We start from the raw sequence: 103,330 nt of genomic DNA, 5'->3' as shown, positions 1-103,330 counted from the left end.
AAGGGATCTGTGTTTTTTCTGCAATAACTGAGAAGAATAGCATGATCAGCATTCCCAGAAACATATTAAGAATCCATCGCTACCATATTTGAGCTTAGATATATGAATTGTTAGATAAGTATATTAGATGTGAGTGTATACTTATCAACATTTCCAAAACTATAGTGTTAAGTTTATTGGGAAGTCTGTTGGGTAGACATAAAGGAGCAAAGGCTTATAAATAGATTGTGATTATTTAAGGGGCAAGAACATTTCGATTTCGCTCAATGGAAGATTTTCAGCAAGAGATTGGGGATGTTCTTTGTTTAGAATATGCAGTGCTCAATTTTATCGTAGATAAAATCTTTGCGCCTTAAAAAGTTATAATTAAAAATAACCTTGCGTCTTTTCGTTTTCCAACAAAAATCTTACACTTTATTCTGTTTCAAAAGCATCATCAGAATCACAGGAATTCCAAATACGGAGCTTATCACATTCAAAGGGATCTGTGTTTTTTCTGCAATAACTGAGAAGAATAGCATGATCAGCATTCCCAGAAACATATTAAGAATCCATTGCTGCCATAATTTTGAAGGATTATAGACCAGCCTGCAAAAGTGGGGAACAATAATTCCAATAAAAAGAATAGGCCCCAAAAATGCCGTAACAGAAGCGGATAGGAGAGAGGATGCAACGATGATTAAAAGTTTCAGCTGTTTCAGATTCACTCCTAAACTTTGTGCGTAGGAATTGCCCAGTGAATTTCCAATGAGTGGTTTTATCGCTCTGAAACATATAAACATACCAATTGAAACTAAAATAAACAACACATAAATCTGGTTTCTCGTTACCATATTATTCGCCCCGAAAGACCATAAAATATAGTTTTTAAGACTCTGGTTTTCTGCATAAAATTGTAACAGTGATACAATAGCACCAGCAAAAGCAGATACCAAAAAACCGAAAATAATAAGATAGGATTTATCCTGAAATCTGTTAGACATTGACAGCAGGATCAGCATTAACAGTAAACTGCCTCCAATAGCTGATAAACTGAGAAAACTGTTCTGTAAAAATTCAGGAAGTAAAATATTATGGGAAAAGAAAATATAAAAGGCAACCGATAAACTGGCGACTGAGGTTATTCCCAATATATCAGGCCCAGCGAGTGGGTTTTGGAAATATTCCTGCATCAGAAAACCAGAAGTAGGAATGGAAATTCCAGCCAGCATCATTACGAGAACTCGGTTGATGCGGATCTCAGCAATCTGGCTATGTGCCGAATCCTGAAAGAAATCCTGAAAACTTAAACCTAAAAATCCTGTGTTCAGATTAATGACAGCACTTATAATAATGGCGATCACGAATAAAAAACACAGGATTTTAAATCTTTTTGACATGATTCAGCAAGAGTTCAGTCTATTTTATTTTAAAAAAGAATCAATTTTTGAATTCAAAACATCTTCTGTCATCATTCCCAGATATTCGTCGGTTTTATCACCTTTTCTCATGAAAGTAAAAGGAATAGAACCACCGTCCCATTGTTTGAAGTTGTTGTGAAAGAAGTTTTGATCTAATTTTTGTCCATCCAGTAAGATAATATTACCTCCCAATTTATTTTCGGTGGCAAAATTCTTGACAGCACCAGCCCAATCTGCTTTATCATCAAGGTTGACGAAAGTGAACTTTACAGGTTTTCCTTTCAACTCATCCATTTTACTTTTAAAACTTGGAATTTCTCTGATACATGGGCCACACCAGGTTGCAAAAAAGTTGGTTACATATAACGTATCATTATTTTTTGCTAAATGCTGACTTACGTTTTCAGGAGAAAGTTCTTTGGGAATGGCTGTACTTCCTTCTGTTTCTGTAGTTTGAGATACAGAAAGAGAATCTGCAGCTGCGGTATTTTCAGATTTCTGACCTTCTTTTTTACAGCTGTACAGTGCAGTAAGAAGTAACAGGGAAAAAATTATCTTCTTCATAAATTATTTTTTATCTATTTTTGAATTGAAGTTATGGAACAACAAATCTATAAAGGGAAACTGATACAGTTTCATCCGTTAAAAATAGCGAAAAAGGAAGAGCTGACCAAAAATACTTTTTCTCTGGAGTTTGATATTCCTGAGAATTTAAAAGAAAATTTCAGGTTTGAGGCCGGGCAGTTCGTTAGTATACGATTTCAATCACATGGGAAAGAGGTTATTAATGATTATTCAATGACTTCAGCTCCTTATGAAGGGAAAATAAGTCTGGGAATAAAGGTCAATTCCTCTGAAGGAGCCACTTCGCAGTTATTTCAAAATTATAATATTGGTGATGAACTGTGGGTGAGTGAACCTGCAGGAAGATTTACCATTGTATCTAAACCCAGTGAATTCAGGACTATTGTTGCTTTTGCAGCCGGTATTGGAATTACCCCGATTTTAAGTCATTTTAAAAATATTCTTCACAACGAGCCCAGAACGAGATTATTCTTATTTTTTGGAAATAAAAGCTCAGACGATTTAGTTTACCGAGAGCAATTGGATAATCTTGCCAGAACATGTGGAGACAGGCTTCAGATATTTTACTTTTTCTCACAGGAAAAAACAGCAGATCAGTTTTTCTATGGCAGGCTGGATGAAAAGAAACTGAATCTTATTATCAACCAGATTCTTCATTTGGACGATACAGATGAAGAATCTACTATTTGGGATGCGGTAGATGAAGTGCTTATTTGTGGGAAAGGAGAAATGATCAAGACATTGGCTAACGCCTGCTATCACCACGGAATTCCGAAAAAGAATATCCATTTTGAACTTTTTGAAGAATTCAATGATGATATTTATCCTGTAGAAAAAGAATTTCCTCTGATTGAAAATATTGAGGTAGAATTTACCATGCTGGGAAAAAAATATACGACCCAGCTTCCTGATAACAAGGATAAAATCCTTCAACAGCTTCTGATGCAGAAGTTCCCTGTACCTTATTCGTGCAAGTCCGGAATCTGTGGAAGTTGTGAATGTTCTCTGGAGGAAGGAGAGGTGGAACTGTTGGAGAATGAGTATCTTACAGAAAAAGAGGAAGAGCAGGGACATATTTTAGCTTGTATGTCTATTGTGAAAAGTAAAAAAATAAAGCTTAACTTTGATCTTAGTTGAGAATTATTAGGAACATATTTAACCTTGGATTTATATCATTGGAATTGGGAATTCTGATGATATGCTTCTGTAATGTGTGGGTTTTCGGGCTTACCAACGGGAGAACCTATACCAAAATATCAAAAATTCCGCCACGGGAAATTGCATTAGTTCTGGGAACATCTCCAAAAATGAGATCCGGAAAATCCAATCCTTATTTCACCAAAAGAATGGATGCCACGGCACTTCTTTATCATCATGGGAAAATCAAGAAAATTATAGTAAGCGGGGAGAAAAGCAAAGGTTATAACGAGCCGGGAGCAATGAAAAACTATCTGATCAATCAGGAAGGTGTACCTGAGGATATTATTGTGGAAGATCCGAAAGGTTTTAATACCTATAAAAGTATTCTCCGTTGTAAGGATGTTTATAAGAAGAAAAATGTCATTATTGTATCTCAGGGATATCACAACCTAAGAGCATTGTTTTTTGCGAGAAATAATGATATGAATGCTTTGGGATTTGATGCGCAGGATGTCACAAAACCTGAGAGCTTCTACAGAAACCAGACGAGGGAAATCCTCGCCCGTGTGATTGCTGTAGTCTATTTTATTTTAGGCGTTTCTCCGGACTAGAAAGGATATCCGAACGCGATATTAACTGTTGGTTTGAAAGGCTGGATGTTTTTGAATCTCCATCGGTCACCTTCAGGTTTATTCGGGTCATAGATCTTATACGCAAGGTCAATTCTTGCAGTAACGTAAGCGATATTCAATCTTAATCCGAATCCACTTCCGATACCTACCTGTTTCCAGAACTTACCGAATTTAAATTCATCTCCATAGCCGTCATTATAGTTACGAAGACTCCATGTATTCCCGATATCGGTAAATAAAGCTCCTTCGTAAGTTTTATTGAAAGGAATTCTATATTCAATATTGGTGGTAAGTTTTACATTGTCCGTCATATAGGTACGAACTCTTTCATCCACCTGAGAATCTGCAGGACCTAATCCCCCAAAGGCTACCCAGGCTCTGATATCATTGGAACCTCCATTGAAATAAGACTTGATGATAGGCATATCCTGAGAGTTTCCAAAAGGAATTCCAACTCCGATAAACTGACGAAGTACTAACGTCTGATTTCCGTTAAACTTGAAATACTTTCTGGTGTCAATATCAAATTTTACAAATTGTGCATAAGGTAACCCGAAAATAGTTCTCTGTGGACCGGTAACAATACCTCCGTCATTATCTTTTTTATTGAATAAGCTTAAGATGTTACCTGCAAGCTCTACTTTTCCGTTAAAATAAAATGCATTAGGATATTCTTTTTTTCCAATTTCGCTATATACAAAGTTGTAGATCATGGAAGAAATAAGGACATCCTGAGTCTGTCTGTCTTTGTTCACCAATGTCCCTCTGAAGGCTGTTAAAAGATCAGTTCCCTCCTGATTAAGACTTGCACGGTAAGCATCGTTCTCGATAATTTTCTTGGAAACTTCATCTACGCTGAGTTTTCCATCTTTATAGTCCTGTCCGGTTTGTTGAGTATCTGCATCAAACATAAAGTAATTTCCGAAAACTTCATCTTTTACCCTTCCGTCATTCACAAAGTAATCGTAGTAAGCATCTTTATTTTTCGTCAGACTGACCTGAGTATTGAATAAAGTAAGCTTGTGATATACCTGGTCATTGACACTGGCCTGATAGTTTAATCCCGTATTGAAAATAAGTCTTCCCAAACCGATATTGTTCTGTATAGATGCTCCCAACAGGATAGAAGAAGTTGGTGTATATCGTTTAGGAATGAATTTATAATAATTAAAAGGAAGCAGCAACCTCGGGAAATTCAATGATGTCTGAGCCGATATTTCGTAAGCAGGAACCCTCTTATCAATATCCTTGGTACTTCGGATAGACCCAAATGTACCTGAAAGGCTGGTAGAAAGGTTTTCCGCCCCTCTGAAAACATTTCGGGTGGTAAGATCTACAGAAGGAGATATCCCGAGATTTAAAATCTGGGAATAATTAATATCTGTTCCCACTTTAAGTTCATACTTTGGAAGTGGTTTCAATACATATAAAACATCCACAATACTGTCGTTAGGGGAAGTCATTCCGCCTTGTCTCAGAGAGTCTCTTGCTTTAACGATGCTAAAGTTATTCATCGATAAAAGATTTCTCTTGGTTACATCCAGTTTCGTCTGATCAAAAACTTTTTTGCTGTCCGGAATAATAGCCCTCCATATGGATGAAAGTTTGTACTTATCATTCACCGTATGGAATCTGATTCTCCTTAAGCTGTCTTTCTTTGTATTTTTAGGATAATCACCAGGTTCATCCACAATGGCAACATCAATATTTCCAAAAGTGGCTATTTTATAAGGCGTATCCAGTGAATCTTTATGAATTTCCAGGGTTAATGGAACCTGTTTTCTGCTTTTAAGAGAATCGGCCACAAAATAAACCTCATCATTGGAAGCATTGAACCTGTAGAAACCAAATTCCCTCATCAGATCAGTAATTCTGGTTACTTCTCTTTCCAAAACGGTCTGGTCAAGAATCTGTCCTGATCTTACAAGGCTTCTGTTCAGATTATAGTTGTAATATCCTTTGATTCCCTGATCCGGAATATTATAGAAATAATCCTTGATACGTGTAGGCTCGTTATGCTTGATCGAATAATTAACAGATGCTTTTTTGGAAGCAGAATCCAGTGTATGATTGAACTTTACATCAGCATCCCAAAATCCTCTGTAGGTAAGTCTTTTCTTGATAGATTCAGCGCTTTTTTCGCTTCTGGTCTGATCAAGAATTACCGGTGCTGTACCCCAATTGTGCAGCAAACGGTCAAAAAGAAGACTTTTTCCGACACTGCTTTTCATGTTATATTTAAGGAATAAAGAGTCTCTCAGTTTCTGATTTCTCATCTCACCGGGATAGGTCATATATTCATTAAGTATGGTATCGTATTTCGTATCCGCCATATTGTAGAGCAGTAAACTCAATGGCATGAAAAGAAATTGCTTTTTATTGGGTTTCTGCTGGATGTAATCTTTCAGCTCTTCGTCGAAAAATTCTCTCTTATCCTCGAACTCTAAACTGTTCTTGGTAAGCAGATATTCGCCCTCAGGAACTTTTTTTGTCGTACTACAAGCATAAAGGAGACCAACAAATGTTGCAAATGAGATAATTTTATAATATTTTTGAGGAGAATTCTTATAATGCTTACAGCTCATACAATAAAAGTTTTACAATCTTTAGATAAAAAGAAGTTCAGACAAAAATACAATTTGTTTTTGGTTGAAGGTAATAAAATCATTTGTGAACTTTTTAATTCTAACTTTAAAGTTAAAGAAATATTATCAACCGATCCACAAAAATTGGACCGTAGTGATATCCCTGTTACCCATATCTCTGAAAATGAATTAAAAAAAATCAGTTTTCTTAAAACACCAAAAGATTCTGTGGCGGTATGTTATCTTGCCGAGGAAGAAAAATGGGAAGATAAGAATATACAATTGGTTTTGGATGGAATACAGGATCCGGGAAATCTTGGAACTATTATACGATTGGCAGACTGGTTCGGAATTGAACAGATTATCTGCAGTGAAGATACCGTAGATGTGTACAATCCGAAAGTGATTCAGGCGACAATGGGCTCGTTTACCAGAGTAAATGTAGTGTACACTGATCTTGTGGAATATCTTTCTAAGACAGAGAATGTAAATATCGGAACAGATATGGAAGGAGAGAATATCTATACTTTTGAAAAACCTGAAAAGGTTAATCTCATTTTAGGAAACGAAGGAAACGGAATGAGACCGGAAACAGAAAAGCTTTTACAGAAAAGTATCAGTATTCCGAGATTTGGAAAATCCCAGTCTACAGAAAGCCTGAATGTATCAATGGCTGCAGGGATTATTTTAGGACAGTTATTTTCAAAATAGAAAAATAAGAAACCAGAGGTTAGAAATTATTGTAAAATATTACTGAATAGTATCTAGCGTCTGGTTTCTAATATCTTATTTTTATATCAGTTGTTCCATACTTGAAACACTTTTGTTTTTCTGATAGACCTCCATCTTTTTTCTGACATATTTCAGAGCAATAGGAGCAAGGTAAATCAATGCTGCACCAATCAGTTTTTTCTTCCAGTTGGAGCTTTTCATATTCTTTTTGGCATAGTTTCCTACGATAGCGGTAACTCCCAGTTTAACAAGACCATCGGTAATGTTTCCTCCTTTGAATGCGGAGCTGGCAATTCCTACAGCTGTATTTTTGCTAATCAGAAGATCTTTCACCTCTGAAGTAAGCTGTTTGGCAATGACATCCTTTCTTAAAACTACTTTTTCATCACCGTCTTCATCAATCTTTTCCTGAAGATACTGATCACTTAAACCATTGGTAAATGCACTTAAGCTTTCTTTTGTATTTTTGAAGGTAAGAAGATTTTCCAGATCACTTATTTCACCCTGAAGCAGTTTTTTCTTTCTTCTTAATTCTTCTATGCTCTCGTATTTTCTGCCCATAGTTTAATGATTTAAAAATTTAATAACCTGATCTGCAACAGTATTGACAATCTTAGTTTTGAAGGCCACCACAAACGCCATTACCAGCGCATAAAATGCTGCCACAATGAGGAATCCATATGAGTAATTATCCAGTGCTTTTCCAATAAGGAAAGCAATTCCAAAATTGAAAAGGATAATAAAAAAAGCAAAAGCAACAAGCAGTACTACAAAGTAAGTAATGAGCCCGGCAGAAAGTGACGACTTTTCAGTCGCTTCAATTTTCAGAAGATCTATTCTCTTGGAGGCGTATTCTTTAATAGTTTCTATCATTGTTTTTTTTTAAAGTTACAAAAAAAGGAACTTTCGCACAAAAGTTCCTTTCCGTAATTTACTTAAAAAAGATAAATTACTTATTTTTTCAGATCATTCAGTTCCGCTTCTACATCTTTTGCCAAATCTGCAGTTTTAGAAACAATCTGATCTTTGTATTTATCATATCCGTCTTTCACAGTATGTGCTACGCTACTCGCCGTTTCTTTGAAAGTAGAAGAAATATTGCCATATTGGTCTTTTACTTTTTCAGAAACCTCACCGTATTTATTTTTAGCCTGATCTTTAAGATCATTTGCTTTAGTTTTGATTTTTTTTCTGGTTTCTTTACCTTCTTCCGGTGCGTATAACATTCCTAAGATTACACCTGCCGCAGCACCTGCAAGAAGTCCTGCCAATATACCTGCTGTATTATTTCCTTTTCTAGACATTTTAAGTTTTTTAATAATTAATAATAAATTAGTTTTTACAGTAATAAAACTTACAATTTGTATACCAAAGGAGGCTTGAAGCCTATTAAAAATTGTTAAATCTTTTTGATGTGAGATAAAATAACTTCTATGGTTTCCTTTTTGGTGAGTGCCGAATTATCAATTACGATAGCATCGTCAGCCTGCTTCAATGGGGCTATTTCACGCTCACTGTCGATCTTGTCACGTTCTATAAGGTTTTGCTTTACCTGTTCTTTATCTGCTTCTATTCCCAGGCCTTTCAGTTCCAGAAACCTTCTGTTGGTTCTTTCGTCAATGCTGGCAGTAAGAAAGAATTTATAGTCTGCATTTGGCAGAACTACTGTCCCAATGTCACGTCCGTCCATAATAACACCTCCTTTTTCTGCCAAAGTGCGCTGCGATTGCAGTAAGAAATCTCTTACTTCTTTCTGTTTGGCAACAAGACTTACGTTGTCAGATACAATATTGGTTCGGATTTCCTTAGAGATATCGGTATCATTAAGGAAAAGAATAAGGGTGCCGTCGTTATTTTTAAATTCAAGTTTGATTTGATTAAAAGAAGAGAACAGTGTATTCAGATCAATCTCACCGTTTTCATTCAGACAATGCTGCAAAGCATACCAGGTAACTCCTCTGTAAAGCGCTCCTGTATCCATATGAATAAGTCCCAGTTTATCAGCAATGACTTTAGAGATAGAACTTTTTCCGGTAGACGAGTACCCATCGATAGCAATTACAGGTTTTTTCATACTGCAAATTTCAAGATTTTTTTTAGAAAATCAAGAAGAAGTAAGAAAATTTCGGAATAATTAAGAAATTTCCGGTCAGGAAGGTTATTCTCCTCTGTGGCTGGAAAGGTCCATAGAAATTCCTATCTGATTGACATTCGAAGAGTTGTGGTATCTTACATGGGCGTAATCAATACGGAATCTGGAAACTTTAACTCCAAATCCTGCAGAAAGTCCTGAGAAGTTTCTCTGATCTGCAACAGCCAGTTCATTTCCTCTTTTTACATTATAGCCCAGTCTGATGTTGAAGTTTTTTTCCGGAAACAATTCTGCCCCCAATGAAAAGTGATCTGCGATTTTTCTGCCAGCACCTACTTTTTGCCCATCCAGATTTTCTTCTGAAGAAATATCAAACTTCTGAAGATCATGCGCTGTAATAGTAATGGCAAGAGGGAAGTTCTTGATTATTCTGGTGTATCCCAGATCAACCCTGAAAGGAAGATTTTCTCTTGTTCCGTTAAAGGATTTCAGCTGAAAGCCAAAATTTCTCATCACAAGAGATAGTACTTCTTTATTCTTTTTATTATGATAGGTAATTCCCGCTGTTCCTGAGATGGCGGAAGAAGTATAGTTGTCAATTTTTGAGGTGATGAAATTAAGTCCTCCACCAATTGTCCAGTCTTCTTCAAACTGGTAGGCATAGCCCGCACCAATCGCTACATCTGAAGCTTTAAATTCTCCGTTTTCGAAACCGCTTTCATCCGTCCTCGGAATACTTCCATAGCTCATATACCTTGCATTGATGGTAGCCATATGGCCATTTTCAAAGTCTTTGGCATAAGCAATCGTTCCATATTTCGAATCGGCAAGGTAAGCCGTTGCGTTTACAGAAAGCTGTTTATCAGAATCTTTATTTAAAAGGGCAGGGTTTGCAATAGCAAAGGAAACATCATAATCTCTTACCGAAATTGCATCTCCACCCAAAGCAGCCTGTCTTGCAGATACAGGTACATTTAAGAACGGATAGACATTTGTTCCTGTTTGCGCATAAGAAACAATTCCTGATAGAAATAATGAAAAAATGATAATTTTCTTCAACTCAATTTATAATTAATGCAAAAATAATCCTTTTTCGTACTTTTCAAAATATTTCTTACATTATTTCTATTTAAATATTTTTCTTTTATCAATATCATTAATGATTATATTTGCAAAATCAAATTCTGGGGAAACCCATACTAATAAAAAGTTACTTAAAAATAAAAGATGAAATATAAAAGAATCCTTCTGAAACTGAGCGGTGAGGCCTTAATGGGAAACAGACAATACGGTATTGATACTGAAAGATTGCAGGAATATGCAGCTGAGATCAAAAAAGTAGTTGAAAAAGGCTGTGAAGTAGCGATCGTGATTGGAGGAGGAAATATCTTCCGTGGTGTAGCCGGAGCTGCAAAAGGTATGGATAGAGTGCAGGGTGATTATATGGGAATGCTTGCTACTGTTATCAATGGAATGGCTTTACAGGGAGCATTGGAAGATGCAGGAATCAAAACAAGACTTCAGTCTGCTATCGAAATGGATAAAGTGGCTGAACCTTTCATCAAAAGAAGAGCAGTAAGACACCTTGAAAAAGGAAGAGTTGTAATCTTCGGAGCAGGTACAGGAAACCCTTATTTTACGACTGATACAGCGGCTACATTAAGAGCTATCGAAATCGGAGCTGATGTAATCTTAAAAGGAACAAGAGTAGACGGAATCTACGACAGCGATCCTGAGAAGAACGCTAATGCTGTAAAATACAACTCATTATCTTTCGATGAAGTATTTGAGAAGAACCTTAAAGTAATGGATATGACTGCCTTTACATTAAGCCACGAAAACAAATTGCCAATCATTGTATTCGATATGAACAAAGATGGAAATTTAGAAAAAATCGTAGACGGAGAAAATGTAGGTACTTTGGTTAATTTATAATCAATATAAGCCCTAAAAAATATAAAAACACCTGTTACAGTAATTGTGACAGGTGTTTTCATTTTAACACTAATCTTAATTATTTATCCACACTGGCATTTTGTTTGGCATTTTCTTTTTCAACCAAAGTGTAATGGGACAAAATCCATTCAAGGATCTGATTCATTATTTTTATAACCATCTCAGATTCTGTAACAGCAGTTACTCCCGGTACCAGATTTAAAACGGCCGGTTTTGGTAATGGCTGTGGTAAAATAAGTCCATTTACCTGAGGATTAGGTCCTGTTGCAGGAATACCATTATACATGGCCACATGTTGTACGCCTAGCTGAAGCATATAATCCTGCAAAGTTTCAGGAGGTGTTTTGATAGTGGTTTGGAGTTGGCCTGGAAGCGATTGGTTTTGTATTCTTGTATAACTGGCTCCTGATTTTGAAGAATCATCAATAGCCAATTTTTGTAAAGTTTGTAATATATAAGGAGTCATATTGTTAGTGGCCTGACCATATATAGTTGCAATTTTCTCCAGTTCTGATACCGGCCACGCATGAGGAACTACATCCAGATTATTCCAGTGCATGGTATTCCAGCTTTGATAAGTGCCTGATTGTTGCTGCCATCCCGGAGGTAATGGAGGGAATTTACTATTGAACAGATTGGCAAATGCTGCCTCACCCGGAGTTGGTCCGGCAGTTGGATATACAAGCGTTACCCCGAAAGCATTCAGATCCTTATTTTCTTTCAGATAAAGAGCAAGGGTAGGAGATAGTGCTCCGGCAAGACTGTGTCCACAAAATATAATGGCGGTACCCGGATCCGGATTTAAGCCTGCCAAAAATTGTTGCAATGTAGTATTCGGTGAAGCTGCAGATTGTGGGCTTTCAAGTCCGAGAAGGATACTGATACCAGTAGCAGTTCCCTTTGAAATATAAGGGTCAGTGCCATTATAAGCCGATGGAGCGAAATTGGAAGGGTTATAAGTAGTCCAGTTTACCACTTCTGCAACTGAGAAATCTTCTGTTTCCCAATCGTAAAGTGATGAAGGATTAGTGGCGGCAATGGCCACAACGTAGGTAGGTAATGTAGGACCTCCCGGAAATGCGACAGCATTAGACTTAACAACATATAATGCATTATCTGCAACACCAGTAGGAACTCCCTTTTCATTTTTTTCTTCGATCAGGGCAGGACCCCAGACCAGATCCCAGTTTCCTAATTCCGATACGGCTGAAGGGTTAGCTGTGGAAGGGGTTTTCTGATCCATTATTTTAACCGGAGGAACATTGTTAAAATAATAGGATAAATCATACTGAAGCTGTTGCTGTAGTTGGATACCAAAACCGTTGTAGCCTCCGGCACGGTTGGCAAGACCTGCCATACCGAAAACTTGTTGATAGGCATCTAAAGATGGATTTGTCATGATGTGATTGGTTTAAAATAAGGTTAAAATTTTCAATTGATAAGAAATGTCTTCTCTAAGACTTTCCGTTTTTTTATGGCAAGCATTTCATTTAAAATAGCTGCCAATGTTTCGTTTAAAAGAACAGAGTAAAGGACGTTATTAAAAATGATATCACACTAAGTAGAAATAACCAAAATGTTCTATAGGTATTTGTACCTGACGTTTTTTTGCTTGAAGTTGAATTTTCAAGTAAAAAACAGCTTTTTTGTTTCAGCGCGGAGACAAGTACACAAAATCCATGTTGGAAATAGCTATTATTCGAAAACAATCATTATTTTTGCAGCACTGAATAGTAAAAAATAATTTAAAATAGTAAGGAAACCCTGATGTTTACGGTGTTTTTGGATTTAATTAATTGATATTCAGTCGAATTAATAGATGTGTAATTTATCAAACTTTAATATAATAATGGAAGAATTAGATCTTATATTAGAATCTGTAAAACAAGACATGGATGCAGCTGTAAAGCACCTGGATCACGCATTTCAAAGAATTAGAGCAGGACGTGCTTCTACGGCAATGGTTCAGGATGTAATGGTAGAATACTATGGAGCAATGACTCCTATCAACCAGGTTGCGAATGTTTCTGTTCCGGATGCAATGACAATCTCTATTCAACCTTGGGACAGAACGGCAATCAATGCCATTGAAAAAGCGATCATCAATTCCAACTTAGGTTTTGCACCTTCTAACAACGGAGAAAATATTATCCTTAATGTTCCGCCTTTAACTGAGGAAAGAAGAAAGGAACTTGCAAAGCAGGCTAAAGTAGAATCTGAGAACACTAAAGTAACAGTAAGAAACGCAAGACAGGAAGGTTTGAAAGAACTTAAAAAACTGGAAGGAGTTTCTGAAGATGTTGTAAAAGGAGTGGAAGAAGAAATCCAGACGTATACAGATAAATATGTAAAACTTTGCGATGAGCATCTTAAGACAAAAGAAGCTGAAATTATGAAAGTATAATTTTCAGTTTTTGAAAATATTATGAGAGAGGTTTCTTTTGAGAGACCTCTTTTTTTGTGATTTTTACTGTTACATTTTACTTTTTACAATGCAATACATTCTTATTCCATACTATATTGTTAAGTATTTACGTTCATTCATTATATTTAATGAATTATTCCTGACGTTTAATTAAAAAACAGGAAACAGATACTATAATGATGACAAAAATAATCGGGGTAGGAAACTATATCCCATCGGAAACAATAACCAATTTATTTTTTGATAAACATGTTTTTCTTAATGAAGAAGGGATATTATTAAAAGAGAATAATGCCTCCATTACAGATAAGTTAAAAAAGATTACAGGTATTGAAGAAAGAAGATATGCGCACAGTACACAGGTTACTTCTGACCTTGGAGTTATTGCGGCACGTTCGGCCATAGAAAATGCGGGAATTGATCCTGAAACATTGGACTATATTATATTTGCCCATAATTTCGGGGATGTTCGTTTCGGTACCGTTCAGTCTGATATGGTACCCAGTCTTGCTGCGAGGGTGAAACATTTATTGGGAATCAGAAATAATTTCTGCGTTGCTTATGATGTTCTTTTTGGATGTCCGGGTTGGATTGAAGGGGTAATACAGGCTCATGCGTTTATCAAATCCGGTTTGGCAAAACGATGTTTGGTTATTGGGGCAGAAACCCTTTCCCGTGTAGTGGATATCCACGACAGAGACAGTATGATCTATGCAGATGGAGCAGGAGCGGCTGTTCTGGAAGTAAATCAGGATGATGATTCCGGGATAAAGTCTCATTTGTCGGCTTCTTATACACTTGAAGAGAAAGACTATCTGTATTTTGGAAAATCTTACAATAACGAAAGATGCCCGGATACCCGATACATCAAGATGGATGGCAGGAAAATATATGAATTTGCTCTGGTGAATGTTCCGGATGCCATGAAAAAATGTCTTGACAACAGTGGATATTCCATTGATCAGTTAAATAAGATTATCATTCATCAGGCGAACGAAAAAATGGATGAAGCCATCGTGAACAGGTTTTATCAATTATATGGAAAACCAGTTCCGGAAAACATTATGCCTATGGTGATTCATAAACTGGGAAACAGCAGTGTAGCGACAATTCCTTCTTTGCTGACGATGATTTTAAAGGATGAACTGGAACATCATAAAATAGAGAAGAATGATGTGGTTTTATTTGCGTCTGTAGGAGCAGGGATGAATATTAATGCTTTTGTGTATCAGTTTTAAAAAATAATAAAGAGGTTTCTGATGAGAAGCCTCTTTTGTTTTATAGACATTGTATTGATGTTTTCACGTCTTTATATGAAAAAAGCTTCGGAGAAACTCCGAAGCTTTTTTATTTCTATATCAGAATTATTGATATCTCTGATGTTCTTTGCTTTTTGTAAACCTTTTGGTGATTGGTTTGAACAATGCTTTGTATTTTTCTGCATCAAACAATTGTGAATCTGTAAGTGCTTTATAAGTCATCCATACTCCAAAAGGAAGAAGGATCAGGTTAGGAAGCCATGCTGCAAGGTAAGGGTTCATTTTTCCGCTCCAGGACATGTTTTCTACCCCAACATTCATTACATAAAAGATGATGAAAATAACGATAGCGATGATTACCGGAAGTCCCATTCCTCCTTTTCTGATGATAGACCCCAAACTTGATCCAATCAGGAAGAAGATAATACAGGTAACAGAATATGCAACAATTCTCTGCTGGTAAATAACCACTTTACTGAAGTATTTTACATTAGAACTGTATTCATTCTTTTTAGATTCCAGTGTTGATTTCAGATTGTCTAATCTGTTGTAGGAATTGTAAATGATTTCCAGTTTTTTATCCCCTTTTACTGTGTCCAGTTTGATTTGGGTCTTCGGAGCTACTTTATGTTTGTTGCCTTTATCCATGTAGGTAATCACAGAATTGGTCTGGTTAAGAACCTCGGATCCGATGTTATCAAAGAACTGTTTATTGTCTTTTTTGGTTTTTGTAATCGTTCCGTCAAGCTGGTTGTAAGTCTGGAAACGGTAGTCATCGGTAATCTGTTCTTTTTCGATGGCTTTATTGATGATTTCACTGATGTCAAAGTGAGATACCAATGTATCAAATTTAATAGCCTGATCGGGCTGTTTTAGCCTTACATTATCGCCTTTTCCGGCAAAAGCATCTTCGAATACATAGCCGTTATAAAGAACAAGCTTTAGAAAATTCTTGTTAACAGCCGGAACAAATTTTCCTTTTTCAGCCACTACAGATTGTTGGTTTTCGTAAGCATTGGCTTTTTTATGAACAAAAACGCCTTCAATATTTTCTCCGTTTTCCCCATAGATCTTGTCAAATTTTACCATATAACCTGGAATCTGATCAATAAACTGTCCCGGAGTAAAGTTGATAGCCGGTTTGGTTTGGGCGATATTGAAAAGCATGTTCTTGGCTTTCTTCTGAAAATCCGGAATAATATTGTTGGAAAAGAAAAACAACATGATAGCAAGTGCCGTTGAAATTCCAAGAAGAGGAGTCATTACCCGGGTCAATGGAATCCCTGCTGCTTTCATTGCTGCAAGCTCGTAACGTTCTCCAAATTCACCAAATGACATGATACTCGCCAGAAGGATCGTAAGGGGGAGAACCATACTGATTACGTTTACCCCAAGATAAAAAAGAAGTTTAAGGATTTGCCAGTAGCTTAATCCTTTTCCCATAAACTGTCCCAACTGTACCCAGATAATGTTTACAATAAAAATGAAAAACAATACGCTGAATATAAAGAAAAACGGTCCAAAGAAGGTTTTTATAATGTATCGGTCTAGTATTTTTAACATGCGCCAAAATTAATCAAAAAGCCACAAAGTTTACTTGTGGCTTTTTATATTTTGTTATTTTTTTAACTTTAAAAGTAAATTTACATAGTTGCGAATTCACTTTCAGCTTTTTAAAGTTCTGTAACGATGTAGTTTTTAAACTTATTTTTGTCAAAAACAAACATATTAGGATCCAGCTCCTGGTTTTCTTTGTACTCTTTAATAGCAATTACAGCAACATCTTTGTTGTTTCCATGCTGTTCCAGTTTTACCATTTGTTTTTTCGCTGAATCTACAAAAAGGTATACGTATTTTATTCCGTTTGCTTTTACCGGAGTCAGTTTAATAAAGTCTGCATTTACACCATTGACCACTTTCTTACCGTTATAAGTTACATTATAATCATTTCTATAGTTTGTAAGATAGTTGATAGGGGAGAACATGGTGCTGCTTCCGTTAGGTTTAGCAATGGTTACTTCCATATCATCCGCGTTGATGTTGTAAATTTTATTACCGTCAAAGATCTGTTCTGTATCCATGATCTTCAGTTTGTATTTCTCTCCTGCTACATAATAAATACCAGGTTCTGTTTTCGTCACCTGTCCGTTAAGACCGCTTCCAAAAGAAAATTTGAAGTAAGAATTCTTTTTAGAATTGTAGTTGGCTGTAATATCATCCAATATCTTTTTAGCTTTAGCATCAATCTTCTGAGCGTTGGCCATACCTACTGCACCTACAACAAAACTTCCTAATATAACTTTTGAAATAATATTCTTCATTTTTTTATTTAATAATCGTTAGATTTTTTTTAACTCTTAAGGTTAAAACTATTCATTTTTCCTTTAACTACGCAGATCTTCCAAAAACTGTTCCAAAGAATGCAGGTCGCTGATCAGAACCTCTCTTGCCTTTGCTCCGTTAAAGCCTCCCACGATACCACTTGCTTCCAGCTGATCCATAATTCTTCCGGCTCTGTTATAACCCAGTTTCAATTGTCTCTGAAGCATTGAGGTAGATCCCTGTTGTGTAGAAACAATGATTCTTGCTGCTTCTTCAAATAAAGCATCTTTTTCGTTCGGGTCAAAAGCACCTACAGTACTTGTTGAATCTTCAGAAACGTATTCAGGAAGTAACAATGCCGAAGCATATCCTTTTTGTTCGCCGATAAACTCTGCCAGTCTTTCCACTTCCGGAGTATCTACGAAAGCACACTGAAGTCTTAAGATTTCGTTTCCATTGAAGTAAAGCATATCTCCTTTACCGATCAGCTGATCTGCTCCCGGAGAGTCAAGGATCGTTCTGGAGTCTACACTGGAGATTACTCTGAAAGCAGCTCTTGCAGGGAAGTTGGCTTTGATCATACCTGTAATTACGTTTACAGAAGGTCTCTGTGTAGCTACAATAAGGTGGATTCCTACAGCTCTGGCAAGCTGTGCAAGTCTCGCAATAGGTAATTCAACCTCTTTTCCTGCCGTCATAATCAAATCAGCAAACTCATCTACTACCAATACGATATAAGGTAAATAACGGTGTCCGTTTTCAGGATTTAATTTTCTTTCCGTAAACTTCTTATTATATTCTTTTAAGTTTTTACAGAAAGCATTTTTAAGAAGATCATATCGGGTATCCATTTCAATACAAAGAGAGTTCAGTGTATTGATTACTTTATTGGTATCTGTAATGATGGCTTCTTCTGCATCTGGCAGTTTTGCCAGATAATGTCTTTCAATTTTTGAATATAATGAAAGTTCTACTTTTTTAGGGTCTACCATGACGAACTTCAGTTCGCTTGGGTGTTTTTTATAAAGAAGGGAAGTAAGAATAGCATTAATCCCTACAGATTTACCCTGACCTGTTGCTCCAGCCATCAATAAGTGAGGCATTTTCGAAAGATCGGCCATGAATATTTCGTTGGAAATAGTCTTTCCGAAAACTACCGGAAGATCCATATCTGTATTCTGGAATTTTTGAGAAGCAATAACAGAACGCATAGAAACCATCGTAGGATTTTTTCTTGGTACCTCAATACCGATAGTTCCTTTTCCTGGCATTGGAGCAATAATTCTGATTCCTAATGCAGAAAGGTTCAATGCAATATCATCCTGCAGCTTTTTAATCGCTGCTACTCTGATTCCTGCTTCGGGAACAATTTCATAAAGTGTAACTGTAGGCCCGATAGTTGCTTTAATCTCTGCGATTCCAACGTTGAAATTCTTTAGAAGTCCAACAATCTTATTTTTATTTTCTTCTAATTCTTCCTTATTGATAGAAATCTCTTCATTTCCATAATCTTTCAGTAATTCTACAGGTGGCATCTGGAAATTTGCAAGATCCAGCTTGTGATCATACAATCCATGCTTTTCTACAAGTTCCTGAGACTTTTTATCAGAATCATCCAAAACATCAATCACCTGAGCTACTTCTACATTGAATTTAATATTTTCCTGTGCCGGAGCAGTTGCTGCTGCCGGAGACGGAGCAGAAGGTCTGATGTCAAATGCTTCCTCAGGGCTGGAAACCGGAACAATTGGTTTGGTAGAAAGATTTAAACTTACAGGTTGAGAAACCTCCTTGGGTTCCGGATCAAAAGAAGTATGGTTCGGAGTGGTAATAGTTTCTATCTCGTTTGAAACCGGAACTTCAGGAAATCCTTTCGGAATACTTACTGGTTCTGGTTCTTTCATTGTATTGATTGGATTATTGACAGTATGATTTGTTACATCACTTACTGTAACTCTGGAGGTGGTTTCTTCTTCCGCTTCCTCTGCTTCTTCTCTCAATTCCTCATCAGCTTCGAAATCATCATTGGAGTCCGGCATCATAGATTTTACTTTTCCAATCGTATTTTCATTGATCTTATCCAGTTTTGCTTTGATAGAACTTGGACGAAGATTAAATTCAAGAATAAAATAGAGAAGGATGCTTGCTGCTAATACGGTCCACAAACCTACTGCTCCGATGATGGAGTTAAGATAGTCCATGATCTGATATCCATAGACACCTCCTAAAACCCCCTGACCTTTAGTAAGTGCTCCCATAAAAATAGGAAGCCAGCAGATAAAAAATAAAGAGTGGCCAATAGTTTTCCAGGGTTTGAATATTTTTTTCTTAAGAATCAGTGTTCCTACCACAAGCAGTAAAAATGCGATGATGAATGAGGCAATACCAATACTTTCAAAAATGAAAATATTCCCCAGCCAGTCACCTACCTTACCAAAGATATTGGAAGATTTTATGCTTTTGTCCAGCATGGTTCCTGCCTGGCTTTGATCTGCTTTCCAGTTCATCAGATAAGAGACGAATGAGAATGCAAGAACAGCCGATAAAAGTATAAAAGTAAGCCCGAAAAAAATACGTGGCTTAGATAAAATTCTGCCTTTCTCAGGCGATTCAGTCGGTTTTTTTTGTGTCTTTTTATCCATAATATCAATGTCGCAAATTTAATGTTTTATTCAACACTAAATGAATCTTTTTTACCCAAAAAACATTTTGGTAATCCCGCTTTTATAAAGGTTATTTAAAATTTTTACTTTAAAAATATTTTCTTTTATGATAGAATAAAATAAGGCTATTTTTTTTGCTTATCCAAATCTGATACCGTTAAATTATATTAACTGATTATTATTTGTTTTTCTTTAAAAAAGATAATAAAATTTTCGATTTAAATAGAAGGAGATTAAAAAAAATAACAATATTAGAAATTATTGTATCTCAATAGTGCTTTTTGAACTAGTTCAAAGGTCAGGACTTGAAGTGTCTGTAATTTTGACCTATAATTTTACATATGAAAAATACATTCACAACTTTTCTGACCTTAGGTCTGATATTAATTTCAATGATTACAATGAACGCACAAAAACAAAAAATGGAACACACTGCATTAATCATTATCGACGTACAAAATGATTATTTCCCGGGAGGAAAGATGACACTGGAAAAAAGTGAACAGGCTGCCGAAAATACCAGAAGTATTTTAGAATATTTCAGGAAAAACAATCTGCCTGTTATTCACATCCAGCATATTTCTACCAACGATGGTGCAACGTTTTTCCTTCCGGATACAGAGGGAGCTAAAATCAACCATCTGGTTTTACCGAAGGAAGATGAAAAAATTATCGTTAAGCATTTTCCCAATAGTTTCAGGGAAACAGATCTGTTGAATTATCTTCACTCAAAGAAAATTAAAAATCTGGTGATTACAGGAATGATGACAGATGTTTGTGTAGAAGCAACTACCAGAGCTGCTTTCGATTTTGGTTTTCATAATATGATTATCGGAGATGCAACAGCAACCAGAAACCGGGAATTGAATGGGGAAGTGGTAAAAGCAGCAGATGTACAAAAGTCTTTTCTGGCCGGGATCTCTGCTCTTGGAAGTCTTTATGCTGGTATAATAAATACGAATGAATTTTTAAGCAAGTAGGCTTCTTTGGATACGCAAGGGCGCAAAATGATATTAAAAATTTTGCTATATGGCGCAAAGATTTTATCTCCGATAAAATTTAAAACAGGTCATCTTGCTGAAAATCTTCCATTGAGCGAAGTCGAAATGTTCTTGCGTCTTAAAATAAACAATATGTATGATAAAACTTTGCGCCTTAGCATTTACCCAACAAAAATTGAAGTTCTATTGCTTAGGAACAAAAATAACTTAACCTAACTTAATTCCATGAAGGTGTCAATAATTTTGATACCTTTATTTTGCTTAAATAATCCCATGTCCGATTTACTTCTTAAAAATATCAGTCAATACGTCAACCTGTCAGAAGAGGATCTTACGCAGTTTATAAAACCTTTTGAACTCAAAGCGTTTAAAAAGAAAGAGGTTGTTCTCAAAGAAGGAGAATATTGTCTTTTTGAAGGATTTGTGCTGAGTGGCTGCTTTAAAATCTACTATCTCAATGAAAACGGATTTGAGCAGACTTTATATTTTGCAGTGGAAGGATGGTGGATTACAGATATTGACAGTCTTATCAATAACGTTCCCAGTATTCTGAATATTGAAGCTCTTGAAGACGGTGAAGTATTGATGATTTCTAAAAACGATAAGAAAGATCTGTATGAAACAATGCCACAGATAGAAAAGCTTTTCAGAATCATGAACCAGAAATCTTCGGTAGCGCTGCAAAGGAGAATTCTTTCCTTAACGGGTAAAACGGCAGACAAACGCTATCTTGAATTTCTTGAAAAGTATCCTGGACTGGAACAGAGAATTACCCAACAGCAGGTGGTATCTTATCTTGGTATCACCCATGAGTTTTTAAGTAAAATCAGGAAGAAAATATCATCGGAAAAATAAGTATATTGCCACAGTTTTTTGTCATTTCAAAAATTGCATTCAATATGACAAAGAATGATAATTAATAACTGATTGAAGACTTTTTTTAATGGAATTATTTGGTGTCCCTGGAATTTTTATTTTCGTCTTTTTAGCATTGATCAGGCCTTTAACGGTTTTTTTTCATGAAATGGGACATGCTGTTACCGTGTGGCTGATTACAAGAAAAAAAGTACATGTCTTTATTGGTTCTTATGGAGATAAGGATAACAGTTTTCCTGTCAATTTCAAAGATTTTTCTTTTTATATATTTAAAAATCCTCTTAAATGGGGAAGAGGGCTGTGTGAATCTGAAGAGAAAAGATTTTCGGTCAATAAGCATGTTTTATATGTGTTTGGAGGGCCGGCTGCCTCTTTATTATTAGCGTTACTCTCTTATTTTATCATTGCAAATACTCAATTTCTTACGTTATTTTTCATCGTATTAATGGTTTCGTCAGCAATTGATTTTTTGATCAATATTTTTCCGAGCCAGAAAACTATTTGTATGAGTGATGGAAGATCGATTTTTAATGATGGAAGGGCTATCATCAATCTTATCCGGCAGAGAAAACTCCCTGAAGAATATACAGAAGGAGTATATAAATTTCATGAGAAGAAGTATCCTGAAGCTGCATCCATTTTTGATACTTTATTACAGGAATCAAAAGATCTCAATATCTATCGGATGGCAATAGTATCCCATATTAACAGTAAGAATTATGAAAAAGCAAAAGAAATCGCTGTTCAATTCAAAGAAAATAATCCTTCTATGACTGCAGATGACTGGACGAATTTTGCATTAACGTTTACTGAAACAGGAACATTGGAAGAGTCTCTTGAATATTATGATAAAGCTTTGAAAATGGATCCTAACAATAAATTTGCTTTAAATAATAAAGGCTATACATTAATTCTTCTTGAAAAATATGAAGACTCTATCCCTTTATTAACCAAAGCCATTTCAGTGGATAAAAAATTTTCATATTCTTATAATAACCGCGGACTTGCAAAGATTAATTTAGACCTCTATGAAGAAGGACTCAGGGATATTGAAGATTCATTAAAGCTTGATGCTCAAAATGCCGATGCATATAAAAATTGGGGAATTTATCATATGAGAAAAATGGAGTACCAGGATGCACTGAATATGTTTTTAAAAGCGAAAGAAATGGATGAATCATTCTGTGGGATTGATGAATTAATAGGCGAAATAAAATTAAAAATGGAGGCGGGTTACAGGTTGGGGTTATAATGAGTTTTATATCAATTAATTGCGGTAAAAACAGCAGGAGAGAAATAGAGTGTCTCGATTATCTGGATAGGTAATATAAATCCGAATTTTCACATTTTTAAAAATTGAATTTTTCCTAATGTTTTCGGGCTTATTAAGAATGTTTCAAAATAAGCAAAACCGAGGCCAAAGTGATAAAAAACAGCTTTTTTTAAGCTCTTTGTGGTTTATCATGCTTATTTTTGCATGTCAAGTACAATAAATCATGAAGAAGCTCCAAGATATTCTTATCTCAACCAGGACAATGGCTGTATTGTTGCTGGTGTACGCATTCGCGATGGCTTATGCAACGTTCTTAGAAAACGACTACGGAACTCCTACAGCAAAAGCATTAATTTATGAGGCTAAATGGTTCGAACTGATCATGGTCTTACTGATTCTCAATTTCATAGGAAATATCGGAAGATACAGACTGTGGAAAAAAGATAAGTGGCCGGTTCTTGTTTTCCACCTTGCCTTTGTGTTTATTTTTATTGGTGGTGCTATCACCAGATACATCAGTTTCGAAGGAACAATGCACATCAGAGAAGGTGAAACATCCAACGAAATCGTAACCGATAAAAATTTCTTTAAAATTCAGATCGAAGAAAAGGGTGATGTACTGAATTATCAGGATGTTCCTTATCTGATGTCTCCTTTACACAAGGATCTAAAAGCAACTTATGACTTCCACGGAAAAGAAGTGAAAGTGTTTGCCAAGGAATACATCCAAAGAAAAAAAGACAGCCTTGTAGCTGAGCCAAACGGAGCAGAGTATCTTCATTTGGTTTCTACCGGAAACACCGGAAGACAAAACATTTACATCAAACCGGGAGAAACAAAATCCATCAACGGAACTTTGGTGACATTCAACAGAGCGATTGAAGGAGCTGTTGAATTCAAAAATGAAGGCGGAAAATTATTCATCAAAACTCCTGTAGATGCAAACTACATGACCATGGCTACGCAGGCAACTGGAACCACAGTGAAAGATGAATTCCAACCTTTGGCATTGAGAAGTTTATATACCATCAACGAACTGAAGCTTGTAGTTCCTGAAGGTCTTAAAAAAGGAAGACTGATGGCTATTGAAGGCGACAGAAAGAAAGATGCCAATGTTCCTGATATGCTTCAGATTGAGCTTCAGGGGCCAAAAACCAAACAAATTGTTGACCTTTCGGTTGAAAAAGGAAACCCAAATGCGTACAAGCAGGTGACGATGGATGGCTTAAACATCATGGTAGGTTTCGGACCTAAAGTATACAACACCCCTTTCGCATTGAAACTGGATGACTTCGTAATGGAAACGTATCCTGGAAGTTCATCTCCAAGTGCTTACGAAAGCCATGTGAAAATCATTGATGAAGGTAAAGAAACTCCTTATAAAATCTATATGAACCACGTTCTTAATCATAAAGGATACCGTTTCTTCCAGTCGAGTTTTGATCCGGACAGAATGGGAACCGTTCTTTCTGTAAACCACGATTACTGGGGAACTTTGATTTCTTATATCGGATACGGACTTTTATTCCTTGGAATGTTTGTTATTTTCTTCTGGAAAGGAACTCATTTCTGGAAATTAAATAAAATGCTGGCTGACGTTAATAAAAAGAAAGCAGCAGGTATACTTTTATTGTTCTTAAGTTTAGGTTTAAATGCTCAAAAAATCGAAACTCACGGAACTACTGACGGAAGCAGAGAACATATTCACGTGGAAGGAGATAACCATTCTCACGCTCCGGCTCCGTCTGCCCAGCCACTTGATGGTGCTGCTCCAAAGCAGAACTCTCTGGCAACTCCAATGGGGAAAATGAGATCTATTTCTCCGGATGAAATCATTGCAAGAAACAAAATCAGCAAAGAACATGCTGATAAATTCGGATATCTTTTGGTGCAAAGTTTTGAAGGAAGAATTGTTCCTATCAACACAGAAGCATTAGATGTTTTAAGAAAATTATACAAAAAAGACGAATTCAAAGGAACAGACGGGAAGTCTCTTACGGCTAACCAATGGTTTCTTTCTATCAATACAGACACACCAAGCTGGACAATGGTTCCTATGATCAAAGTAGGACCTAAAGGTGGTGATGAACTGAAAAATAAAACAAAGGCAGATGAAGATGGTTATACTTCACTGATGAACCTTTTCCCGGCAGATGCTAACGGAAACTTAAATTATATTCTGGAGCATGATTACAATACTGCATTCCGTAAAAAACCGGCTGAACAAACGAACTATGATAAAGAAGTAATTGCTGTAAACGAAAGAGTACAGATCTTCAATGAGTTCTTCAGTGGTCAGTTTATGAGAATTGTTCCTGTGAAAAATGACGCCAATCATACATGGCATTCATGGTTAGACCAGAAATTCGAACCGGATATGGAGTCTCAGCAGGTGATGGGACCTTACTTTGCAGAAGCGCTTACAGCACAGAAAACAGGGGACTGGAGCAAAGCAGATGCAGAACTGGCGAAGCTTTCAGAATACCAGCAGAAATGGGGTAAAGCAGTTGTTCCTGCTAAATCTAAAGTTGATCTTGAAGTATTCATGAATAAAGCAGATATCAACTTCAAACTGTTGATTTTCTACACGCTTGTTGGTGGTCTTCTTTTGATTCTAGGTTTTGTTGAATTATTCAAATCAAATAAAATACTAAACAAAGTAATTAAAGTAATTATTGCGGTTGGTTTAGTTGGATATCTATTGCATTTCCTAGGACTTGTGGCAAGATGGTATATTTCAGGACATGCACCTTGGAGTAACGGTTATGAAGCCATTATCTTTATCTCTTGGGTTGGTATTACAGCAGGTTTAATCCTGTACAGAAATGCTAATGCATTAATTCCTGCAGCCGGATTTATGGTAGCAGTTATCATGATGGGATTTGCACACGGAGGTTCTGCTCTTGATCCGCAGATTACACCACTTGTTCCGGTATTGAAATCTTACTGGTTAATTGTTCACGTAGCTATTATTACATCAAGTTACGGATTCTTCGCACTCTCGATGATTATTGCGGTAATCTCATTGGTATTCTATATTATATCCAATAAAGAAACCTATAAAATTCACCACGATACTACATTAAAAGAATTGGTAATTGTTTCTGAAATGTCATTAACGATCGGATTGTTTGCATTAACAGTAGGAAACTTCTTAGGAGGAATCTGGGCCAACGAATCATGGGGAAGATACTGGAGCTGGGACCCGAAAGAAACATGGGCTTTCATTTCCATTATGGTATATGCATTTGTATTGCACATGAGATTAGTACCTGGATTGAGAAGCAGATGGGCATTTCACGTAGCAACAATGTTTGCATTCTGTTCAATGGTAATGACTTACTTTGGAGTTAATTATTATCTTAGCGGACTTCACTCATACGCAGCAGGAGATCCGGTACCAGTACCAGCTTGGGTATACATCGGAATCGGAACAATGATCCTTCTATCAGTTGTTTCTTATATCAAGTTTAAAGCTTTAACGAAGAAATAGACTTTTAAATACATACACTAAAATCCCGGAATTCACTTTCCGGGATTTTTTTGTCTTGTTATTTCTTGTGCTTTGTAAAGTATAAGGAGTTGATGTTTTCTAAACGCTAAGGGTCGCAATGATTTTGATAATGCTAAAATATCGTTTGCAAAGACGTTTCACTCAGCACAGAAATTATTGGTCTTAGCTAAACGAAGTGGCTTTGCGAACAAAAATAAAATACATCCTAATGAATTAACCTCGCGAACTTTGCGTTAGCTAAAATACCTGAACCCTGTATCCCGAACCCCGAAACTCGCACCTCAAAAAAACAAAATTATTCACTTGTAATTCAAAATTCATTACTATCTTTATGATATCAAAATAATATCAAATTAAAATTCAATCATGGAAAAAACATTAAAACCCATGTCGGGTTATCTTACATTGGTCATTTGCCTGGCCTTGTTTGTTGCAGCAGTATACTTCTTTGTGAGTGGAGTAGATCAAAGTATAGCCTATGTGGTTATCTCTATGCTTTGCTTTCTTCTTTCGTGCTTTTTCTTAAAAGGGTTAATGATTATTCAGCCTAACCATTCGAGAGTATTGAACTTCTTTGGAAAATACGTGGGAAGTGTAAAAGAGAACGGATTGTTTTTTATCAATCCTTTGTATTCGTCACAGAAAATGTCTTTACGTTCGGAGAATTTACAAGGTCAGACTTTGAAAGTAAATGATAAAATGGGTAATCCTATTGAAATTGCAGTTGTAATTGTATGGAAAGTAGGAGATACTTATAAAGCGGCTTTTGATGTGGAGCGTTACTCAGATTTTGTAAAAATGCAGAGTGAAGCGGCTGTAAGACATTTGGCGATGAGCTTTCCTTATGATAATTTGGAAGATGATCATGCTCCTATTACATTGAGAGAAGGAGGAGATAAAATTAATTCTATTTTAGAACAGGAACTTACAGATCGTCTTTCAAAGGCTGGAATTGTGATTCAGGAGGCAAGAATTTCACACCTGGCTTATGCTTCAGAAATTGCAGGAGCCATGCTTCAGAGACAACAGGCGACAGCTATCGTTGCTGCAAGAACTAAGATTGTAGAAGGAGCGGTAGGAATGGTAGACCTTGCATTGAAAAAGCTTTCTGAAGAAAATATCGTAGATCTTGATGATGAAAGAAAAGCGGCAATGGTAAGTAATTTAATGGTGGTTCTTTGCGGTGAAAAAGCAGCAACCCCAATATTAAATGCGGGAACACTTTATAATTAAGAAGTGAACAATTAACAGTTAGATTTTAGTGCAGATAACTTTTACACTAAAAATAGTCAGAAATAATGTTAGAGAATTTAGAAAATGAAATCAGAAAAAGCTCAGAACTCTTCGGAAAGCAAAGGAAAAAAATCCTTTGTGATAAGGATAGATGAGTCTACTTATAAACTTCTTGAAAAGTGGGCCAATGATGAATTCAGAAGTGTGAACGGACAGATAGAATACCTGTTGCATCAGAGCCTGGTGAATGCAGGGAGAAAGAAGAAAGAGTAGTTTAATAGGACGAAAGGCAGAAGAAAAATAATCTTTTTGGGAAATATTTTCAATAAAATCCTTTATTTTCCCTTTTTTTAAATTAGAGAAAATATAAAAAAGACCTCCTTTTTTAGCCTTTCAATAAAGAAATAATAATTCGGTTAACCTTCTACCAAAAAGAAAGCAGAGAAATTTTCTCTGCTTTTTTATTGTATACAACTCTGAAGGCTATCTGCTCCAACGTAGAATATAACGAGCCAAATTAAGCCTTTTATGGTAAAGAAAGCTAATCCTGCCCATCCCACACGCTTGAACCACTTTTTAAGCTTTGAGTTGTTTTCTTGTGAATTTTCCATTGGTGATTATCAAAAAGATTACCCTGCAAAGATAAGCATGTTTATAATTAGTCCAAATAAAAAGCCTATTAAAAATTAAAGTTTTGAGGTTCACATAATATTTTTATCTTTAGAGAGAACGAAAAGTAAGATTTTATGTCAAAAAAAGTAAAGGATTTCGGAATTGAAAAAACACTTAGAAATCTTGGTATCAAAGAAGAGAACAAAGGGACTTCAGTGGGCGGAAAATATTTCGCTTCAGGAAAGGTGATAGAAAGCATTTCTCCTGTGGACGGAAAATTGATCGCTAAAGTAAAAACTTCCGGAGAAAGTGATTATGACAAAGTAATTGAAACTGCTCAAAAGGCATTTCAGGAATTCAGGCTGATTCCGGCTCCAAAAAGAGGAGAGATGGTAAGACAGCTGGGCTTAAAATTAAGAGAATATAAAGACGATCTTGGTAAACTTGTTTCTTATGAAATGGGTAAATCATTACAGGAAGGTCTTGGTGAAGTTCAGGAGATGATTGATATCTGTGACTTCGCAGTAGGACTTTCAAGACAGCTTCAGGGGTACACGATGCACTCTGAAAGACCTGGACACAGAATGTATGAGCAATACCATCCGCTAGGAGTTGTTGGGATTATCACTGCATTCAATTTCCCGGTAGCTGTATGGTCCTGGAACACTGCACTGGCTTGGATTTGTGGTAACGTTACCATCTGGAAGCCATCTGAGAAAACACCGCTTTGTGCTATTGCATGCCAGAATATCATGATGGAAGTTCTGAAGGAAAATAATCTTCCTGAAGGGGTTTCAAGTGTATTGGTATCAGACCACGAAATCGGACAGAAACTGGTAGATGATAAAAGAGTAGCGTTGGTATCTTTCACAGGATCTACAAGAGTAGGAAGAATGGTTTCTTCTAAAGTAGCAGAAAGATTCGGGAAGTCTATTCTTGAATTAGGTGGAAACAATGCGATCATCATTACTAAAGAAGCTGATATCGACATGTCGATTATCGGAGCTGTTTTCGGAGCTGTAGGAACTGCTGGTCAGAGATGTACTTCAACAAGAAGACTGATTATCCACGAAAGTGTATATAATGAAGTGAAAACAAGATTGGCAAAAGCTTATGGTCAGTTGAAAATCGGAAATCCATTGGATGAGAAAAACCATGTAGGACCGCTTATTGATACTGATGCCGTAAATCAATACGAAGAAGCTATCAAAAAATGTAAAAAAGAAGGTGGGAAATTCGTTGTTGAAGGTGGAGTTTTATCTGGTAAAGATTACGAATCCGGATGCTATGTAAAACCTTGCGTGGCTGAAGTGAAAAACTCTTATGAGATTGTTCAGCACGAAACTTTTGCACCGATCCTATATTTGATCAAATACAAAACATTAGAGGAAGCGATCGCTATTCAGAATGATGTTCCTCAGGGATTGTCTTCTGCAATCATGACTCAGAACTTAAGAGAGGCAGAATTATTCCTTTCTCATGCAGGTTCAGACTGTGGTATTGCCAACGTCAATATCGGAACTTCCGGTGCTGAAATTGGTGGAGCTTTCGGTGGTGAAAAAGAAACCGGAGGAGGAAGAGAGTCAGGATCTGACGCTTGGAAATACTATATGAGAAGACAAACCAATACTATAAATTACACTGCACAACTTCCTTTGGCACAAGGGATTAAATTTGATTTATAAAAGCTTTACTTAAAGTATTCAAAAAAACAAAAAAATTAATAACCTGAATGGTTAAATGCTGTATTATTAGCGTCATTTAATCATTCATTTATTAAATCACACTACAAATTTATTATGGAACACACATTAGATATAAAAGCAAATAAAGTAAAAGAAACAGTAGGAAAACATGTGTTGGCAGACGGTTTCGATTTTGTGATGGATATTGAAAAATCACACGGATCTTGGCTTTATGATAAACTGACAGACAGAGAATACCTGGATATGTTCTCTATGTTTGCATCAGCATCCATCGGATACAATCACCCTTATCTTGTTGAAAGATCAGAATGGTTGGGAAGAATGGCGGTGAACAAACCTACTTTGGCTGACGTTTACTCAGAAGAATACGCTCATTTCCTTGAAGTATTTGAAAGAGTAGTTATCCCTGAAGAATTACAATACGCTTTCTTTATCGAAGGCGGAACAATGGGAGTTGAAAATGCAATGAAGGCATGTTTCGACTGGAAAACCCGCAAAAACTTTGAAAAAGGATTAGATACTGAAGCTGGAATCTGTATTCACTTCAAACAGGCTTTCCACGGAAGAAGTGGTTATACTTTGAGCTTAACCAATACTTCTGACCCAAGAAAGTACCAATATTTCCCGCTGTTTAACTGGCCGAGAATTTTAAATCCAAAATTAAAATTCCCGATTACTGAAGAAAACCTTGAAGAAACCATCAAAAATGAAAATCTTGCTTTACTTCAGATTGAAGAGGCAATTTTGATGCACCCTGATAAAGTGGCTTGTATCATCATTGAACCTATTCAGGCTGAAGGAGGTGACAATCATTTCAGAGACGAATTCTTATTAGGATTAAGAAGAATCTGTGATGATAACGAAATCTTACTTATTTTTGATGAAGTTCAGACAGGTATTGCTATTACAGGGAAAATGTGGGCTTTCCAGCATTTTACAGCAAAACCGGATATCATTTCTTTCGGGAAAAAAGCTCAGGTTTGTGGGGTTTTAGCCAATAAAGAGAAGTTTGATCAGGTTCCGAACAATGTTTTCAGAGAAAGCTCAAGAATCAATTCTACATTCGGAGGAAACTTTATCGATATGCTTCGTTTCCAGTTGGTAATGGAAGTGATTGAGAAAGAAAATCTTGTTGAAAACGCAAGAGTAGTTGGAGACTTCTTACTGGAAAGCTTAAAAGCTCTTGCTGAAAAATATCCTGAAAAAATTTCAAACGCAAGAGGAAGAGGCTTGATGTGTGCTATTGATCTTCCTACTGCAGAGCAGAGAAACCACCTGATGAATGAGCTTTTCAATGACGGATTAATCATTCTTCCTTGTGGAGATCAGTCTCTTCGTTTCAGACCTCACTTGAATGTTACTAAAGAAGAAATCCAACTTGCTTTAGATAAAATTGAAAACAATATTAATAAAATTTAAAACCCGGGATTTGTAATTTTGAAAAAAACATCGTATATTTAGATACTCAAACAATTAGAATATGGAAAGAAGTACGAGAGTATCAGTTTATGTAAGTGATAACCCTTCAGAAATTCAGTTGGTTAAGTCTAAATTGGATGATGCGCAAATTGCAAATACCGTTGAAAATAACTATCTTACGTTTACCACTACGCCAACAGCCACTTCGCTGAAAGTAATGGTAGATCTGGAAGAAGAAAAAAAAGCATTTGAAATTATTGATGCTTACCTTCAACAAAGTGAAAATCAATAAACAATTTCATAATTTTAAATTTTACTACTTCGAACCGAAAATTAATTTTAATTAATTTTCGGTTTTTTAATTAATTATAAACCATTGATTTAAGAATTGAACAAGCAGTAACTCTTTTAATTCTTACATCAATCTTTTAATCAAATTTTACAACATGAATCCGGAGATTAAACTAAGACAAGCGGAAATTGAAGACAGAAACATTATTTGGGAAATCATCCAGCAGTCCATTGAAAGAAGAAGACAGGATGGAAGTACCCAATGGCAGAACGGATACCCTAATCTCGGGACAGTGGAAAGCGATATTGCGAAAGGATTTGGTCACGTTATGACAATTGATGGCGAGATTGCAGTATATGCAGCACTTATTATGAATGATGAACCCGCTTACAGCACCATTGAAGGAGCATGGTTAAGTGATGGTGAATTTGTTGTAGTTCACAGAGTGGCTGTAGATGAAAAATTTGCAGGGCAGGGTATGGTTAAAAAACTTTTTGATAAGATTGAAGAATTTACCAAATCCCATGGAATTCAAAGTATTAAAGTGGATACGAACCATGACAATATTGCCATGTTGAAAATCCTTGAAGGAAGAGGTTACTCCTATTGTGGAGAAGTTCTTTTGAGAGACGGAATGAGGAAAGCTTTTGAGAAGATTATAATTTAATCAAAAAGTTAAATCAACTTTCATTGAATTTTTAAAACGCCCTGTATTTATAAACTCTATCAGGTTTGTTCGTTTGGTTCTGAACTAATTTCTACTTTTGTTCAAATTTTTATATTATGCACCAAAGTATAGAAATTGATGAAAAAATTTTTCAAGATGCCGTAAAATTCTATGGCACCGTGTTCAGCTTACCCCCTTTAGCATCAAAAATTTATTCCTACCTTCTTTTCGACTATGAGAAAGTAGGAATTACTTTTGACGAATTTGTTGAAGTGCTCTCTGCGAGCAAAAGCTCTGTTTCTACCAGTATTTCATTACTGCTCAATGCCCAGCTTATCGTAGACCATAACAAAATGGATGAGCGGAAACGGTATTTTTTCATCAATGATGAATACAAGAAAATACGATTCGAAAAAATTGTCCAAAAGATGCAGGACGAATTAAGACTATTAGATGATTTAAACAATTTTAAAAAAAGTAAAGATGATGGATACAACGAAAGAATAGAAGTTTACAAAGCACTCTTAAATAAAAACATAGAAAATATTCAGGAATCTCTTAATAAACTATAAAATGAATAATAAGCTAGTTATACTTTCCATTGCAGCGTTTTCACTGACAGCCTGCAAAAAAGAAGCTCCGAAACAGGATGGTGCCAAGCCGTATCCGGTTGTTTCCGTGGAGTCAAAAAATATAGTGGGTTATCAGACGTTTCCGGCTACCATTCAGGGTAGAGTAAACAATGATGTACGTGCAAAAATACAAGGGTATATTACCCAGGTATTGGTAGATGAAGGACAATATGTTACCAAAGGGCAGCCTTTGTTCCGTTTGGAAACCAATATCCTGAACGAAAATGCAGCAGCTTCCAAAGCAGGAATAGGTGCAGCAGCATCCAGTGTTGCAGCGGCTCAGGCTTCTGTAAATGCAGCACAGGTTGAAGTAAACAAACTAAAACCTCTGGTTCAGAAAAATATCATCAGCAACGTACAGCTACAGACTGCCCAGGCTCAGTTGGCTCAGGCTCAGGCTCAGCTTCAACAGGCAAATGCTGCCAAAAGACAGGCTGAAGCGAATTATAAAGGAGTAGAAGCCAATATTGAATATTCTATCATTCGTGCTCCTATTTCTGGGGTGATCGGAAGACTGCCATTAAAAGTAGGAAGTTTGGTAGGGCCGTCTGATCAGACACCTCTGACAACAATTTCAGATACGTCTGAGATCTATGCTTACTTCGCGATGAATGAAAAGGAATATTTTGATTTCCTTGAAAAATCTCCGGGTGCATCTATGCCTGAGAAAATTAAAAACTTACCCATGGTGGAACTTCAGTTAGCCAATGGAAGTCTTTATCCTGAAAAAGGGAGAATTGAAGCCATTACCGGTCAGATTGATCCTACAACCGGAACTATCCAGTTCAGAGTTGCTTTCTCGAATGCTCAGAAATTATTAAGTAATGGTAACAGTGGAACCATCAGATTCCCTCAGCATTACGATAATGTTCTTGTTGTACCCGAAAGTGCTACTTATGAGCAACAAGGTATCGTTTACGTATACAAAGTAGAAAAAGGCGATACTGCCAGAAACGTTGTTGTAAATGTTATCGACAGAATTGACAATATGGCTCTTCTTAAATCAGGAGTTAATAAAGGAGAAACGGTTATTGCAGCCGGTATCGGAGGTCTGAAACCGGGAACTGCTGTGAAGCCGAAGCCAATTAAAATGGATAGTCTTGTTCAATCTATAAAACCGAAATTCTAATGATAAAAAACTTTATTAACAGACCGGTTTTATCTACCGTAATCTCAATTTTGATTGTGATTCTCGGTGTGCTAGGGCTGATCTCGTTACCGGTTACACAGTATCCGGATATTGCGCCGCCTACGGTAAGTGTTTCCGCGAACTATACGGGAGCCAATGCTGAGACGGTGATGAAAAGTGTGGTAGTCCCTTTGGAAGAACAGATCAACGGAGTGGAAGGTATGGATTATATCACTTCCAGTGCCGGGAATGACGGTTCTGCTCAGATCCAGGTTTTCTTTAAGCAAGGAATAGACCCGGATATTGCAGCGGTAAACGTACAGAACCGTGTAGCGAGAGCAACACCTCTTTTGCCATCTGAAGTAACACGTTCAGGGGTTGTAACCCAGAAGCAGCAGACCAGTGCCCTGATGTATATGTCTTTCTATTCTGAAAATAAAGATTTGGATGACGTATACCTTCAGAACTTTTTGAATATCAACATTATTCCGAACCTGAAAAGGGTAAATGGTGTAGGGGATGCCAACGTATTCGGTGGTAAAAACTATTCCATGAGAATCTGGTTGGATCCTGCAAAAATGGCTGCCTACAGTGTAACTCCTACGGATGTTACCAATGCTATCAATGAGCAGAGTAGAGAAGCTGCTGCAGGTTCTATCGGACAAAACAGTGGAAGTTCTTTTGAATATATCATCAAATATGTAGGTAAATTCAACGATAAAGAACAGTACGATAATATCATCATCAAATCTCTTGCAAACGGACAAAACCTGATGCTGAAAGACGTTGCCAAAGTAGAACTGGCAGGACAGTCTTATACAGGAATCGGGGAGAACGGAAACAATCCTTCCATCAGTATGGGGATCTTCCAGACGCCGGGATCTAATGCACAGGAGATTATTAAAAATATCAAAGCCTATCTGAAATCTGCGGAGGGAACTTTTCCAAAAGGTGTAAAGTATACTTTTAACTTTGATACCAACGAATTCCTGGAAGCTTCTATTGAAAAGGTAGTACATACCCTGATCGAAGCCTTCATTCTGGTATTTATTGTAGTGTATATTTTCCTTCAGGACTTCAGATCTACGCTGATTCCGGCCATTGCGGTTCCGGTATCTATTGTGGGGGCGTTCTTCTTCCTGAATCTCTTCGGATATTCATTGAACCTCTTAACCTTATTTGCATTGGTACTTGCTATTGGTATTGTGGTGGATGATGCCATTGTCGTCGTCGAGGCTGTTCATGCCAAGATGGAACATGGTATTTCTGATGCTAAAAAAGCCACAGTAGAAGCAATGGATGAGATTACAGGAGCTATTATTTCTATTACTTTGGTAATGGCGGCAGTATTTATTCCTGTAACGTTTATTACTGGTCCTACAGGGGTATTCTACCAGCAGTTTGGTATTACGCTGATCATTGCCATCATCATTTCTGCTATTAACGCATTAACGCTGAGTCCGGTTTTATGTTCATTATTCCTGAAACCTCACGCAGAGCATCATAAAGAGTATCAAAGCCTGAATCTGTTACAGAAGTTTTTCTATAAGTTTAATATTGCTTTTAAAACAACTACTGAGCGTTACGGAAGAGGATTTGTATTCTTGTTAAGACATAAATGGGTTACCTTAATTATTTTTGCTGTTACCGGAGGGATCTTATTCTGGGCAAGCAGCAGCATGAAGAAAGGTTTTGTACCTACAGAAGACAGAGGGATTATCTTTACAGATGTTCAGCTTCCTCCGGGAGCCTCTATGGAAAGAACGTATAATGCTCTGAAAACACTTCAGGCAAAAGCATTAAAAGTTCCGGGAGTACAGAATGTAACAATTTCTACGGGTAGAGGATTCTTATCCGGAAACGGAAGTAACAACGGTCTTGCCTTTGTGAAACTAAAACCATTCGAAGAAAGAAAAAAAGACGGACAGACTTCTGAAGATATCACCAAAAAATTATTTGGAATCGTAGGATCTGTTCCTGATGCTAAAGTGGTATTCTTCCAACCGCCAAGTGTACCGGGATTTGGTAACAGTGCCGGTTTTGAAATGGTATTGCTGGACAAGTCTGGAGGTGAATATGCTGATTTAGATGCTAAAACGAATGAATTCATCGGTAAGCTGATGCAGAGACCGGAAATTCAGTTTGCACAGACTTCATTCAATACAAAATATCCTCAGTATCAGATGGAAATTAATGTTCCTCTGAGCAAGCAGCTTGGGGTTTCTGTAAACGACATTCTGGCGACTATGCAGGGGTATATTGGAGGTATTTATACTGCCGACTTTACCAAGTATGGAAAGCAGTTCAGGGTGATGGTTCAGGCTCTTCCTGAGAACAGAAAGAATATTGACAATCTGAATCAGCTCTATGTGAGAACAGGATCAGGGATCATGACTCCAATCTCACAGTTTGTAACATTAACAAAAGCCTATGGACCACAATCTGTAAGCCGTTATAACCTGTTTACTTCCGTGAAGGTGACAGGAGCAAACTCTGACGGATACAGTTCCGGGGATGCGATTGCTGCTGTACAACAAGTGGCGGATGAAACCCTGAATCAAAACTATGCTGTAGAATTTACAGGGTTAACCAGAGAAGAATTAAATTCAGGATCTCAGACACTTCTGATTTTCGGACTAAGTTTGATCTTCGTTTACTTTATCCTTTCTGCGCAGTATGAAAGTTATATCCTTCCGCTGATTGTTATTATTTCTCTTCCTCTTGGGGTAATGGGAGCTTACTTCGGCCAGAAGATTATGGGACTGGAAAATAACATTTACTTCCAGATTGCCCTGATCATGCTCGTGGGACTACTGGCGAAAAATGCAATTCTTATTGTTGAATTCGCTGTTCAGAGAAGACATCACGGTGAAACCATTGTAATGTCAGCCATCAATGCAGCGAAAGCCAGGGTGAGACCTATTCTAATGACATCATTCGCCTTTATTTTCGGTTTATTGCCGTTAGTTCTGGCAAGTGGAATTGGAGCAGTAGGTAACAGATCTATCGCTACGGGTGCGGCAATCGGACTATTGATAGGAACTGTTTTGGGATTATTTGTAATTCCGGTTCTGTATGTGATTTTTGAAACACTGCAGGAGAAGATCAAACCTATCAAAAAAGAAGATATCAATTTAGCAGAATAAAATTAATTAGAGAAGTTAGAAGTTAGATATTTAGAAATTAGTCTAAAGCTCTATCTAACTTCTGGCCTCTAACATCTAATTTCTAATTTTTTATAATGAAGAGTTTATTAAACATCATAAAAGGAATCACTTTTTCAGTTTTCATACTCGGCGCCATTTCATCCTGTATGGCAAGAAAAGAATATGAAAGACCGAAGAATGTTGTAGACGAAAAGCTGTTCCGTACGGATATGCTTCCTTCGGACAGTGCTAGTATTGCCGATATTTCTTGGAAAGAGATATTTACGGATCCGATATTACAGGGGCATATTTCTAAAGCACTGGAGAACAATCTTGATATCAGAATTGCTTTGGAAAGTATTAATTCTGCGGAAGCATATCTTAAACAAAGCAAAGCAGCCTATCAGCCTACTGTTTCCATAGGACCCAACTATACATTTCAGACACAGTCTATCAATACACAGTTTGGACAGATTATCGGATCAAGACGTTATGTGAATCAGTTTGACATCACGGCAAGTATTGGATGGGAAGCGGATATCTGGGGTAAATTAAAAGCACAGGAGAAAGCACAGCTGGCTGCTTATTTAGGGACTGTTGCAGCGCATAAAGCTGTTAAAAGCAGTTTGGTATCTTCCATCGCTTCTGCATATTATCAATTGTTGACATTTGATGCACAGAAGAGAATTATTTCAGAAACCATTGCGGTAAGAGAGAAAAACCTTGAAGCAACTAAGGCTTTAAAAACTTCCGGAACAGTTACTGAAGTAGCAGTACAGCAAAGTGAGGCTCTTGTTTTCAATGCCAAATCATTACTGATTGATATTGATACACAGATCCAGTTGCTAGAAAATACTATGAGTCTTCTGATGGGAGAGCCTTCTCACTCTATCGAAAGATCTACATTGGAAGGGCAAAATCTTCCAATCGATTTGAAATTAGGTTATCCGACTCAACTTCTGGCCAACCGTCCGGATGTAATGAGAGCAGAGTATAATCTAATGAATGCTTTTGAGCTGACCAATGCTGCCAAAGCTCAGTTTTATCCAACTTTAAAACTGACAGGAAGCGGAGGTGTACAGTCGGTAGATATTGACCACCTGTTTAGTGTGAACTCTTTATTTGCCAATGTAGTGGCTGGACTGGCTCAGCCGATTTTAAATAAGAGACAGATTCAGACGAACTATGACGTAAGTCTAGCCAATAAAGAAACTGCTTATTTAAACTTCAGAAAAACAGTTCTGACTGCGGGAAAAGAAGTTTCGGATGCCATCAGAGTTTTCTCTGTTCAGGATTCATTCATTGAATTGAAACAAAAAGAGCTGGATGCCTATAAAAAATCGGTTGACTATTCCCAGGAATTGGTGAACTATGGTATGGCGAATTATCTTGAAGTGTTGAATGCCAGTGTGAATTCATTGAATGCTGAGCTTAACATTTCTAATGCAAGATACAGTAAAATGAAAGCAGCCGTAGAGCTTTATCAGGCTTTAGGCGGAGGCTGGAAATAATAATATTTAGTTATTTAATATCATAAAAACGTATGTCAGAAATGGCATACGTTTTTTTATTATAAGCTTAAAGACTTTACAAAAAAACTATAAAGCAGCTAAGGTTTCCATCGCTTTTTTCTCTTTTTCAGATATTGTTTTTAAAATATCCGAAGCCTCATGAATATATTGAATTTCCTTTGTCTGGCTCACTTTTTCAAACAGCTGAGACACATTTGTCCAGAGTTTTGCAATTTCTGTGAAGGCTTCATAACCTGCCTTTAACGGATTTAGCTGGAGCAATTCATAACTTTCTTTCAAAAAATAACGGTATAAATTTCTGAACAAAGCACCACCGGTTCCCGCTTTTTCCATTAGCAAAGCTGCTTGTTTAAATTCTCCTTCAATGTCTTTACTCGTATTGAACCATTTGACAATTTCAGTACTTGTTTTTAAAATTCCTTTGTAGGAGATATTGGTAATGGGTGGATTCAGATATTCAGCTGCATTCTTTTGGACTGCAGTGATGATGGATTTTTCCAGATCAAATTTTGGGTGTGTTTTCCTGATGGTATAATACAGATTTTTGGAAGCCATAGGACCTTTTTCGGAACGTGCCAAGGCCAGACTTTTTAAAGAAGTTTGTACTTTTCCACCTTGTTGCCTGGTATCAATCAGGAAAGCATTTTCATCATCATAACCATACATAGCAGCATAATGTCCGGCAAAATGAAATGGGTTTGAGAAATATTCCAGATGGTAACAATCCAATTTCAAGCCTACTGCCTGTCCGTTATCAAGAAGTTCTTTTACATTATCCCATGCTTTTTGCTGTGAAGAGGTTTCTTTAACCGTTAATTCAAGATTCAGATTTTTGGCTAAATTCTGAGTGAGCAAATCTGGTTTTATTCGTCCTCCGATGAAAGGGAAGTCCATCGTTTTCATATTCCAATAGATAAAGCCGAGACCTTCACCTAACCCGAAAAGCATAGGTTCGGAAAGTTCAATTCCGATGTGTTGTAATAATGTTCCTGTGGCAGTAGTCTCACAATGCTGTCCATCGAAAGCCTTCAGATTCTTTATTTTCATTTTTGAAATGATGTTTTGATTATTAATTTTTGAGCAAAGAAAATTACATAAATATGATCATATACAAAGTTCCGGCTTTTAAATTCGATGTTAAAATTCTTTAAAAAGTAAAATCAATTTGGATATATGTATTCAACTACGTAGTTTTGTACTTTAAAATATAAACACTATGAAATTACAGATACAACCCATAGGAAATTCCTACTCAGAGCAGGCCATTGATCTGATTTTGACGATTCAGCAGAAAGAGTTTAATATTCCGATTACTATTAAAGATCAACCTGATCTTCTGCAGATAGAAAGTTTTTACACCGAAGCCGGAGGTAATTTTTGGGGTGCTTTTGTAGATGGTGAGCTGGTGGGTTCTATAGCGTTGGTCAAATTTGACGAAAGGGCAGGAGCGGTCAGGAAAATGTTTGTGAAAAAAGAATTCAGAGGAAAAGAGCTGAATATTGCCCAGAAATTATTGGAAGTTTTAATTTCTTTCTGTCGCGAAAACAGAATTGATGATTTATATTTGGGAACCATAACGGTACTGAAAGCAGCACAGCGTTTCTATGAAAGGAATGAATTTGTAAAGATTGAAAAAAGTGATCTTCCTGTTAAATTTCCTTTGATGAGTGCTGATGATGTTTTTTACCACTTAAATCTTGACTGAATATGAATGTAATCAACGAAGCAGGAATTCTTGCCATATCCACCAGACTGCACCGCCTTAGTGAACAATTGAGGAAAGATGGAGCACTTATCTATAAAGCATTCGGAATTGATTTCGAGTTGAAATGGTTTCCGGTTATTTTCACCATTTATAAAAAAGAAATAGCAAGCGTTGTTGAAATAGCCAATGAAATAGGATATACTCATCCATCTACAATAACCCTACTCAAAGAACTGGAAAAACAGGAATTGATACAATGGGAAAAAGATAAGCAGGATGAACGTAAAAGACTCTTTAAGCTGACTTCAAAAGGGAATGAACTTATTGAAAAAATGAAACCTGTTTGGGAACTGATGGCTCAGATTTTAGGCGATATTTCCGACAATAAAAACAATCTGCTGACTGCTATTGATGAAGCAGAAGAGAAAATTGCCAATCAGTCTTTTTATCAGAGAGCGTTGCAGGTGAAGAACTCGAAGTAATTTTTATTTGCTGTTTCAGAATTGTTTACTCGAATACAATGATAGGATGTTATATATTTAATACTGACAAACTGTTGTCACTAAAGTATTCTATTTTTACATCAATAAAAGAAAAGTTATGGGAGAAATTGCAGAGAAACAAACCTTCTGTGTCAATACACAGGAAGAATGGAGGCAATGGCTGGAAGAGAATCACCATATAGAGCAGTCTGTATGGCTTATCTGTAATACCAGAAAATCAAATTTACCCATTGTTCATTGGACGGATCTGGTAGATGAAGCCCTTTGTTTTGGCTGGATTGACAGTACTAGAAAAACCATAGACGAAGGCTCGTTTATGCAGCTATTCAGCAGACGGAAGCCTAAGAGTACCTGGTCAAAAATTAATAAGGATAAGGTTCAGAAGCTGATAGAAAATAATCTGATGAAGCAAGCAGGATTTGAAACCATTCGAATTGCCAAAGAGAATGGTTCATGGAATATTTTGGATTCTGTAGAAGACCTTACAATCCCTGAAGACCTGAGCGAAGCATTTAATGAGCATGAAGGTTCTGAAACCTATTTTCTAAGTTTGAGCAAATCCATGAAAAAAATGTTGCTGCAATGGATTGTACTTGCCAAAAGACCCGAAACCAGAAAAAATCGTATTGATGAAATAGCCAGACAGGCTGCCCAGAATAAAAAACCTAAAAATTTTTAAGTCGTAAAAATATCCAAGACATTATTTTTTGATGCCTGTGATTAAAATAAGAAAAGGCTGTCCAAAAGTGAGACAGCCTTTTCAATTGATTCATTATTAAAATATATTATCTTAGAATCTCAAAGTGGCTGCAACAGACCAGGTTCTTCCAAAACCAAGGAATCCTGTATTACCGTCTGCAACACCCTGATACACTCTACCAGCTTCCTGATAAGTTTTTCCGGCATCCGGACCATTCGCAATTTTATCACCTGCGAAGATATTGGAGCTTAATTCAGAAATATAATATTTGTTGAATAAGTTGTACACGTTAGCTCTCAATGTTAAAGATTTTTTCGCATCCAGCGTGAATTTGTAAGAAGCCCCTACATCAAATAAATGGTAGCTTGGCAATTTTACAATTCCTTTTTCTCTTGCTGCTTCAGTAAGAAAGTTGATCGGGTTGAACTGAGCATAAAGCTTGTCATAATATTCCCAGTTGGCATCAATACTGAATGCTTTGGTGATATTATAATCTGCTCCGATGCTTGCTGTTGTTTGGGCTGCATCTCCAACTTTCAGATCTTTGATATTGATGGTTCCGGTTGCTCCAGCTATTTCCTGGTTGTTCTGAACATCAAGGATGTTGAAGTTAGCATTTCCTTTATATTTCCAGTTACCCATTGATACCATTCCTCTTAATCTTAGGTTCGTAAAAGGTCTTGCCTTTGCTTCCAATTCGATTCCCTGGTGAAGTTGACCTACGTTCAGAGCATTGTAGAAATAAGCGCTTCCAAGATTTAGCTGAGGGAATTTTGCAACATCTGCTGCCGTAGCATTGAATGTTCTTGAAATAAATCTGTCATCCCACTGCGTTCTGTAAGCATTGATGTTCACATCTATATAACGTGATTTGAAACCATATCCTAACTCTACAGAGAAGATTCTTTCATTCTTAGCATCATTATAGATATTCTGGTTGGACGGGAATAACGCATTGAATAAAGGCTGTCTTGAAATAACTCCGGTATTGAAAAATACATTATGGTGATCATCTATATTATAGTTAGCACCTCCTTTTACGATATATCCTGTTTTATGATACCATTTTGTCTCCTGATTTCCTGGAGTATACAGCATATAATCCACTCTCTTGTAGTATTGCTCGGAAACAGATCCCTGAACAGAAGCACTTAGCTTTTCAGAACTGTACTCAACCATTCCATAAATACCTGCCCATTTTACCAGTCCTTCATTATGGATAGATACTTTCTGAGCATCTTTAAGCTTGGTAAGCGGTTCCGGTTTTACAGTTTGATTAATATAATATCCTTTTGGAGCATTTGCTGTGCCAGGAACAAATAAAGCATCTGATCCCAACATATCTGTTACAATGTCATACAAAGCTCCTTTGTAAGTCTTAAGATCAATTCCTCCGTTGAAAGTCCAGTTATTTTTTTTGTAATTAAGGTCTGCAATTACTCCGTACCAGTCATGCGCATTGATACTTTGCTTTCTCACGATACCGCTGGTTCCGTTCAGAGTAGATACATATTGCCCGTTGTAATCCCCAGGAGAACCTGCAGGAGCAGTAAAAGTAGATTTCTGGAAGCTATTTCCATTATAATCCGTTACCATACCGCCTCTGTTATAACGGTAAATCATATCCCAGTTGATTGTACCATCACCACCTGCGCCATAATTCATGAAATTCATGGTTTGTCCGGCTGCGTTTTTGATAGAACCGTTAAGTCCGGTACCACCGCCACCGCGTCCCCATGAACCATAAAGAACTGTGGATAGCTTCAGATTGTCATTCATATTCCAATCCCAGTTTAATGAAGCGATAGGCTTGTGGTAGAAGTTCGGTGCTAAATTGAATTGAGAACCATTAAGCATTCCTGTTTGTGGGTTATATCTTCTTCCATAAGTTCCAAATTGTTGCAGTGTTGCCACATTAGCTCCGGTTGCAGAAGACCTTCTCGTATCGTGTACCTGTGGTGCTCCGGTAGCGATAAAATTGAACGCATGCTTTTCATTAGGCTTAAATCCTGTAGAGAAAAACCATGAATAACCTTCACCTTTTGTTCCATTGATATATCCATCACCTTGCCAACGGGAAAGCAATACGGTTGTTCCCCATTTGTTTTTTAATCCGGAAGAATACATAGCAGATATTCTGGAGTAGTTGTCATTTCCAACTTCTCCTTTCACCATTGCTTTTTGCTCAGAATCGGTAGCTTTGGTTACAATATTGATCGTTCCTCCTACAGAAGGAACAACAAATTTAGAAGCTCCCAAACCTCTTTGAATCTGGATGTTGCTTGCAATATCAGCCAACCCAGTCCAGTTAGACCAGTACACAGTTCCACCTTGCATATCATTCACCGGCTGTCCGTTGATGATCACTGCAATGTTAGCTCCGTCAAAACCTCTCATGTTGATTCTGCTGTCTCCGAAACCACCACCTACTTTGGTAACATAAACGGATGGAGTAGACTTCATAATTTCAGGGAATTCTCTGTTTCCCAGTTTTTCCTGAATTTCTGCAGCCTTAATGTTGGAAACTGCAACAGGTGTTTTTCTCTCTTTGGCTGTTTGGGAAAGGTTTCTACCTACCAACATAACCTCATCAATAGATTTAGATTTCTCTAAAGAATCCTTCGTACTCTGCCCATAATAGATGGCGGCCGTAGGTAATACAAGCGCTATAATTAGTCGCTTTTTAAAAGTAATGTTCATGAAATAAACTAGCGTGTTTGATTTTAAGGCTGCAAAGATGAATAATTATTTTTGAATTAAGTATTAAATCTTCCCGAAGTGATATGCTATTGTGTGCATATAATGCATTATTACTCGTTTTTTTGGAAGTATTAATTATCTCAGATGTTTAATTTACAATTTGTTATAAAAGTGAATTATACAAAAAAGAGGATTGTTTTTAACGAATAAAAATAATGATGTGCTTCACCTGAAATTTCTACGGAATGTATTTTTTTCTAATGATGTTTAAAGATTGATTAATTTTGTATCAATATTATTATATTTGCAGATATTATTTGTATCAAATCCATTTTCTAAGATAACATACGGTTTTCTATTATTTTAAAAACTAAAAATATGACTCAGCTCAGCTTGTTCGACACAGAAGATTTATATGAATTTCCAAAAGACCTTTTGGAATACAGAGAACATTTCCTGAGTCAGGACGAAGCGGACCAACTTAAAAATCATCTGCTTGAAACCGCCCCCTGGAAGCAGCGTACCCAGAAAATGTATGATAAAACGGTTCTGACGCCACGCCTAACAGCCTGGTATAGTGATCCGAAAACGGATTATCTATTAGGAAACGGTGAAGTGGATAATAATGTCTGGACTCCCGAATTATTTTCTTTAAAACAAAGGATAGAAGAAACATTCGGTTATCAGTTCAATTCTGTATTGCTTAATCTTTACAGAGATCATAATGATTCTGTTGCGTGGCATCGGGATAAGGAAAGCAGATATGGAAAACGTCCTGTGATTGCATCCGTAAGTCTGGGGCAGACCAGAAACTTTGATTTCAGGAAAAAAGACCATCATCAGAGTAAATACAGTCTGCCACTTCCTAACGGCTCATTATTGATTATGAAAGGAGATCTTCAGGAAAACTGGGAACACCGGATTGCTAAGTCTGTAACCTCTATGAAGGAGCGTATTAATCTTACATTCCGGTTAGTTCGTGAAGCATAGGATATTTATTTTAAAGGATAAATAGAAGTATTATATTTCCAAAATTAAAAGCCTGAAGTCCTTTCTTTTTCCACAAAAAAGCTGCACCTTTGTCCCAACAATGGGGTGCTACAGATAAAAGTGGCTGAGATGATACCCAGGAATGTACTTCCACACCTGATCCGGGTAATGCCGGCGTAGGGATTGCTTACTGATCATCTCATCATTTGATTTCCAATAATTAATATGATGCAGGACATTTTAAAACAAATTACCTTACCGGAATGGTTCGGAGTCTTATTTTCAGTCATTCAGGTTTTACTGGCTCGTAAAAACAACGTCAACAACTATCTTTTCGGAATTGCAGGAATTCTGCTTACATTGTATGTGATGCTTACTTCCAAGCTGTACGCTGAATTTACCTTAAATCTTTATTATCTGGTCATGAGCATCTACGGATGGCTGTACTGGAAATTCGGGAAGCAAAAATCCGAAATGGAAATCTCGGTTACCACTACCACGGAAAAATGGATTACCGGAGGAATTGTTTTGGGAACTTTTATCTTATTCTGGTCTTTTCTGACCCATTTTACCGATTCGGATGTTCCGGTCTGGGATTCTCTGGTAAGTGCTTTTGCCTGGGCAGGAATGTGGCTGATGGCGAGAAGAAAAATTGAAAACTGGGTGATACTGAATGTCAGTAATATTATTTCCATTCCTTTAATGATTCATAAAGAATTGTATCTCTATGCTGTTTTGACGTCATTCTTATTTTTAGTAGCCATCTCCGGATATATAGAATGGCAGAAAATCATTAAATCCAAAGCTAATGCTGAGTACTAAAGAGATCAGACAAGAACTTCATGGAGCTTCTGGAATTTCTGATGAGGTAATACAATATATTCATCAAGAAAGATTACTTAAAATCTGGGTTCCCAAAAAATATGGAGGACTCGGTTATCGTTTTGAAGAAGGACTTAAAGCCTTATTCAGCTGGGCTCAAACCGATGGAAGTTTTGGCTGGATGCTGACACTTTGTGCAGGAGCGAATTACTTTTCAAGAAATATCAAACCTGAAATTGCTCAATTACTGTTCACCCATTCTGAAACCTGTTTTGGCGGCAGCGGAATGATTGGCGGTACAGCAGAAAAACAAGATGACAGTACTTATCTGATCAACGGTTCATGGAATTTTGCAACAGGAGCACCTCATCTGACCCATTTCACATTGAATGCCAAGATTACGGAAAACGGGAAACCTATAATGGATAAAGGCGGTAATGAGATCATTCACTCATTCATTATTCCGAAAGAAAGGGCTCAAATTATTCCCAACTGGAAATCTATGGGTATGAAAGCCAGCGGTACCTATTCATTCACTGTTGAAAATGTTCTCGTTAGTGAAGATTACAGTTTTGTGTATGATACCTTTTTCACCAATGATATTTTGGATACCATTCCGTTTCGGGTTTTTGCAGACTTGACGCTTTTGGTCAATTATTTGGGAATGGCCTCTCATTTTATTGAAGAAGCAGTAGATATTCGTCCCGAGATCCATTTCAAAAGTTTCACAAAGTCTGTTGAAAAACATTTGGAAAAAGTACTAAACATTGCCAGAGAAGTAGAAAATATACTCGGTGATCACAAAGAGATTTCAGACGATCAACAACACGAGATTCACCAATATGGAGTAGAGCTGGTTCAAAGATTATCCCATCAGATTCTTACTATTTATACACAGCTGGGAATCCGGGCAACAGATACCAATTCTGCTGTGTATCAGGTATTCTGTGATTATTTTACAGCAGCTATGCATTCCAATTTCAGACCTTCTGCTGATGATTTGGATTTTTCTTTCTGAAGAGAAAATTTTTCTTTGGAACTCCGATGATGAGTTATTGCTAAGGATTTAAACTTAAAATAAGTTTAAAATCTGGGTCAATTCATTATGGCCGCATCATAACGCCGGAAATAATGATGACCTCGTTCTGGATCATCCAGATCTTTATTGGTATATTAATAAAGGAGTCAACATTATTCAGACTGACCGTCCGAAAGAACTGATCCATTATTTGAAAAGTAAAAACCTTTATTTTTAAGAAGTAAAAGGCCGAAATATTCAATTTCGGCTCTTTTGTTCTATAGGGTAGGACTATAAATTTCTATTTTCCAGGACTGATTGTTTAGGAACGTACTCAAATAAAATACACTTTGGAAATAGAAAATTTAAGAAAAGATAACTGAAACAGGCCTTTTTTAGGATATTTTAACACTCGTTTTATGATTTGTGTCATAAAGTAAACATTATATATTTCACTATATTTGGAATAATAAAGCTAACCCATGAAATAAGCCAACATAAAAACTTGTTAAACTAAAAATTATTAAAGATTACCAAAGATTATGAAAGACTTATTTTCATTAAACGGAAAGAAGAAGGAACATGTTATTACACACTTAAAAAAAGAGATGTATTCATTGATTGAAAATGATAACTGGATTACAGTTACGATAAAAAAATTGTTCCATACAATGATTGTATCCTATTTGATCTGCAACGGTTTGGTTGCTTTAACGATTGTCAGAACAAAATTCACTCCATTTTATGAAAAATATACAGTATTGTAAGTTGGGATAGAATATTTCTCAGGGCAATGCTTTGAAGAGCTGTATTTATTTTTGTTTAGTAATCCATTCTTCACGAAGAACTGCATAAATAATATCATCAACCCATTTATTTTTCCAGAACAGACTTTTCACAAAGTGCCCTTCTTTTCTTAATCCGATTCTTTCCATCAGCTGAAGAGAAGCAGTGTTATCAGGATCTACGGAAGCTGTAATTCTGTGTTTATGCAAATCATTAAACAAGAAACTAATGATACCTTTTAAAGCTTCTGAAGCATAACCTTTACCCTGAAATGAGGTGTTTAAGGTAATTCCCAGTTCTACCTGTACATTTTCATCTCCTATAAAATGAACTCCAATATCTCCAATGACTGCTTTTGTTTCTTTATCAGCAATCAACAGCTGATACCAACTTTCAGGCTGGTTGAATTCTTTAGTATTTCTTTGGATAAAACTTTCCACTTCTTCCAGGGTTTCAGGAATCCATCCTTGAAATTTATTGGCTTCGGCATCTGAGCGGTAATCGAAAATATCCTGTTTGTCATCAATCGTAATATCCCGTAGAAGGAGTCTTTCTGTATAGAGTTGCATGATTGTATTATAATTTCAGACAAAAATAGGATTAATTGGGAAGTTATTCAATGAGGAATGATGGCTTTTGCGGTCGCTGAGCCTATTTCTATTAATTTTAATTCAATTAAAACTATAAAATAGTTGCAAATATCATTTAAATACTTACTTTTGTACCGCCTTACAATAAAAAAACGGGGGATTGGCGCAGTTGGCTAGCGCGTTTGACTGGCAGTCAAAAGGTCACGGGTTCGAATCCCGTATTCTCCACTTCAGGAAAGCCCTTTTCATAAGGGCTTTTGTTATATTAGTACAAAACTTCTAATCATGCCCATCTCAAAGATTCTCTATATTATATTTATGCGGATCAAATTTAGATCTTCATAAAATATTCTGTTTCGACACTTCTTTCGATATCAATTTGAAATTTAAAAATAACTATGAAATCAATTTTAAGAATATTTAAGTTTTTAGGTAAACTTATACTAGGAATTCTCATATTATTCCTGTTCTTAGGCATGTGTTACCGATTATTTTCTCCGAAACCAGTTCCGCCAGGTCAATTAGTAAATGTGAATGGAACTAACATCCATGTAAGAATAGACGGGAATAAAAAATCTCTACCTACGGTTATTATTGAAGCAGGGGCACATGGTAATACAGATATGCTGCATTGGATTGCAGAAGGCTTAAAAGATAAAACGAGAGTTATACGCTATGACAGAGATGGAAAATGGTTTAGCGAATCGAGTAACACTAATGATAGATCTCCTGAGTTTTACGCACATCAGCTTCATGAATTATTAAAGAAAGCTGGAGAGAAGCCACCTTACATTTTAGTGGGACATTCTATGGGAGGTCCTTATAATAGAATATTTAGAGATCTTTATCCAAACGAAGTGAAAGGAATCGTTTTCATAGATTCAAGTCATCCTGAACAATGGAACCGATTAGCCCAAAAAGAATTGGTTCCCAAGGGACAAGCAAAACTATTTAAAATAGGATCTATACTTGCGGATCTAGGTATTTTGGGCATTTATAACAAAATATTTAGTAAAGAACCATATCAGGGTGATGATTTGCCCAAAGAAGCATATAGTCGCTCACAGTCGCTAACTTATAATTCTGGTGATGTTTTTAAGATGTTTTTAAGAGAGAATGAACTTACTAATGATGTACTGAAGCGTGCAGGTGAGGCAAAGAAATTAGATTCATTACCTGTTTTGGTATTTACGGCTACAGAACAGTATAAAGAATCCCAGAAAGAAAAATACAGGAAAGCCGGAATTGATCCTGAAAAGGAACTTCAATTATGGTTCGATATGCAAAAAGAACTAAAAGAACTCTCTTCTCAAGGAAAACAAATAATAATGAATGCAAGTCATAGCAGTATCATTACAAAAAAAGTAAATGCAGATCTAGTAAATAAAGAGATTCTTTTATTCTCTGAAAATCTTGAGAAGAAAAAGCAAAATTAAACAATAAAGCCCCTTAATTGGGGCTTAACTTTTTTAGTTGTACCGTTTCTTTACTTCTTAAATTATAACACCGTTTTATAAGTGACTTGCAGGAAAATAGCTTTCATTTTAAACTATAAAAAAGAATTTTTATTTTTTCAATTTTCCAACTATACATTTTTAAATAAAAGATTTCCAACAGAATCTCCTAGATTTGAAAAAAAATAAAATATGGAATTTTCTCCTTTTAATCCTGTGATCAAGCTTTGTCTGCAAGGAATGGGCTTTGAAGACAAAGGAATGCCTGAAGAAGCAGCTCAATCATTTTTAAAAGCTTCGGAAGAAGCTTCGGACGATCATGAAAAGTTTCTGGCAGCTTATTATGTAGCACGTCACCAAAAAAACACTGCTGATAGGTTGAAATGGCTTGAAACTTCCTTAGAGTTGGCTTTAAAAATAAATGATGATACCGTTAAAAGTGCCTTACCTTCTCTTTACCGGAATATTTCCAGATGTTATGAGGATTTAGGAGATTCAGAAAAATCAAAAAAGAATGCTGAATTGTCAGTGTTACTTCAAAACCATCCGTCTGATAAAGGTCCTTTTTACCATGGAACAAAAGCCGACTTACAAATAGGAGGGCTGTTGACAGCGGGTGGAAATTCTAATTATAAATCAGAATTCAAAATGAATCATATTTACTTCACCGCTTTAACCAATGGAGCAGGACTTGCTGCAGCATTGGCAAAAGGCGATGGAGCAGATCGTGTATATATTGTAGAACCCACAGGGAATTTTGAAAATGATCCCAACGTAACAGATAAAAAATTTCCGGGAAATCCAACCCGATCTTATCGTTCCGAAATGCCTTTGAAAATTATCGGAGAAATTACAGAATGGAGTAGGCCAACTCCGGAAGATCTTCAGAAATTCCGTAATAAACTGGATAATGGTAAAGGAGAGATTATCAATTAATGAATTATGGAAAACAGCTGATTATGACTGTACTCATAAAAGGCTGAATGAATATTTCATACATTTGGGATAAGTTTTTCATTCATTCAATAATAGTTTTTAGCCTCCTAAAAAGGGAGGCTTTTCTGTAGAAAATAAATTTTATAATGTGAAGTTCAATGTATGAGAAATTTATCAAAATTCAGAGGGTTTTTCATTTTACAAAAACAGCCACAATGAAAATATTGTGGCTGCCTTTTTGAAATCAAATATCAACTATTATAAAGATCTGGAGCGGGCAATATTTATAAGGTACACAAGGTGTGCGTACATGCTTCGCTTTACAGACTCTACTTTTATATCTCCGGTGGCCTGGTTGATGGTAGTGACCAAGTCCGTATTACATTGACCTGCAAAGTTTCCACTTCCTAAATAGTTCACTGTATTGGTACTTGGGTAAGAGATTCTCGGATAGTCTGGTGCTGTCTGATTGGCAACAGCAGTTGCGTTTGCAAATCCTTTATTATCAACATATCGGGCTGTCCATGTTCCCAAAAACTGTCCGTTTCCTGTATTAATTCCTTGTCCTACAATGATTTGAGTGTCTACGGGATTACTGAACCCCGCACAAGAGGAGTAATGGTTTACAGAAACAGTACAGGAAGAAGCATTGTCACCAGGTTGGAAACATTTTCCTTCGTATACAGTAGATCTTTGTTCACTGGAAGAGGTTGATGTGTTCAAAATAGCCTTTGGCGCAAAAATTTCTTCAGGAGAAATAAGAGTTAAAACTCCTTGCGCATCCGCTGCAACAATCTTTTTTTCAGCATTTGAAAGTCCTCTTACTCTTACCAGACCATTAACATCCAAAGTATGACTTGGAGTGGCGGTATTAATCCCAACCTGTGCTGTCGAACTACCGCAAATAGCAAGTGCTGCCAAAAATAATGTTTTTGTTTTCATGTAATTTTTTGAAAAGGTTAAATTTTTCACTAAGGTAAGAAATATCTTTAAAATAGAATGCAAATGGCATGAAATCTAGTATAAACTAATTGTAAATGAATATTAAACGTATTAATATCCAACTTTAGGTTTATTTTTTTAAATAACTCAAAATGTATAGAGGCTCTATTTGTTTGAAAAATATTTGTATTTTAGCCGGAATATGTTGTTTTTTAATAAACATATTGGGTGCTAATTAAAATTCAGATAATTTGAATAAAAAAAATTAGTAGATTTGCACGGAACAAAAAAATAATAAATATTAAGCAATATTCTCTATGACTGGATTTTTGGAAGGAAAGTATAGGAGAATAACAGGATTTTAGGTTATAAAACTACTGAAACTATGAAGAAACTTTTTTTACTTTTATTAACGGCGTTTTTATTTATCGGTTGCAGCTCTGATGATGATACTATTTATGATTATGTAGGAACATGGTCTGGTTCTTATGAAGGAGCAGATAAAGGAGTTTGGAACTTTGTGGTAGATGAAAGTGGTAAAGTGGTAGGAACAATGCATTCCGATGTTAATAATGAAAACTACAGCATTACCGGAAATTTAAGTGAGACAGGAGATCTTAACGCCAGAGTAGGACTACCTTCACAAGGAGATTTCAAAGGAACGTTAACAACAGAAAAGAAAGGAAACGGAAACTGGTCCAACTCACTTCCAACCCCTGCAGTATCAGGAAGCTGGAAAGGAGAGAAGAAATAAAACAAGAAAGTCTGCAGAATGTACTGCAGACTTTTTTATTTAAACAAATCCCATATGGGTAATCTTATCATTTTCATTCTTTAATGCTATAAAATAGAGCAGGAAATCATCATCAGAAAAATGCTTTTTAAAAGACGTATTTTGTTGCTGATTCCAATACACCATTTCTTCATTACTTTCTATACTATATTTTTCAGAATTTAATTTTAAAGTTAAAATCACTGCATGGTCTGAGGTACAATGATCATTTTTATACAGAACATGATCTTTCATTCTTATACAATCAGAAATTTGATTTACCGTGCCTAATTGAAATCCTCTCAGGAGTTTTCTTCCTTCTTCGGTCTTTAAACCGTTTTCAACCGTTCTTTTTCCTCTTTCAGAAATGGTATCTAAATCTTTGATGGTAGTCATCACCTTTGCAAACTTTTGGTAGAGGAGGGGATCACCAGCTTCTTTAATATATATTTCCAGGCTTTTCCGGATCATCTTCCCCATTTTGGAACAGTGCCCGAATTCAGAACTGTTCTGTCTTACTTTCTCATAGGACGGATTTTTCTTAAACGCAGCTTTATTGAAACCGCTTTTCTTCCGAACCACATTTTTGCCATTCAGAGTATAAAACACCAGATCGCCCACTGCTCCGGTGATCTTAATTACACTTTCATAGGTTGCCATATCTTCAAAATAGAAATCAAATATACCAATAAATAATGAAAACCAAAATTTTAACATATATTTATAATATAGTTGTAGTATAGTTATAGCATAATTAAATTATAAAATGTATATTTGTGATGTATTTTGTTAATTAATTATAAATCAGAAGAGTATGGGAACGGAATTATTTCAACAAAAAATAAAAGTAAAGCAGATGGTGATTGTCCTGGCAGCCTCTGTTTTTGTAGTTTCCTGCGGATCCTCTAAAAGTGCTTCTGCAAGCAAAAAATCAAATACAAAGGCCGTAGCGAAAGCTGAAAATCTAAGAAAACTGGATTCAAAATTTAGTGGCAGTGTTTCAAGATCAATCAATGATGTTTTGAAAGATGCCGAAAAGTATATCGGAACACCCTATAAATTCGGAGGAAATACTTCTTCGGGATTTGACTGCTCCGGATTTACTGTAAAAGTATTTGAAGAAAATGATTTTAATCTTCCCAGAAGATCTTCTGATCAGGCCGATGCCGGAAAGAATATTGATATCAAAGACGTAAAACCAGGTGATCTGTTATTTTTTGCGACAGCGGGAGGAAGCAGAGTTTCTCATGTGGGAATTGTTCACGATATTGGTCCTGACGGAGAAGTGAAATTTATTCATGCTTCTACTTCAAAAGGCGTAATTATTTCGTCCCTGAACGAAAAATACTGGAATAAGGCCTACCTTCATGCCCAAAGAGTACTGTAAATATCTTAAATAAATGATAGAGAACCGGACTTTTGCTTTCATCAAATCAGATAAAAAGCTGATAAAGCTTTTCTTTAAAGATATAAATGTCATTAAAGGACTTGGAAATTATGTAGAAGTTCATACCACAGACCATAAAAGATATATTTACTACAAAACACTTAAAGACCTTATAGAAACCCTTCCGGACGAATTTATGCGCGTCCATAATTCATACATTGTCAATCTGACCAATATTGAATCTTTTGAAGATAACCGTTTACTCTGCGGTGATTTAAAAATTACAGTCGCCAAAAGTTATAAAGAATGTCTGCAGACAGCGCTTGGTAACATGATGCTTTAAAAACACCACACATCAGAAAAACACCTGATGACATCATATTTCTGACAGCATACATAAATAAGTTTTCATTCTTGTTTTCATGTTTTAGTTTTACACAAAATTAAGACAATGAATAAAGAAACAGCATTAGATTACATTCAAAACCATACGATTATCGGAATAAAAGCCGGATATCAAAGACCTGAATTTCTCGAAATATGGATGGTTGTAGTCCAAAACCGGATATTCGCAAGATCATGGGGACTTGCTGAAAGAAGCTGGTACAATAGCTTTTTAGAAAATTCTTTAGGAGAAATTCAATGTGGTGAAATGATTTATCCTATAAAAGCTCTCATCCCGGAGGATATCAATAATCTTACTGAAGAAATTAATCAGGCCTATCTCACAAAATATAATTCCAGTCATAATAGCCCATACTCACAGGGAATTATTCAGGAAAAACATGTAGCAAAAACAATGGAGTTTATTATTTTGAATTAAATGGAGTTAAAATATTCAATAGGAACGGGCTTCAGCCCGTTCAATAAAATTTCAATTAATCAACTGGCTTCAGCCAAAACTTATTTAATTATATTCTTTAATCATTTTTTAACCACCCCGTCAAAAATTCTTTGAATTTTCGCCACCCCTCCAGAGGAGGGGAATTTTTATGTTTCCGTTTGTCATCTATCTGCCATTCATCATTGCAATAGTATTGCATCACGAAACTTAGCAAATTTGCTCAAAACTATAGTCCTATGGCAGATTTTATCCGATTTTTTATTCCTTTCTATTTCATGCTTTTCTTTATCATTTCCTTTGTTGGAATGAGTTATAAAGTAGCCCGGCAGATTGGCAAAAACCCTAATGTTCTTCCCAAAGATGATTCTGCGTACGGGCTCGTGGGGTTGTATTTTAAGCTGATTTTATTTGCTTTGTTTATGTATACAATACTTCTTTTGTTTTTTCCGGAAGAAATTTTCCCTGCATTTAAAATCAATGTGCTGGAATATGATCTTTTTCAGTACACAGGAATTATTTTAATGTTTTTTGCTTTGATTTGGGTGGTTATAGCCCAGATGCAAATGAAAAATTCATGGAGGATCGGGATTGATAATTCAACAAAAACCGAACTGGTTACTCACGGATTATTCAGATTCTCAAGAAATCCTATATTTCTGGGAATGACCATCAGTCTTGTGGGATTTTTCCTTGCTTTCCCGACTGTAATTGCTTTTTCTTGCCTTTTGATTGGTAGTATTTTGATGCAGATCCAGATCAGGCTTGAAGAAGAGTATCTGCTAAAAGAACACGGACAAATCTATATGGATTACAAAAAGAGGGTGAAGCGCATGCTGAGACTTTATTAAAAGCATGATGTTAAAACCCGTTTTGCTGAACTTTTTTGTATCTTTGGCCGGTATAATTTTAAATAAGAAACATGTCATTACAACAAACTATTGAAAATATCTGGGACAACAGAGAATTATTGCAGAATGAAGACAGCCAGAAGGCGATCAGAGAGGTTATTTCTTTAGTTGATAAAGGGGAACTTCGTACTGCAGAACCTACAGAAAACGGATGGCAGGTAAATGAATGGGTAAAGAAAGCTGTGGTAATGTATTTCCCGATCCAGAAAATGGAAACTATTGAAGTAGGCCCGTTTGAATTTCATGATAAAATGCCTTTGAAGAGAGGTTATGCTGAAAAAGGGGTGAGAGTTGTTCCACATGCAGTAGCGAGAGAAGGTGCTTATATTGCTCCTGGAGTAATTATGATGCCATCTTACGTAAACATTGGTGCTTATGTAGATTCCGGAACAATGGTAGATACTTGGGCAACAGTAGGAAGCTGTGCACAGATCGGTAAAAACGTTCACCTGAGTGGTGGTGTTGGTATCGGTGGGGTATTAGAACCTTTACAAGCTGCTCCGGTAATCATTGAAGACGATTGCTTTATCGGATCAAGATGTATCGTTGTAGAAGGAGTTCACGTAGAAAAAGAAGCCGTATTGGGTGCAAACGTAGTATTGACCGCTTCTACAAAAATTATCGATGTTACAGGAGATACACCCATTGAAATCAAAGGAAGAGTTCCTGCACGTTCAGTAGTAATCCCTGGAAGCTATACAAAACAATATCCTGCTGGAGAATATCAGGTTCCATGTGCGCTGATCATTGGTCAGAGAAAAGAATCTACAGACAAGAAAACATCTCTGAATGATGCATTGAGAGACAATAATGTAGCCGTTTAAGATTAATATTTTAATCTAATACCACAATCTTGAAAGAAAAATTTCTTAAAATACTATTAAACCCTAAATATATATTTGGGGTTTATCTTATTATATCCGTTGTTACAGCAATTTCCAAATACCTGAGAGGAGATTATGCAATCAATAATTATCTGATTTTTAAAAATGTATTCTTTAATACCATTCATCAGAAAAACTTATTTGTCCATTATCCTGATCTTTATTTTGATCTGAACCATTATGGTGTATTTTTCAGTGCATTGATTGCACCGTTTGCCATGATGCCGGATTGGCTGGGAATTTCACTTTGGAATATTGCTAATACTTTTATCTTTATCTACGGAATTTATAAACTGCCGTTTTCAGACAGCAAGAAGGCCATTTTCGGATTGCTTTGCCTTCAGGAATACATTACTGCGGCTTTAAGTCTGCAGTTCAATGTGGCGCTGACAGGTCTTTTACTGTTATCTGCAGTATATATTTACGAAAGAAAAGAAGTAAAATCTGTAACCGCAATTTTAATAGGAATATTTGTGAAAATCTACGGAATTGTAGGTTTGACACAGTTTTTCTTCATTAAAAATAAAACTAAATTTATTCTTTCAGGAATTGGCATTGCTATATTGTTTTTCGTACTTCCGATGGCCTATTCAAGTCCGCAGTTTGTTATTCAGTGCTACTCGGATTGGTTTCAGTCTATTGTAGAAAAGAATAGCGAAAATCAGGTATTAGGAAATATGCAGGATATCTCATTAATGGGCTTTGTAAGAAGAGTTTTAGGAGATGCATCCATTTCTAACCTTGTGTTCTTAGCAGGTGGATTGCCTCTTTTTGCTTTACCTTACATCAGAATTAAGCAATACAAGCATTATGCATTTCAACTGATGATTCTGGCTTCCACATTACTGTTCTTGGTATTGTTCAGTTCAAGTTCAGAATCTCCCACGTATATCATAGCGGTAGTAGGAGTTTTGATCTGGTTTTTCCTTCAGAAAGAAAGAACACCATTGATCATTGGATTGTTGGTTTTTGTCATTATTTTCACATGTTTCTCAACTTCGGATCTGTTCCCGAAATTTGTAAAAGAGAATTATATCATCAAATATTCATTAAAAGCCGTACCTTGTATTGTAATCTGGTTGAGAGTGACTTATGAGCTTCTGACTAAAGATTTTGAGAAAAATTACAGCCTGAATTAATACATATGAAGAAAATTTCAATTGTAATTCCCGCTTATAACGAAGAAGGAAACGTTGCCATGATCCATCAGAAAATTAAAGAAGTTTTTGATGGTTTAAACAATTATGACTTTGAAATCATATTTGTGAATGATGGCAGCAGAGACAATACGCAACAAAAATTAGAAGAACTTTCCAGTCAATATGATGAAGTGAAATTCATCGAGTTTTCCCGCAATTTTGGTCACCAACCGGCTGTAAAAGCCGGAATGGACAGTGCTCATGGAAATGCCGTTATCTCTATGGATGGAGATCTTCAGCATCCTCCCGCACTGATTCCAGAAATGATTCAGAAATGGGAAGAAGGCTATGATGTAGTTTTTACTTTTAGAACGTATCCCAAAGAGATTTCATTTTTTAAAAGAAAAACATCAGACTTATTTTACAAGCTTTTATCAAGTTTATCCGATGTTAACTTAACAAAAGGAGGCGGCTCAGATTTCAGATTGCTGGATGCGAGTGCGGTTGAAGTCATGAGAAACTTTAATGAAGACGATTTGTTCCTGAGAGGATTAACAAGCTGGATGGGTTTCAAACAAACAGGAATCGACTTTACAGCAGCAGAAAGACTTTCAGGAAAAAGCAGTTACAACCTTAAAAAGATGTTTACTTTTGCCTTCACCGGAATCACTGCTTTCAGTGTAAAACCGCTTTATCTGGCAGCATATCTGGGATTTTTATTCTCGGCACTGTCAGTCATTGGATATGGAGCATATGTGATTCATTCATTTATTGCAAAAACTGAGATCTCTGGTTGGGCATCATTGATTATGACCATTGTATTCTTCGGAGGCCTTCAGTTGATCATCCTCGGAATCATGGGGATTTATTTAGGTAAAATATTTAAACAGGTGAAAGACAGACCTAATTATATTATTAAAAACAAAAATTTTTAGAATGGTTTTATTGAGTTTTGATATTGAAGAATTTGATATGCCATTAGAATATAAGGGTGAAATTCCCTTTGAAAAGCAGATTTCAATTTCACAGACAGGATTAGAGAGAATTCTCGATATCCTTAAAAAACATAATGCCAAAGCTACTTTTTTTTCCACAGTAGTTTTTGCAGAAAACAGCAAACACCTTATTGAAAGGTTGCTACATGAAGGTCATGAACTGGCTTCTCACACCTGGTTTCATTCAGAATTTGAAGACAAACATTTGAAAGAATCCAGAGAAAAACTGGAAGAATTATTTTCCACAAAGGTGACCGGATTAAGAATGCCGAGAATGATGCCTGTGGACGAAAAAGAAGTGGAAAGAGCAGGATATTCTTACAATTCCTCCATCAATCCTACATTTTTGCCGGGAAGATATAATAATTTAAAAGTATCCCGAACCTATTTCAAAGAAGGAAATGTGACTCAGGTTCCGGCTTCGGTTTCTCCTAATTTCAGAATCCCTTTGTTTTGGTTAAGTTTTCATAATTTTCCTTTATTTTTCTATAAAAAACTGGCTTCGGACTGTTTGAAAAAAGATCAGTATCTGAACATTTATTTCCATCCCTGGGAATTTGCAGAAATTAAAGATGAAGCCTTTAAACTTCCCGGGTTTACTGTAAAAAACTCAGGAAAAGAAATGGTGGAAAGATTTGATTCGTTTGTAGGCTGGTTGAAAGAAAAAGGACATACATTCGGAACATTTCAGGAATTTCAAAAACAGATAGAACGATGAAGATTGCCTTTGATGCAAAACGGTTTTTCCACAATACGTCCGGCCTTGGAAACTACTCGAGAGACCTTGTAAGAATCCTTTCCAGGTATGAACCGGAGAACGAATATCTGTTACTCAATAAAAACAAATCCGAGAGAGGAAAAGATATTCTGGAACGTCCGAATGTTCACTTTATTGAAACCTCAAAAGGAAACTTGTCCCGTCAGTTGAAAATGGGTAAAGACGCCCAAAATCAGGGAGCAGATATTTTCCATGGATTATCAGGTGAACTTCCTTTAAAATGGGATCCAAAACCTATTAAAAAGATTGTTACCATTCATGATCTGATCTTTGTAAGATATCCACAGTATTATTCTTTTTTTGACAGGAAAATCCATTTCTGGAAATTTAAAAAAGCCGCTGATACGGCTGATAAAATTATAGCTATTTCAGAACAGACGAAAAGAGATATTATCCAGTATTTGAAGGTTCCTGAGACTAAGATTGAAGTTATTTATCAGGGATGTCATCATGCTTTTAAAGAACAGCAGTCTCCGGAATTGATGGAAGCTGTTAAAGAGAAATTTAAGCTTCCGGAAAGGTTTGTATTGAATGTAGGAACCATCGAAGACCGAAAAAACCTTTTGAATGTTGTAAAAGCAATCCACGGTACAGAAATTCCATTGGTTGTGGTGGGAAGGAAGACCAAATATTATCAGAATATAAAACGCTTCCTGAAAAAAAGCAAAATGGAAAAACAGGTGCTTTTTCTGGAAGGAGTTTCTATGGATGAGCTGGCTTGTCTCTATAAACTGGCAGATATTTTTGTCTATCCAAGTTTCTTTGAAGGCTTCGGAATCCCTGTGATTGAGGCACTTTTCTCCAAAACAGTTGTAGTAACAAGCAACACAAGCTGCCTGCCGGAAGCGGGTGGAAAAGACTCGGTGTATGTAAATCCGGATAACGATCTTGATATTCGGGCTAAACTCAAATTTCTTTGGGAAAATGAATCCGAGAGAAAACGCCGTGAGGAAAAGGGTTTCGAGTTTGTTCAGAAGTTTAATGACGAACCCATTGCCAGAGAGCTTATGAATTTTTATCAAATAATTATCTGAAAAAACGTTGCATTTTAAAAATAAATCCTACATTTGCATCATAATTCAAACAATGAAACCAATATTTTTAGCATTACATCATTATCATCATCATCTCTGTTAGGCGGAATTGATTGATATAAGTATGTGCTAAAATCAAAAATAATAAAAACCGTCTGAGTAAATAGACGGTTTTTTTGTTTCCTGAATTCTCATCAGAAATTTCAATAGATCAGTTTTTATTTGCTCGGACCCAAAAAAGGCAAAATGAGTAAATTAAAAATTGCAATCCAAAAAAGCGGTCGGCTTTACGAAGAATCTCTTCAGCTTCTCAAAGACTGCGGAATCTTTGTTAATAATGGTAAAGACCAACTCAAAGTTTCAGTAGATAACTTTCCGATGGAAATCATGTACCTTCGGAATTCAGACATCCCGCAATATCTGGAAGACGGAGTGGTGGATGTGGCCATTCTTGGCGAAAATCTTCTGGTTGAAAAAGGTAAAAACATCAAAACGATCCAAAAACTTGGATTTTCAAAATGCCGTGTTTCACTGGCTGTTCCCAAAGAAGTAGAAACAGACGACATCTCTTATTTTCAGGGTAAAAAAATTGCTACTTCTTACCCAAATACCCTTAAAAACTTTTTAGAAAAAGAAGGAATCGTATCAGATATTCACGTTATTTCAGGTTCAGTGGAAATCGCTCCTAATATCGGTCTGGCCGATGGAATTTGTGATATTGTAAGCTCTGGAAGCACTTTATTCAAAAATGGGTTAAGAGAAACAGTTACTTTACTGAAATCGGAAGCTGTGTTGGCTCAAACACCTCAGTTATCAGCTGAAAAAGAAGCCATTCTTGAAAAATTCGTATTCAGAATCAAAGCGGTTTTAAAAGCAAAAAATTCAAAATACATTCTGATGAATGTTCCCAATGAAAAAATACAGAAAGTTGCCGGTGTTCTTCCGGTATTAAAGAGTCCTACGGTTATTCCATTGGCGGAAGAAGGCTGGAGCAGTATTCATTCTGTGATTGATGAAGAACGTTTCTGGGATGTGATTGACGAACTCAAAGAAAATGGTGCTCAGGATATCCTAATCATCCCCATTGATAAAATGGTTATTTAGAAAATTGATAATTGTAAATGTTGTTCAACGCAAAGACGCAATGAAAATAAAGTTAATACTATTTTAAGACGCAAAGATTTTATCTCTGATAAAATTTAATGTCGCTTGAAATAAAAAAAATATAACTCAAATACTTGCTGAAAATCTTCGATTTTCTTGCGCCTTAAAAAAGTAAAGATTTAAAAAACTTGCGCCTTTGCGTTCATAAAAAATTGAGTTATTAAGGTATCAGGTAGCTGAATAAAATAGCTTAAGCTATGATCTTAATGAAACTTAACAACTTAAAGACTCTTAATGGTTCAAAAAAAGGTTTAAAAAATAGTACAATGAAAATATACAGATATCCCACAAAAGACACCTGGAAAGACCTGGTAAAACGTCCTGTTTTGGAACAGAAAGAAATTTCAGGTCTGATCACAGAAATATTCATAGAAGTGGAAAAAAATGGTGATGAAGCTTTAATAGAATTCAACAAAAAGTTTGATAAAGCAGAAACCCGAAGCATAAAAGTTTCTGATGCCAAAATTCAGGAGGCAGAAAATCAGATTCAAGATGAATTGAAGCAGGCTATTCAACAGGCGAAAGAAAATATTTCAATATTTCACGCTTCTCAAAAGCAGGAAATTCAGAAAATTGAAACAACAAAAGGAGTTGTTTGCTGGCGAGAAAACCGTGCTGTAGAGAGCGTTGGGATTTATATTCCGGGAGGGACAGCTCCTTTATTTTCTACAGTGTTGATGTTGGCGGTTCCTGCAAATCTTGCCGGATGTAAAGAAATAATCCTTTGCACGCCACCGGATAAAAATGGAAATGTTAATCCCGCCATTCTTTATGCTGCAAAACTTTGTGGAGTTTCGAAAATCTTTAAAACAGGCGGAGCACAGGCTGTTGCAGCGATGACTTTTGGAACAGAAAGTATTCCTTCCGTCAATAAAATTTTCGGTCCTGGAAATCAGTTTGTAGTAGCGGCAAAAGAATATGCACAACGGTATGGAGTTGCTATCGATATGCCAGCCGGACCGAGTGAAGTTCTTGTGATTGCAGATGAAAAGGCAGTTCCTGATTTTTGCGCTGCCGATCTTCTTTCACAGGCAGAACACGGAAGTGATAGTCAGGTTGTTTTTATAACGACAGACTTTAAAGTATTTGAGGAGACTATAAAGGCTGTTGGGCAGCAGGTCAGGGACTTGCCACGAAATGAATTTGCCGGCCAGGCTTTGGAAAACAGTTCTTTTATTTTAGTAGATTCTCTGGAAGAAGCTCTTGAATTCAGCAATCTTTATGCTCCGGAACACCTTATTCTGGCGATTGATAATTTTGAAAAATATATTCCGGAAGTTCAGAATGCAGGCTCAGTTTTCCTAGGAAATTATTCCTGTGAGAGCGCAGGGGATTATGCCAGCGGAACCAATCATACACTTCCTACGAATGCTTATGCAAAGAACTACAGTGGGGTGTCTCTGGACAGTTTCGTGAAAAAAATAACATTTCAGCATCTTTCAAAAGAGGGTCTTCAAAATTTAGGAAAAACAATAGAGCTCATGGCGGAAGCTGAAGGACTGTTTGCTCATAAAAATGCAGTCTCGATAAGATTAAAATAATAATTTTTGGAAAACGCAAAGACGCAAGAGAATTATAATGAGACACCTTTTTAAGACGCAAAGATTTTATCTCCGATAAAATTGAATAGTGTATAATTAAAACCAGAAATTAAAATTCATTTCCTTGCTGAAAATCTTCGATTTTCTTGCGCCTTAAAAAAGCGTTACAGAATTAAAAAACTTTGCGTCCATTGCGTTTATCAAAAAAAATGAACCATTAAGAAAATGAAGTCTTTAAGTAAAGTTAAGATTCAAATACATTGGAATTCAGCTTGTTGCTTAATAGGGATCGGAAGTTTTTTTTCTTCATTATTCTTAATCACTTAGTTCACCTTAATGGTTTAAAAACGATTTTATATTGAATCAGTTTTTTAAAAGAAAATCAATACAATGAAAAATAACAGTATCAAAACACTCGTAAGAGAAAATATATTACAATTACAACCCTACATCAGTTTCAGGGATCACAATGAATTTAATGCTCCGGTAATGCTGGATGCGAATGAAAGCCCTTTCGGAGAATGCAACCGTTACCCGGATTCTACCCAGAAAAAGCTTAAAAGCAAGCTTGCAGGGCTTAAAAAAGTTTCACCTTCACAGATTGCCATAGGGAACGGAAGTGATGAGCTGATAGATCTTATTATCAAAATTTTCTGCGAGCCTAAAAAAGATGCCATTCTGATGATGAATCCGTCATTTGCGATGTATGGCTTCTATGCAGCAATCAACGAGAATAAAGTTTTGAAATTGGATTTGAATGAAAACTTTGAAATCGTAAAAGATAATTTCTTAAAGACGGCCGAAGATCCTTCACTGAAGATTTTCTTTTTATGTTCACCCAATAATCCTACGGGAAACAGTGTGGATGATATTGAATTTTACCTTCAGAATTTCAACGGAATTGTAGTGGTAGATGAAGCGTATATTGAATTTTCCGGAAAAAAATCAAGTCTGGAGCTTTTGGACAAATATTCGAACCTGATTGTACTGCAAACCTTTTCTAAAGCATGGGGAGTTGCCGGAGCAAGAGTAGGCATGGCTTATGCATCCGAAGAGATTATCAGCCTTATCAATACCGTAAAAGCACCTTATAATGTGAATGTTTTGAGTCAGGAACTGATTTTAAAGACATTGGAGGAAGAAAACAGGCTGCAGGAAAATGTAAGCCGTATCTTAGAAGAGAGAACATGGCTAAAAGAGCAGTTTGAAGGAATTGCATGCATTAAGAAAGTATTTTCAACAGATGCGAATTTCTTCCTGATCAGAATGGAAAATGTTGATAATGTCTATACAAAAATGCTGGAAGAGGAAATTTTAACCAGCAGAAGAGACCCAGCCATTCCTGGATGCATCAGGATTAATGTGGGAAATCGTTCGGAAAATGAAAAATTAATTAACCTTTTAAAAGGAATATAAACCGTTAAGAAAGATGAAGAGGATAAGAAAAATTAAGATTCATCAAAGATGAATAAGTAAGAATATAACTAAATTAATAGCTTTAGCTATCTTAATAATTCTTAATCACTTAAAAAAGCTTAATGGTTTAAAACAATTTTATAAAAAACATATGAAAAAAGTACTCTTTATAGACCGTGATGGAACACTGATTATTGAACCGCCAACAGATTTTCAGGTAGATTCTCTGGAAAAACTTGAGTTTTATCCGGGAGTTTTTCAAAACCTTGCAAAAATTGTTAATGAGTTAGACTATGAATTGGTGATGGTAACCAATCAGGATGGACTGGGAACAGAAAGTTTTCCTGAAGAAGATTTCATAAAACCTCACGCAAAAATGTTGCAGGCATTTGAAAATGAAGGAATCATTTTTAGTGATATTTTAATTGATAAAAGCTTTGAATCCGAAAACCTTCCTACCCGAAAACCAGGAATTGGGATGTTGGGAAAATATATCTATGCCAATTATGATCTGGAAAATTCCTATGTAATTGGTGATCGAAGTACTGATGTACAACTCGCTAAAAACCTTAAATCTAAGGCTATTTATCTTAACCAAAACTTAAATAGTGAATCTGAACTTTCTACTACAAGCTGGTCAGAGATTTATCAGTTCTTAAAATCAGGAATGAGAAAGGCTAAAGTCTCCCGCAAGACCAATGAAACAGATATCGAAATTGAAGTCAATCTTGATGGAAATGGAAAGTCAGATATTTCAACCGGACTTCACTTTTTTGACCATATGCTGGACCAGATTGCAAGACACGGAAATATGGATTTGACCATTAAAGTAAACGGAGATCTTGCCGTGGACGAGCACCACACCATTGAAGATACAGGAATTGTACTGGGAGAAGCTATTTTAAAAGCTTTAGGAAAGAAAAAAGGAATTGAGCGATATGGTTTTCTGCTTCCAATGGACGACTGTCTTTCTCAGGTGGCTATTGATTTCGGTGGCAGACCATGGTTGGTTTGGGATGCGCCGTTTAAAAGAGAAAAAATAGGAGATATGCCTACAGAAATGTTTTTTCACTTTTTTAAATCCTTTACTGATGCTTCAAAATCCAATCTGAATATCAAAGCAGAAGGAGACAATGAACACCACAAAATTGAATCCATCTTTAAAGCCTTTGCAAAAGCAGTGAAAATGGCAGTGAATCAATCGGATAGTAACTACAGTTTACCTTCTACAAAAGGAAGTTTATAAATATGATTGCCATAATAAAATACAACGGAGGAAATGTAAACTCCGTCCAGAATGCCCTCAACAGACTGAAAATTGATTCTGTGATCACGGATGATCCCGAGCAGATTTTAAAAGCCGATAAAGTGATCTTTCCAGGCGTAGGAGAGGCTTCATCCACTATGAAACTGTTAAAAGAAAAAGAACTAGATCTTTTAATCCCAAGCCTTACACAGCCGGTTTTAGGAATATGTCTGGGAATGCAGCTGATGTGTAAGGAAAATGAAGAGGGAAATACTGAAGGAATGGGAATTTTTGATATCAACGTCAGAAAATTCCCGGCAAAGGATATTGTTCCACACATGGGCTGGAATACTGTTTCAGGACAGATTTCACCATTGTTTTCAGGAATTGAAAAGAGCAGTGATGTGTATTTTGTACACAGCTATTATTGTGAGCTTTCAGACTTTACCACTTCTGTTTGTGATTATATCCTGCCATTCAGTGCTTCATTGCAGAAAGATAATTTCTATGCAGTGCAATTTCACCCTGAAAAATCAGGAATGGTGGGAAATCAGATCGTTAAGAACTTTATAAATTTATAATGATGAAAATAATTCCGGCTATTGATATTATTGACGGTAAATGTGTCCGTTTATCAAAAGGAGATTACAATACAAAGAAAATATACAATGAAGACCCTGTAGAAGTGGCGAAAGAATTTGAAAGTTTTGGCATTCAGTTTCTTCACCTGGTGGATCTGGACGGAGCGAAATCAAAACATATTGTGAATCAGAAGGTTTTAGAGAATATTGCTCATGCTACTTCGCTGCATATCGACTTTGGAGGAGGATTAAAGACTCAGGAAGATATTGAAACAGCCTTTAATTCCGGAGCAAAACAGATCACTTTAGGAAGTATTGCGGTGCAAAATCCTGAATTCTGCTATGAAATGATTCAAAAATATGGCGCTGAGAAAATTATCCTTGGAGCTGATTGCGACAACAGAAAAATCAAAACCTCCGGATGGCTTGAAGAAAGTGATAATGACATCATTGATTTCATCCTTCAGTATCAGGAAAAAGGGATACAAACTGCTATCTGTACTGATATTGCAAAAGACGGGATGCTGGAAGGACCTTCAACAGGGTTGTATATTGAGATCTTATATAAAACATCTGTTCAGCTGGTAGCAAGCGGAGGGATTTCAGGAATTGCTGATGTCTATAAAATGAAAGATATCGGCTGCACAGGAACCATCATAGGAAAAGCAATTTACGAAGGGAAAATAAGCTTACAACAACTTCAAAACTTTATTGAAAATGCTTAAAAAAAGAATTATTCCATGTCTGGATATCAAAGATGGAGCCACGGTGAAGGGAATCAATTTTGAAGATCTTAAAAATGCAGGAGATCCCGTAGAACTTGCCAAAAAATATGAACAGGAAGGAGCTGATGAGCTTGTTTTTCTGGATATTACTGCCACTATTGAGAACAGAAAAACGTTTGTAGAATTAGTAAAAGAAATAGCAAAAGAGCTTAGTATTCCTTTTACCGTGGGAGGCGGAATTTCGTCTGTAGAAGATGTGAGAAAGCTTTTGGAAGTAGGAGCAGACAAGATCAGTATCAATTCCTCTGCAGTGAAAAATCCGGGACTTATCTCTGATCTGGCCAAAGAATTCGGGAGCCAGTGTGTAGTGGTTGCTATAGATACAAGACAAGTGGGCGATAAGGATCTGGTTCATATCAAAGGAGGAAGAGAAGCCACCGAACTCTCTACACTAGAATGGGCAAAACAAGCCGAATCTCTTGGAGCAGGTGAAATTCTGCTGACTTCGATGGATGGAGACGGTACAAAAAATGGCTTTGATCTTCGGATTACAAAACTGGTTTCAGACAATATCAGTATTCCAGTGATAGCTTCCGGAGGTGCCGGCAAGGTGGATGATTTTGTTAAAGTATTCAATGAAACCAAAGCTACAGGAGGATTGGCAGCCAGCATTTTCCATTTTAATGAAATAGGTATTCAGGATTTAAAACAACAGTTAAAAACTCAAAAAATAGAAGTACGATGACAATAGATTTTAATAAAGATAACGGGCTTGTTCCGGTAGTCATTCAGGATAACAGAACGCTTCAGGTATTGATGCTGGGTTATATGAATGAAGAAGCTTTTGAGAAAACAAAAAAAGAAGGAATGGTTACTTTTTTCAGCCGTTCCAAAAACAGACTCTGGACAAAAGGTGAGGAATCCGGTAATTTTTTAACGGTAAAAAGTATTGACATCGACTGTGATCAGGACACGATTTTAATTAAAGCCGTTCCAAAGAATGTAGTTTGTCACACAGGCACTTTTAGCTGTTTTGGAGAAAAAGCTACCAAAGGATTCCTCTATGAACTGGAAGATAAAATATCACAGCGCATAGATACCAAAGCTGAAGGTTCTTACACTTATTCACTTTATCAGAGAGGAATCAATAAAATGGCTCAAAAAGTAGGTGAGGAAGCCGTAGAATTGGTTATAGAAGCAAAAGATGACAATGAAGAACTTTTTAAAAATGAAGCTGCAGATCTATTGTATCACTATTTAATTTTATTGAAAGCAAAAGGATTTTCGCTGGAAGAGATTGAGGAAATTCTTAAAAACAGAGATAAATAAAGAGATTGTCTCAAAAGTCAAGCAACTTGGCTTTTGTCATTCTGACGAAGGAAGAATCTCATTGATAACTAACTACATGGGATTCTTTACCGTATTGTTGAACTACGTTCGCAGACCTTCAGTTTGTGTTCAGAATGACACTTTGAGACGCTTCCTTTTTTATTAAGGCAGAAAAAATTATAAAACCCAATAAAGTGTTGGGATTTTTATACATGACGATTATCAGTTGATATTGATAAAATAAACTATATAAATCTTATTGTTGGATTATTTTATTTAAATGTATTTAATGATTTAATTTAAAACTATATCAGGAGAAAGGTTGTTAAAACTCTCAAAATTCAAAGGCTGTTAAAAACTGTACTTTTGTTTTTAATTATTCTAAATAACACTTAAGTATGAATAAATCTATTTTCTTAATCGGAAGCCTTGTGGCATTTTCTCAAGTCGCTGCCCAGAAAAAAGATTCATTAGAACAGAACAGGCTTGATGAAGTGATTGTTACCGCATCAAGATCTCCGGAAATTGTAAAGAAAACAGCTTCTACCGTCAACATTATCAATAAAAAGGAAATTGCAGAGCAGTCATTGATTTCTGCTGATCTCAGTAATATCCTGGCTTACAAAGTACCAGGATTAGCGTTTGGAAATAATCTGGTGAGCAACAGAGGACAAACATTAAGAGGAAGAAATGTTTTGATTATGATCGACGGAATTCCACAATCCAGTCCGTTACGTAACAACGACAGAGAAATCAGAAGCATTGATCCTTCGGTCTTAGAACGAATTGAAGTGGTAAAAGGAGCAACTTCCATTTATGGGAATGGTGCAGAAGGAGGAATCATTAATTATATTACTCAAAAAAGCACTTCTGGTAAAACTTTTTCAGGTAGAACGGTATTAGGATTTACCAGTCATGATCTGTTTAATGACAAAATGTTCAAATCAGAGGGTGGCGCAGGATACAGAGTTTCACAAAGTTTCTCCGGAAAAGTAGGAAAATTCGATTATCTGGTGAATGGAACTCTTACTCAAAGCGGAGTAAAAATAGATGGCGAAGGATTGGTTCAGAATCCACGATATGGATTGGGAGAAACTGCCGTCAATAATATCTTTGCTAAAATAGGATATGATTTGAATGACAGCAACAGACTGGAAGTGATGTATAATTACTATTCAAGTCTGCAGGATTCCAAATATATTTTAGATCTTGGGAAATATGGAGAGAAGCCTTCTACCGGGAAATTAGGAGATCGGGAAGGTGTAAAAGAAGGGACTAGATATAATCACAACGGATATCTTAAGTATATCAATAAGAATATTTTCCGCAATACAACGCTTAACACTACCTTGTATTTCCAGGACTTTTACACGATTTATGATTACAGGAATGCTCCAAGATGGAAAACAGGAGGACAATCAGCTATTTTAGAGAAAAAATACGGTTTCAGAGCAGATTTTAATACAGAATTTGGAAAAGAGAAAGGATTAAAAGGTTCATTGACCTATGGTCTGGATCTCTTAAATGAGAAAACAAGTCAGCCATTGGTAGACGGAAGAATGTGGGTTCCGGAAATGAATATGCTGGCTGCAGCGCCTTTCGTACAGGGAAAACTATTTCTTACTGATGATCTGACGGTAAAAGCAGGCGTTCGATGGGATAAAATGTCCGTAAAAGTTCCTGATTATACTACTTTACCTTCTAACAAAGATGTTCCCTTCAATGTAGAAGGAGGAAGATTAAACTATTCAAACCTGTCTTACAATGTAGGAGTGAGCTATGTGGCATTTGATTTCTTCCAGCCCTTCACTTCTTATTCCAGAGGATTTAATATCTATGATCTGGGCCGTGTGCTGAGAGATGCGAAAAGCAATGTTCTGAGTGAAATCAATACAGATCCTGTGGTTATTGACAACTATGAAATTGGTTTTAACAGTAAGATCGGGCAGTATGTAGATTTTTCAGCCAGTTATTTTTATAATTACTCCAAGCTGGGAGCTGATCTTGTTTCTGTAAATGGTTTCTGGACTCCGCTCCGTGCTCCTCAGTATATTAACGGAGTAGAATTGGCGGTGAATATCTATCCGACACAGGGATTGACTTTCGGAACTAATTACACCTATCAGGAAGGAAAAGTGGATGTGAAAAATGACAACAGCTACGAAAAATATTTAAGCGGTTTAAGAATTGCGCCCGCAAGGTTGAATTTTTTTGTTAAATGGAATGATAAGGCGCAGAAATTACAGTTGGGAGTCTATCATATGTACTCGTTTAAGAGAGATAAGTTTGAACCTGCTGCATCCGGAAAATATGATGAAGGAGAAGGCCCTGTGAAAAGCTTTAACCTGTTCAATGTTCAGGGAAGCTATAAACTGAATAAACTTCTGACCATAGGACTTGGAATAGAGAATGTATTCAACACTTCTTATTTCACACCAACTTCGATGTATACCGCTCGGGATGCAGAATATGTACGCGGAAACGGAAGATATTACACGGTTTCTCTTAATTTTAATTATTAATTTGAATCTTTTTATAAAAATGAGGCTGTCCAAAAAGGACAGTCTTTTTTATGCGATCCATTACTGTCCGATAAAAAGTATAAATACATTGAAAATATTAATATTTATGCTATGAATTAACAGGTCGCTCCTCCGGAGCTCTAATTTTAAAACAAATACGTTCTATTAACAGTCAGCTCCCATTGGAGCTAAATTTGATCCCATCGGGATCTACTGTTAGTAGAAAAATGAAATCCCCATAAAATAAAGCTCCGTAGGAGCGACCTGTTAATTCTATTTAAATTTTATCGAACAAGAATGGCTTTTTATATAAAGTGTCAGATCTAAGGTTGATTCAAGACATTTATATGATCCTCAAACTCTCCTAAATTCTATTTCTTTATAACAACAAGAGGCTGCCAAAACTTTTTGGACAGTCTCGTTCATTTCGTGACATTCATTCATAGTATTTTTGAAAAAATGTTTATTTTAGGAAATGAAATATGCTTTAGTAATTTGGTCAGCCATTTGTCTTGTCCCGGTATTCATTTTTTTATTTCAGGATAAATCTGTTAAAGGTATTAGTGTGGTTGATTTAAAGAATATCTTTTTAATCTTTATGGTTGGAGTCTTAATGATTTTTTCAATAATAAAAGGAATAAAATATTTTAAGTAATTTATACAGGAACTGTATAATGAGAAAAATAATTATACTATTTTGTATTTTTTCATTTGCAAGCTACAATTCCCAACTGAAGCTTGGGAAATATGTGAACATCTGTTATGTAACTGATGCTCCAAGCTCTATACTTACCCTAAAGAAGAATAATTTTGTTTTGATGTATCCCGGATCTGTTGAACAATTCTCGGGAGTTTGGGCTGTGAAAAATGATACTTTGCTTCTGACTTCACAATATCAAAGTACATTAGGGAAAAATGACAGCGTTTCGGTAAATAAAAAACACTATTTTAAGATAAAAAGAAAAAAATTGATACATCCTGAAAATGAAAAATGTTTCTTAACCTTAAAAAATAAACTTACATATGATTAACGAGTTACAAACAGCTCTGGATCTTATGAATGATGGACAATATATGCCCGCCATTACAATCTTGCAAAATTTAAATGGATTATCTCCCAAATCTGAAAACTACAGACAATTATTCATGTCAAACTGCTGGTATAAACTAGGAGAATATCAATGGGCTATTGATATTGCGGATAATTTATTACAAAGAGACAAGCACAATGAATTAGCATCTCAGTTAAAATATTTATCCTATTGTGAACTTAAAGATTTTGATAATGCTTTAAAAGAAATGCTCCGTTTTTTATCATGTAATGAGGCCGATCTTTATAAAGTAACTCTGGAGGAATTATTGACAGATATCAGAGATGGATTTATTAATGAAGAGGATATCGTTTCTAAAATCAAAGGATTTGCTTTAAAATATGATGTTACTATTGACAATCCCAATGGTAAATAAATGCTGTAACAAAGACCGGATCTGAAATACTAATCTGGCTAGAAAAGAATATCATGAAATTAAAATTAACCCTGATAGCCGCATTTTTTGTTCAGATTGCTTTTGCTCAGAAAAATTGTAATGAACTTTACGCTCAGAAATTCACAAAACAACAACTGGAGCAGGATATAGATTTTATTAAAGACAAAATAGTCAATGCACATATAAACCCCTATACTGAGATCTCAAAATCCGAATTTGAAAAAAAATATACAGATATCCGTAAGTCTCTGAAAGATGGCATGACTCAAAAGGATTTTTACTACCTCGCAAAACCCTTGATTGTTACATTAAACGATGAACATAGCTCAATGTCTGATTTCTGTGTCACAGATAGCATTAAAAGAAGCATGAAAGTATTGCCGTTGAAGTTTAAGTATGAAAATGGAAAAATGCTTCTTACAGAAAACTATTCAGACAATAAACTGAACATTGGTGATGAATTGCTTTCATTGAATGATATATCTATCAATGAAGTGTTGGAAAATTGTGCACAAACCATTCCGGGAGTCAAAGAAGAACGAATTCCAACAGCTGTTGATCGGTTTTGGATAATGATTAATAAATTCTGCTATTTTATCACAGATGACTACAACCTGAAATTTAAAAGTGGATTGCATACATTAGTGAAAAGCATCTCTTTGGAACAGTTGAAAGCGAATGCGTCAAAAATGCAGCCAAAGAAAAAAGAAGATTTTAAACCTGTTGATTATAAAAAGATAAAGGATTATGCTTATTTAACAGTCAATACCTTTGACGATAGGAATACATTTACTCTGGAAGAGTGGAAAACAAAATTTGATAGTATTTTCGCCCAGATCAAAAAAGACAATGCTAAAAAGCTGGTCATTGATGTTCACAACAATTCCGGAGGAAATTCTGCAGTGGGAAATTTACTTATTAATTACTTTTCAGACAAACCTTACCAAAGCTACCAGGGAAAATGGAAAAAAAGTAAAGAATATGCTGATTATTTAAAATCGAATAATAAAGAATCTCCTGAGTATAATAAAATAAAGGACGGAGATTATTATCCAATACACTCGCGTTCTATAATCGCGGGTAAAAACCCGTTGCGGTTCAGTGGAAAGACTTATGTCATTGTTGGCAAAAATACTTTCTCCAGCGCTATGATGTTCAGTGTAATGGTTTTGGATAATAAACTGGCAGAAGTAGCAGGAGAAATGCCTGAAAAAGGACATCCCAATCATTTCGGAGAATTGATCAATTTCCAGACTCCCAATACAAAACTGGATTTTCGTTTTGGAGTAAAAGAATGGATAAGGCCGGCAGGAAATATAGTGCCTAACAAGCTTATTCCAACAAAGACTATCGATTTGAATAACAAAACAAGAGAACAGATTGTTGAAGAGCTTTAAAATTATTTAATTCATAAAACAAAACAGCAGGAATAGTCCTGCTGTTTTTTTATTATCAATGGAGTGAATTTTTATCTTTCAATCATAATATTCTTAACCAAAGTCTCTTCACCCATTTTCAAAACTCCAATATATACTCCATTTTGAAGGCCGGAAACATTAATCTTTCTTTCATTATTCACTTTCAAAAGTGATCTTCCCATAGAATTACTGATTTCAAAACTGAAATTCATTTCTTTAGAATCCGGTAATTCAATATTCAGAACATTATTGGCTGGGTTAGGATAGATTTTTACAGCTTCCAATGAATTTTTAGAGGCAGGCTTGCTCATTGTAGTAGAAGCTGTTGCAAAGTGCTGTAATGCTCCCACAGTAGCTTTCCCGATCTTGTATACATAAACAGGATCCATATTAGTGAAAGTATCTTTAGAGCTGTGAGGGTAAGTACTTCTTATCCTTTCAAAAAAACCGGTAATCACTTCACCTTTCTGCTCAAAAGGAATATAATCTGTATCAGCTGCCGGATCTACAGCAGTTAAAAGAGGAGAGTAGAGCGCTGTACAATTTCTAAGCTGTTGAGTGACAGCTGCAGAAGCGGCATTGTTACTGGAAACACCTCCCTGATCTTCATCACAATATACCGTTGTATTGTTATTTCCTTTCACTCCGCCTACCTGATCCAGATTGAAGACCAGTTTGATATCCAATTTGCGGACACCTCCCTGATATACTACATTGTTCACATAATGGCTGCTTCCTTTTAATCCCTGTTCTTCACCGGAAAAATGGATGAACTTTATAGAATATTCAGTAGGAACATTTTTCAGAATCCTTGCTGCTTCTAGAATAATCGATGTTCCGCTGCCATTATCATTTACTCCCGGGCCATAAATGGTATCGAAATGCCCACAGATAATGACATATTTGTTAGGATAAAGTGTTCCGGTTTTGGTAATAATTAAATTTTTCGAATTGGTGCTTCCAAAGGTAAAAGGACTTTCCTCGATCTGGCTGGCAGTATAGCCGTAAGAAAGATACTTATTTTTGATCCAGTTCAATGTGTTGGTATTAGCTACCGAACCTGTAGTTTTTACACCTAAATTACTAAACTCCTGAAGGTTATTCGTAATGTTGGTTTGGGTTACCAAATCCGCTCTGTCTTTGTAAGCCTGAATAAAAGTTTGAGCCGCAATACTCTGCATCATTAATGCAGAGCATAAAAGTGTTGTGAATTTTTTCATATAAATAATATTATTTTGGTAACACGAATGTAGTAAATAAATCACAACAAAGTGTTTAATGTTTTGAAATAAAAGAATATTTATTATGAATATCACATTATTTATTGTGTATGTGTTGTAAATACTGTAATATGGGTCTGGTATGAAAAAATAAAACCTCTGAACTGCTTCAAAGGTTTTTGTATTCATATGGTTGTATAGTAATGCAAATTATCTTTCGATCATCACTTTTCTTACGACCTTTTGGTCTCCGGTTTTTAAAATTCCGATATAAGCTCCATTTTCAAGTGAAGAAACGTTGATTTTTGTTTCATTGTTTCTTTTGAAAATAGAACGTCCCTGGAAATCAGTGATTTCAAAAGTAAAGTTTTTAATTCCGGAATCAGGAAGTTCAATATTGATGACATCTTTTGCTGGATTTGGGTAGATTTTTACACTTTCCAACATATTTTTTACAGCAGTTTCATGCGTTCCCAATGTGCCGGTAGCAACAGCAAAATGCTGTAATGCTCCTACAGATGCTTTTCCTATTTTGTAAATGTATACAGGATCTGTATTGGCAAAAGTATCATTCACCGTATGCGGATAGGTACTTCTTATTCTTTCAAAGAAACCTGTGATCACTTCGCCTTTTTGTTCAAAAGGAATATAATCTGTATCGGCAGCCGGATCTACAGCGGTTAAAAGAGGAGAGTAGAGCGCTGTACAGTTTCTCAGTTCCTGAGTTACAGCAGCCGAAGCGGCATTATTGGAAGAAAGTCCGCCCTGATCTTCATCGCAGTAAACCGTATTGTTATTGTTGCCCATCACACCACCTACCTGATCCAGATTGAAAACAAGTTTAATATCCAGAACACGAACGCCACTCTGGTATGCTACATTGTTTACGTAATGTTTGCTTCCCAGAAGTCCTTGTTCTTCTCCGGAAAAATGGATGAATTTTATAGAGTATTCAGTCGGAACATCTTTCAGAATCCTTGCCGCTTCAAGAATAATAGAAGTTCCGCTTCCGTTATCATTGATTCCTAAACCGGTAATACTATCGAAATGTCCACAGATGATTACATATTTATTAGGATATACGGTACCTGTTTTGGTAATGACCAGATTTTTAGAATTATAACTTCCTGCAGTGAAAGGATCTTCTGTCATCTGGCTGGCTGTATATCCATAAGAAAGGTACTTGTTTTTGAGCCATGTCAGTGCATTGGCATTAGCGGTTGACCCTGTAGTTTTTACCCCTAAATTAGCAAATTCCTGAAGGTAGGTTGTAATATTGGTTTGATTTACCATATCTGCCCTGTCCTGATAAGCCTGAATAAAACTTTGAGCTCCAATACTTTGAATAGCGATAGAAGTCAATAAAAAAGTAGCGATTTTCTTCATTTTGCAGTATTCAGTCTGAATATCCTTTCAATAGAAAACCTATTCAGAATATTCAGACTGATATTATTTATTAATGATTATTTTTTTTGTTGTATTTCCCTTATCCGTTTTGATCGTAAAAGTATAAACCCCGTTTGTTAATCCTGAAGTATTTATTTTTTCCTGGTTTTCAAGTGATAACACGGTATTTCCAGACATGTCATTGATTTCAACTTTGAATTGTTTTACTTTTTCCTGAAATTCCACTGTCACAAGATCTTTAGCCGGATTAGGGTAAATCCTGATTGCTTCACCTGATTTTTGTGCAGATGCTTCGTTGGTGCCTAACAGGTTGCTGGAAGTAGATGCAACAGCAAAATGCTGTAAGGCTCCTACGGCTGCTTTTCCTACATTAAAAACATATACAGGATCCAGGTTGGCAAAAGTGTCACTTACGGTATGTTCATTATTACTTTGGACGGTTTCATAGAATCCGGTAATAGTGTACCCTTTCGCTTCAAAAGGCATGTAATCTGAGCTGTAAGCATGAGATAGATTCGTTTGAAGAGGGGAATAAAGGGTAGTACAGGTCATCAATTCCTGAGTCAGAGTATTGGATATTGCATTATTGGAAGATACTCCGCCTTCATCTCTTTCACAGCTGATGGTATTGTTATTATTTCCTATAAGACCTCCTACCTGATCAATATTTAAAACCAATTTTATATCCAGAACCTTATTACCATTCTGATAAGCTACATTGTTTACATAATGGTTGCTTCCTACAAGTCCTTGTTCTTCCCCGGAAAAATGAATAAACTTGATAGAGTATTCTGTGGGAACATTTTTCAAGATTCTCGCTGCTTCCAGAATAATGGAAGTTCCACTGCCGTTGTCACTTACTCCAGGACCTACAATTGTGTCATAATGTCCGCAGATAATGATGTATTGGTTAGGGTATACTGTTCCTGTTTTGGTAATAATTAAATTTTTTGAAGTGTTGCTTCCGTAGGTAAAAGAATCTTCAGATATATTAGTTGCTGTATATCCGTAAGACAGATATTTGTTTTTAAGCCAGTCCAGAGCATTATTATTAGCTGTTGTACCTGTTTTTTTTACTCCAAACCCGGCAAATTCCTGAAGGTTTGTAGTAATGTTGGTTTGAGTAACCATATCTGCTCTGTCCTTATAAGCTTGAATAAAACTTTGTGCACTCATATTTTGCAGTGCAATGGAAGTGAGCAAAAAAGCTGCAACTTTTTTCATTTTTAATACTTTCTTTAGAGATTGCTAATATAGCAATAAATCATCATTTATTGTTGATTTTTAAATGGAATAGTGTCTGTTTGCTTGATTTATTAATAATAATATATCTTTTTATTAAATTTATTATTATGTTAGTTTAAAATTCATTAAATGAATAATATTTAGGTAAATTTTTCTTTAGTATTAAGTGTATTCAATGATAAATTCATGTTTTATTAATTCTATCTAATAAGGTTTACTGTTAATATGGAAATTATAATAGGATTTATAAGAGTGTCAGCTGGATTTTTAACGGTAATAAAAGTATATAACAAAAAAAATCCCGGGAAAACCCGGGACTTATATTGATAACAAAATCTATTCTACATTATTTTACTTGATCTACAACAGCTTTGAAAGCTTCAGGGTGATTCATTGCTAAATCTGCTAAAACTTTTCTGTTAAGTTCGATGTTGTTCTTTTTAAGAGCTCCCATAAATTGAGAGTAAGACATTCCGTGCTCTCTAGTTCCCGCGTTGATACGAGTGATCCAAAGTGCTCTGAAATTTCTCTTTTTCTCTTTTCTACCACGGTAAGCATATTGCATTGCTTTTTCTACCGCGTTTTTAGCTACAGTCCAAACGTTCTTTCTTCTTCCGAAGAAACCTTTAGCTTGCTTAAAAATTTTCTTTCTGCGAGCTCTTGAAGCTACGGCATTTACTGATCTTGGCATAATTTAAATTGTTTTTTTGAAAAGGGCGGCAGTGTTATTGCTCTTGTTTGCACCGTTTCAGGGTTAAAATTGTGAATTTGTTTGAATTCTTATAAACCGAATATAGATTTATAAAAACTACTTAATTGCTAATTGACGTTGAACGCTTTTCTCATCCACTTTAGCTACGTAAGAAGTAGACGTAAGATTTCTCTTCTGCTTAGTTTCTTTCTTAGTTAAGATGTGGCTTTTGTAAGCGTTTTTTCTTTTGATCTTACCTGTTCCGGTAAGAGCAAAACGTTTCTTAGCACCTGATTTCGTTTTTAATTTTGGCATTGTTTTGCTTTTTTATTGTTTTTGTTATCAATATCTGTTTTGGCTACTCCTAAAGACATTAGGAATAATAGTTTGCAAAGATACAAAAAAAATCAATTCGGATGTTTATAATGTTTGATTTTATCGCATCAATAAAAAACCGTCTCAAAGAAACGGTTTAGTAATAAGTTTAGTCCTTTTACTCGAAATCTATCTCGAAGACATCATTAATATTTAGATTATTCCCTCCCAGAACAAACTTCATTCTATATCCCGTAGGAATGGCAGCTCCAGTCTTTGAAAAGAGTTGAAGCTTCATATGAGGATCATTCACATAAAAACCGGCAGTTTTATTAGTATTCCAAAGAGGAATTCCATTGTTATAGATGACCATATTTCCATCGTTTTGTGCAACAAGTGTGGAAGGAGAACTTAAATTATTTCTGTAACTGTTTGATTTCCATAGTGCATATGTATGACCCGCTACGGTTCTGTATAACACAAGATTATGGTCATATTGCATGATGAGTTGGTACTTCTGACCATTATTTTCTAAAGTAATAGCTTGCCCTGCGTTTAATATAGAAGGGTGATATACTTCCTTTATTAAAGTAACAGTTGAACGACTTGCAATACCGGAAGTTTTACTTCCATTGGCTGCAACTTGCTTTTCAACTGGCATTACATTATCGCGTGTCTCATCCTGAGCACAAGAAGCCAAAAGCATTGAAAGACTTAAAAAAGCCATTAATTTTGTTTTCATAGGTTATTTTTTAACAGCGCAAATATAATAAATTATCAATATAATTCACTTGTTAAAGATTTTATTTTTAGTGTAAAGTATTTATTAATGGTTGTTATAAGATTTATTTAAAACACTTTTTAGTGTTTATAAATAAAAAAACCGCAACTTATTCAATTGCGGTTTTGTAATATAATAGTGTTACTTAATTATGATTGAAAAAATGCTAATAAATCCCTGTTGATCGTTTCAGCTTCTGTTGTCGGCATTCCGTGCGGGAATCCAGGATAAGAAATCAGTTTTCCGTTTTTAAGAAGAGTAGCGGCTACTTTACCTGTTGTTTCAAAAGGAACAATCTGGTCATCTTCGCCATGCATTACCAATACAGGAACATCTACACTTTTAAGATCTTCAGTGAAATCTGTCTCAGAGAATGCTTTCACACAGTCATAATGTGCTTTGATAGAACCGTTCATTCCCTGTCTCCACCAGTTTCTTTGAATTCCTTCTGAAACTTTAGCTCCTTCTCTGTTGTAACCGTAAAAAGGGAAGGTAATATCGATGAAGAATTGCTGTCTGTGTTTTGCGGTATTGTTTCGGATATCATCAAAAACAGAGATAGGAACTCCGTTCGGATTGTTCTCATTCTGAACCATAATAGGTGTTACTGCACTTACCAGAACAGCTTTTGCCACTCTTCCGTTACCATGTTTTGCTACATATCGGATCACTTCACCACCACCTGTAGAATGTCCTACATGGATCACATCTTTTAAATCCAAAGCTGCAACAATTTCTGCTACGTCAGATGCATAAGTATCCATGTCATGTCCGTAAGGAGTCTGTTCAGATCTTCCGTGTCCTCTTCTGTCATGAGCAATTACTCTGTAGCCCTGTTCTAAAAAGAAGAACATTTGTGCATCCCAGTCATCACTGGATAATGGCCATCCGTGGTGAAAGAAAACCGGTTGTCCTTTTCCCCAATCTTTGTAATAAATTTCTGTTCTGTCTTTTAATGTAAGTGTGCTCATTGTTTCTTTTTTTAATAATTAATAAATAGTGTATTTGATTTTTTTATAATCACAAATGTAGATAGAAAATCTTCACAATATCTTGATATAAGATAATAATTGATTAAAAATTTATAAATGATAATAATATATGAATAAAATTATTTAAATAATGAATAGGCTGGTATTCTTTATCTTATGAGGATATACCAGAGTGAAAATTCAAAAACTGCTGGTCAATAATCTCTGGAAAATGATACCTATCCGATGAAATATAGCTGATAATCGGGATTGTCTTATTCTTTGATTCTTTCTACTATTGAGGATCAAATTCAGCTCTACTTGATGGTTTCTATAATTTCTTTCAGGTCTTCTGAATTCATATTTAACTTATAAACCTATATCATTATGCTTTCATCCGCAGATTTACAGATTGAAAGAGCCATATTCTTTGCTGTGCTGATTCTATTTTTCGGAGCAGGATTTTTGTGCACCCTTATTATTTTTATAATAAATTCTGTACAGAAGAAAAATAAAAGTGGAGGATATTATTTGCTCCTATTTCTCATTTCCGGAACTATTGGAGTCGCTTTAGTTGCATTTTATTTCTATACGGTGTTGCTGTAGTGTGTTTTGCGGGTTAGTATCTTAAGAGGTTTTCTCAGAAGATGCAAAGATGTAAAAACCCCTGTTATCAGGGATGTTTTTGTACAACTTCTATTTTTATCTTTGACTCAAAATTTACTAAAGATAAAACGGTTAAAATCTTTCATTTATAACTTTTATAGCTTTCTTTTTCATACCCAATTCAATGATCAATTCTTATTTCGAACTAACACACTATTAAAAACATGGGTAAAAACAATAACAAAATAGAATTGAGTGAAGAAGAAGCTGTAAAAGTATGAGATGATAGTTATTTTGCAACAAAATATGCATCTAACATCAACACAGATATAAAGTATTTTTTTTGGTAAGAATACAAGCCAACAATCGATTAGCAGGTATTTACCTATATTTACGTTCTTTACTATAATGCAACTTAATAAAGATAAGGGTTTGATGTACAGGTTATTATTTATATTTACTTTGTTGGTTTGTCCGTTTTTCATTCAGGCACAGGATGTTTTGAACAGATTAGAAAGAGAATATAATCAGGTTTCAAATAATACAGCTGAACGGCTGAATCTTGCTCCTAAATACGCTACTGCTTTATTTTTCCATAACCTTAAGCCTAAATCTTATCAGATTTTAAATACCAACATTTCTATTGCTGCAAAACAGACTGATGGAAAATATGCTACTATTTTGTATGCTGTACAGGCAATGAATTATCGCCTTGATAATAAAACTGCTGAATCTTTGAAAAGCCTGGACCTGGCAAAAGGATACAGTCTAAAAACCAATAGTAATGAGGCAAAAGGGTATTTCCATTATGCAAAAGGCTGGATTCTCACCCGTAATAATAAAACAACTGAAGCTGTTACTGCGTATTTAAAAGCGATTGAATATTATGAAAACTCACCCACAACCTCTACATTGTATGGGAGATTTGGTAACGTAGCGAAAGAATTATCTACGATTTATTCCAACCTTAATGAATTCCAGCTGGAAGAGAAGTATAGCAAACAGTTCTTGCTGCTGGCATCCAAACAAAATGATCCGAACCTTATCTTCGATGCCTATATGAGAATGGGATATGTATATGAACAGAAATATACCCAAAATCCATCGAATACAGAGTTTAGAAATAAGACAGAGCAATACTATCTGCAGGCTATAACAACTTTTAATAAAAACAAGAGTGTAATGCTCAACAGAAGCAGTCTTTCATATGCTGCGATCAATTTAGCCAATTTATATACTGAATTTGATAGAGATAAAGCAATACAGTATGCCAGCTTAGCCAATAATGTGAGTCTGGAGATAGGCGATCCTATTCATATTGCTTCATCATTTGGAATTCTGGCAGAATTAGCTTTACAGGATAAAAATTATGATTTAGCTAAATCTTATTTTCTAAAAGCTTCCATGGAGATTGGAAAAAGCCCGGTAAGGGATCATAATATAGAATTGTCTATTCTTGAATCTTTATCCAGAATTAGTGAAGAGCAGGGCAATTATAAAGAAGCCCTGACTTATTATAAAAGTTATGTTGATAAATATAAAAGTGTTTACGATCAGGAAAAACTTGATATTACCAAAAGATTAGAATCTCAGTTTGATAAAGAACGACAGGAGCAGAAGTATATCAAACTGCAGTTGGAAAGTGACAAAAAAGCACAGGAAATTAAGTTAATCAATATCCTTCGCGCACAGCGTGAACAGGTTTACAACAACTTAAAACTGGTGGAAGAAAATCAGCGTGAAAGACTAAAATTTTCAGAACTTGAATCAGAGAAAAAGGAACAGCAGCTTCGTTTAGCAAAACTGGAAACCCAACAGAAGAATAATGATATTGATAGCTACAAAAAACTATTAGCCTTCAAAGAGAAGATCAATACCTATTATGTCTTTTTTATTATTTTCTTTATCGTTTTGATCCTCTTATTGCTTTATGCCTATAAACAACGTGCTAAATCCATTAAGCGAAGAGACGAACTGCATGCTTTAGCCATGGAACAGGAGAAACAGAACTCCAAAATTTCTACGCTTACAGCCTTGCTTGAAGGACAGGAGCAGGAGCGTGGTCGTCTGGCGCGTGATCTCCATGACGGATTGGGAGGTTTGCTTTCAGGAACTAAGCATCAACTTTCTTATTTAAATCCTCATCATTCTGAAAATATAGAAGAAGGAATTTCAAAATCAATTGAACAGATTGATGGTGCGGTAGAAGAACTAAGAAGGGTAGCGCATAATTTAATGCCGGATTTATTAACAAAATATGGCCTGGAAGTAGCTATTCAGGAATTTGCTTCCCGAATTTCCAATAATGCTTTGGAAATCCACACAGGGTTCATCAATTACAGCAATTCGCTATCGAAAGAAAAGCAATTGATCATTTATAGAATTATTCAGGAATTAGTCAATAATGCGATAAAACATGCCGATGCTTCAGAAATTATTGTTCAGATAAGCGAAGAAGAAAATCTATTAAACCTTACAGTAGAGGATAACGGTAAAGGTTTCGATCATGCCAACTTAGACGTTAGAAAAACGGCAGGTTTTCACAATATAGAACTGAGAGTCCAATTTTTAAAAGGAACAATGAATATTACCTCCGAATTGAATATTGGCACCAGTATAGAACTTCAAATCCCTATTCATTAAACATGATAAAAGTAGCCATAACAGACGATCACCCACTTCTATTGGAAGGACTTAAAAATATTTTAGGAAACAGTGATACAATAGATGTTGTTGATTGTTTCAAAAATGTTTCGGAAATGAATGCAGGTCTTGCAAAACAGCCTGTTGATATTCTGTTGCTTGACATCAATCTGGTTGATACCAACAGTATTGAACTCATCAAACCTTTAAAGAAAAAGTATAACAGCCTTCAGATTATTATCCTTAGTGTTCATAATGAACTGCCCGTAATTAACAGTACTCTGGTTGAAGGTGCTTTAGGATACATTCAAAAAAATGCTTCAGTTTCCGAAATTATCGAAGGAATTAATGCTGTATATAGCGGTAACAGGTTTTTATGCTCTCAAACCAAATCTGTTCTGGAGAAAAAATCAACAGATGGATTAAGCCAGGTTCCGAAACTAACCCGAAGAGAAAAAGAAATTCTGGCGGAAGCATCGAAAGGACTTACCACCAATCAAATGGCGGAAAAGCTTTTTATAAGCCCTCACACCGTAGAAAGCCACCGAAAAAATCTTATTGAAAAATTTCAGACATCCAACCTGAGTTCAGCTATAAAGTTAGCCATAGAATATGGATTGATTATTGAATAAAATATTCATCTACAAAAAAGGCCTGCTTACATCGTAAAAGCAGACCTTTTTCTTATATAATCAAATAATTGGTGTGTTTGTTTTAATCTTTGAATTTCAACGCAGCCTGAAACAGGTTTTTCTTTCCTATTAAATCATATTCGTCATTATATTCAGGTTGATACATCAGGATGAAAACTCTGCCGTCAAAATCTTTTAAATTGATAGGCTGGTCTACCATGATATCATAAAACCTTGTTATAGTACGTGTGGCAGTCCATTGCTTTGCATTACCTTTAGGATTTTTATCAAATCTGTGATCTTTCGCATCCGTATAATACCAATAAGAAGGAGCAGAATCCATCAGAAACATTTCTTTATCCTTGTTATAAAGTTCCTCTGCCATACCTGTATTCTGAAACCATGGAACTTCAGCATTTAAAACACCCAAAGCTGCACCATAGATATCTTTATTTGTAGTAGCGCCCACTAAAAAACCTTCAAGATTGGTAGAGGTAATCTCAAACAGGAAAGGAGATTTCTTCAGTTCATAAACATCATTTACCGGCTGTATTACTTTTCCGTCCTGTTTAATAACTACTTTCAACGATTGTGCAAAAGTCATAAAACTTAATAAACAAAAAAGGACAGTCAAACTTAATTTTTTCATTGTATCTCTTTAAATTATTGCAGCAAAGATATTGGACTTTATTTCCCTGTACACTCGCTGATTTCAGGGGTTTTTTATTATTGAAATTGTTAAAATTTTTATCTAATAAACCATTAAGAAGAGTTTAAGAAATAAAGGATAGTTAAGATGAATCATTCTTATCTTTAAGCTTAAAGCGGAGCTTGTCTTAATACTCTCAACATCTTAATACGATCTTACTATTTCAAAATATAAAAGTTTACACAAGTTCATATTCCTTTAAATGTAAATTGTATTTTCATTGAGATCCTAATTCTCTCAGTTTCCTTACTAAAACAGATCAGCCTTCAGCTGGATTTTTATATAAACTGTTTTCTGCTTTTTACCATTGCCAGAAGCTGAATTAAGAGGATAGACTTCTGCATAAAAGGTGTCGTTATCGGTCCAGAATGCCTTCTTGTCATCAGCTATTTTGAACTTGGTGAAATTCACGTATAAAAGATTATCCTGTTTCTTGGTTTGTGGTAAGTATTGAGTGATGATAAAATCGCTTCCTACATCATTGTTAGATGAAATGCAGGTAACCCAGCTCTTGGAAGGAAGAATTTGTGGATAACCATTTGTGCTGAGTTCAAACAATACTGCATTTTTTATATTGAAAAAAGAATAGTAAGAATCTACAACTTTATCAGAGTTTTCTCTGAAAACCTCCATGTTTAAGTAAGGTGATCTTCCTACATATTCATTAGCCAGAGGTCCGGTTTCTGTGGATATATTTTCATGTTGGGTAATCACTTCTTCTCTGCCATTTTCTTTGTATACCCAGTTGCCTTCCTGTAGTTGTATATTCGGATTTTTTACCAATGCTTCACCCATTCTTTTTTTTGAATTGGCTTTAAATTCCTGCTCTGAAATCTCAGCAATAGTTCCAAATTTTTTAAAAGACTTGTTTTTAAAATCAGATGATTTTTTAAATGTGCTGCTTCGAATCTCATAAAGATCCACATCTTTTAAAGTCAGTTCAAAAGAAGGCGTGAATTCCGATTTCAAAACAAAAGCTTCAATGCTGTTCGAAATGTTATTATTAATGCTGTAGTGAATAGAATAAAAATCCTCAAACTCTTCGAATCCATAATAATTATCGAACTTATTGTAAGGCATTTTCAAATGGGCCGCATCCTTACTCGGCGTTACAAAAAACTGTATAGAATCCAGTTGGGTAAATAATTGAAACGGTACCTCCTGAACATTATCCACCCCTTTTATTTTTTTGAAATCACCAAGGGTTATTGTTTTTTGCTTAACTTCAGTTTCTGCTTTATCCGTTTCTGATTTTTTATTCTGCTGGTTGCATCCTGCAAGAACAACCATAGATGATATAAAAATTTGATTGAGTATTTTCATTTTCTATATTTTGGGGCAAATGTATCAGTATTCAGATCAGAAGCCAACAAAAACTGCCTGATATAGGGAATAAATGGCTGAAAACAGGGATATATTGAACGATGGATTTTGGAGAATTTTACAAAATAATAAAACCAATATTGTAATTTACTTTATAAAAATGAAAAACTTAATAATCAGCCTTTCAGTTGTGACTGCTTTATTAGCATCCTGTTCACCCGCTACAGACAAAAAAGTAGAAACAAATATTTCTCCGGACACCAAAAAAGATGTTGTAGCATCTAAACCGAAAGCAGTGAATAATGATCCGGAACCAGTAGAAATACCAGCTGATTTTTCAACATTGGTTCCGATTGATCTCTTGAACAACAAGAGTACAGACGTGTACGAAAAATATGGGATAGAATTTTCGGGAAACTGCTATTCATGCGATTTGACAAGTCTTTCTATAACAAAGAGTCAAATCAAATGGACCAATGTTTGTGATGAAAAAGACAGTTTTGAAATTAGTGATTTTTCATTCTCTAATGAAGGAGGTAAAACTATTTTTAAAACACCGGAGAGAACCTATATTTTAACTCAAATAGATAAAGCACCCGTTTATGAACTTGTGATAGAAGGCAAAAAGCTGGAATTAAAGAACAAAAGAATATCAAAATATTTTACCACAAAAAAAGCTTTGCCACTTTTCACAGAACATGACTGTGGAGATTTTGAAGGATAAACAATAGAGTAGTCCGGGGCAATCTCTTTTGAAAATGTAAGCATAAAAAAACCTCAAATTACTTTGAGGTTTTTTTATATAAAATAATGACTTAATTATTTTGCTGGTTTTTTAGGACTCATCATCATAATCATTCTTTTTCCTTCAAGTTTAGGAAGCTGGTCTACTTTACCCACGTGCTCTAGTTCCTGAGCAAGTTTTAAAAGCAAAATTTCTCCCTGGTCTTTAAAGATAATCGAACGTCCTTTAAAAAATACGTAGGTTTTTAATTTAGAACCTTCTTCAAGGAATTTTTCAGCATGCTTCTTTTTGAATTCGTAATCGTGATCGTCAGTCTGAGGTCCGAAACGGATCTCTTTTACTACCACTTTTACCTGCTTAGCTTTAAGTTCCTTCTGTTTTTTCTTTTGCTCGTATAAGAATTTCTTGTATTCCAATACTCTTGCAATAAATGGTTCTGCCTTGTCAGAAATTACTACTAAATCCAATTCCTGTTCCGCAGCAATTTGTCTTGCTTTGTCAATTGGGTAAATTCCTGGCTCTACGTTATCGCCCACTAAACGAAGCTCTCTCACACGAATTTTATCGTTGATCAAGTGTAAGTCCTCTTGTACCGGACGTCTCTGTGGGCCCCTGTTGTTAAATCTTTGTGCTATTGTATTATAATTTTATTGGTTAATTACTTAATTTAATTGATTTAAATATTTAAAATTGAAAGATTCCATTAATTATTTAATTTTTGAATCCTTCAATCTTTTAATTTAAAATTTATATGGCTGCTTCTTTTTTGAAGTAAGCAACGAAATCCTCCATCTTCATTACTCCAAGATCTCCTTCTCCACGTCTTCTTACAGAAATCGTGCCTTCTTTTTCTTCATTTTCTCCTACTACAAGCATGAAAGGAATTTTATTCAATTCCGCATCACGGATCTTTTTACCTGTCTTCTCGTTTCTGTCATCAATCTGACCGCTAATATCGTGATTTTCCAAAAATTGTGAAACTTTTTTTGAATAATCTACATATTTTTCACTGATTGGTAGAATAATAAACTGATCCGGGCTTAGCCATAATGGGAAATCACCTGCAGTATTTTCCAGCAAAATAGCAATAAAACGCTCCATAGAACCGAATGGTGCTCTGTGAATCATTACCGGTCTGTGTTTCTCATTATCATTTCCAATATAATGAAGATCAAATCTTTCCGGAAGGTTATAGTCTACCTGGATAGTTCCAAGCTGCCATTTTCTTCCTAAAGCATCTTTCACCATGAAGTCAAGTTTAGGACCGTAGAATGCCGCTTCTCCGTATTCTACTACTGTTTTTAAACCTTTCTTTTGAGCTGCATTGATGATCGCACTTTCTGCTTTCTCCCAATTTTCATCGGAACCGATATATTTTTGTTTGTTTTCAGGATCTCTTAATGAAACCTGAGTGACAAAATCTTCAAAACCTAAAGATTTGAACACATAAAGCGTTAAATCAATTACTTTTTCAAATTCTTCAGAAAGCTGATCCGGAGTACAGAAAAGGTGAGCGTCATCCTGAGTAAATCCACGAACTCTCGTTAAACCGTGAAGTTCTCCACTTTGCTCATATCTGTAAACAGTACCAAATTCTGCATATCTTTTTGGTAAATCTCTGTAGCTCCATTGTGAAGTTTTGTAGATTTCACAGTGGTGAGGACAGTTCATTGGCTTCAACAAAAATTCTTCTCCTTCGTTCGGAGTTTTAATCGGCTGGAAGCTATCTTCTCCATATTTATCCCAGTGTCCTGAAGTTACATATAATTCTTTTGCCCCGATATGTGGAGACATTACGAATTCATAACCTCCTTTTTTCTGAGCATCAGAAAGGAAATTTTCCAGTTTTCTTCTTAAAGCAGTCCCTTTTGGCAACCAAAGTGGTAAACCTGCACCTACTTTTTCAGAGAATGCAAAAATTCCAAGTTCTTTACCTAATTTTCTGTGGTCTCTTCTTTTAGCTTCTTCCAATCTTTCAAGATATTCAGTAAGATCTTTCTGCTTAGGGAAAGAAATACCATATACTCTTGTTAATTGAGGGTTCTTTTCATTACCTCTCCAATAAGCTCCTGCTGCATTTAATATTTTAACCGCTTTTACGATTCCTGTATTCGGGATGTGACCACCACGACATAAATCTGTGAAGTTATCGTGCGTTACAAAAGTGATTTCTCCATCATTAAGATTAGAGATCAATTCAACTTTATACGGATTGTCTGCATACGTTTTTAAAGCCTCATCTTTAGAAACCGGGTATAGAGAGAAGGTAGAACCTTTCTTCGCATTTTCTAAGATCTTTTTCTCAATCTTTTCAAAATCTTTTTCAGATAAGCTTTCATCCCCGAAATCTACGTCATAATAGAATCCGCTTTCAATAGCAGGACCGATGGTCAACTTAGCATCAGGATAAAACTCAAGGATTGCCTGCGCCAAAAGGTGGGCAGAAGAGTGCCAGAAAGCCTTCTTTCCAAGATCATCATTCCATGTCAAAAGCTGTACCGTAGAATCCGTGGTTATAGGTGTGGTTGTTTCTACTTGTTTGTCATTAACAATTGCGGAAATGGTGTTTCTAGCCAATCCCTCGCTTATAGATTTTGCCACATCTAGAGGAGTCACTGCTCCTTCGAATTCTTTGACACTATTGTCTGGAAGTGTAATTTTTATCATTGTTTACTAAGAAATTTTAAGATGCAAAAATACGGAATTTTTAGATAAAATACTATATTAGCACATATTTAGAATGAGAATTAATATTAAAAATGTAAAAGATGCAGATGGTTTTAGTCTCACTGAATTCCATATTTCGTTTTTCATAGAAAAATACCTTTGATTTTTTATTAATGATAATGCCAATATTAAGATCTTTATTCTTTTTGTAAGTCTTTAACAACAAATAAATTACAAATTAATATGAATGCTATAAATGTTGACTTGCATTGCGATTTATTATATTATCTGCTAAGATCCGATGCGGCTATTGATGACAAAGAAATTGGCTGTTCACTACCTTATTTACATGAAGGAAATGTAAAACTTCAGGTGATGGCTATGTACGCAGGAACAGGAGCGAATAGTACAGTTCATGGTCTGGAACAAAGCAAATTATTTTCAAAATTAATTAAAAATGAGAACTTTTTCCTTTTTAATAAAGGCAATCACAATGATTTGGAGAATAAAAACCGGGTAGGAGTTATTGCTTCTATAGAGAATGCTTCTGCTTTCTGTGATGAAAGCCAAAGTCTGGAATCCGGATTCAAAAATCTGGAAACCATTATTGAAAATACCCAGAAAGTTTTTTATATCGGAATTACCCATCATCTTGAAAATCGTTTTGGAGGCGGAAATAATGCCACGGCCGGCTTAAAGGACGATGGAAAAGTGCTGATCGATTATATTGCTGACCGTAAAATTGCTATTGATTTAGCTCATACAAGTGATCAGCTGGCCTATGATATTTTCACTTATATTGACCAGAAAAATTACTCAATTCCTATTCTGGCGAGCCATTCCAACTACAGGTCCGTTTATAAAAACAACAGAAACCTTCCTGATGAACTGGCAAAGGAAGTAATCAACAGAAAAGGCTTAATAGGTCTGAATTTTATCAAAGATTATGTGGATATTGATCATCCGGAAAGACTGTACGAACATATTCAATATGGTTTGGATCTTGGAGGAGAAGACAGCATTGCCTATGGAGCAGATTATTTCTATTGGAAGGATCATCCGGACAAATCCCGCCATCCTTTTTTCTTTCCGGAGCATTCCAATGCATCTGGATATCCTGTCATCAATAAAGAAATTGAAGAACGATTTTCATCAGAACTGGTTGAAAAAATCAGTCATAAAAATGCACTGAATTTTATAGAAAACCTGTACAAATAAAATCGTTTTTGTCTGATTAAATCAAAGCATAATTAACAGGTCGCTCCTACGGAGCTATAATAATTTTAAAACAAATACGTCCTATTAACCGTTAGCTCCTATTGGAGCTGGACTTTTTAATCCCATCGGGATTTACTGCTAATAGAAAAAAATGAAGTCCTCGTAAAATAAAGCTCCAGAGGAGCGACCTGTTAATACATGCTGTAAATATTAATATTTTAAATGTTTTTTATATTTCCTTATCGGAAAGTAATGAAATTAAAATATTGCGTTTTACAATTTTAGATGATTTTATTCTCTCGCAGATGTAGCAAATGAAGCAGATTTTTTATGTTGATCTGCGAAATCAGCTCAGTCTGCGAGAAATTATTTTTTTTAGAAATTAATTATTTTTAACATTCAATTTTACATTAAATAAAATGTGTTAAAATATTTAAATATAGTATTTTATGTTGTTTTAATTAATGTTTTCTTTTATACTTTACTTTCTGCTTGATAATTTCAATTACATCCACATTCTGAACTTTAGATTTAATCCATCCATGGATATCAATATAGAATAATGAACGTCTGTAATATTCATTATTGGAATACTCTTCCAGCTTTTTATCAAAACTTTCAAATGCTTTCTGTCTTTGATCCGGCACCTGATTATTCAGGTTCTTAAAAAACTGAATGCTTTCAAAATGGAATTCTTCCGGCTTCTTCATCTTTCGGGCAAACTTCAAGGTAGAAGCAATAAATTCATCATAATCTTCATCATTTCCAGACTCATATTTTGCCATTAAGATCAGGATTCTGGTATGAAACAAAAGATCTTCCTGTACATTTCCTCTGGATTCTATGACTCTCATAGAATACTCAATGGATTTTTCAAACATTTTACTGCCGAAAAACATGGCAGCCATTTTAAGATACAGAATCATAAAATGGTGCTCATCAATCCTTTCTCTAAGCTTTTCCATTTTTAATTCCACTTCAGGAATAAGCTTGGTCCCTGTGAAGAATTCTCCTTTTACAAAGTGAATATTCATCAGCGTATTGTACTGAGTAAGAAAAATAAGAGACTGAAGGTTCTCATTCTGAACAAAATTCTCCGCATGTACCATTTTATTGAAATTCTGAAAATGTTCTTCCAGAATATCAATATTTCCATATAAAAACAGGATTTTCAGCAAATAAGTATTCCCTTTAATATACCATACAGGATGGCTGTAGATCATTTCAGGTTTTTTATGAAAAAGATCCACCCACTGATAGGCATATTTCAACGTGTATTTATAATCCTGTAAAAGCTGGTTTTTCCAGACATGGGCTTTGTAATACCATAGTTTTTCGGTGAAATTCAGTTTCTCAGGGTTGATGTTTTTAATTTCGGAGTTAAAAACATCCAGCACTTCCTGTCGGTCTGCATCGTTTTTTACATAGCCATGGGTAAGCATCTCACTGTATAATTTCAGCGAAAGATTGGATAGTTTTGTCGTATAGCGGTTTTGTTTACTGATCTCCTGAGACTGCTTGATAAGCTCTTCGGCACGGCCTTCAATACTTCTTGTAATAAATTGGGATTCAATTACTTTTTCAAGGTCTATAATTTCCGAAGCGATACTTTTTTCATCCAGTTCCAGAGCTGTCTGCTTGGTCTTGTCCAATATCTTTAAAGCCTGCTTATAAAGCCCTTTCTGATACAGAATGTTTGCAAAATCCAACTGTTCACGAAGCTGGATTCTGTAGTTCTGATGACTCGGGTTCATACGGAGACTCACCAGAATCTGTTTGTAAAGGTGAGCCTTAAGGTTGGAAAGCTGCTGCTTGGTGGAAATTTTTTTCTCAATGATAATGCTTTCATCATATTCCTTCATCTTATCCATTTCAGAAAATAACAATAGAAATTTGGCATCTACATTAATTCCGAGACGGTTTACGTATAACTTAAACTGTCTTTTTTCAGAGGTGGTCAATGACTTTACCAGTACAAACAAAAAATCTTTCTGCAATTCTGCCATTGTAAATTTGGGGGAATTAAATTATTGATTAATAAATAAATACAATTGTTTTTCGAGCTGTTGAATATTGTAATTTTCAGAAAAAGTGAAAATAAAAAAATATCGCAAGTTGTAGTTTTGAGCCAAAATTAAGTAAAAAACTTCACTTATGAATTCCGAAAAAATCGAAATTTTTGATACGACACTGAGAGATGGGGAACAGGTTCCGGGATGCAAACTGAATACGGAACAAAAACTGATTATTGCTGAAAGGCTTGATGAATTAGGGATTGATATTATCGAGGCAGGATTCCCAATTTCCAGCCCCGGAGATTTTGAATCGGTTTCAGAAATTTCAAAGCTGGTAAAAAATGCGAAGGTTTGCGGACTCACAAGAGCGAACAAAAAAGATATTGATGTAGCTGCAGAAGCGCTGAAGTTGGCAAAGAAACCAAGAATCCATACAGGAATCGGAACTTCTGATTCTCATATTAAATACAAATTCAACTCCACAAGAGAAGATATTATTGAAAGAGCCGCTGATGCAGTAAGATATGCGAAAACATATGTGGAGGACGTTGAATTTTATGCAGAAGATGCCGGAAGAACAGATAATGAGTACCTGGCAAGAGTTTGTGAAGCGGTGATCAAAGCAGGAGCCACTGTTCTTAATATTCCTGATACCACGGGATATTGCTTACCGGAAGAGTATGGTCAGAAAATAAAATATCTGAGAGAAAACGTAAAAGGAATTGAAAAAGCAGTGCTTTCATGCCATTGTCACAATGATTTGGGACTGGCAACTGCCAATTCTATTGCCGGAGCAATTAACGGGGCACGTCAGATTGAATGTACGATCAACGGATTGGGAGAAAGAGCAGGAAATACAGCATTGGAAGAAGTCGTCATGATTTTAAAACAGCATAAAGACTTGAATCTGCATACGGATGTGAATTCCAGAATGTTAAATGAAATGAGTGTGATGGTGTCTGACCTGATGGGAATGTCTGTACAGCCAAACAAAGCTATCGTAGGAGCTAATGCCTTTGCTCACAGTTCAGGAATTCATCAGGACGGTGTGATTAAAAACAGAGAAACGTATGAAATCATTGATCCTGCCGAAGTAGGTGTGAATGCCTCTTCCATTATTCTTACAGCCAGAAGCGGACGTTCAGCATTGGCCTACCGTTTCAAACATATTGGCTTTGAGGTGACCAAAAATGAACTTGATTATTTGTATCAGGAATTTTTGAAAATCGCTGACCTTAAAAAAGAAATAGGAAATGATGATCTGAGCCTGATGATGGATTCTTTCAGTAGAAAAATAGGATAGGTTTGATTTAAATCAAGATAAAGTAAACAATGAACAACAGTAAAAAGACACTTTTTGATAAAGTTTGGGACGCTCACGTGGTAGAAACCATTCCTGACGGACCTCAGATCATTTATATAGACAAACATCTTATTCATGAGGTAACCAGCCCTCAGGCTTTTGCGGAACTTGAATCCAGAAATCTGGAAATATTCAGGCCGGAACAGATTGTAGCTACTGCAGATCACAACGTACCTACTTTACATCAGGAGCAGCCTATTAAAGATGAACTTTCAAGAAATCAGGTAGAGCAGCTTACGGAAAACTGTAAGAAAAACAATATTGAACTTTTCGGATTAGGACACCAATACCAGGGAATTGTTCACATCATCGCTCCGGAATTGGGAATTACCCAGCCGGGAATGAGTATTGTGTGTGGTGACAGCCATACCTCTACGCATGGCGCATTTGGATCTATTGCCTTTGGGATTGGAACCAGTCAGGTGGCTCAGGTATTTGCCAGTCAATGCTTGTTGCTGAACAAACCAAAATCAATGAGGATTACAGTCAATGGTAAATTGAATGAAAATGTTCAGCCTAAAGATGTGATTCTTTATATCATTTCAAAAATAGGAACAGACGGAGGAACAGGATATTTCTGTGAGTATGCGGGGAATGTATTTGAAGAAATGTCCATGGAAGGGAGAATGACAGTCTGCAATATGAGCATTGAAATGGGAGCCAGAGGAGGCATGATTGCTCCTGATGAAACCACTTTTGAATATGTACAGGGACGAAAATTTGCTCCGGAAGGAGAAGAATGGCATGAAAAAGTAGGGTATTGGAAAACGTTGAAAACAGACGAAGGAGCTGTTTTTGATGAAGAACTCAGCTTTGATGCTTCAGATATTTATCCAATGATTACATATGGTACCAATCCGGGAATGGGGATTTCAATCCGTGAAGTGATTCCGGCACCGCAAAATGAATCTGAAGAGAAGGCATTAAAATATATGGGACTGGAAGCCGGACAGGCAGTTAACAGTATCAAGGTTAATTATGTTTTCATAGGAAGCTGTACCAATGCAAGGATAGAAGATTTCCGCTCTGCCGCTCAGTATATCAAAGGGAAAAGCAAGTCTGAGGCTGTAAAAGCACTGATTGTTCCCGGATCTCAACAAGTGGTGAAGCAGATTTATGAGGAAGGTTTGGATAAAATATTCAGTGATGCAGGATTTCAGATCCGTCAGCCGGGATGTTCAGCATGTCTGGCGATGAATGATGATAAAATACCTGAAGGAGAATATTGTGTTTCCACCTCCAACAGAAACTTTGAAGGCAGACAGGGACAAGGTTCAAGAACAATTCTTGCCAGTCCGCTTACCGCAGCAAAAGCAGCAATAGAAGGTAAAATTTCAGCTTTTGAAAGTGTAAACTAAAAAGAATTTAACCACAAAGACACAAAAGATGATAACACTTAAGTAAGAAGAAGATTCCATTTGCTTGTAGAAAAAGAACACTTAAGCTTTTTGAAAATCTTTGATTTTCATTCTTATGTGAACTTCAGTTAAGTAAATTGAAAAGTAAAAAAGAAAACTTTTGTGCCTTTTGTGGTTCTAAGTCTAAACAATATAGAATAAATGCAAAAATTAGTTGTTTTAAAATCCCGCGCAGTTCCATTGCCGGCAGAAAATATAGATACAGACCAGATTATTCCGGCTAGATTCCTGAAAAGTATAGACAGAAAAGGCTTCGGAGAAAATCTGTTCAGAGACTGGAGGTTTAATATTCATACCGGAGAACCGAATCCGGACTTCGTTTTAAACAATCCTAAATTTGAAGGTGAGATTCTGGTGGCAGGAAATAATTTCGGTTGTGGAAGCAGTCGTGAACACGCAGCCTGGTCTTTGACAGATTATGGTTTTAAAGTAATTATTTCCAGTTATTTTGCTGATATTTTTAAGGGGAATGCCCTAAACAACGGACTTCTTCCTGTAAAAGTTTCAGAAGAATTTTTAAAAGAAATTTTAGAAGGAATCAAAGAAAATCCTGATAATGAAATTGCTATTGACGTAGAATTACAGTCGATCAGCTTTAAAGATACCACAGAAACCTTTGAACTCGATTCTTATAAAAAAATATGTCTGCTAAACGGCTATGATGATATTGATTTTTTAATCAGCAGAAAACAGACGATCACAGAATTTGAATTAAAAACACAAAAAGAAAATGAGCGACAGTTATTTTAAAATTGCGGTTCTTCCCGGAGATGGGATCGGCCCGGAAATCATCAGTGAAAGCATTAAAATATTAGATGTTATTGCTGAAGCTTTTCAATGTAAATTCCAGTTTGATTATGGATTAATAGGTGCAGAAGCTATTTTTAAGACAGGAAATCCTTTACCTGAAGAAACGTTGAAAATTTGTAAAGAATCTGATGCTGTGCTTTTTGGAGCTATTGGTGATCCGGTTTTTGATAATGATCCGGAAGCGAAAGTGAGACCGGAGCAGGGATTATTGAAGCTCCGTAAAGAATTGGGACTGTTTGCTAATATCCGCCCTTTGAAAACGTACGCATCTCTGATTGATAAAAGTCCTTTGAAAAGAGAAATTATTGAAGGAGCAGATATTCAGATTTTCAGAGAATTGGTAAGCGGAATCTATTTCGGTGAAAAATTTACAGATCCGGAAGGAGCTTATGCTTATGATGTCTGCAAATACAGTCGTGAAGATATTATTCCGATTGCGCATATGGCATTCCAGGAAGCTCAGAAAAGAAAGAAAAAACTTACCCTTATTGATAAAGCCAATGTTCTGGATACTTCAAGATTATGGAGAAAAACTTGTCAGGAAATTGCTCCTGAATATCCTGATGTACAGCTTGATTATATGTTTGTAGACAATGCAGCCATGCAGCTGATTCTTAATCCTAAGCATTTTGATGTTATTCTAACGGAAAATATGTTTGGTGATATTATTTCGGATGAAGCAAGTGTGATCGGAGGTTCTATCGGATTGCTGCCATCAGCTTCAGTAGGAGAGAAGAATGCTTTATTTGAGCCTATTCATGGGTCTTATCCACAGGCAAAAGGAAAAGGAATTGCTAATCCTATTGCTTCTATTTTAAGCGTAGCGATGATGCTGGATCATCTTAATTTAAAGATTGCAGCAGACAAACTAAGGCAATCAGTAGAACATGCTATTGAAAATAAGTATGTTACAGTTGATCTTAACACCAAGCAATATTATTCAACAAGTGAAGTGGGAAGCTTTATTGCTGACCATATCAGATATTCCGAAAAGTCTTATTATAATTTTGAAAATATCAAGATCGGAAAATCTACCATTGTATAGAAACAAAAGTTCAGTTAGATAGTTAGAAAGAGAAGTTCCGCCTCATATGAGACGGAACTTTTCGTTTTTTAGTGATCAATAAGCCTTAACAGCTCTTTTATTCCTTTGTATTATCCGTTTTTCCTGTCTTATTTTTAGAAGACTTCTGAATATCTTCTTTATCAATATCAGGTGGATTGGTGTTTTTGGATGCTGCAGGAATATTCTGGAAATCCTGATTTTGCTTTTGGGTTTCTGCGGTATTGGCAGATTCTTTCTTATTGGTTTTTCCTTTTTTATCCATGACTTTGATTTTTAAATGTCAACAATATGGATAGTATCATTCAAAGGGTTTGCCAAACAGAAATATTTTTCCTAAAGTCCCAGAATACCAATCTTTCCGGTTTTATCCTCTATTTCATAATTCAAAGCCTTCGCCAGAACAAAAACATTATTCAGATTTTCCATCAACTGCTTACGGCCTTCAGTTCTTAATTGATTCTGATCGATTGATTTTTCTGCCGTTTCTTTGGCTTTAGTTGTAACATTTTTAATGTCTTTTTCCGAGATCCTGTTAATAAAAGAATCATCCAGAGATTGAATTTCAACACTTGGAGTTATTCTGATCTCAGCATCAGGAAGCTCTGTAATAATAAGCTTCTTATTGATGGAATCTACTTCGATCTTCATTTTGTTAAGATCGTAAGAAACCTGCGCATTAGTCTTGGTGTAAGTAATAATGCTGTTGCTGGAAATTTCTTTTCCAAAAACTTCATAACCCATTTTGGTTTTCTGCATACTGGAAGTATTCTGCTCCAAAACCACCATCTTATTCATCTTGGAAATCTGATTGGTCAGGATATAATAATCCGATTTTTCAGTTTTATTTCCAAGGTTCAGGCAGGATTTCAGACCAAAAAATAGCAGCACCATCGCACCGGCACCGGCTACAAAGGATAATATTGTTCTATAATTTCTCAAAATCTATTTAAAAATTTCTTTGATGACAGATGAATCGTTCTTTTTAAGAATTTGAACCAAATCCCTTTCAATATATCCTGTAGTAGGCATTTCTATAATTCTACCTACTTCTTTTCCATATCTTTTCAGGATAATAGTAGGGACTTTCTGAAGATTGTAAAGGCTTTCGTCTCCGGTAGGAGATTCTTTCTTACGGTTAACAGCAATAATATTCAATTTATTTTCCGGATAACCTACGGCTTCCAATATTTTCATCAGTCTAGGAAAATCTCTGTGGCTGTCTTCACACCAGGTTCCCATGAAAACAATAATATCATAAGTCCCGATTTTCTCTTTTTTTAATTCACTGACTGCTTTTTGGTCAAGAGCATATTCATCATGTTCTTTTACATACCAATCTGCATAAGGAGCTTTTAAAAACTGCTCTTTCAACTGGTTTCCCAAAAGCATTTTGCCATCTTTCGTAGTTTCAACTTCACGGTTTACCACTACTTTTTGAGCGCTAAATTGTTGTGCTGCTAAGAACAGACTTGAAAAGGCAACAATATTGGTAATAAATTTTTTCATATTTTATTTTTCGATAATTGATTTTAAATCAGCAGGAGAGTAGTATTTGTTTTTCAATACTTTATGATCTGCCTGTCTGTAAACATTGAATTTTTCTCCAGACTTTTCATAAAAAGATTCTACTTCCTTCTCTTTGTAAAATTCAACAGTTTCTTTTGCCTGTTCTTCATTATCACATGCCTTCGACATATTGGAGCGCTGAACTTCGTTGAATAGCTCTACAAATTTGTTGCCAAGTCCGAATTCCAGTACCGCACCACTCAAAACATACTGAAGATCACACAATGCATCAGCAATTTCTACAATATTATTGTCAGCAATCGCCTGCTTCAGTTCGTTTAATTCTTCCTGTAAAAGTTCTACTCTCAAATTGCATCTTTCCGGAGAAGGAATTTGTGGGGTATCTAAAATAGGGGCTTTGAAAGTAGTATGGAATTCTGCTACTTGGTTCAGACTATCAATTTTATCCATGAATTTTTTTATTTCCCACAAAGATAGAAAAGGATTTGTAAAATGTGAAATGTACACGAGTAAAATATGAGACCCAAAAGCGCAGGCTGTCTAATGTTTTTATTTTACTCCCGCGAACTAAAGTTAATAGACATTCTAAACCATGATTTTACTGGTGTTCCATTCGTTTTTGCAGGACTCCACTTTCCTTTTATTTTTTTCAGAGCAAATTTTACATCCTCAAGAAGAATTTTATTGTTTTCTACTTTGGGTTCAATATCCACATTGGTGATCTCTCCATTTTCATCTATTGCAAAGGATATAAGAAATATTCCTTTTGGGTTGTAAGTTTCCCAATCCAAATAATTACTTAAGCTTTCAAGAACATCTTTTCTAAATGCTTTTATTCCACCGGGCATGGCAGCGGACTGATATGATTTTTCAATATCATAATCGGGTTTGTAATTTTCAAAAAAATCCTTGGGTTGAAATAGAAAATCGAAATAAGCGGCAACTTTCTTTCCGTTTTGCTCTGCAGGCTGCCAGTTTTTTAAGCTCCCTAAAGATTTGACAGCAAGAGTAAAAGCACATTTGTTCTTTTCTATAATAGGGTCATCACTCTTTTTCTTTATTAAAGCAGGTTTACCATTCTCATCAATCTTTAGGCTTACAAAATACATCTCATTTTGATCACATGGTTTTGAGCCGCTTTTCAGGAAATAGTCCTGCATATCTGAGAACAACTGGAGGGAACCTCCTTGGTAAGGAAACTGGCCATCAGGATATTGGGCAAGTGTTTTTTGTGAATATGCTGACTCAAAGAACAGCATGAAAAGAAGTAAAGTAATCTTTTTCATGAATTAACGTGTTTTCCTGGTTATTGATAATGTTATTAATTTCTTCGCTAAAGTAAGAAAAAAGTCCACAATCTGAAACTTGTGGACTTTTAATAGGATATAGATAGGATTTCAATTACTCATATTTCCAGATTCCGGAGATGGTCAATATCATCAATCCTGGCTGCTTTTCCCCATAGCTGAAAACGCCTATATATTTTGAATGACAGGAAGTGCAATCGGTACCAAAATATAAAGTAGGTAAATCATTAACTGTTAATTCTCCGAAATGCAACATTCTTTGAGAGGTTCCATTGGCAATTTTGTGCTTTAACAATTCATCTTTGGATAATACTTTATCATCATGGTACAGTTGTAGAATAGGAAATCCTGATTCATAAGGTGTTATTGCAATAGTATTTTTGTTTCCGCAATGGCAGCAGGTGAAAGTGGTTATTGCTGAAGGGAGAGTTTCATCGTTGATGAAGGTGCTTTTTTCAACAAAAACTTTTTCGGTTATGCTTATTTTTTCTGATATTGAATACATCTGGATTGATTTATGGCTGAATAACTGTGCCTACTAAGTTAGGGTATTTTCCGCTGGGACTTTTCTTAATGGTAACTTTTATATAACCTTCTTCAGCCAGCTTATTCCATGTTTTCTGATAACCCGTGTTGATGTCGATAGGGATTTTCCACATGGTTTGTTTTCCTTTTCCCGCCTGACTGAACCATGGAATAATGTCTGCGGTTTGGGTTTTAAACTGCATAGAGCTATTCAAAACATCAATTTCATAGTAAAAATCGTACTTGTCTTCAGGTTGGTTTAAAGCTCTTTGAGTAAAAGTATAAGTGTAACCATTGATAATAGGACTTGTAAAACTTCCTCCTAATGTAGGAACTCCCGTGCCGGTATAGTTGCCAACCGCTCCGCTGTATCTGTCAAATTTCTGTCCAACCTGTAAAGGAACATCATCAACAATATTGTAGCCTCCGTTAGCAGGCGGCCATCCGCCATTTAAATTATTGGCCTTAAAAAGAGATTCCAATTCACTCCATTTGCCTCTTTTATACAAGTCGTAAGCCTGATTTTTTATGGCTTGACTTACCGAATTACTGGGGTCATAGGTTACTGCCAATTCATCTGCGTTTTTGTAGAATACAGTGGTCACATCCGGATTGATGTCTATTACTTCATCATCGTCAGAGCTACAGGCAACCGAGAAAGAAGTGATGGCTAAAAAAAAGATGTACTTAAATAAATGTTTCATATAAAAAATTTTAAATTATCTTAAAATATTGAGGTATTAGAGGGAATTACCTTTTTGAAACATCATATTATTTACAAAGATCTTAAATGAATTACTGAAATGAGGATGAGTAATGATTTTCTGTTCAGTAAGAGAAATTTTTGAGACTGGAATTTGTTTTAATAATACACTTTTCTGACAGTAAAGTGTAGAAATATCAATTTACGCCAAAATAGAGTCAGAAGCAGCAGCTGCATGAGACGTCAAAAACGGCTTTGGAGCTCCCTTAAATACAATCTGGGTAAACGGCACAATAAAATATTGTTATGCGATAAATTTAAATTAAAAAACTCAAATTATAGTTATTTTGTTTTAAATAAAATGTTTTTATGTGATTAATTTCATTTGTAATTGTTTATTGTGATGATATTTTACATTGGAAAAAAATAAAACTGCTCCATAAGGAGCAGTTTTTTCACATCGTTTAATTGTAAAGGGATTAGTTTTTAACAAATCTCTTAGAAGATTCTCCAATCTGAATCATATAAGCACCTTTGATAAGGTTGCTTACGTTCACGGATCCTCTTTGTAGTTTTCCTGAGTCGATTAGTTTTCCACCCATATCGAAGATTTTGTAATCTTCAGAAGTTGTATTGGAAATATAAAGTATATCTCTTGCAGGGTTTGGATAAAGCTTCACATCGGTGATCAGATCTTTCGTACTATGAAGATCTCCTTTTCCGGAAGAAACAATATTAAGCGTATAATCTTCTACCTGTCCATAAGTGAATGCTTCACATGAAGAAGTAGGAATTGAACTATACTTCATCATTACTCTCATTCTTGTAGATCCAACAGTAGCAGTAGCCGGGATGGTAATAGATCCTGTAACCGGACTTGTTGTAGACCCTGCTTTTGTCCATGCCAGTTCTCCGCTGTCTGTAAAGTCTCCGTCTCCGTTGTAATCAATATAAACTGCGTAAGCTTCACTGTATTTTGTAGAAGTCCAAACCGGAGTAATGGAAATGGTGTAAGCACTTCCTCTTGTAACATTGGTAGAAACTGAAGTGAAGTTTTCATATCCTGCAGTTCCTGTAGATGTATTATTAATAGATCCGAAGGTTACATTTCCGATTCTTTCATCTGCTGTATTTGAGGCCGAAGAAGAACAGTAAGTAACAGTTCCTCCAGAAAGAGTTGTCACACTCACTGTATTACTGGATACAGAAGCATTTCCAGCTGCATCTTTTGCTTTCACAGAGAAAGAATACGTAGTTGCTGGTGAAAGTCCTGTTACAGTATA

Annotated in this window: 97 protein-coding genes, 1 tRNA gene and 1 riboswitch; of the genes, 61 read left to right on the top strand and 37 right to left on the bottom strand. The window is 35.8% G+C overall.

From position 1 onward, the window contains the following. Window positions 1-407: 407 nt before the first annotated feature. Both NK356_RS08095 and NK356_RS08090 read right to left on the bottom strand, forming a co-directional pair. Complete coding sequence (locus NK356_RS08095; protein WP_034694314.1) at window positions 408-1,379, bottom strand: iron ABC transporter permease; 972 nt, start codon at window positions 1,377-1,379, stop codon at window positions 408-410. A 24-nt stretch (window positions 1,380-1,403) separates the two neighbouring features. Next, a complete protein-coding gene (locus NK356_RS08090; RefSeq protein WP_034694318.1) occupies window positions 1,404-1,964 on the bottom strand; it encodes a TlpA disulfide reductase family protein in 561 nt (186 codons plus the stop codon). A gap of 33 nt (window positions 1,965-1,997) precedes the next feature. On the opposite strand from NK356_RS08090, the gene NK356_RS08085 reads away from it, so the two are divergent. Together NK356_RS08085 and NK356_RS08080 are read left to right on the top strand one after the other, a co-directional pair. After that, window positions 1,998-3,122, top strand: a complete 1,125-nt coding sequence (locus tag NK356_RS08085) for a ferredoxin--NADP reductase (RefSeq protein WP_034694321.1) — start codon at window positions 1,998-2,000, stop codon at window positions 3,120-3,122. Further along, window positions 3,119-3,736, top strand: a complete 618-nt coding sequence (locus NK356_RS08080) for a vancomycin high temperature exclusion protein (RefSeq protein ID WP_034694323.1) — start codon at window positions 3,119-3,121, stop codon at window positions 3,734-3,736. The genes NK356_RS08085 and NK356_RS08080 overlap by 4 nt, the downstream gene beginning before the upstream one ends. On the opposite strand, the gene NK356_RS08075 is transcribed toward NK356_RS08080, so the two are convergent. Beyond that, complete coding sequence (locus NK356_RS08075; RefSeq protein WP_253316666.1) at window positions 3,733-6,342, bottom strand: BamA/TamA family outer membrane protein; 2,610 nt, start codon at window positions 6,340-6,342, stop codon at window positions 3,733-3,735. The genes NK356_RS08080 and NK356_RS08075 overlap by 4 nt on opposite strands. Between NK356_RS08075 and NK356_RS08070 the strand changes: the two genes are divergently transcribed. Next, a complete protein-coding gene (locus tag NK356_RS08070; RefSeq protein ID WP_034694327.1) occupies window positions 6,328-7,053 on the top strand; it encodes an RNA methyltransferase in 726 nt (241 codons plus the stop codon). The two genes, NK356_RS08075 and NK356_RS08070, sit on opposite strands and share 15 nt — an antisense overlap. Before the next feature lie 81 nt (window positions 7,054-7,134). Here NK356_RS08070 and NK356_RS08065 read toward each other — a convergent pair whose 3' ends face one another. From NK356_RS08065 to porQ, 5 genes are all read right to left on the bottom strand, one after another. Continuing rightward, window positions 7,135-7,635 carry a hypothetical protein gene (locus NK356_RS08065; protein WP_034694329.1) on the bottom strand — a complete coding sequence of 167 codons (501 nt, stop codon included), beginning with the start codon at window positions 7,633-7,635 and terminating at the stop codon, window positions 7,135-7,137. Window positions 7,636-7,638: 3 nt separating this feature from the next. After that, complete coding sequence (locus NK356_RS08060; protein ID WP_034694332.1) at window positions 7,639-7,947, bottom strand: phage holin family protein; 309 nt, start codon at window positions 7,945-7,947, stop codon at window positions 7,639-7,641. A gap of 80 nt (window positions 7,948-8,027) precedes the next feature. Continuing rightward, window positions 8,028-8,378, bottom strand: coding sequence for a YtxH domain-containing protein (locus tag NK356_RS08055; RefSeq protein ID WP_034694334.1), 351 nt, complete (start codon window positions 8,376-8,378; stop codon window positions 8,028-8,030). A gap of 95 nt (window positions 8,379-8,473) precedes the next feature. Continuing rightward, complete coding sequence (gene cmk / locus NK356_RS08050; protein ID WP_034694336.1) at window positions 8,474-9,148, bottom strand: (d)CMP kinase; 675 nt, start codon at window positions 9,146-9,148, stop codon at window positions 8,474-8,476. An 84-nt stretch (window positions 9,149-9,232) separates the two neighbouring features. Beyond that, a complete protein-coding gene (porQ, locus tag NK356_RS08045; protein ID WP_253316665.1) occupies window positions 9,233-10,225 on the bottom strand; it encodes a type IX secretion system protein PorQ in 993 nt (330 codons plus the stop codon). Window positions 10,226-10,393: 168 nt separating this feature from the next. Between porQ and pyrH the strand changes: the two genes are divergently transcribed. Continuing rightward, window positions 10,394-11,101, top strand: coding sequence for a UMP kinase (gene pyrH / locus NK356_RS08040; RefSeq protein ID WP_034694340.1), 708 nt, complete (start codon window positions 10,394-10,396; stop codon window positions 11,099-11,101). 79 nt (window positions 11,102-11,180) lie between these two features. Here the strand turns inward: pyrH and NK356_RS08035 are convergent, their stop codons facing one another. Beyond that, complete coding sequence (locus NK356_RS08035; protein WP_253316664.1) at window positions 11,181-12,521, bottom strand: lipase family protein; 1,341 nt, start codon at window positions 12,519-12,521, stop codon at window positions 11,181-11,183. A 450-nt stretch (window positions 12,522-12,971) separates the two neighbouring features. On the opposite strand from NK356_RS08035, the gene frr reads away from it, so the two are divergent. Together frr and NK356_RS08025 are read left to right on the top strand one after the other, a co-directional pair. Next, on the top strand, window positions 12,972-13,526 hold the full coding sequence (gene frr / locus NK356_RS08030) for a ribosome recycling factor (RefSeq protein ID WP_079241539.1): 555 nt from the start codon (window positions 12,972-12,974) through the stop codon (window positions 13,524-13,526). Between the two features lie 197 nt (window positions 13,527-13,723). Further along, window positions 13,724-14,785, top strand: a complete 1,062-nt coding sequence (locus NK356_RS08025; RefSeq protein ID WP_034694345.1) for a 3-oxoacyl-ACP synthase III family protein — start codon at window positions 13,724-13,726, stop codon at window positions 14,783-14,785. A gap of 126 nt (window positions 14,786-14,911) precedes the next feature. On the opposite strand, the gene NK356_RS08020 is transcribed toward NK356_RS08025, so the two are convergent. The 3 genes from NK356_RS08020 to NK356_RS08010 all read right to left on the bottom strand — a co-directional run bounded on the left by NK356_RS08020 (window position 14,912) and on the right by NK356_RS08010 (window position 19,770). After that, the gene (locus NK356_RS08020; RefSeq protein ID WP_034694347.1) at window positions 14,912-16,369 is read right to left on the bottom strand and encodes an LptF/LptG family permease; all 1,458 of its coding nucleotides are present in this window, start codon (window positions 16,367-16,369) and stop codon (window positions 14,912-14,914) included. Between the two features lie 110 nt (window positions 16,370-16,479). After that, window positions 16,480-17,127, bottom strand: coding sequence for an outer membrane lipoprotein carrier protein LolA (locus NK356_RS08015; protein ID WP_034694350.1), 648 nt, complete (start codon window positions 17,125-17,127; stop codon window positions 16,480-16,482). Between the two features lie 63 nt (window positions 17,128-17,190). Continuing rightward, window positions 17,191-19,770, bottom strand: coding sequence for a DNA translocase FtsK (locus NK356_RS08010; protein ID WP_034694352.1), 2,580 nt, complete (start codon window positions 19,768-19,770; stop codon window positions 17,191-17,193). A 362-nt stretch (window positions 19,771-20,132) separates the two neighbouring features. On the opposite strand from NK356_RS08010, the gene NK356_RS08005 reads away from it, so the two are divergent. The 14 genes from NK356_RS08005 (at window position 20,133) to NK356_RS07940 (ending at window position 38,802) form a co-directional block, all read left to right on the top strand. Then, on the top strand, window positions 20,133-20,771 hold the full coding sequence (locus NK356_RS08005; protein ID WP_081906409.1) for a cysteine hydrolase family protein: 639 nt from the start codon (window positions 20,133-20,135) through the stop codon (window positions 20,769-20,771). A 294-nt stretch (window positions 20,772-21,065) separates the two neighbouring features. Continuing rightward, complete coding sequence (locus NK356_RS08000) at window positions 21,066-21,647, top strand: Crp/Fnr family transcriptional regulator (RefSeq protein ID WP_253316663.1); 582 nt, start codon at window positions 21,066-21,068, stop codon at window positions 21,645-21,647. Window positions 21,648-21,735: 88 nt separating this feature from the next. Next, the gene (locus NK356_RS07995; RefSeq protein ID WP_034694360.1) at window positions 21,736-22,920 is read left to right on the top strand and encodes a M50 family metallopeptidase; all 1,185 of its coding nucleotides are present in this window, start codon (window positions 21,736-21,738) and stop codon (window positions 22,918-22,920) included. 244 nt (window positions 22,921-23,164) lie between these two features. After that, entirely contained in the window at window positions 23,165-26,434 is a 3,270-nt protein-coding gene (gene ccsA, locus NK356_RS07990; RefSeq protein ID WP_034694362.1) for a cytochrome c biogenesis protein CcsA, read from the top strand. 387 nt (window positions 26,435-26,821) lie between these two features. Then, a complete protein-coding gene (locus NK356_RS07985) occupies window positions 26,822-27,688 on the top strand; it encodes an SPFH domain-containing protein (protein ID WP_034694364.1) in 867 nt (288 codons plus the stop codon). A gap of 84 nt (window positions 27,689-27,772) precedes the next feature. Beyond that, window positions 27,773-27,961 (top strand): hypothetical protein, encoded by a 189-nt coding sequence (locus NK356_RS07980; protein WP_034694367.1) that lies wholly within the window; start codon window positions 27,773-27,775, stop codon window positions 27,959-27,961. Window positions 27,962-28,434: 473 nt separating this feature from the next. After that, window positions 28,435-29,985 (top strand): aldehyde dehydrogenase family protein, encoded by a 1,551-nt coding sequence (locus tag NK356_RS07975; RefSeq protein WP_034694371.1) that lies wholly within the window; start codon window positions 28,435-28,437, stop codon window positions 29,983-29,985. Between the two features lie 114 nt (window positions 29,986-30,099). Then, on the top strand, window positions 30,100-31,425 hold the full coding sequence (lat, locus tag NK356_RS07970; RefSeq protein ID WP_034694372.1) for an L-lysine 6-transaminase: 1,326 nt from the start codon (window positions 30,100-30,102) through the stop codon (window positions 31,423-31,425). 61 nt (window positions 31,426-31,486) lie between these two features. Beyond that, window positions 31,487-31,717, top strand: coding sequence for a DUF2007 domain-containing protein (locus tag NK356_RS07965; RefSeq protein WP_034694374.1), 231 nt, complete (start codon window positions 31,487-31,489; stop codon window positions 31,715-31,717). 154 nt (window positions 31,718-31,871) lie between these two features. Then, window positions 31,872-32,384 (top strand): GNAT family N-acetyltransferase, encoded by a 513-nt coding sequence (locus tag NK356_RS07960; RefSeq protein ID WP_034694376.1) that lies wholly within the window; start codon window positions 31,872-31,874, stop codon window positions 32,382-32,384. 116 nt (window positions 32,385-32,500) lie between these two features. Further along, window positions 32,501-32,956 (top strand): hypothetical protein, encoded by a 456-nt coding sequence (locus tag NK356_RS07955; RefSeq protein WP_034694378.1) that lies wholly within the window; start codon window positions 32,501-32,503, stop codon window positions 32,954-32,956. Window position 32,957: 1 nt separating this feature from the next. Beyond that, window positions 32,958-34,145, top strand: coding sequence for an efflux RND transporter periplasmic adaptor subunit (locus NK356_RS07950; protein ID WP_034694380.1), 1,188 nt, complete (start codon window positions 32,958-32,960; stop codon window positions 34,143-34,145). Further along, complete coding sequence (locus NK356_RS07945; protein ID WP_034694383.1) at window positions 34,145-37,291, top strand: efflux RND transporter permease subunit; 3,147 nt, start codon at window positions 34,145-34,147, stop codon at window positions 37,289-37,291. The genes NK356_RS07950 and NK356_RS07945 overlap by 1 nt, the downstream gene beginning before the upstream one ends. A 95-nt stretch (window positions 37,292-37,386) precedes the next feature. Further along, on the top strand, window positions 37,387-38,802 hold the full coding sequence (locus tag NK356_RS07940; RefSeq protein ID WP_253316662.1) for an efflux transporter outer membrane subunit: 1,416 nt from the start codon (window positions 37,387-37,389) through the stop codon (window positions 38,800-38,802). An 87-nt stretch (window positions 38,803-38,889) separates the two neighbouring features. On the opposite strand, the gene NK356_RS07935 is transcribed toward NK356_RS07940, so the two are convergent. Further along, complete coding sequence (locus tag NK356_RS07935) at window positions 38,890-39,870, bottom strand: BtrH N-terminal domain-containing protein (RefSeq protein ID WP_253316661.1); 981 nt, start codon at window positions 39,868-39,870, stop codon at window positions 38,890-38,892. A gap of 169 nt (window positions 39,871-40,039) precedes the next feature. On the opposite strand from NK356_RS07935, the gene NK356_RS07930 reads away from it, so the two are divergent. The 3 genes from NK356_RS07930 (at window position 40,040) to NK356_RS07920 (ending at window position 41,710) form a co-directional block, all read left to right on the top strand. After that, the gene (locus NK356_RS07930) at window positions 40,040-40,528 is read left to right on the top strand and encodes a GNAT family N-acetyltransferase (RefSeq protein ID WP_034694387.1); all 489 of its coding nucleotides are present in this window, start codon (window positions 40,040-40,042) and stop codon (window positions 40,526-40,528) included. Window positions 40,529-40,530: 2 nt separating this feature from the next. Then, window positions 40,531-41,010, top strand: a complete 480-nt coding sequence (locus NK356_RS07925) for a MarR family winged helix-turn-helix transcriptional regulator (protein ID WP_034694391.1) — start codon at window positions 40,531-40,533, stop codon at window positions 41,008-41,010. A 118-nt stretch (window positions 41,011-41,128) separates the two neighbouring features. Then, window positions 41,129-41,710: a YdeI family protein gene (locus NK356_RS07920; protein ID WP_034694393.1), complete on the top strand. Its 582-nt coding sequence runs from the start codon at window positions 41,129-41,131 to the stop codon at window positions 41,708-41,710. 111 nt (window positions 41,711-41,821) lie between these two features. Here the strand turns inward: NK356_RS07920 and NK356_RS07915 are convergent, their stop codons facing one another. Next, on the bottom strand, window positions 41,822-44,431 hold the full coding sequence (locus NK356_RS07915; protein WP_253316660.1) for a TonB-dependent receptor: 2,610 nt from the start codon (window positions 44,429-44,431) through the stop codon (window positions 41,822-41,824). Between the two features lie 378 nt (window positions 44,432-44,809). Here NK356_RS07915 and NK356_RS07910 point away from each other — a divergent pair, with 378 nt between their 5' ends. From NK356_RS07910 to NK356_RS07890, 5 genes are all read left to right on the top strand, one after another. Then, window positions 44,810-45,421 carry an alpha-ketoglutarate-dependent dioxygenase AlkB gene (locus tag NK356_RS07910; RefSeq protein ID WP_253316659.1) on the top strand — a complete coding sequence of 204 codons (612 nt, stop codon included), beginning with the start codon at window positions 44,810-44,812 and terminating at the stop codon, window positions 45,419-45,421. A 91-nt stretch (window positions 45,422-45,512) separates the two neighbouring features. Beyond that, a riboswitch (TPP riboswitch) is annotated at window positions 45,513-45,621 on the top strand. A 25-nt stretch (window positions 45,622-45,646) separates the two neighbouring features. Then, a complete protein-coding gene (pnuC, locus tag NK356_RS07905; protein ID WP_034694397.1) occupies window positions 45,647-46,243 on the top strand; it encodes a nicotinamide riboside transporter PnuC in 597 nt (198 codons plus the stop codon). After that, window positions 46,230-47,261 (top strand): hypothetical protein, encoded by a 1,032-nt coding sequence (locus NK356_RS07900; RefSeq protein WP_253316658.1) that lies wholly within the window; start codon window positions 46,230-46,232, stop codon window positions 47,259-47,261. Before pnuC ends, NK356_RS07900 begins: the two co-directional genes overlap by 14 nt. 70 nt (window positions 47,262-47,331) lie before the next feature. Continuing rightward, a complete protein-coding gene (locus NK356_RS07895) occupies window positions 47,332-47,499 on the top strand; it encodes a DUF4996 domain-containing protein (RefSeq protein ID WP_253316668.1) in 168 nt (55 codons plus the stop codon). A gap of 304 nt (window positions 47,500-47,803) precedes the next feature. Next, window positions 47,804-48,028 carry a hypothetical protein gene (locus tag NK356_RS07890; RefSeq protein WP_034694399.1) on the top strand — a complete coding sequence of 75 codons (225 nt, stop codon included), beginning with the start codon at window positions 47,804-47,806 and terminating at the stop codon, window positions 48,026-48,028. Between the two features lie 45 nt (window positions 48,029-48,073). Here NK356_RS07890 and NK356_RS07885 read toward each other — a convergent pair whose 3' ends face one another. Beyond that, window positions 48,074-48,616 carry a GNAT family N-acetyltransferase gene (locus NK356_RS07885; RefSeq protein ID WP_253316657.1) on the bottom strand — a complete coding sequence of 181 codons (543 nt, stop codon included), beginning with the start codon at window positions 48,614-48,616 and terminating at the stop codon, window positions 48,074-48,076. Between the two features lie 175 nt (window positions 48,617-48,791). On the opposite strand from NK356_RS07885, the gene NK356_RS07880 reads away from it, so the two are divergent. The 3 genes from NK356_RS07880 (at window position 48,792) to arr (ending at window position 51,027) form a co-directional block, all read left to right on the top strand. Next, a tRNA-Ala gene (locus NK356_RS07880) sits at window positions 48,792-48,865 on the top strand. 170 nt (window positions 48,866-49,035) lie between these two features. Continuing rightward, window positions 49,036-50,073, top strand: a complete 1,038-nt coding sequence (locus NK356_RS07875) for an alpha/beta fold hydrolase (RefSeq protein ID WP_034694401.1) — start codon at window positions 49,036-49,038, stop codon at window positions 50,071-50,073. A 540-nt stretch (window positions 50,074-50,613) separates the two neighbouring features. Beyond that, the gene (gene arr / locus NK356_RS24255) at window positions 50,614-51,027 is read left to right on the top strand and encodes an NAD(+)--rifampin ADP-ribosyltransferase (RefSeq protein WP_367399299.1); all 414 of its coding nucleotides are present in this window, start codon (window positions 50,614-50,616) and stop codon (window positions 51,025-51,027) included. 258 nt (window positions 51,028-51,285) lie between these two features. On the opposite strand, the gene NK356_RS07865 is transcribed toward arr, so the two are convergent. Next, window positions 51,286-51,969, bottom strand: a complete 684-nt coding sequence (locus NK356_RS07865; protein ID WP_062669796.1) for a hypothetical protein — start codon at window positions 51,967-51,969, stop codon at window positions 51,286-51,288. A 385-nt stretch (window positions 51,970-52,354) separates the two neighbouring features. Here NK356_RS07865 and NK356_RS07860 point away from each other — a divergent pair, with 385 nt between their 5' ends. Continuing rightward, complete coding sequence (locus tag NK356_RS07860) at window positions 52,355-52,723, top strand: hypothetical protein (RefSeq protein WP_034694405.1); 369 nt, start codon at window positions 52,355-52,357, stop codon at window positions 52,721-52,723. A 39-nt stretch (window positions 52,724-52,762) separates the two neighbouring features. Here the strand turns inward: NK356_RS07860 and NK356_RS07855 are convergent, their stop codons facing one another. After that, window positions 52,763-53,458: a hypothetical protein gene (locus NK356_RS07855; protein WP_253316655.1), complete on the bottom strand. Its 696-nt coding sequence runs from the start codon at window positions 53,456-53,458 to the stop codon at window positions 52,763-52,765. 97 nt (window positions 53,459-53,555) lie between these two features. Between NK356_RS07855 and NK356_RS07850 the strand changes: the two genes are divergently transcribed. The 20 genes from NK356_RS07850 to NK356_RS07755 all read left to right on the top strand — a co-directional run bounded on the left by NK356_RS07850 (window position 53,556) and on the right by NK356_RS07755 (window position 74,119). Further along, window positions 53,556-54,128 carry a C40 family peptidase gene (locus NK356_RS07850; protein WP_034694406.1) on the top strand — a complete coding sequence of 191 codons (573 nt, stop codon included), beginning with the start codon at window positions 53,556-53,558 and terminating at the stop codon, window positions 54,126-54,128. A gap of 13 nt (window positions 54,129-54,141) precedes the next feature. Next, entirely contained in the window at window positions 54,142-54,471 is a 330-nt protein-coding gene (locus NK356_RS07845; protein WP_034694408.1) for a LytTR family DNA-binding domain-containing protein, read from the top strand. A 108-nt stretch (window positions 54,472-54,579) separates the two neighbouring features. Then, complete coding sequence (locus NK356_RS07840) at window positions 54,580-54,951, top strand: DUF2255 family protein (RefSeq protein ID WP_253316654.1); 372 nt, start codon at window positions 54,580-54,582, stop codon at window positions 54,949-54,951. 257 nt (window positions 54,952-55,208) lie between these two features. Continuing rightward, window positions 55,209-55,820 (top strand): isoprenylcysteine carboxylmethyltransferase family protein, encoded by a 612-nt coding sequence (locus NK356_RS07835; RefSeq protein ID WP_253316653.1) that lies wholly within the window; start codon window positions 55,209-55,211, stop codon window positions 55,818-55,820. Window positions 55,821-55,891: 71 nt separating this feature from the next. Further along, the gene (locus NK356_RS07830; RefSeq protein ID WP_034694413.1) at window positions 55,892-56,704 is read left to right on the top strand and encodes a 2,3,4,5-tetrahydropyridine-2,6-dicarboxylate N-succinyltransferase; all 813 of its coding nucleotides are present in this window, start codon (window positions 55,892-55,894) and stop codon (window positions 56,702-56,704) included. 29 nt (window positions 56,705-56,733) lie between these two features. Next, window positions 56,734-57,903, top strand: a complete 1,170-nt coding sequence (locus NK356_RS07825) for a glycosyltransferase family 87 protein (RefSeq protein ID WP_034694415.1) — start codon at window positions 56,734-56,736, stop codon at window positions 57,901-57,903. Window positions 57,904-57,908: 5 nt separating this feature from the next. After that, complete coding sequence (locus NK356_RS07820; RefSeq protein WP_034694416.1) at window positions 57,909-58,838, top strand: glycosyltransferase family 2 protein; 930 nt, start codon at window positions 57,909-57,911, stop codon at window positions 58,836-58,838. A gap of 1 nt (window position 58,839) precedes the next feature. Then, window positions 58,840-59,616, top strand: a complete 777-nt coding sequence (locus tag NK356_RS07815; RefSeq protein WP_253316652.1) for a polysaccharide deacetylase family protein — start codon at window positions 58,840-58,842, stop codon at window positions 59,614-59,616. Beyond that, complete coding sequence (locus NK356_RS07810; RefSeq protein ID WP_253316651.1) at window positions 59,613-60,710, top strand: glycosyltransferase family 1 protein; 1,098 nt, start codon at window positions 59,613-59,615, stop codon at window positions 60,708-60,710. The genes NK356_RS07815 and NK356_RS07810 overlap by 4 nt, the downstream gene beginning before the upstream one ends. A gap of 246 nt (window positions 60,711-60,956) precedes the next feature. Continuing rightward, entirely contained in the window at window positions 60,957-61,814 is an 858-nt protein-coding gene (gene hisG / locus NK356_RS07805) for an ATP phosphoribosyltransferase (RefSeq protein WP_034694421.1), read from the top strand. 326 nt (window positions 61,815-62,140) lie between these two features. After that, entirely contained in the window at window positions 62,141-63,415 is a 1,275-nt protein-coding gene (gene hisD / locus NK356_RS07800; protein WP_253316650.1) for a histidinol dehydrogenase, read from the top strand. 390 nt (window positions 63,416-63,805) lie between these two features. Further along, a complete protein-coding gene (gene hisC, locus NK356_RS07795; protein WP_253316649.1) occupies window positions 63,806-64,831 on the top strand; it encodes a histidinol-phosphate transaminase in 1,026 nt (341 codons plus the stop codon). Window positions 64,832-64,982: 151 nt separating this feature from the next. Beyond that, on the top strand, window positions 64,983-66,077 hold the full coding sequence (hisB, locus tag NK356_RS07790) for a bifunctional histidinol-phosphatase/imidazoleglycerol-phosphate dehydratase HisB (RefSeq protein ID WP_253316648.1): 1,095 nt from the start codon (window positions 64,983-64,985) through the stop codon (window positions 66,075-66,077). A 2-nt stretch (window positions 66,078-66,079) separates the two neighbouring features. Then, window positions 66,080-66,658 carry an imidazole glycerol phosphate synthase subunit HisH gene (gene hisH, locus NK356_RS07785; RefSeq protein WP_253316647.1) on the top strand — a complete coding sequence of 193 codons (579 nt, stop codon included), beginning with the start codon at window positions 66,080-66,082 and terminating at the stop codon, window positions 66,656-66,658. Between the two features lie 2 nt (window positions 66,659-66,660). Next, on the top strand, window positions 66,661-67,383 hold the full coding sequence (gene hisA / locus NK356_RS07780) for a 1-(5-phosphoribosyl)-5-[(5-phosphoribosylamino)methylideneamino]imidazole-4-carboxamide isomerase (RefSeq protein WP_253316667.1): 723 nt from the start codon (window positions 66,661-66,663) through the stop codon (window positions 67,381-67,383). Continuing rightward, entirely contained in the window at window positions 67,376-68,128 is a 753-nt protein-coding gene (gene hisF / locus NK356_RS07775; RefSeq protein WP_253316646.1) for an imidazole glycerol phosphate synthase subunit HisF, read from the top strand. Before hisA ends, hisF begins: the two co-directional genes overlap by 8 nt. Continuing rightward, window positions 68,125-68,712, top strand: coding sequence for a bifunctional phosphoribosyl-AMP cyclohydrolase/phosphoribosyl-ATP diphosphatase HisIE (gene hisIE / locus NK356_RS07770; protein ID WP_253316645.1), 588 nt, complete (start codon window positions 68,125-68,127; stop codon window positions 68,710-68,712). The genes hisF and hisIE overlap by 4 nt, the downstream gene beginning before the upstream one ends. 398 nt (window positions 68,713-69,110) lie before the next feature. After that, window positions 69,111-71,234, top strand: a complete 2,124-nt coding sequence (locus NK356_RS07765) for a TonB-dependent receptor (RefSeq protein ID WP_253316644.1) — start codon at window positions 69,111-69,113, stop codon at window positions 71,232-71,234. 1,023 nt (window positions 71,235-72,257) lie between these two features. Then, a complete protein-coding gene (locus NK356_RS07760; protein ID WP_253316643.1) occupies window positions 72,258-72,701 on the top strand; it encodes a hypothetical protein in 444 nt (147 codons plus the stop codon). A gap of 53 nt (window positions 72,702-72,754) precedes the next feature. Beyond that, window positions 72,755-74,119 carry a S41 family peptidase gene (locus NK356_RS07755; protein ID WP_253316642.1) on the top strand — a complete coding sequence of 455 codons (1,365 nt, stop codon included), beginning with the start codon at window positions 72,755-72,757 and terminating at the stop codon, window positions 74,117-74,119. A gap of 71 nt (window positions 74,120-74,190) precedes the next feature. Here NK356_RS07755 and NK356_RS07750 read toward each other — a convergent pair whose 3' ends face one another. The 7 genes from NK356_RS07750 to NK356_RS07720 all read right to left on the bottom strand — a co-directional run bounded on the left by NK356_RS07750 (window position 74,191) and on the right by NK356_RS07720 (window position 80,770). After that, a complete protein-coding gene (locus NK356_RS07750; protein ID WP_253316641.1) occupies window positions 74,191-75,360 on the bottom strand; it encodes a M20/M25/M40 family metallo-hydrolase in 1,170 nt (389 codons plus the stop codon). A 210-nt stretch (window positions 75,361-75,570) separates the two neighbouring features. After that, window positions 75,571-76,746 (bottom strand): M28 family peptidase, encoded by a 1,176-nt coding sequence (locus NK356_RS07745; RefSeq protein WP_034694445.1) that lies wholly within the window; start codon window positions 76,744-76,746, stop codon window positions 75,571-75,573. Window positions 76,747-76,809: 63 nt separating this feature from the next. Beyond that, entirely contained in the window at window positions 76,810-77,991 is a 1,182-nt protein-coding gene (locus NK356_RS07740) for a M28 family peptidase (RefSeq protein ID WP_253316640.1), read from the bottom strand. Window positions 77,992-78,358: 367 nt separating this feature from the next. Beyond that, complete coding sequence (gene rplT / locus NK356_RS07735; protein ID WP_034694451.1) at window positions 78,359-78,703, bottom strand: 50S ribosomal protein L20; 345 nt, start codon at window positions 78,701-78,703, stop codon at window positions 78,359-78,361. Window positions 78,704-78,820: 117 nt separating this feature from the next. Beyond that, window positions 78,821-79,018: a 50S ribosomal protein L35 gene (rpmI, locus tag NK356_RS07730; protein WP_034694453.1), complete on the bottom strand. Its 198-nt coding sequence runs from the start codon at window positions 79,016-79,018 to the stop codon at window positions 78,821-78,823. A 178-nt stretch (window positions 79,019-79,196) separates the two neighbouring features. After that, window positions 79,197-79,760 (bottom strand): hypothetical protein, encoded by a 564-nt coding sequence (locus NK356_RS07725; protein ID WP_253316639.1) that lies wholly within the window; start codon window positions 79,758-79,760, stop codon window positions 79,197-79,199. A gap of 188 nt (window positions 79,761-79,948) precedes the next feature. Further along, window positions 79,949-80,770: an alpha/beta fold hydrolase gene (locus tag NK356_RS07720; RefSeq protein ID WP_253316638.1), complete on the bottom strand. Its 822-nt coding sequence runs from the start codon at window positions 80,768-80,770 to the stop codon at window positions 79,949-79,951. Between the two features lie 387 nt (window positions 80,771-81,157). On the opposite strand from NK356_RS07720, the gene NK356_RS07715 reads away from it, so the two are divergent. From NK356_RS07715 to NK356_RS07705, 3 genes are all read left to right on the top strand, one after another. Continuing rightward, entirely contained in the window at window positions 81,158-81,376 is a 219-nt protein-coding gene (locus NK356_RS07715; RefSeq protein WP_034694459.1) for a hypothetical protein, read from the top strand. Between the two features lie 435 nt (window positions 81,377-81,811). Then, entirely contained in the window at window positions 81,812-84,019 is a 2,208-nt protein-coding gene (locus NK356_RS07710; protein WP_253316637.1) for an ATP-binding protein, read from the top strand. A gap of 2 nt (window positions 84,020-84,021) precedes the next feature. After that, window positions 84,022-84,651 (top strand): response regulator transcription factor, encoded by a 630-nt coding sequence (locus NK356_RS07705; protein WP_253316636.1) that lies wholly within the window; start codon window positions 84,022-84,024, stop codon window positions 84,649-84,651. Between the two features lie 82 nt (window positions 84,652-84,733). On the opposite strand, the gene NK356_RS07700 is transcribed toward NK356_RS07705, so the two are convergent. Both NK356_RS07700 and NK356_RS07695 read right to left on the bottom strand, forming a co-directional pair. After that, window positions 84,734-85,300 (bottom strand): hypothetical protein, encoded by a 567-nt coding sequence (locus NK356_RS07700; RefSeq protein WP_253316635.1) that lies wholly within the window; start codon window positions 85,298-85,300, stop codon window positions 84,734-84,736. A gap of 309 nt (window positions 85,301-85,609) precedes the next feature. After that, window positions 85,610-86,683 carry a resolvase gene (locus NK356_RS07695; protein WP_253316634.1) on the bottom strand — a complete coding sequence of 358 codons (1,074 nt, stop codon included), beginning with the start codon at window positions 86,681-86,683 and terminating at the stop codon, window positions 85,610-85,612. 160 nt (window positions 86,684-86,843) lie between these two features. On the opposite strand from NK356_RS07695, the gene NK356_RS07690 reads away from it, so the two are divergent. Continuing rightward, complete coding sequence (locus NK356_RS07690; RefSeq protein ID WP_253316633.1) at window positions 86,844-87,407, top strand: hypothetical protein; 564 nt, start codon at window positions 86,844-86,846, stop codon at window positions 87,405-87,407. A 95-nt stretch (window positions 87,408-87,502) separates the two neighbouring features. Here the strand turns inward: NK356_RS07690 and infC are convergent, their stop codons facing one another. Both infC and thrS read right to left on the bottom strand, forming a co-directional pair. Continuing rightward, complete coding sequence (gene infC / locus NK356_RS07685; RefSeq protein ID WP_027372223.1) at window positions 87,503-88,003, bottom strand: translation initiation factor IF-3; 501 nt, start codon at window positions 88,001-88,003, stop codon at window positions 87,503-87,505. 172 nt (window positions 88,004-88,175) lie between these two features. Continuing rightward, complete coding sequence (gene thrS / locus NK356_RS07680) at window positions 88,176-90,095, bottom strand: threonine--tRNA ligase (RefSeq protein ID WP_034694469.1); 1,920 nt, start codon at window positions 90,093-90,095, stop codon at window positions 88,176-88,178. Window positions 90,096-90,338: 243 nt separating this feature from the next. Between thrS and NK356_RS07675 the strand changes: the two genes are divergently transcribed. Next, window positions 90,339-91,313 (top strand): dipeptidase, encoded by a 975-nt coding sequence (locus tag NK356_RS07675; protein WP_253316632.1) that lies wholly within the window; start codon window positions 90,339-90,341, stop codon window positions 91,311-91,313. A 461-nt stretch (window positions 91,314-91,774) separates the two neighbouring features. On the opposite strand, the gene NK356_RS07670 is transcribed toward NK356_RS07675, so the two are convergent. Next, complete coding sequence (locus NK356_RS07670) at window positions 91,775-93,319, bottom strand: hypothetical protein (RefSeq protein ID WP_253316631.1); 1,545 nt, start codon at window positions 93,317-93,319, stop codon at window positions 91,775-91,777. A gap of 148 nt (window positions 93,320-93,467) precedes the next feature. Between NK356_RS07670 and NK356_RS07665 the strand changes: the two genes are divergently transcribed. The 4 genes from NK356_RS07665 to leuB all read left to right on the top strand — a co-directional run bounded on the left by NK356_RS07665 (window position 93,468) and on the right by leuB (window position 97,964). Beyond that, window positions 93,468-94,631 carry a 2-isopropylmalate synthase gene (locus tag NK356_RS07665; RefSeq protein ID WP_081906410.1) on the top strand — a complete coding sequence of 388 codons (1,164 nt, stop codon included), beginning with the start codon at window positions 93,468-93,470 and terminating at the stop codon, window positions 94,629-94,631. Between the two features lie 29 nt (window positions 94,632-94,660). Then, window positions 94,661-96,049 (top strand): 3-isopropylmalate dehydratase large subunit, encoded by a 1,389-nt coding sequence (leuC, locus tag NK356_RS07660; protein ID WP_034694476.1) that lies wholly within the window; start codon window positions 94,661-94,663, stop codon window positions 96,047-96,049. Between the two features lie 201 nt (window positions 96,050-96,250). Continuing rightward, window positions 96,251-96,859, top strand: coding sequence for a 3-isopropylmalate dehydratase small subunit (gene leuD, locus NK356_RS07655; RefSeq protein ID WP_253316630.1), 609 nt, complete (start codon window positions 96,251-96,253; stop codon window positions 96,857-96,859). Further along, window positions 96,840-97,964 carry a 3-isopropylmalate dehydrogenase gene (leuB, locus tag NK356_RS07650; protein WP_253316629.1) on the top strand — a complete coding sequence of 375 codons (1,125 nt, stop codon included), beginning with the start codon at window positions 96,840-96,842 and terminating at the stop codon, window positions 97,962-97,964. Before leuD ends, leuB begins: the two co-directional genes overlap by 20 nt. 97 nt (window positions 97,965-98,061) lie before the next feature. Here the strand turns inward: leuB and NK356_RS07645 are convergent, their stop codons facing one another. The 8 genes from NK356_RS07645 to NK356_RS07610 all read right to left on the bottom strand — a co-directional run. Beyond that, a complete protein-coding gene (locus NK356_RS07645; protein ID WP_034694484.1) occupies window positions 98,062-98,247 on the bottom strand; it encodes a hypothetical protein in 186 nt (61 codons plus the stop codon). Between the two features lie 71 nt (window positions 98,248-98,318). Continuing rightward, window positions 98,319-98,924 (bottom strand): DUF4230 domain-containing protein, encoded by a 606-nt coding sequence (locus tag NK356_RS07640; RefSeq protein WP_034694487.1) that lies wholly within the window; start codon window positions 98,922-98,924, stop codon window positions 98,319-98,321. A 3-nt stretch (window positions 98,925-98,927) separates the two neighbouring features. Beyond that, window positions 98,928-99,491: a thioredoxin family protein gene (locus NK356_RS07635; RefSeq protein ID WP_253316628.1), complete on the bottom strand. Its 564-nt coding sequence runs from the start codon at window positions 99,489-99,491 to the stop codon at window positions 98,928-98,930. Between the two features lie 3 nt (window positions 99,492-99,494). Continuing rightward, a complete protein-coding gene (locus NK356_RS07630; protein WP_034694493.1) occupies window positions 99,495-99,962 on the bottom strand; it encodes a nucleoside triphosphate pyrophosphohydrolase family protein in 468 nt (155 codons plus the stop codon). Window positions 99,963-100,066: 104 nt separating this feature from the next. Then, entirely contained in the window at window positions 100,067-100,798 is a 732-nt protein-coding gene (locus NK356_RS07625; RefSeq protein ID WP_253316627.1) for an energy transducer TonB, read from the bottom strand. A 115-nt stretch (window positions 100,799-100,913) separates the two neighbouring features. Beyond that, window positions 100,914-101,324, bottom strand: coding sequence for a hypothetical protein (locus tag NK356_RS07620; RefSeq protein ID WP_253316626.1), 411 nt, complete (start codon window positions 101,322-101,324; stop codon window positions 100,914-100,916). Window positions 101,325-101,334: 10 nt separating this feature from the next. Continuing rightward, window positions 101,335-102,048, bottom strand: coding sequence for a glycohydrolase toxin TNT-related protein (locus tag NK356_RS07615; RefSeq protein WP_034694501.1), 714 nt, complete (start codon window positions 102,046-102,048; stop codon window positions 101,335-101,337). 478 nt (window positions 102,049-102,526) lie between these two features. Beyond that, window positions 102,527-103,330, bottom strand: an 804-nt coding sequence (locus NK356_RS07610) for a GEVED domain-containing protein (RefSeq protein ID WP_253316625.1), incomplete at its 5' end; no start/stop codon positions are given.

It is taken from the genome of Chryseobacterium sp. S0630, assembly GCF_024158915.1.
Taxonomy (GTDB): Bacteria; Bacteroidota; Bacteroidia; order Flavobacteriales; family Weeksellaceae; genus Chryseobacterium.
This window is presented reverse-complemented; position numbering and strand designations above follow the sequence as displayed.

Bases quoted from the DNA above. Each gene is read 5' to 3' on its own strand.
- NK356_RS08095 (WP_034694314.1), bottom strand. From the start codon at position 1,379: ATGTCAAAAAGATTTAAAATCCTGTGTTTTTTATTCGTGATCGCCATT.
- NK356_RS08090 (WP_034694318.1), bottom strand. From the start codon at position 1,964: ATGAAGAAGATAATTTTTTCCCTGTTACTTCTTACTGCACTGTACAGC.
- NK356_RS08085 (WP_034694321.1), top strand. From the start codon at position 1,998: ATGGAACAACAAATCTATAAAGGGAAACTGATACAGTTTCATCCGTTA.
- NK356_RS08070 (WP_034694327.1), top strand. From the start codon at position 6,328: ATGCTTACAGCTCATACAATAAAAGTTTTACAATCTTTAGATAAAAAG.
- NK356_RS08075 (WP_253316666.1), bottom strand. From the start codon at position 6,342: ATGAGCTGTAAGCATTATAAGAATTCTCCTCAAAAATATTATAAAATT.
- NK356_RS08065 (WP_034694329.1), bottom strand. From the start codon at position 7,635: ATGGGCAGAAAATACGAGAGCATAGAAGAATTAAGAAGAAAGAAAAAA.
- NK356_RS08060 (WP_034694332.1), bottom strand. From the start codon at position 7,947: ATGATAGAAACTATTAAAGAATACGCCTCCAAGAGAATAGATCTTCTG.
- NK356_RS08055 (WP_034694334.1), bottom strand. From the start codon at position 8,378: ATGTCTAGAAAAGGAAATAATACAGCAGGTATATTGGCAGGACTTCTT.
- cmk (WP_034694336.1), bottom strand. From the start codon at position 9,148: ATGAAAAAACCTGTAATTGCTATCGATGGGTACTCGTCTACCGGAAAA.
- pyrH (WP_034694340.1), top strand. From the start codon at position 10,394: ATGAAATATAAAAGAATCCTTCTGAAACTGAGCGGTGAGGCCTTAATG.
- NK356_RS08035 (WP_253316664.1), bottom strand. From the start codon at position 12,521: ATGACAAATCCATCTTTAGATGCCTATCAACAAGTTTTCGGTATGGCA.
- frr (WP_079241539.1), top strand. From the start codon at position 12,972: ATGGAAGAATTAGATCTTATATTAGAATCTGTAAAACAAGACATGGAT.
- NK356_RS08025 (WP_034694345.1), top strand. From the start codon at position 13,724: ATGATGACAAAAATAATCGGGGTAGGAAACTATATCCCATCGGAAACA.
- NK356_RS08020 (WP_034694347.1), bottom strand. From the start codon at position 16,369: ATGTTAAAAATACTAGACCGATACATTATAAAAACCTTCTTTGGACCG.
- NK356_RS08015 (WP_034694350.1), bottom strand. From the start codon at position 17,127: ATGAAGAATATTATTTCAAAAGTTATATTAGGAAGTTTTGTTGTAGGT.
- NK356_RS08010 (WP_034694352.1), bottom strand. From the start codon at position 19,770: ATGGATAAAAAGACACAAAAAAAACCGACTGAATCGCCTGAGAAAGGC.
- NK356_RS08005 (WP_081906409.1), top strand. From the start codon at position 20,133: ATGAAAAATACATTCACAACTTTTCTGACCTTAGGTCTGATATTAATT.
- NK356_RS08000 (WP_253316663.1), top strand. From the start codon at position 21,066: ATGTCCGATTTACTTCTTAAAAATATCAGTCAATACGTCAACCTGTCA.
- NK356_RS07995 (WP_034694360.1), top strand. From the start codon at position 21,736: ATGGAATTATTTGGTGTCCCTGGAATTTTTATTTTCGTCTTTTTAGCA.
- ccsA (WP_034694362.1), top strand. From the start codon at position 23,165: ATGAAGAAGCTCCAAGATATTCTTATCTCAACCAGGACAATGGCTGTA.
- NK356_RS07985 (WP_034694364.1), top strand. From the start codon at position 26,822: ATGGAAAAAACATTAAAACCCATGTCGGGTTATCTTACATTGGTCATT.
- NK356_RS07980 (WP_034694367.1), top strand. From the start codon at position 27,773: ATGAAATCAGAAAAAGCTCAGAACTCTTCGGAAAGCAAAGGAAAAAAA.
- NK356_RS07975 (WP_034694371.1), top strand. From the start codon at position 28,435: ATGTCAAAAAAAGTAAAGGATTTCGGAATTGAAAAAACACTTAGAAAT.
- lat (WP_034694372.1), top strand. From the start codon at position 30,100: ATGGAACACACATTAGATATAAAAGCAAATAAAGTAAAAGAAACAGTA.
- NK356_RS07965 (WP_034694374.1), top strand. From the start codon at position 31,487: ATGGAAAGAAGTACGAGAGTATCAGTTTATGTAAGTGATAACCCTTCA.
- NK356_RS07960 (WP_034694376.1), top strand. From the start codon at position 31,872: ATGAATCCGGAGATTAAACTAAGACAAGCGGAAATTGAAGACAGAAAC.
- NK356_RS07955 (WP_034694378.1), top strand. From the start codon at position 32,501: ATGCACCAAAGTATAGAAATTGATGAAAAAATTTTTCAAGATGCCGTA.
- NK356_RS07950 (WP_034694380.1), top strand. From the start codon at position 32,958: ATGAATAATAAGCTAGTTATACTTTCCATTGCAGCGTTTTCACTGACA.
- NK356_RS07945 (WP_034694383.1), top strand. From the start codon at position 34,145: ATGATAAAAAACTTTATTAACAGACCGGTTTTATCTACCGTAATCTCA.
- NK356_RS07940 (WP_253316662.1), top strand. From the start codon at position 37,387: ATGAAGAGTTTATTAAACATCATAAAAGGAATCACTTTTTCAGTTTTC.
- NK356_RS07935 (WP_253316661.1), bottom strand. From the start codon at position 39,870: ATGAAAATAAAGAATCTGAAGGCTTTCGATGGACAGCATTGTGAGACT.
- NK356_RS07930 (WP_034694387.1), top strand. From the start codon at position 40,040: ATGAAATTACAGATACAACCCATAGGAAATTCCTACTCAGAGCAGGCC.
- NK356_RS07925 (WP_034694391.1), top strand. From the start codon at position 40,531: ATGAATGTAATCAACGAAGCAGGAATTCTTGCCATATCCACCAGACTG.
- NK356_RS07920 (WP_034694393.1), top strand. From the start codon at position 41,129: ATGGGAGAAATTGCAGAGAAACAAACCTTCTGTGTCAATACACAGGAA.
- NK356_RS07915 (WP_253316660.1), bottom strand. From the start codon at position 44,431: ATGAACATTACTTTTAAAAAGCGACTAATTATAGCGCTTGTATTACCT.
- NK356_RS07910 (WP_253316659.1), top strand. From the start codon at position 44,810: ATGACTCAGCTCAGCTTGTTCGACACAGAAGATTTATATGAATTTCCA.
- pnuC (WP_034694397.1), top strand. From the start codon at position 45,647: ATGATGCAGGACATTTTAAAACAAATTACCTTACCGGAATGGTTCGGA.
- NK356_RS07900 (WP_253316658.1), top strand. From the start codon at position 46,230: ATGCTGAGTACTAAAGAGATCAGACAAGAACTTCATGGAGCTTCTGGA.
- NK356_RS07890 (WP_034694399.1), top strand. From the start codon at position 47,804: ATGAAAGACTTATTTTCATTAAACGGAAAGAAGAAGGAACATGTTATT.
- NK356_RS07885 (WP_253316657.1), bottom strand. From the start codon at position 48,616: ATGCAACTCTATACAGAAAGACTCCTTCTACGGGATATTACGATTGAT.
- NK356_RS07875 (WP_034694401.1), top strand. From the start codon at position 49,036: ATGAAATCAATTTTAAGAATATTTAAGTTTTTAGGTAAACTTATACTA.
- NK356_RS07865 (WP_062669796.1), bottom strand. From the start codon at position 51,969: ATGAAAACAAAAACATTATTTTTGGCAGCACTTGCTATTTGCGGTAGT.
- NK356_RS07860 (WP_034694405.1), top strand. From the start codon at position 52,355: ATGAAGAAACTTTTTTTACTTTTATTAACGGCGTTTTTATTTATCGGT.
- NK356_RS07855 (WP_253316655.1), bottom strand. From the start codon at position 53,458: ATGTTAAAATTTTGGTTTTCATTATTTATTGGTATATTTGATTTCTAT.
- NK356_RS07850 (WP_034694406.1), top strand. From the start codon at position 53,556: ATGGGAACGGAATTATTTCAACAAAAAATAAAAGTAAAGCAGATGGTG.
- NK356_RS07845 (WP_034694408.1), top strand. From the start codon at position 54,142: ATGATAGAGAACCGGACTTTTGCTTTCATCAAATCAGATAAAAAGCTG.
- NK356_RS07840 (WP_253316654.1), top strand. From the start codon at position 54,580: ATGAATAAAGAAACAGCATTAGATTACATTCAAAACCATACGATTATC.
- NK356_RS07835 (WP_253316653.1), top strand. From the start codon at position 55,209: ATGGCAGATTTTATCCGATTTTTTATTCCTTTCTATTTCATGCTTTTC.
- NK356_RS07830 (WP_034694413.1), top strand. From the start codon at position 55,892: ATGTCATTACAACAAACTATTGAAAATATCTGGGACAACAGAGAATTA.
- NK356_RS07820 (WP_034694416.1), top strand. From the start codon at position 57,909: ATGAAGAAAATTTCAATTGTAATTCCCGCTTATAACGAAGAAGGAAAC.
- NK356_RS07815 (WP_253316652.1), top strand. From the start codon at position 58,840: ATGGTTTTATTGAGTTTTGATATTGAAGAATTTGATATGCCATTAGAA.
- NK356_RS07810 (WP_253316651.1), top strand. From the start codon at position 59,613: ATGAAGATTGCCTTTGATGCAAAACGGTTTTTCCACAATACGTCCGGC.
- hisG (WP_034694421.1), top strand. From the start codon at position 60,957: ATGAGTAAATTAAAAATTGCAATCCAAAAAAGCGGTCGGCTTTACGAA.
- hisD (WP_253316650.1), top strand. From the start codon at position 62,141: ATGAAAATATACAGATATCCCACAAAAGACACCTGGAAAGACCTGGTA.
- hisC (WP_253316649.1), top strand. From the start codon at position 63,806: ATGAAAAATAACAGTATCAAAACACTCGTAAGAGAAAATATATTACAA.
- hisB (WP_253316648.1), top strand. From the start codon at position 64,983: ATGAAAAAAGTACTCTTTATAGACCGTGATGGAACACTGATTATTGAA.
- hisH (WP_253316647.1), top strand. From the start codon at position 66,080: ATGATTGCCATAATAAAATACAACGGAGGAAATGTAAACTCCGTCCAG.
- hisA (WP_253316667.1), top strand. From the start codon at position 66,661: ATGAAAATAATTCCGGCTATTGATATTATTGACGGTAAATGTGTCCGT.
- hisF (WP_253316646.1), top strand. From the start codon at position 67,376: ATGCTTAAAAAAAGAATTATTCCATGTCTGGATATCAAAGATGGAGCC.
- hisIE (WP_253316645.1), top strand. From the start codon at position 68,125: ATGACAATAGATTTTAATAAAGATAACGGGCTTGTTCCGGTAGTCATT.
- NK356_RS07765 (WP_253316644.1), top strand. From the start codon at position 69,111: ATGAATAAATCTATTTTCTTAATCGGAAGCCTTGTGGCATTTTCTCAA.
- NK356_RS07760 (WP_253316643.1), top strand. From the start codon at position 72,258: ATGATTAACGAGTTACAAACAGCTCTGGATCTTATGAATGATGGACAA.
- NK356_RS07755 (WP_253316642.1), top strand. From the start codon at position 72,755: ATGAAATTAAAATTAACCCTGATAGCCGCATTTTTTGTTCAGATTGCT.
- NK356_RS07750 (WP_253316641.1), bottom strand. From the start codon at position 75,360: ATGAAAAAATTCACAACACTTTTATGCTCTGCATTAATGATGCAGAGT.
- NK356_RS07745 (WP_034694445.1), bottom strand. From the start codon at position 76,746: ATGAAGAAAATCGCTACTTTTTTATTGACTTCTATCGCTATTCAAAGT.
- NK356_RS07740 (WP_253316640.1), bottom strand. From the start codon at position 77,991: ATGAAAAAAGTTGCAGCTTTTTTGCTCACTTCCATTGCACTGCAAAAT.
- rplT (WP_034694451.1), bottom strand. From the start codon at position 78,703: ATGCCAAGATCAGTAAATGCCGTAGCTTCAAGAGCTCGCAGAAAGAAA.
- rpmI (WP_034694453.1), bottom strand. From the start codon at position 79,018: ATGCCAAAATTAAAAACGAAATCAGGTGCTAAGAAACGTTTTGCTCTT.
- NK356_RS07725 (WP_253316639.1), bottom strand. From the start codon at position 79,760: ATGAAAACAAAATTAATGGCTTTTTTAAGTCTTTCAATGCTTTTGGCT.
- NK356_RS07720 (WP_253316638.1), bottom strand. From the start codon at position 80,770: ATGAGCACACTTACATTAAAAGACAGAACAGAAATTTATTACAAAGAT.
- NK356_RS07715 (WP_034694459.1), top strand. From the start codon at position 81,158: ATGCTTTCATCCGCAGATTTACAGATTGAAAGAGCCATATTCTTTGCT.
- NK356_RS07710 (WP_253316637.1), top strand. From the start codon at position 81,812: ATGTACAGGTTATTATTTATATTTACTTTGTTGGTTTGTCCGTTTTTC.
- NK356_RS07705 (WP_253316636.1), top strand. From the start codon at position 84,022: ATGATAAAAGTAGCCATAACAGACGATCACCCACTTCTATTGGAAGGA.
- NK356_RS07700 (WP_253316635.1), bottom strand. From the start codon at position 85,300: ATGAAAAAATTAAGTTTGACTGTCCTTTTTTGTTTATTAAGTTTTATG.
- NK356_RS07695 (WP_253316634.1), bottom strand. From the start codon at position 86,683: ATGAAAATACTCAATCAAATTTTTATATCATCTATGGTTGTTCTTGCA.
- NK356_RS07690 (WP_253316633.1), top strand. From the start codon at position 86,844: ATGAAAAACTTAATAATCAGCCTTTCAGTTGTGACTGCTTTATTAGCA.
- thrS (WP_034694469.1), bottom strand. From the start codon at position 90,095: ATGATAAAAATTACACTTCCAGACAATAGTGTCAAAGAATTCGAAGGA.
- NK356_RS07675 (WP_253316632.1), top strand. From the start codon at position 90,339: ATGAATGCTATAAATGTTGACTTGCATTGCGATTTATTATATTATCTG.
- NK356_RS07670 (WP_253316631.1), bottom strand. From the start codon at position 93,319: ATGGCAGAATTGCAGAAAGATTTTTTGTTTGTACTGGTAAAGTCATTG.
- NK356_RS07665 (WP_081906410.1), top strand. From the start codon at position 93,468: ATGAATTCCGAAAAAATCGAAATTTTTGATACGACACTGAGAGATGGG.
- leuC (WP_034694476.1), top strand. From the start codon at position 94,661: ATGAACAACAGTAAAAAGACACTTTTTGATAAAGTTTGGGACGCTCAC.
- leuD (WP_253316630.1), top strand. From the start codon at position 96,251: ATGCAAAAATTAGTTGTTTTAAAATCCCGCGCAGTTCCATTGCCGGCA.
- leuB (WP_253316629.1), top strand. From the start codon at position 96,840: ATGAGCGACAGTTATTTTAAAATTGCGGTTCTTCCCGGAGATGGGATC.
- NK356_RS07645 (WP_034694484.1), bottom strand. From the start codon at position 98,247: ATGGATAAAAAAGGAAAAACCAATAAGAAAGAATCTGCCAATACCGCA.
- NK356_RS07635 (WP_253316628.1), bottom strand. From the start codon at position 99,491: ATGAAAAAATTTATTACCAATATTGTTGCCTTTTCAAGTCTGTTCTTA.
- NK356_RS07630 (WP_034694493.1), bottom strand. From the start codon at position 99,962: ATGGATAAAATTGATAGTCTGAACCAAGTAGCAGAATTCCATACTACT.
- NK356_RS07625 (WP_253316627.1), bottom strand. From the start codon at position 100,798: ATGAAAAAGATTACTTTACTTCTTTTCATGCTGTTCTTTGAGTCAGCA.
- NK356_RS07620 (WP_253316626.1), bottom strand. From the start codon at position 101,324: ATGTATTCAATATCAGAAAAAATAAGCATAACCGAAAAAGTTTTTGTT.
- NK356_RS07615 (WP_034694501.1), bottom strand. From the start codon at position 102,048: ATGAAACATTTATTTAAGTACATCTTTTTTTTAGCCATCACTTCTTTC.